Source organism: Streptomyces sp. SS1-1 (genome assembly GCF_008973465.1).
GTDB lineage: Bacteria > Actinomycetota > Actinomycetes > Streptomycetales > Streptomycetaceae > Streptomyces.
In genome coordinates this window covers 6,735,821-6,847,244 of sequence record NZ_WBXN01000004.1, presented here as the reverse complement: position 1 = coordinate 6,847,244, position 111,424 = coordinate 6,735,821, and the positions used below count along the sequence as shown (strand labels likewise).

106 protein-coding genes (2 of these 106 cut by a window edge) are annotated in these 111,424 nt (G+C 73.3%); 54 read left to right on the top strand and 52 right to left on the bottom strand.

The window, feature by feature from the left end; genetic code table 11:
* The 4 genes from F8R89_RS32750 to F8R89_RS32735 all read left to right on the top strand — a co-directional run.
* On the top strand, window positions 1-876 hold the final stretch of the coding sequence (locus tag F8R89_RS32750; protein ID WP_151787380.1) for an NHLP family bacteriocin export ABC transporter peptidase/permease/ATPase subunit. It extends 1,347 nt beyond the left edge of the window; 876 of the gene's 2,223 nt are visible here — the last part of the coding sequence; its start codon lies beyond the left edge, outside the window; its stop codon occupies window positions 874-876.
* A 1-nt stretch (window position 877) separates the two neighbouring features.
* Complete coding sequence (locus F8R89_RS32745; RefSeq protein WP_151787379.1) at window positions 878-3,694, top strand: NHLP bacteriocin export ABC transporter permease/ATPase subunit; 2,817 nt, start codon at window positions 878-880, stop codon at window positions 3,692-3,694.
* An 84-nt stretch (window positions 3,695-3,778) separates the two neighbouring features.
* Window positions 3,779-4,795 carry a Ppx/GppA family phosphatase gene (locus F8R89_RS32740; RefSeq protein WP_151787378.1) on the top strand — a complete coding sequence of 339 codons (1,017 nt, stop codon included), beginning with the start codon at window positions 3,779-3,781 and terminating at the stop codon, window positions 4,793-4,795.
* Window positions 4,796-4,818: 23 nt separating this feature from the next.
* Window positions 4,819-5,001: a hypothetical protein gene (locus F8R89_RS32735; RefSeq protein ID WP_151787377.1), complete on the top strand. Its 183-nt coding sequence runs from the start codon at window positions 4,819-4,821 to the stop codon at window positions 4,999-5,001.
* Window positions 5,002-5,161: 160 nt separating this feature from the next.
* Here F8R89_RS32735 and F8R89_RS32730 read toward each other — a convergent pair whose 3' ends face one another.
* A complete protein-coding gene (locus F8R89_RS32730; RefSeq protein WP_151787376.1) occupies window positions 5,162-5,596 on the bottom strand; it encodes a protease inhibitor in 435 nt (144 codons plus the stop codon).
* A 406-nt stretch (window positions 5,597-6,002) separates the two neighbouring features.
* On the opposite strand from F8R89_RS32730, the gene F8R89_RS32725 reads away from it, so the two are divergent.
* Both F8R89_RS32725 and F8R89_RS32720 read left to right on the top strand, forming a co-directional pair.
* Window positions 6,003-7,172, top strand: a complete 1,170-nt coding sequence (locus tag F8R89_RS32725; RefSeq protein WP_151787375.1) for a lactate 2-monooxygenase — start codon at window positions 6,003-6,005, stop codon at window positions 7,170-7,172.
* A complete protein-coding gene (locus tag F8R89_RS32720; RefSeq protein WP_151787374.1) occupies window positions 7,169-8,155 on the top strand; it encodes a 2-hydroxyacid dehydrogenase in 987 nt (328 codons plus the stop codon). Before F8R89_RS32725 ends, F8R89_RS32720 begins: the two co-directional genes overlap by 4 nt.
* Window positions 8,156-8,495: 340 nt before the next feature.
* Here F8R89_RS32720 and F8R89_RS32715 read toward each other — a convergent pair whose 3' ends face one another.
* From F8R89_RS32715 to F8R89_RS32705, 3 genes are all read right to left on the bottom strand, one after another.
* The gene (locus tag F8R89_RS32715; protein ID WP_151787373.1) at window positions 8,496-10,106 is read right to left on the bottom strand and encodes an RICIN domain-containing protein; all 1,611 of its coding nucleotides are present in this window, start codon (window positions 10,104-10,106) and stop codon (window positions 8,496-8,498) included.
* Between the two features lie 289 nt (window positions 10,107-10,395).
* Window positions 10,396-10,773, bottom strand: coding sequence for a toxin Doc (locus F8R89_RS32710; RefSeq protein ID WP_151787372.1), 378 nt, complete (start codon window positions 10,771-10,773; stop codon window positions 10,396-10,398).
* Window positions 10,774-10,776: 3 nt separating this feature from the next.
* The gene (locus F8R89_RS32705; protein WP_151787371.1) at window positions 10,777-11,058 is read right to left on the bottom strand and encodes a hypothetical protein; all 282 of its coding nucleotides are present in this window, start codon (window positions 11,056-11,058) and stop codon (window positions 10,777-10,779) included.
* Window positions 11,059-11,297: 239 nt separating this feature from the next.
* On the opposite strand from F8R89_RS32705, the gene F8R89_RS32700 reads away from it, so the two are divergent.
* Window positions 11,298-13,682, top strand: coding sequence for a SpoIIE family protein phosphatase (locus F8R89_RS32700; protein ID WP_151787370.1), 2,385 nt, complete (start codon window positions 11,298-11,300; stop codon window positions 13,680-13,682).
* A gap of 66 nt (window positions 13,683-13,748) precedes the next feature.
* Window positions 13,749-14,420 (top strand): DUF4232 domain-containing protein, encoded by a 672-nt coding sequence (locus tag F8R89_RS32695; RefSeq protein WP_192806295.1) that lies wholly within the window; start codon window positions 13,749-13,751, stop codon window positions 14,418-14,420.
* Window positions 14,421-14,568: 148 nt separating this feature from the next.
* Here the strand turns inward: F8R89_RS32695 and F8R89_RS32690 are convergent, their stop codons facing one another.
* From F8R89_RS32690 to F8R89_RS32670, 5 genes are all read right to left on the bottom strand, one after another.
* Complete coding sequence (locus F8R89_RS32690; RefSeq protein WP_225994562.1) at window positions 14,569-16,533, bottom strand: RICIN domain-containing protein; 1,965 nt, start codon at window positions 16,531-16,533, stop codon at window positions 14,569-14,571.
* 398 nt (window positions 16,534-16,931) lie between these two features.
* Window positions 16,932-17,900, bottom strand: a complete 969-nt coding sequence (locus tag F8R89_RS32685) for an aldo/keto reductase (RefSeq protein WP_151787367.1) — start codon at window positions 17,898-17,900, stop codon at window positions 16,932-16,934.
* A 41-nt stretch (window positions 17,901-17,941) separates the two neighbouring features.
* Window positions 17,942-18,484 (bottom strand): flavoprotein, encoded by a 543-nt coding sequence (locus F8R89_RS32680; protein ID WP_151787366.1) that lies wholly within the window; start codon window positions 18,482-18,484, stop codon window positions 17,942-17,944.
* Between the two features lie 33 nt (window positions 18,485-18,517).
* Window positions 18,518-18,739 carry a ferredoxin gene (locus F8R89_RS32675; RefSeq protein ID WP_225994669.1) on the bottom strand — a complete coding sequence of 74 codons (222 nt, stop codon included), beginning with the start codon at window positions 18,737-18,739 and terminating at the stop codon, window positions 18,518-18,520.
* Window positions 18,740-18,793: 54 nt separating this feature from the next.
* Window positions 18,794-20,002, bottom strand: coding sequence for a cytochrome P450 (locus tag F8R89_RS32670; RefSeq protein WP_151787364.1), 1,209 nt, complete (start codon window positions 20,000-20,002; stop codon window positions 18,794-18,796).
* Window positions 20,003-20,321: 319 nt separating this feature from the next.
* On the opposite strand from F8R89_RS32670, the gene F8R89_RS32665 reads away from it, so the two are divergent.
* On the top strand, window positions 20,322-20,945 hold the full coding sequence (locus tag F8R89_RS32665; RefSeq protein WP_192806408.1) for a LysE family transporter: 624 nt from the start codon (window positions 20,322-20,324) through the stop codon (window positions 20,943-20,945).
* An 85-nt stretch (window positions 20,946-21,030) separates the two neighbouring features.
* Window positions 21,031-21,480, top strand: coding sequence for a nitroreductase family deazaflavin-dependent oxidoreductase (locus F8R89_RS32660; protein WP_151787362.1), 450 nt, complete (start codon window positions 21,031-21,033; stop codon window positions 21,478-21,480).
* A 66-nt stretch (window positions 21,481-21,546) separates the two neighbouring features.
* Here the strand turns inward: F8R89_RS32660 and F8R89_RS32655 are convergent, their stop codons facing one another.
* Window positions 21,547-22,518 (bottom strand): cation diffusion facilitator family transporter, encoded by a 972-nt coding sequence (locus F8R89_RS32655; protein ID WP_225994561.1) that lies wholly within the window; start codon window positions 22,516-22,518, stop codon window positions 21,547-21,549.
* Window positions 22,519-22,702: 184 nt separating this feature from the next.
* On the opposite strand from F8R89_RS32655, the gene F8R89_RS32650 reads away from it, so the two are divergent.
* The gene (locus tag F8R89_RS32650) at window positions 22,703-23,716 is read left to right on the top strand and encodes a glutathione S-transferase family protein (RefSeq protein WP_151787361.1); all 1,014 of its coding nucleotides are present in this window, start codon (window positions 22,703-22,705) and stop codon (window positions 23,714-23,716) included.
* Window positions 23,717-23,738: 22 nt separating this feature from the next.
* Window positions 23,739-24,047: a DUF4235 domain-containing protein gene (locus F8R89_RS32645; protein WP_151787360.1), complete on the top strand. Its 309-nt coding sequence runs from the start codon at window positions 23,739-23,741 to the stop codon at window positions 24,045-24,047.
* A 40-nt stretch (window positions 24,048-24,087) separates the two neighbouring features.
* Here the strand turns inward: F8R89_RS32645 and F8R89_RS32640 are convergent, their stop codons facing one another.
* Both F8R89_RS32640 and F8R89_RS32635 read right to left on the bottom strand, forming a co-directional pair.
* Window positions 24,088-24,480, bottom strand: coding sequence for a VOC family protein (locus F8R89_RS32640; protein ID WP_151787359.1), 393 nt, complete (start codon window positions 24,478-24,480; stop codon window positions 24,088-24,090).
* A 91-nt stretch (window positions 24,481-24,571) separates the two neighbouring features.
* The gene (locus F8R89_RS32635) at window positions 24,572-25,543 is read right to left on the bottom strand and encodes a GlxA family transcriptional regulator (protein WP_151787358.1); all 972 of its coding nucleotides are present in this window, start codon (window positions 25,541-25,543) and stop codon (window positions 24,572-24,574) included.
* A gap of 71 nt (window positions 25,544-25,614) precedes the next feature.
* Here F8R89_RS32635 and F8R89_RS32630 point away from each other — a divergent pair, with 71 nt between their 5' ends.
* Together F8R89_RS32630 and F8R89_RS32625 are read left to right on the top strand one after the other, a co-directional pair.
* Window positions 25,615-26,565 (top strand): NADP-dependent oxidoreductase, encoded by a 951-nt coding sequence (locus F8R89_RS32630; RefSeq protein ID WP_151787357.1) that lies wholly within the window; start codon window positions 25,615-25,617, stop codon window positions 26,563-26,565.
* A 213-nt stretch (window positions 26,566-26,778) separates the two neighbouring features.
* On the top strand, window positions 26,779-27,159 hold the full coding sequence (locus F8R89_RS32625) for an anti-sigma factor antagonist (RefSeq protein ID WP_225994560.1): 381 nt from the start codon (window positions 26,779-26,781) through the stop codon (window positions 27,157-27,159).
* Window positions 27,160-27,166: 7 nt separating this feature from the next.
* Here F8R89_RS32625 and F8R89_RS32620 read toward each other — a convergent pair whose 3' ends face one another.
* The gene (locus F8R89_RS32620) at window positions 27,167-28,117 is read right to left on the bottom strand and encodes a ribose-phosphate diphosphokinase (protein WP_151787355.1); all 951 of its coding nucleotides are present in this window, start codon (window positions 28,115-28,117) and stop codon (window positions 27,167-27,169) included.
* Window positions 28,118-28,293: 176 nt separating this feature from the next.
* On the opposite strand from F8R89_RS32620, the gene F8R89_RS32615 reads away from it, so the two are divergent.
* From F8R89_RS32615 to F8R89_RS32605, 3 genes are all read left to right on the top strand, one after another.
* The gene (locus F8R89_RS32615) at window positions 28,294-28,956 is read left to right on the top strand and encodes a DUF4230 domain-containing protein (protein ID WP_151787354.1); all 663 of its coding nucleotides are present in this window, start codon (window positions 28,294-28,296) and stop codon (window positions 28,954-28,956) included.
* Between the two features lie 97 nt (window positions 28,957-29,053).
* The gene (locus tag F8R89_RS32610; protein WP_151787353.1) at window positions 29,054-29,635 is read left to right on the top strand and encodes a VanZ family protein; all 582 of its coding nucleotides are present in this window, start codon (window positions 29,054-29,056) and stop codon (window positions 29,633-29,635) included.
* A gap of 177 nt (window positions 29,636-29,812) precedes the next feature.
* Entirely contained in the window at window positions 29,813-31,045 is a 1,233-nt protein-coding gene (locus F8R89_RS32605) for a ricin-type beta-trefoil lectin domain protein (protein WP_151787352.1), read from the top strand.
* Window positions 31,046-31,054: 9 nt separating this feature from the next.
* Here the strand turns inward: F8R89_RS32605 and F8R89_RS32600 are convergent, their stop codons facing one another.
* Window positions 31,055-31,291, bottom strand: coding sequence for a hypothetical protein (locus F8R89_RS32600; RefSeq protein WP_151787351.1), 237 nt, complete (start codon window positions 31,289-31,291; stop codon window positions 31,055-31,057).
* A gap of 90 nt (window positions 31,292-31,381) precedes the next feature.
* Between F8R89_RS32600 and F8R89_RS32595 the strand changes: the two genes are divergently transcribed.
* The 3 genes from F8R89_RS32595 to F8R89_RS32585 all read left to right on the top strand — a co-directional run bounded on the left by F8R89_RS32595 (window position 31,382) and on the right by F8R89_RS32585 (window position 34,756).
* Window positions 31,382-32,407, top strand: a complete 1,026-nt coding sequence (locus F8R89_RS32595) for a PHP domain-containing protein (protein WP_192806294.1) — start codon at window positions 31,382-31,384, stop codon at window positions 32,405-32,407.
* Window positions 32,408-32,698: 291 nt separating this feature from the next.
* Entirely contained in the window at window positions 32,699-33,661 is a 963-nt protein-coding gene (locus F8R89_RS32590) for an SDR family NAD(P)-dependent oxidoreductase (RefSeq protein WP_151787349.1), read from the top strand.
* 66 nt (window positions 33,662-33,727) lie between these two features.
* Window positions 33,728-34,756: an SDR family oxidoreductase gene (locus F8R89_RS32585; RefSeq protein ID WP_151787348.1), complete on the top strand. Its 1,029-nt coding sequence runs from the start codon at window positions 33,728-33,730 to the stop codon at window positions 34,754-34,756.
* Between the two features lie 20 nt (window positions 34,757-34,776).
* Here the strand turns inward: F8R89_RS32585 and F8R89_RS32580 are convergent, their stop codons facing one another.
* On the bottom strand, window positions 34,777-35,022 hold the full coding sequence (locus F8R89_RS32580) for a hypothetical protein (RefSeq protein WP_151787347.1): 246 nt from the start codon (window positions 35,020-35,022) through the stop codon (window positions 34,777-34,779).
* A 56-nt stretch (window positions 35,023-35,078) separates the two neighbouring features.
* Window positions 35,079-36,353, bottom strand: a complete 1,275-nt coding sequence (locus F8R89_RS32575; RefSeq protein WP_151787346.1) for an ROK family transcriptional regulator — start codon at window positions 36,351-36,353, stop codon at window positions 35,079-35,081.
* Window positions 36,354-36,558: 205 nt separating this feature from the next.
* On the opposite strand from F8R89_RS32575, the gene F8R89_RS32570 reads away from it, so the two are divergent.
* From F8R89_RS32570 to F8R89_RS32560, 3 genes are all read left to right on the top strand, one after another.
* Window positions 36,559-37,053 (top strand): FBP domain-containing protein, encoded by a 495-nt coding sequence (locus F8R89_RS32570; RefSeq protein ID WP_151787345.1) that lies wholly within the window; start codon window positions 36,559-36,561, stop codon window positions 37,051-37,053.
* A 174-nt stretch (window positions 37,054-37,227) separates the two neighbouring features.
* Window positions 37,228-38,478 (top strand): FUSC family protein, encoded by a 1,251-nt coding sequence (locus F8R89_RS32565; RefSeq protein WP_192806293.1) that lies wholly within the window; start codon window positions 37,228-37,230, stop codon window positions 38,476-38,478.
* Window positions 38,479-38,579: 101 nt separating this feature from the next.
* Complete coding sequence (locus F8R89_RS32560) at window positions 38,580-39,791, top strand: lactonase family protein (RefSeq protein ID WP_151787344.1); 1,212 nt, start codon at window positions 38,580-38,582, stop codon at window positions 39,789-39,791.
* On the opposite strand, the gene F8R89_RS32555 is transcribed toward F8R89_RS32560, so the two are convergent.
* Window positions 39,759-40,481: a DUF2470 domain-containing protein gene (locus F8R89_RS32555; protein WP_151787343.1), complete on the bottom strand. Its 723-nt coding sequence runs from the start codon at window positions 40,479-40,481 to the stop codon at window positions 39,759-39,761. The two genes, F8R89_RS32560 and F8R89_RS32555, sit on opposite strands and share 33 nt — an antisense overlap.
* A gap of 89 nt (window positions 40,482-40,570) precedes the next feature.
* Window positions 40,571-41,179 carry a TetR/AcrR family transcriptional regulator gene (locus F8R89_RS32550; RefSeq protein ID WP_151787342.1) on the bottom strand — a complete coding sequence of 203 codons (609 nt, stop codon included), beginning with the start codon at window positions 41,177-41,179 and terminating at the stop codon, window positions 40,571-40,573.
* Window positions 41,180-41,287: 108 nt separating this feature from the next.
* On the opposite strand from F8R89_RS32550, the gene F8R89_RS32545 reads away from it, so the two are divergent.
* The gene (locus F8R89_RS32545) at window positions 41,288-42,805 is read left to right on the top strand and encodes a cytochrome P450 (protein WP_151787341.1); all 1,518 of its coding nucleotides are present in this window, start codon (window positions 41,288-41,290) and stop codon (window positions 42,803-42,805) included.
* On the opposite strand, the gene F8R89_RS32540 is transcribed toward F8R89_RS32545, so the two are convergent.
* The 9 genes from F8R89_RS32540 to F8R89_RS32500 all read right to left on the bottom strand — a co-directional run bounded on the left by F8R89_RS32540 (window position 42,767) and on the right by F8R89_RS32500 (window position 51,994).
* Window positions 42,767-43,597: a pentapeptide repeat-containing protein gene (locus tag F8R89_RS32540; RefSeq protein WP_192806292.1), complete on the bottom strand. Its 831-nt coding sequence runs from the start codon at window positions 43,595-43,597 to the stop codon at window positions 42,767-42,769. The two genes, F8R89_RS32545 and F8R89_RS32540, sit on opposite strands and share 39 nt — an antisense overlap.
* A gap of 51 nt (window positions 43,598-43,648) precedes the next feature.
* On the bottom strand, window positions 43,649-44,395 hold the full coding sequence (locus F8R89_RS32535) for a PIG-L deacetylase family protein (RefSeq protein WP_151787339.1): 747 nt from the start codon (window positions 44,393-44,395) through the stop codon (window positions 43,649-43,651).
* A gap of 43 nt (window positions 44,396-44,438) precedes the next feature.
* Window positions 44,439-45,743, bottom strand: a complete 1,305-nt coding sequence (locus tag F8R89_RS32530) for an alpha/beta fold hydrolase (protein ID WP_151787338.1) — start codon at window positions 45,741-45,743, stop codon at window positions 44,439-44,441.
* Window positions 45,744-45,845: 102 nt separating this feature from the next.
* Window positions 45,846-46,871: a LacI family DNA-binding transcriptional regulator gene (locus F8R89_RS32525; RefSeq protein ID WP_151787337.1), complete on the bottom strand. Its 1,026-nt coding sequence runs from the start codon at window positions 46,869-46,871 to the stop codon at window positions 45,846-45,848.
* Between the two features lie 125 nt (window positions 46,872-46,996).
* The gene (locus F8R89_RS32520) at window positions 46,997-47,317 is read right to left on the bottom strand and encodes an L-rhamnose mutarotase (protein WP_151787336.1); all 321 of its coding nucleotides are present in this window, start codon (window positions 47,315-47,317) and stop codon (window positions 46,997-46,999) included.
* Window positions 47,318-47,334: 17 nt separating this feature from the next.
* Complete coding sequence (gene rhaS / locus F8R89_RS32515) at window positions 47,335-48,417, bottom strand: rhamnose ABC transporter substrate-binding protein (protein ID WP_151787335.1); 1,083 nt, start codon at window positions 48,415-48,417, stop codon at window positions 47,335-47,337.
* 37 nt (window positions 48,418-48,454) lie between these two features.
* On the bottom strand, window positions 48,455-49,447 hold the full coding sequence (locus F8R89_RS32510; RefSeq protein WP_151787334.1) for an ABC transporter permease: 993 nt from the start codon (window positions 49,445-49,447) through the stop codon (window positions 48,455-48,457).
* Window positions 49,440-50,480 (bottom strand): ABC transporter permease, encoded by a 1,041-nt coding sequence (locus F8R89_RS32505; protein WP_151787333.1) that lies wholly within the window; start codon window positions 50,478-50,480, stop codon window positions 49,440-49,442. Before F8R89_RS32505 ends, F8R89_RS32510 begins: the two co-directional genes overlap by 8 nt.
* Window positions 50,477-51,994, bottom strand: a complete 1,518-nt coding sequence (locus F8R89_RS32500; RefSeq protein WP_151787332.1) for a sugar ABC transporter ATP-binding protein — start codon at window positions 51,992-51,994, stop codon at window positions 50,477-50,479. Before F8R89_RS32500 ends, F8R89_RS32505 begins: the two co-directional genes overlap by 4 nt.
* A 281-nt stretch (window positions 51,995-52,275) precedes the next feature.
* Between F8R89_RS32500 and rhaI the strand changes: the two genes are divergently transcribed.
* The 6 genes from rhaI (at window position 52,276) to F8R89_RS32470 (ending at window position 59,972) form a co-directional block, all read left to right on the top strand.
* Window positions 52,276-53,436, top strand: coding sequence for an L-rhamnose isomerase (gene rhaI / locus F8R89_RS32495; protein WP_151787331.1), 1,161 nt, complete (start codon window positions 52,276-52,278; stop codon window positions 53,434-53,436).
* Between the two features lie 112 nt (window positions 53,437-53,548).
* Window positions 53,549-55,585: a bifunctional aldolase/short-chain dehydrogenase gene (locus tag F8R89_RS32490; protein ID WP_151787330.1), complete on the top strand. Its 2,037-nt coding sequence runs from the start codon at window positions 53,549-53,551 to the stop codon at window positions 55,583-55,585.
* Window positions 55,582-57,042, top strand: a complete 1,461-nt coding sequence (locus tag F8R89_RS32485) for a rhamnulokinase (protein WP_151787329.1) — start codon at window positions 55,582-55,584, stop codon at window positions 57,040-57,042. The genes F8R89_RS32490 and F8R89_RS32485 overlap by 4 nt, the downstream gene beginning before the upstream one ends.
* A gap of 70 nt (window positions 57,043-57,112) precedes the next feature.
* Window positions 57,113-57,868 (top strand): (Fe-S)-binding protein, encoded by a 756-nt coding sequence (locus F8R89_RS32480; protein WP_151788375.1) that lies wholly within the window; start codon window positions 57,113-57,115, stop codon window positions 57,866-57,868.
* The gene (locus F8R89_RS32475; protein WP_151787328.1) at window positions 57,865-59,343 is read left to right on the top strand and encodes a LutB/LldF family L-lactate oxidation iron-sulfur protein; all 1,479 of its coding nucleotides are present in this window, start codon (window positions 57,865-57,867) and stop codon (window positions 59,341-59,343) included. Before F8R89_RS32480 ends, F8R89_RS32475 begins: the two co-directional genes overlap by 4 nt.
* Window positions 59,340-59,972, top strand: coding sequence for a LutC/YkgG family protein (locus F8R89_RS32470; protein ID WP_151787327.1), 633 nt, complete (start codon window positions 59,340-59,342; stop codon window positions 59,970-59,972). Before F8R89_RS32475 ends, F8R89_RS32470 begins: the two co-directional genes overlap by 4 nt.
* A 15-nt stretch (window positions 59,973-59,987) precedes the next feature.
* Here F8R89_RS32470 and F8R89_RS32465 read toward each other — a convergent pair whose 3' ends face one another.
* Window positions 59,988-60,557 carry a TetR/AcrR family transcriptional regulator gene (locus tag F8R89_RS32465; protein WP_151787326.1) on the bottom strand — a complete coding sequence of 190 codons (570 nt, stop codon included), beginning with the start codon at window positions 60,555-60,557 and terminating at the stop codon, window positions 59,988-59,990.
* 123 nt (window positions 60,558-60,680) lie between these two features.
* Here F8R89_RS32465 and F8R89_RS32460 point away from each other — a divergent pair, with 123 nt between their 5' ends.
* Together F8R89_RS32460 and F8R89_RS32455 are read left to right on the top strand one after the other, a co-directional pair.
* Window positions 60,681-61,538, top strand: a complete 858-nt coding sequence (locus F8R89_RS32460; RefSeq protein WP_151787325.1) for an AAA family ATPase — start codon at window positions 60,681-60,683, stop codon at window positions 61,536-61,538.
* Window positions 61,535-62,893, top strand: a complete 1,359-nt coding sequence (locus F8R89_RS32455) for a VWA domain-containing protein (RefSeq protein ID WP_151787324.1) — start codon at window positions 61,535-61,537, stop codon at window positions 62,891-62,893. The genes F8R89_RS32460 and F8R89_RS32455 overlap by 4 nt, the downstream gene beginning before the upstream one ends.
* Here the strand turns inward: F8R89_RS32455 and F8R89_RS32450 are convergent, their stop codons facing one another.
* Entirely contained in the window at window positions 62,894-63,595 is a 702-nt protein-coding gene (locus F8R89_RS32450) for an SDR family oxidoreductase (RefSeq protein ID WP_151787323.1), read from the bottom strand.
* A gap of 230 nt (window positions 63,596-63,825) precedes the next feature.
* Here F8R89_RS32450 and F8R89_RS32445 point away from each other — a divergent pair, with 230 nt between their 5' ends.
* Window positions 63,826-64,803, top strand: a complete 978-nt coding sequence (locus tag F8R89_RS32445; protein ID WP_151787322.1) for an NAD(P)-dependent alcohol dehydrogenase — start codon at window positions 63,826-63,828, stop codon at window positions 64,801-64,803.
* Window positions 64,804-64,833: 30 nt separating this feature from the next.
* On the opposite strand, the gene F8R89_RS32440 is transcribed toward F8R89_RS32445, so the two are convergent.
* From F8R89_RS32440 to F8R89_RS32430, 3 genes are all read right to left on the bottom strand, one after another.
* A complete protein-coding gene (locus F8R89_RS32440; RefSeq protein ID WP_151787321.1) occupies window positions 64,834-65,190 on the bottom strand; it encodes a cupin domain-containing protein in 357 nt (118 codons plus the stop codon).
* A 134-nt stretch (window positions 65,191-65,324) separates the two neighbouring features.
* Window positions 65,325-66,302 carry a pyridoxal-phosphate dependent enzyme gene (locus F8R89_RS32435; RefSeq protein WP_151787320.1) on the bottom strand — a complete coding sequence of 326 codons (978 nt, stop codon included), beginning with the start codon at window positions 66,300-66,302 and terminating at the stop codon, window positions 65,325-65,327.
* Window positions 66,303-66,350: 48 nt separating this feature from the next.
* On the bottom strand, window positions 66,351-67,091 hold the full coding sequence (locus F8R89_RS32430) for an SOS response-associated peptidase (protein WP_151787319.1): 741 nt from the start codon (window positions 67,089-67,091) through the stop codon (window positions 66,351-66,353).
* A gap of 260 nt (window positions 67,092-67,351) precedes the next feature.
* On the opposite strand from F8R89_RS32430, the gene F8R89_RS32425 reads away from it, so the two are divergent.
* Together F8R89_RS32425 and F8R89_RS32420 are read left to right on the top strand one after the other, a co-directional pair.
* The gene (locus tag F8R89_RS32425; protein ID WP_151787318.1) at window positions 67,352-68,116 is read left to right on the top strand and encodes a GAF and ANTAR domain-containing protein; all 765 of its coding nucleotides are present in this window, start codon (window positions 67,352-67,354) and stop codon (window positions 68,114-68,116) included.
* A 46-nt stretch (window positions 68,117-68,162) separates the two neighbouring features.
* The gene (locus tag F8R89_RS32420) at window positions 68,163-68,900 is read left to right on the top strand and encodes a GAF domain-containing protein (protein WP_151787317.1); all 738 of its coding nucleotides are present in this window, start codon (window positions 68,163-68,165) and stop codon (window positions 68,898-68,900) included.
* Window positions 68,901-68,916: 16 nt separating this feature from the next.
* Here the strand turns inward: F8R89_RS32420 and F8R89_RS32415 are convergent, their stop codons facing one another.
* A complete protein-coding gene (locus F8R89_RS32415) occupies window positions 68,917-69,873 on the bottom strand; it encodes a helix-turn-helix transcriptional regulator (RefSeq protein WP_151787316.1) in 957 nt (318 codons plus the stop codon).
* Between the two features lie 191 nt (window positions 69,874-70,064).
* Between F8R89_RS32415 and F8R89_RS32410 the strand changes: the two genes are divergently transcribed.
* The 3 genes from F8R89_RS32410 (at window position 70,065) to F8R89_RS32400 (ending at window position 72,253) form a co-directional block, all read left to right on the top strand.
* Complete coding sequence (locus F8R89_RS32410; RefSeq protein ID WP_151787315.1) at window positions 70,065-70,388, top strand: ANTAR domain-containing protein; 324 nt, start codon at window positions 70,065-70,067, stop codon at window positions 70,386-70,388.
* Window positions 70,389-70,470: 82 nt separating this feature from the next.
* A complete protein-coding gene (locus F8R89_RS32405; protein WP_151787314.1) occupies window positions 70,471-71,730 on the top strand; it encodes a cytochrome P450 in 1,260 nt (419 codons plus the stop codon).
* Between the two features lie 19 nt (window positions 71,731-71,749).
* Complete coding sequence (locus F8R89_RS32400) at window positions 71,750-72,253, top strand: hypothetical protein (protein ID WP_151787313.1); 504 nt, start codon at window positions 71,750-71,752, stop codon at window positions 72,251-72,253.
* Here F8R89_RS32400 and F8R89_RS32395 read toward each other — a convergent pair.
* A complete protein-coding gene (locus F8R89_RS32395; RefSeq protein WP_151787312.1) occupies window positions 72,216-73,067 on the bottom strand; it encodes an MBL fold metallo-hydrolase in 852 nt (283 codons plus the stop codon). The two genes, F8R89_RS32400 and F8R89_RS32395, sit on opposite strands and share 38 nt — an antisense overlap.
* A 254-nt stretch (window positions 73,068-73,321) precedes the next feature.
* On the opposite strand from F8R89_RS32395, the gene F8R89_RS32390 reads away from it, so the two are divergent.
* The 4 genes from F8R89_RS32390 to F8R89_RS32375 all read left to right on the top strand — a co-directional run bounded on the left by F8R89_RS32390 (window position 73,322) and on the right by F8R89_RS32375 (window position 77,301).
* Window positions 73,322-74,401, top strand: a complete 1,080-nt coding sequence (locus F8R89_RS32390; protein WP_151787311.1) for a glutamate--cysteine ligase — start codon at window positions 73,322-73,324, stop codon at window positions 74,399-74,401.
* Complete coding sequence (locus tag F8R89_RS32385; protein WP_151787310.1) at window positions 74,398-75,024, top strand: hypothetical protein; 627 nt, start codon at window positions 74,398-74,400, stop codon at window positions 75,022-75,024. Before F8R89_RS32390 ends, F8R89_RS32385 begins: the two co-directional genes overlap by 4 nt.
* A gap of 193 nt (window positions 75,025-75,217) precedes the next feature.
* Window positions 75,218-76,930: a cytochrome c oxidase subunit I gene (gene ctaD, locus F8R89_RS32380; protein ID WP_151787309.1), complete on the top strand. Its 1,713-nt coding sequence runs from the start codon at window positions 75,218-75,220 to the stop codon at window positions 76,928-76,930.
* Window positions 76,927-77,301, top strand: a complete 375-nt coding sequence (locus F8R89_RS32375) for a hypothetical protein (protein WP_192806291.1) — start codon at window positions 76,927-76,929, stop codon at window positions 77,299-77,301. The genes ctaD and F8R89_RS32375 overlap by 4 nt, the downstream gene beginning before the upstream one ends.
* A 19-nt stretch (window positions 77,302-77,320) precedes the next feature.
* On the opposite strand, the gene F8R89_RS36960 is transcribed toward F8R89_RS32375, so the two are convergent.
* Window positions 77,321-77,485: a hypothetical protein gene (locus F8R89_RS36960; protein ID WP_225994559.1), complete on the bottom strand. Its 165-nt coding sequence runs from the start codon at window positions 77,483-77,485 to the stop codon at window positions 77,321-77,323.
* Window positions 77,486-77,939: 454 nt separating this feature from the next.
* Between F8R89_RS36960 and F8R89_RS32365 the strand changes: the two genes are divergently transcribed.
* Genes F8R89_RS32365 through F8R89_RS32355 form a run of 3 tightly spaced genes read left to right on the top strand, consistent with a single transcriptional unit; the run spans window position 77,940 to window position 79,640 of the window.
* Window positions 77,940-78,401: a DUF2243 domain-containing protein gene (locus F8R89_RS32365; RefSeq protein ID WP_151787308.1), complete on the top strand. Its 462-nt coding sequence runs from the start codon at window positions 77,940-77,942 to the stop codon at window positions 78,399-78,401.
* Window positions 78,398-79,240, top strand: a complete 843-nt coding sequence (locus tag F8R89_RS32360) for a cytochrome c oxidase assembly protein (protein WP_151787307.1) — start codon at window positions 78,398-78,400, stop codon at window positions 79,238-79,240. The genes F8R89_RS32365 and F8R89_RS32360 overlap by 4 nt, the downstream gene beginning before the upstream one ends.
* A gap of 43 nt (window positions 79,241-79,283) precedes the next feature.
* Window positions 79,284-79,640 carry a hypothetical protein gene (locus F8R89_RS32355; protein WP_151788373.1) on the top strand — a complete coding sequence of 119 codons (357 nt, stop codon included), beginning with the start codon at window positions 79,284-79,286 and terminating at the stop codon, window positions 79,638-79,640.
* 27 nt (window positions 79,641-79,667) lie between these two features.
* Here the strand turns inward: F8R89_RS32355 and F8R89_RS32350 are convergent, their stop codons facing one another.
* From F8R89_RS32350 to F8R89_RS32340, 3 genes are all read right to left on the bottom strand, one after another.
* Window positions 79,668-81,788, bottom strand: a complete 2,121-nt coding sequence (locus F8R89_RS32350) for a S9 family peptidase (protein ID WP_413251280.1) — start codon at window positions 81,786-81,788, stop codon at window positions 79,668-79,670.
* A 77-nt stretch (window positions 81,789-81,865) separates the two neighbouring features.
* The gene (locus F8R89_RS32345; RefSeq protein WP_151787305.1) at window positions 81,866-83,650 is read right to left on the bottom strand and encodes an N-acetylglutaminylglutamine amidotransferase; all 1,785 of its coding nucleotides are present in this window, start codon (window positions 83,648-83,650) and stop codon (window positions 81,866-81,868) included.
* Between the two features lie 181 nt (window positions 83,651-83,831).
* Window positions 83,832-85,010 carry a glutamate--cysteine ligase gene (locus tag F8R89_RS32340; protein ID WP_151788372.1) on the bottom strand — a complete coding sequence of 393 codons (1,179 nt, stop codon included), beginning with the start codon at window positions 85,008-85,010 and terminating at the stop codon, window positions 83,832-83,834.
* A gap of 340 nt (window positions 85,011-85,350) precedes the next feature.
* On the opposite strand from F8R89_RS32340, the gene F8R89_RS32335 reads away from it, so the two are divergent.
* Entirely contained in the window at window positions 85,351-85,659 is a 309-nt protein-coding gene (locus tag F8R89_RS32335; RefSeq protein WP_151787304.1) for a hypothetical protein, read from the top strand.
* 744 nt (window positions 85,660-86,403) lie between these two features.
* On the opposite strand, the gene F8R89_RS32330 is transcribed toward F8R89_RS32335, so the two are convergent.
* The gene (locus F8R89_RS32330) at window positions 86,404-87,264 is read right to left on the bottom strand and encodes a universal stress protein (protein ID WP_151788371.1); all 861 of its coding nucleotides are present in this window, start codon (window positions 87,262-87,264) and stop codon (window positions 86,404-86,406) included.
* A gap of 178 nt (window positions 87,265-87,442) precedes the next feature.
* The gene (locus F8R89_RS32325) at window positions 87,443-89,170 is read right to left on the bottom strand and encodes a GAF domain-containing sensor histidine kinase (protein ID WP_151787303.1); all 1,728 of its coding nucleotides are present in this window, start codon (window positions 89,168-89,170) and stop codon (window positions 87,443-87,445) included.
* A gap of 285 nt (window positions 89,171-89,455) precedes the next feature.
* Here F8R89_RS32325 and F8R89_RS32320 point away from each other — a divergent pair, with 285 nt between their 5' ends.
* Complete coding sequence (locus F8R89_RS32320) at window positions 89,456-89,923, top strand: pyridoxamine 5'-phosphate oxidase family protein (protein ID WP_151787302.1); 468 nt, start codon at window positions 89,456-89,458, stop codon at window positions 89,921-89,923.
* A gap of 55 nt (window positions 89,924-89,978) precedes the next feature.
* Here F8R89_RS32320 and F8R89_RS32315 read toward each other — a convergent pair whose 3' ends face one another.
* Window positions 89,979-91,052: a zinc-dependent alcohol dehydrogenase family protein gene (locus F8R89_RS32315; RefSeq protein ID WP_151787301.1), complete on the bottom strand. Its 1,074-nt coding sequence runs from the start codon at window positions 91,050-91,052 to the stop codon at window positions 89,979-89,981.
* A 178-nt stretch (window positions 91,053-91,230) separates the two neighbouring features.
* Between F8R89_RS32315 and F8R89_RS32310 the strand changes: the two genes are divergently transcribed.
* On the top strand, window positions 91,231-91,638 hold the full coding sequence (locus F8R89_RS32310; RefSeq protein WP_151787300.1) for an STAS domain-containing protein: 408 nt from the start codon (window positions 91,231-91,233) through the stop codon (window positions 91,636-91,638).
* Between the two features lie 27 nt (window positions 91,639-91,665).
* On the opposite strand, the gene F8R89_RS32305 is transcribed toward F8R89_RS32310, so the two are convergent.
* Both F8R89_RS32305 and F8R89_RS32300 read right to left on the bottom strand, forming a co-directional pair.
* Window positions 91,666-94,047 carry a phosphoketolase gene (locus tag F8R89_RS32305; RefSeq protein ID WP_151787299.1) on the bottom strand — a complete coding sequence of 794 codons (2,382 nt, stop codon included), beginning with the start codon at window positions 94,045-94,047 and terminating at the stop codon, window positions 91,666-91,668.
* A gap of 325 nt (window positions 94,048-94,372) precedes the next feature.
* A complete protein-coding gene (locus F8R89_RS32300) occupies window positions 94,373-95,224 on the bottom strand; it encodes a universal stress protein (RefSeq protein ID WP_151787298.1) in 852 nt (283 codons plus the stop codon).
* A gap of 372 nt (window positions 95,225-95,596) precedes the next feature.
* On the opposite strand from F8R89_RS32300, the gene F8R89_RS32295 reads away from it, so the two are divergent.
* From F8R89_RS32295 to F8R89_RS32285, 3 genes are all read left to right on the top strand, one after another.
* On the top strand, window positions 95,597-96,061 hold the full coding sequence (locus F8R89_RS32295; RefSeq protein ID WP_151787297.1) for a cyclic nucleotide-binding domain-containing protein: 465 nt from the start codon (window positions 95,597-95,599) through the stop codon (window positions 96,059-96,061).
* A gap of 119 nt (window positions 96,062-96,180) precedes the next feature.
* On the top strand, window positions 96,181-96,882 hold the full coding sequence (locus F8R89_RS32290) for a response regulator (protein ID WP_151787296.1): 702 nt from the start codon (window positions 96,181-96,183) through the stop codon (window positions 96,880-96,882).
* Window positions 96,883-97,069: 187 nt separating this feature from the next.
* A complete protein-coding gene (locus tag F8R89_RS32285) occupies window positions 97,070-98,245 on the top strand; it encodes a low temperature requirement protein A (protein WP_151787295.1) in 1,176 nt (391 codons plus the stop codon).
* Window positions 98,246-98,268: 23 nt separating this feature from the next.
* On the opposite strand, the gene F8R89_RS32280 is transcribed toward F8R89_RS32285, so the two are convergent.
* The 4 genes from F8R89_RS32280 to F8R89_RS32265 all read right to left on the bottom strand — a co-directional run bounded on the left by F8R89_RS32280 (window position 98,269) and on the right by F8R89_RS32265 (window position 102,288).
* Window positions 98,269-99,336, bottom strand: coding sequence for a ferritin-like domain-containing protein (locus F8R89_RS32280; protein ID WP_151787294.1), 1,068 nt, complete (start codon window positions 99,334-99,336; stop codon window positions 98,269-98,271).
* A 226-nt stretch (window positions 99,337-99,562) separates the two neighbouring features.
* On the bottom strand, window positions 99,563-100,981 hold the full coding sequence (locus F8R89_RS32275) for a sugar porter family MFS transporter (protein ID WP_151787293.1): 1,419 nt from the start codon (window positions 100,979-100,981) through the stop codon (window positions 99,563-99,565).
* A 33-nt stretch (window positions 100,982-101,014) separates the two neighbouring features.
* Window positions 101,015-101,818: an SDR family oxidoreductase gene (locus F8R89_RS32270; protein WP_151787292.1), complete on the bottom strand. Its 804-nt coding sequence runs from the start codon at window positions 101,816-101,818 to the stop codon at window positions 101,015-101,017.
* Window positions 101,815-102,288, bottom strand: a complete 474-nt coding sequence (locus tag F8R89_RS32265; protein ID WP_151787291.1) for a VOC family protein — start codon at window positions 102,286-102,288, stop codon at window positions 101,815-101,817. The genes F8R89_RS32270 and F8R89_RS32265 overlap by 4 nt, the downstream gene beginning before the upstream one ends.
* A gap of 433 nt (window positions 102,289-102,721) precedes the next feature.
* Here F8R89_RS32265 and F8R89_RS32260 point away from each other — a divergent pair, with 433 nt between their 5' ends.
* The 3 genes from F8R89_RS32260 (at window position 102,722) to F8R89_RS32250 (ending at window position 105,721) form a co-directional block, all read left to right on the top strand.
* Complete coding sequence (locus F8R89_RS32260) at window positions 102,722-104,698, top strand: N-acetylmuramoyl-L-alanine amidase (RefSeq protein WP_151787290.1); 1,977 nt, start codon at window positions 102,722-102,724, stop codon at window positions 104,696-104,698.
* Window positions 104,699-104,704: 6 nt separating this feature from the next.
* On the top strand, window positions 104,705-105,136 hold the full coding sequence (locus tag F8R89_RS32255) for a VOC family protein (RefSeq protein ID WP_151787289.1): 432 nt from the start codon (window positions 104,705-104,707) through the stop codon (window positions 105,134-105,136).
* 123 nt (window positions 105,137-105,259) lie between these two features.
* Window positions 105,260-105,721, top strand: a complete 462-nt coding sequence (locus F8R89_RS32250; protein ID WP_151787288.1) for a hypothetical protein — start codon at window positions 105,260-105,262, stop codon at window positions 105,719-105,721.
* A 40-nt stretch (window positions 105,722-105,761) separates the two neighbouring features.
* Here the strand turns inward: F8R89_RS32250 and F8R89_RS32245 are convergent, their stop codons facing one another.
* From F8R89_RS32245 to F8R89_RS32225, 5 genes are all read right to left on the bottom strand, one after another.
* A complete protein-coding gene (locus tag F8R89_RS32245; protein WP_151787287.1) occupies window positions 105,762-106,529 on the bottom strand; it encodes an SDR family NAD(P)-dependent oxidoreductase in 768 nt (255 codons plus the stop codon).
* Window positions 106,530-106,708: 179 nt separating this feature from the next.
* Window positions 106,709-107,059 carry an ArsR/SmtB family transcription factor gene (locus tag F8R89_RS32240; protein WP_151787286.1) on the bottom strand — a complete coding sequence of 117 codons (351 nt, stop codon included), beginning with the start codon at window positions 107,057-107,059 and terminating at the stop codon, window positions 106,709-106,711.
* Window positions 107,060-107,156: 97 nt separating this feature from the next.
* Complete coding sequence (locus tag F8R89_RS32235; RefSeq protein ID WP_151787285.1) at window positions 107,157-107,642, bottom strand: MarR family winged helix-turn-helix transcriptional regulator; 486 nt, start codon at window positions 107,640-107,642, stop codon at window positions 107,157-107,159.
* Window positions 107,643-107,809: 167 nt separating this feature from the next.
* Window positions 107,810-108,547, bottom strand: coding sequence for a sigma factor (locus F8R89_RS32230; protein ID WP_151787284.1), 738 nt, complete (start codon window positions 108,545-108,547; stop codon window positions 107,810-107,812).
* A 132-nt stretch (window positions 108,548-108,679) separates the two neighbouring features.
* Window positions 108,680-111,424: the 3' portion of a helix-turn-helix transcriptional regulator gene (locus F8R89_RS32225; protein WP_151787283.1), read on the bottom strand. It continues 69 nt past the right edge of the window; the window shows 2,745 of its 2,814 coding nt (coding positions 70-2,814); its start codon lies off the right edge, out of view; the stop codon is at window positions 108,680-108,682.

Here is a 111,424-nt window from a genome sequence, read left to right as displayed (position 1 = left end):
CTGGTGACCCGGTTCACCGCCCCCATCACCCGGCTCAACGGCGTCGCGGGCCGCATCCAGGACTTCGCGGCGGACGTGGCCCGGCTGAAGGACGTGGAGAACTTCGAGGCGGACCCGCTCTACGGCCGCCCCGGCGCGGGCGAGTCCACGCGCCGGCTCCAGGGACACGTGGAGCTGCAGAACATCACCTTCGGGTACAGCCCCCTGGACAAGCCGCTGCTGACCGGCTTCGACCTGACCGTGGGGCCCGGCCGGCAGGTGGCGCTGGTCGGCGGCTCGGGCAGCGGCAAGTCGACCGTGTCCCGGCTGATCTCGGGCCTGTACGCCCCCTGGGAGGGCGTCATCCGCATCGACGGCCGCCGGATCGAGGACATCCCGCGCGGGGCGCTCGCCTCGTCCGTCTCCTTCGTCGACCAGGACGTGTTCCTGTTCGAGGGGACCGTCCGCGACAACGTGGCCCTGTGGGACCCGTCCGTCCCGGACGAGGCGGTGGAGGAGGCGCTGCGCGACGCGGCCCTGTACGACGTGGTGATGCGGCGGCCGGGCGGCATCCGCAGCCGGGTCGAGCAGGACGGCCGGAACTTCTCCGGCGGGCAGCGCCAGCGGCTGGAGATCGCGCGGGCGCTGGTGCGCCGCCCCAGCATCCTCGTCCTGGACGAGGTGACCAGCGCGCTGGACGCCGAGACCGAGCTGGTCGTGATGGACAACCTGCGCCGGCGCGGCTGCGCCTGTGTGGTGATCGCGCACCGGCTCAGCACGGTGCGCGACAGCGACGAGATCGTCGTGCTCCAGCACGGCACGATCGTCGAACGCGGACGGCACGAGGAGCTGGTGGCGCTCGGCGGCGCCTACGCGGCCCTGGTCAGGGAGCGGTGAGATGACGACCGTGAACGAGGGGGACCTCGTCCTCGACGCGCTCGGGCAGCTGGGCTCGGCCCTCGACTGCTCCGGCCTCAACCGCCTGGACCTGGAGGGGCCGCAGGTGCTGTGGCTGGTGGCGTCCGGCGCGGTGGACCTGTTCGCGGTGGACGCCGGGGAGCAGGGCCACTGGCACCACCTGGGCCGTCTGGAGGCGGGCTCGCTGCTGCTGGGCCCGGTCGCGGGACCGCAGCACACGCTGGTGGCCCGCCCGCTCAGGGACTGCGTCGTGCACCGGATCGGGCTGCGCGAGCTGTACCAGCCCGCGCCCACGCAGACCTGGTCGTATGACGAGTACGGCAACCCGCAGTACGTCCCGCCGCAGACCAGCCCCCTGGAGTACGCGCTCGCGCTCGGCGTGGGCCGCAGCCTCTCCATCCTGTTCCAGGCGCCCATGGCCACCGAGCGGGCGGCCGAGGTGACCGACGACGACGTGTTCTGGATGCAGGTGCCGCCGGGCAGCGTGCAGTACGGCTCGCTGTACGGCGCGGAGGCCGCCGCCGATCTGCTGATCGACCCGGCGGTGTGGCAGTCCATGGTGGACCAGCAGTACCGCCTGCTGACGACGCTGGACCGGTGGATCGAGCAGCTGGAGCGCACCCACGAGACCCGTACGGCCGCCGGCATCAAGGCCGGGGAGGCGGTGCGGGCGCAGGCCGACCGGACACTGCTGGCGTCCATCGGCAAGCGGAACGGCAAGCGCACGACGGCCGCCGACGCGGACGCCGGGTACGCGGCGTGCCGGATCGTCGCCGAGGCGGCCGGGTTCACCCTGGCCGACGCGGTGCACGGCGGCACGGAGAGCGACCGGCTCGACCCGGTGGAACGCGTCGCCCTGGCCTCCCGGGTACGGACCCGGTCGGTGCGTCTGGAGGGCCGGTGGTGGCGGGACGACATCGGCCCGCTCGTCGGCCACCGGGCGCTGTCCGGGGCGCCGGTCGCGCTGCTGTGGCGGCGCGGCGGCTATGTGGCGGTGCATCCGGCGACCGGCCGGGAGACGCCGGTCGAGAAGGCCAACGCGGAGGAGTTTGAACCGCGTGCGGTGATGTTCTACCGGCCGCTGCCCGACCGGCCGCTGAGCCCGCTGCGGCTGCTGCGGTTCAGCATGCGGGGCACCGCGGGCGACCTGGTGCGGCTGCTGCTCAGCGGGCTGGTGACGGTGGCGATCGGCGCGCTGGTGCCGGTGGCGACCGGCAAGGTGCTGGGCGAGTTCGTGCCGAAGGCGCAGACCGGGCTGATCGTGCAGGTGTGCCTGGCCGTGATGATCAGCGGGGTGGTGGCGGCGGCGTTCATGCTGCTGCAGAACCTGACGATCCTGCGGCTGGAGGGCCGGATCGAGGCGACGTTGCAGCCCGCCCTGTGGGACCGGCTGCTGCGGCTGCCCACCCGGTTCTTCACCGAGCGCTCCACGGGCGAGCTGGCCAGCCAGGCGATGGGGATCAGCGCGATCCGCAGGCTGCTGGCGGGGGTCGGCCCGGTCGTGGCGCAGTCGGTGACCGTCGGCGCGATGAACCTGGGGCTGCTGTTCTGGTACAGCGTGCCGATGGCCATGGCCGCGATCGGCATGCTCGTGGTGATCGCGGCCGTGTTCCTGGGCCTCGGGCTGTGGCAGGTGCGCTGGCAGCGGCGGCTGGTGGTGCTGAGCAACAAGCTGAACAACCAGGCGTTCCAGACGCTGCGCGGGCTGCCGAAGCTGCGGGTCGCGGCGGCGGAGAACTACGCGTACGCGGCGTGGGCGGAGGAGTTCGCGCGCAGCCGGGAGCTGCAGCAGCGGGTGGGCCGGATCAAGAACCTGACGGCGGTGCTGGGCGCGGTGTACCTGCCGTTGTGCACGCTGCTGATGTTCATGCTGCTGGCCGGTCCGGCGCGCGGCTCGATGTCGGCGGCGGCGTTCCTGACCTTCAGCACGTCGGTGACGATGCTGCTGACGTCGGTGACCCAGCTGACCGGCGCGTTCGTCTCGGCGGTGTCGGCGCTGCCGCTGTTCCAGGAGATCGAGCCGGTGCTGCGGGCCACGCCGGAGGTGCGGGCGGGCAGCACCCGGCCGGGGCCGCTGACCGGGGCGATCGAGGCGCGCCGGCTGTCCTTCCGGTACTCCGACGACGGCCCGCTGGTCCTGGACGACGTGTCGTTCCAGATCCGGCCGGGCGAGTTCGTCGCGGTGGTCGGCCCCAGCGGCTGCGGCAAGTCGACGCTGCTGCGGCTGCTGATCGGCTTCGACAAGCCGGTCTCGGGCAGCGTCCTGTACGACGGGCAGGACCTCGCGGCGCTCGACCAGTCGGCGGTGCGCCGCCAGTGCGGAGTGGTGCTCCAGCACGCCCAGCCGTTCACCGGCTCCATCCTCGACGTCATCTGCGGCACCGAGCCGTACACGCCGGAAGAGGCGATGGCGGCGGCGGAGATGGCGGGGCTCGCCGAGGACATCAAGCGGATGCCGATGGGGCTGCACACCATCGTCTCGGGCAGCGGGGCCGTCTCCGGCGGTCAGCGTCAGCGCCTGATGATCGCCCAGGCGCTGATCCGCCGTCCGCGCATCCTGTTCTTCGACGAGGCGACCAGCGCCCTCGACAACGAGACGCAGCGCACGGTCATCGAGTCCACACGGGCCCTGAACGCCACGCGCGTGGTCATCGCGCACCGTCTGTCCACGGTGCTGGACGCCGACCGGGTGATCGTGATGGAGGACGGCAAGGTCGCCCAGCAGGGCCCGCCGGCCGAACTCCTCGCGGACACGGGCGGGCGGCTGCACGAGCTGGTGCGGCGCCAGCTGGCCTGAGCGGCGGCGCGGCCGGCCCGGACGACGACGGGGAATCGCCGTCCGGGCCGTTGACGATCGGCGTACGGGGGTACTTGCCGAGCCATGCGTATCAGCGTCGTGGATGTGGGATCGAAGACGGTCCGGCTGGTGGTGTCCGACGCCCAGGACGGCGCGCCGCTGCCCGTGCACACCGAGAAGTGGCGGCTGCGGCTGTCCGAGCAGGTCAAACCGGGGGATCCGATCCCCGGGGAGGCGGTGGAGCGGCTCGTCCACGCCGTCGCCGCGGCGAGCCGCACCGCGGAGAAGTGGGGCGCGGCGGCGCCGCTGGCCTTCGCGACCGCGGTGGTGCGCTCCGCGCCCAACCGGGCGGAGGTGCTGCGCGCCGTGCGGCTGCGGACCGGGGTGCGGCTGTGCACGCTGCCCGGTGAGCTGGAGGCCGAGCTGACGTTCCTCGCGGCGCGGCGCTGGATGGGCTGGCGGTCGGGTCCGCTCGCCCTGCTGGACATCGGCGGCGGGTCGCTGGAGGTGGCGTTCGGCCGGGGCCGGCTGCCGGACTTCGTAGCCTCGCTGCCGCTGGGCGCGAACCGGCTGACCCATGAGTTCCTGACGGCCGGCGACGACCTTCCCGATCCGCGGCGGCTGCGGGACCTGCGCCGTTCGGTCCGCCACCGGCTGCGGGACGTCGCCGCCCGGATCCGGTGGGAGAGGCCGCGGACGGCCGCCGCCACCTCGCGCACGTTCCAGCAGCTGGGCCGGTTGTGCGGGGCGCCGCCCGGCCGGCACGGCCCGTTCGTCGAGCGGCGGCTGACGCGCGAGGACCTGCGGGAGGCGGTGGACCGGATGTCGGCGCTGAGCGCCGCCGAGCGGGTCCTGCTGCCGGGGATCTCCGCGCCGCGGGCCGAGCAGAGTCTGGCCGGCGCGGTGATCGCGCACACCGCGATGAAGCTGACCGGGCTGGAGGCGGTGACGATCTGCCCGTGGGCGATCCGCGAGGGGATCATGCTGCGTCACATCGAGGACGGCCCCGGCTGGTGGACGGAGGTCACCGGCCACGACGAGGACCCCGGGGCGGAGCGGCCCGCGCCGCTGCGCATCGCCGCCGCCCCGGCGACCAGCTGACCGAACGACAGGAGGAGCAGTCCGTGTCCCAGGACGACAGGCAGCACCAGGAGCACCCCGAGACCGCCCTGGAGGAGGTGACGGAGGAGGTCGCCGAGGCCGGGCGCCGGGTCCGGGAGACCCCCGCCGAGCGCCGCCGCAGGGGCGAGGCCGGTGAGGCGGTCACTCCCAACCAGGAGGCCCAGGAGCAGTCGCGGGGCGACTGACGGGCCGTGGGTCCGTACAACGATCTGGGTGCCGGTCGGGCGGCCCCACTCCGCCCGGCCGGCACCCATGCGAGGTGACACCCGACCCCTCGGCCGTGCTCGCATCTCCCCATCCGCGAGCCCGGACGCACTGCACGGGGTCCCAGGTGCCGCCCCGGTCTCAGAACGCGAAGAGGCTGGTCCCGAAGGAGCCCTTCACGCAGTCGTTGGCGAACGCGCGTTCATAGGAGACGCGCTTGCCCTGCCAGACCCCGTCCACGGTGACGACGACGGGGTCGTACTGCTTGGTGCACATCACCCCTTCGGTCGCTCTCAGGGCGTCGAAGTCGCCGTTCAGGCCCCGCAGTTCGGCACAGGCCGCCGCCGGGGCGGGATGGGTGCCGGAGGGCGTCGGGGCGCAGCTCAGGGTCACCGCGCGTGCCGGGGAGGCGAGGGCGGCGGTGTCGCCGTGAGCGAGGGTCAGCACCAGCGCCGAGGGGGCGTAGAGCGAGGCGGGAGCGGCGTCGGGGGCGGCCAGGGCGGACCCGGTGAGGGGTCCGCAGACGGCGGTGGCCGTCAGAGCGAGGGTCGCTGCCCAGCGCGCGGTGTTCCGCATTGTGTGCATCCTTCCGCTTGTGTCGGGGGTGTGCCGGCTCCGGCGCGATCGGTGCCGGAACGACGAGCGGGAGTCTGCCGAGTCCGCCGCCGAAACTCACATCGACACCACGGGTTTCAGTAACCTTGCGTATTGAATCAGTGGCGCGAAGTAACGGAATTCGAACGTTCCAATGCCGGAACGTGGCCATTCCTGATCGCTCGAAGTCGCCCGCTGGCTGGTTTCCATGGGTTCATTAATAGGCCTGAAACATTCCGGTTGGGGGCCTCTGGTGGAGACCTGAGCGGGGTCCGACCACACGATCCACCCCCGCACGCCGGTGTGCGCCCCCCGGTCCCCGCCTGCCCTACCGGTCGGTATGGTCTGCGTACAGCGCGGTCTCAGGGACGAGAGGCGGGTCGTACGCATGGGCAGGCACTGGGCCGACTTCCAGTACGAGATCTATCTGAACGGCATGTCGGGCGCCGTGCCCCGGCTCCCCACCGACCTGACCCGGCTGGAGGAGCTGACCGAACAGCGCCTCGGCCCCGGCCCCGTGGGCTATGTGGCGGGCAGCGCCGGCGCCGGCAGCACGGCCCGCGCCAACCGGGCGGCCCTGGACCGCCGCCGGATCGTCCCGCGCATGCTGCGGGACGTCCACGAACGGGACCTGTCCGTCGAGGTGCTGGGCCGCGCCCTGCCCGCCCCCGTCGCGCTGGCGCCGATCGGCGTGCTGTCGATCATGCACCCGGACGCCGAGAGCGCGGCCGCCCGCGCCGCCGCCGCGCAGGGCGTGCCGTTCATCCTGTCGTCCGCGTCCAGCACCCCGCTGGAGCGGGTGGCGGAGGCGATGGGCGACGCCGAGCGCTGGTTCCAGCTGTACTGGCCGAAGGACCCGGAGGTGGCGCGCAGCTTCCTGGGCCGGGCGAAGACCGCCGGGTACACCGCGCTCGTCGTCACCCTCGACACCCCGATGCTCGCCTGGCGGCCGCGCGATCTCGACCAGGCGTACCTGCCCTTCCTGCACGGCGTCGGCACCGCCAACTACTTCTCCGACCCCGCCTTCCAGGCCGGTCTGGCCAAGCCCGTCCACGAGGACCCGAACGCCGCCGTCATGCACTTCGTCGGCATGTTCTCCGATCCGGCGAAGACCTGGCCGGACCTCGCGTTCCTGCGGGAGAACTGGGACGGCCCCATCGTCCTCAAGGGCGTCCTGCACCCGGACGACGCCCGGGCCGCCGCCGACGCCGGGATGGACGGCGTGATCGTCTCCAACCACGGCGGACGCCAGGTGGCCGGCTCGATCGGCGCCGCGGACGCCCTGCCCGGTGTGGTGGAGGCGGTCGGTGACCGGCTGACGGTGCTGTTCGACAGCGGGGTGCGCACCGGGGACGACATCTTCAAGGCCCTCGCCCTCGGCGCACGGGCGGTCCTCGTCGGACGGCCGTACGCGTACGGGCTCGGACTCGACGGACAGGCGGGCGTCGAGCACGTCATCCGCTGCCTGCTCGCCGAACTCGACCTCACGCTCGCCCTGTCCGGGCACGCGGGCCCCGGCACCGTCGGCCCCGGCGACCTCGTGGAGGCGACCGCGTGAGCGCCGCCCGGCACGTGCTGGCCGTCGTCCCGCCGCACGTCGGCGGCCGGGGCGTCGGCGCCGGACTGGCCGCGCTGCTGCCCGGCGACGCGCACGTCACCGTCGTCGAGGCGGCCGACGAGGACCCGGACGCGCTGCGCCGCGCCCAGGTCGTCATCACCGCCCTGGCCCCGGTCACCGCCACCCACCTCGCCGCGGCGCCGGAGCTGGAACTGGTGCAGTGCGCGAGCCACGGGTTCGACTACGTCGACGTGACGGCGGCCCGGGAGCGCGGCATCCGGGTGTGCACGATCGGCTCCAGCGGCGCCGAGGCGCAGAACGTGGCCGAGCAGACCTTCGCGCTGATGCTGGCGCTGGCCAAACAGGTGGTCCCCGGGCACCTCGCGCTCGCCGAGGGCGAGTGGGCGCTCCCCCGCCTCCAGGGCTCGCTCACCGAGCTGTCCGGCAAGACGCTCGGCATCGTGGGCCTCGGTCAGATCGGGCGTCAGGTCGCCCGGCGGGCCGTCGCGTTCGACATGACCGTCGTCTACGCCGGACGCCGGCGGGCGGCACCGGAAGCAGAGGCGGAGGCGGGCGGCGCCCGCCATGTGCCGCTCGACGAGCTGTGCCGGCTCTCCGACTACGTCTCCCTGCACACCCCGCTCACCGAGGAGACGCGGCACCTGCTGGACGCCCGGCGCCTCGCACTGCTCAAACCGTCGGCGTTCGTGGTCAACACGGCACGGGGCGCCCTGATCGACCAGAACGCCCTGGCGGACGCTCTGGAGAAGGGCGCCCTGGCCGGGGCGGGCCTGGACGTCTTCGACCCCGAACCCCCCACGCCCGCCCTGCGGTTGCTCCACGCCCCGAACGTCGTCCTCTCCCCGCACGTCGGCGGAGTCACCCGCGAGACGATGGTCCGCATCGCCCTGGCAGCGGTACGCAACGTGACGGACTACCTGACGGACGGCACGGTGCGGGACGCGGTGGACGGATCCTCCTGAACCGACGTCGACAGCGGACGAGTCGGCCAGGACGGTGGCCCACGCTCGACAGCGGGTGTGCGGGGGCGGCGGACACGGACGGGGTCTGAGCGTCGGAGGGCGGAGCACAACGGTGCCGGCCCCCTCCCCAACGGGAACGGCGCCCTCCCTCGGACGACTACGCGCCCCACTCCCCCGGCCCGGCGCCCCGCGCGCCCGCGGACCCACCACCGCACTCCACAGCGCATCCGGGGCTCGCCGGCTCCGACCCGTCCCGCAGCCACCAACAGGCGCCGGAAGACGGGGCACCACGGTGCCGGCCCCTCCCCACCAGGGCCGGCACCCTCGCCCCCTCGGACGACTACGCGCCCCGCTCCCCCAGCCCGGCGCCCCGCGCCCCCGCCGGGCCCACCACCGCGCTCGACAGGGCGTCCGGGGTCGCGGAGGTCGGGGGGTCCGTCAGCCAGCGTTGGGTGTCGGAGCGGTCGCGGACCTTGACGACGATGTCGGCTCCCGGGTCGGGGGCGGCCGCCGCCAGGGCGAGGCGTTCGTCCCAGCGGGGCAGGACCTCGCCCCGGACCGTGAGGTCGTAGCGCACGTCCTCGGCGCGCCCGGACCCCGAGGGGGCGCATCTGCCGAGGATCACCACTCCGGCGTCCGCGCGGGAGTCCAGGCACAGGTCGGGGTCGGCCGCGCTGCGCAGCCGTCCGTCCTTGTCGTACGACCACGTCTGGCCGATGTCGTCGGAGCAGGCGGCGAGTTCGGTGCCCGCGCCGGGGCCCGGTTCGCCCCGGACGCCGAGGCACAGGCCGGCGGCGGCGTTCCGCAGCCGGGTGCGCGACGGCACGGCCGGTGCCTGGGCGGTGCCGGGCGGCGCGGAGGACACGGCGGGCGGGAGGCGGGTGCCGGGGCTTCCGGCGGTCGCCGAGGCGGCCGGATCGACACCGTCGTCCTCCGTGAGCAACCCGGCGACGAGCAGCAGGGCGATCAGCCCGGCGGAGGCGACCCCCACCCCGGTCAGCAGCGTCCGTGAGGGGCGGGGCGGGCCGGCCACCCTGCGGACCTGTGTGGGCACGCGCGCCAGCAGCCGGCGGCGGGCCGCGCCGTGCCGGGCGCCGCCACGGGTGCGCGACGGGGCCCGGCCCGGACGGGTCTCGAGGTAGCGGCGCGCCCCCCAGCCGAGGACGGACTCGGCGATGAGCACACCCAGCCCGCCCTCGAAATGGCTCAGTTGTTCGGCCGCGTTCCGGCAGTAACGGCACTGCGCCAGATGCGCCTCCACATCCGGCAGCAGGGCGCCGCCCCGGCGAATGGGGACGTCGAGGAGGCGGTTGTAGAACCGGCAATCCTTCGTGGGCGCGAGTTCCCGATGGGCATGTACACAACCTTCACGGAATTTGTCCCGCGCCTGTTCGAGTGCCGCCCTCGCGGTAACGGGATCGAGGCCGAGCAGTCCGGCGGGGACATTCAGCGGCTCCGCCTCCACCTCCGTGTGCCAGAGCAGGCATCGGGCGAGTCCCGGAAGCGCCTGGAATGACCGGTCGGCGAGCCGTCGATTTTCCGGCGTCAGGGACTTCGTGGTCCGCATACCGCGCCCGCCGGAGGGTTTGCCCAGTTCCGGCACCGTCCCCGTTATCCGCTCGTCCCCGGACCAGTGCCGGACCGTGTCCCGGACCGCCACGAGCAGCCGGGGACGCAGCGCGGCGGCGGGCTCGCCCAGCGCCAGACGGTCGAGCACCTGATGGAAGGCGGCGGCGGTGAGCATGTGGGAGGCGGCGCCGGCGGGGGCCGCCAGACAGATCACCGCGTAGGCGTGGACCGGCTCCCAGTGCCGCGCCATGAGCAGGGCGACGGAGGGCGCGGCCTCGCTGTCGGTCCGGCCCCGCAGCCGGGCGGCGAGTCCTTCGTCGGACTCCTCGGGGAGACCTCCCGGTGGCGGATAGGGAGGTCGAGGGGGGTGGGGGGTGGGCACTGAACGGATTCCTTCCCGCACGCGAACACAGAAGTTCCGATCGCCGAAAAGGAGCGAGCGACATGCCGTGGACCTCTCCGGCGCGATCGCGGGGGCGGAAATTCCGCGACGCCCGTCCGCACCGATTCCCCCGCGGAACGCTTGAGCCCCGGCCTATTCCACTCCCACGGCATTCACCCTTGCACAGCGCACTCAGACCCAACAAGGCACTTGGGCAACATCAGCATCAATTGAAATAAAGTCAGAATCCCCCTCCGCACAACGCGGGAAAACAGGGCCCGCGCGACGATCAGATCTGCCAGGATCGCAAGCGGTCGGCCGCGCCGTACACATCCGTCTTGCCGGACATCAGATCGCGGGCGAGGTCGACCAGAGCGCCGTAGGGCGGGTCGATGCCGACGCCGCTGACGAACATGTAGGCCACGGCGGAGGCGCAGGCGAAGCGGGCGTTGGCCGAGGGCAGCGGCTTGAGCACGGCGAGGGTGTGCAGCAGCGCGGCGGCGCGCCAGGCCGGGTCGGAGTCGACGCCGAGCCGGGGCGGGTCCACCCGGTGCCGGGCGACGGCGGCGACCAGCGCGGAGAAGTCGTTGACGGTGGGCTGGTCCGGCAGGACCTCTTCATGTCGCTGGAGCAGCCAGGGCACGTCGATGTGAAGGACGGATGCCATCGGTCAGGCGGCCCGCCCCTCGCCGCCGGACCGTCGCTCGCCGCCGGGCCGTCCCGCGCCACCGGCCGGCGGCTCGTCGTCGGGAAAGGCGGCGGCGAACTCCTCGGCGTGCGAGGAGAAGAACCTGCGGAACGCCTCGGCGCCCTCCTGGAGCGCGCGGTGCCGGGCTATGTCGGCCGCAGCGGCCTCCCGTACGAGCGCTTTCATCGAGGTGCCGCGTTCCTTGGCGATCTGCCGCAGATCCTCGAGCTCACGGTCGCTGAACTCCACGTTGAGAGCTGGCATGTCCTCACGGTACCGCCCGGGTACTTCGGCGTAAATCCCCCCAGGTCAGACGCTGGACAGGCCGGTACCGCCGCGTCGCGCGGCCGGGCGGGACCGGCCGCCGACGGCCGGAGGAGTCCGGCCGCGAGCGTCCGGGGCCGGGCCCGGCCCTGAGCAGGCGGGAAGTCGCCCGGAGGGCCTAGGCTGGGGCGCGAGTGACACGCTTGTTCACCGTGAGTGTGCCCGTGGGAGCTGCGCGCATGAGCCCGGATCACCCGGTCGACGAGGCCTCGACGGCCCGGGCCGTCATCGACGCCGACGGCCTGCTCGTCGAGTGGAACGCCGGGGCGGAACGCCTCCTGGGCCACTCGGCGACCGACGTCGTGGGCCGCCCGGCGGCGGACCTGCTGGCCGGCCCGGGCGCGGACGGGGCCGTCCCCCCGGACGGCGACCGCTGGGACGGCGTCGTCACGCTGCGCCGCCGCGACGGCGGCACGCTCCCCGTGTGGGTGCTCGTCCACCGGGTGCCGCATCCGGGGCAGGGCCCCGCCCGGTGGCTGGTCGTCACACCGCTGGACCCGGAGGGCACCCGCGCGCACGACGATCCGCTGGACGACGTCTCCCTCCTCGACTCCCCGTGCGCCATCGCGATCTACGACGAGCGGCTGCGGGTGCGCAGCATCAACAAGGTGATGGCTGAGGTGCTGGGCCTGCCCGCGGAGAACGTGCGCGGTCTGCGCATCGTCGAGATGACCGGCATGGCGCACGGCCACGACCTGGAGGGCCGGCTGCGCCAGGTGCTCACCACGGGCCGCGGCACGGCCGTACGGACGTATGTGCCGGTCGGCGGTGACCGCACGCTGAGCTGGCTGGCCCGGATGGCCCCGATCCGGGACGGCCTGGGCCGGGTGCGGGGCGTGTCGGTCGCCGCGCACGACTTCACCGAGCAGTACCAGGCGCAGGAGCGCCTCCAGCTGGTGAACGAGGCCAGCGTGCGCATCGGCACCACCCTCGACGTGACGACCACGGCCCAGGAGCTGGCGGACATCTGTGTGCCCGCGCTCGCCGACTTCGTCAGCGTCGATCTGCTGGATCCGGCCGAGCACGGCGATCCGCCCGTGGGCCGGCCGGTGGCGCCGATCGGGCTGCGGCGCACCGCGCACCGGATCATCGACGCGGACGGCAGCGCCGGGGTCGTCGTCAAGCCGGGTCGGCTGGACGTGTACCCGGCCACGTCCCCGCAGGCCGACGCGCTGCTGGCCGGCCACACCATCGTCGCCTCGGCCGCGACCGGCGACCTCGACCAGTGGCTGTCGTGGGACCCGCAGCGCGCCGACCGGATCAAGGAGTACAGCATCCACACCGCGATGTCCGTGCCCATCCAGGCCCGCGGCACGACCCTGGGCGTCGCGGTGCTGTCGCGGTTCGCGAACCCTCATCCGTTCACCCCGGACGACGTGCTGCTGGCGGAGGAGGTCACCGCGCGCGCCGCCGTCTGCATCGACAACGCCCGCCGCTACTCCCGGGAGCGCGAGACCGCGCTGGCCCTGCAGCGCAGCCTGCTGCCGCGCACCCTGCCGCGCACCGCCGCGCTGGAGGCGGCCTCCCGTTACCTTCCGGCGGCGCGCTCCGGGGTGGGCGGCGACTGGTTCGACGTGATCCCGCTGTCCGGGATGCGGGTGGCGATGGTCGTCGGCGACGTCGTGGGGCACGGCATCCAGGCGTCGGCGACGATGGGCCGGCTGCGCACGGCGGTGCGCACCCTCGCCGACATCGACCTCGCTCCCGACGAGCTCCTCACCCACCTCGACGACCTCGTCGTGCGCCTGTCGGAGGAAGTCGGCACGGACGGTGTGTTCGGCGAGGTCGGCGCCACCTGCCTGTACGCGGTGTACGACCCGGTCTCCCGGCGCTGCACGCTGGCCCGTGCCGGGCATCCACCGCCGGTGATGGTGGCGCCGGGCGAGGGGCCCGTGGAGATCGACCTGCCGGCCGGGCCCCCGCTGGGCCTGGGCGGACTGCCGTTCGAGTCGGCGGAGTTCGAGCTGCGCGAGGGCACCGTCCTCGCGCTGTACACCGACGGGCTGATCGAGTCGCGGGAGCGGGACATCGACGCCAGCCACGCGCTGCTGTGCGAGTCGCTCGCGGCGGCGTCCGGCTCCCTCGACGAGACCTGTGACAGGGTGCTGGACTCGCTGCTCCCGGCGGGCGGTGCCGCCGACGACGTGGCCCTGCTGCTGGCCCGCACCCAGGGGCTGCCGTCCTCCGCGGTGGCGACCTGGGACATCCCGGCGGACCCGGCGCTGGTGGCGCCGATCCGCAAGCAGGTCGTGGAGCAGATCGGCCGGTGGGGCCTGTCCGAGGCCACGTTCACCGCCGAACTGGTGGTGAGCGAACTGGTCACCAACGCCATCCGCTACGGCATGCACCCGATACGGCTCCGGCTCATCCACGACGCCACGACCCTGATCTGCGAGGTGTCCGACACCAGCCACACCGCCCCGCACCTGCGCCGCGCGAAGACGTACGACGAGGGCGGCCGGGGGCTGCTGCTGGTCGCCCAGCTCACCCAGCGCTGGGGCAGCCGGCACACCGCCGAGGGCAAGACCATCTGGGCGGAGATCGGGTTGCTCGGCGAGGAGTGAGGACGACGCGCCCGGAACGGTGACTACGCGCCGGGAAAACGGGGATGCCTCACAGACATGGGAGCAATGGGACGCGCACCGCAATCCCCCTTCTCGGTCCGAGGCCGCCGGGCCGCCCTCCCGGTGACCGCCGCCGCGCTGCTGTGCCTGCTCACCGCCTGCGCGGACGGCACCGGCGCCTCGGGGACACCGTCCGCCGGCGAGGGGGCGACGACCGCACCGGGCACGGCCGCGGGCACGGGCCCCGCGACGACGACGCCCGCCACCACACCCGGCACCCCGGACACGGAGAGCCCGGTGACCCAGTCGGGCGCCGCCGCGCCCCGCTGCCACACCTCCGAGCTGCGGGCGCGCCTCGGCCGCCCGAGCCCCGGAGCGGGGCAGCGCAACTTCCCGATCGTGCTGACCAACCGCGCCGACCGCACCTGCACCGTGCGCGGCTACCCCGGCGCCGCCTTCGTGGACGCCTCCGGCCGGCAGCTCGGCCCCGACCCGCGCCGCTCCCCGGACACCCCGGCGACGGTCTCACTGGCGCCGGGTGCCAGCGCCTGGGCCGGGCTGACCTTCGCGAGCCCCGAGATCAGCGGGGCCCGCACGGCCGAACCGAAGGAACTGCTGGTGACACCACCGGACGAACGGGACCCGCTCCGGGTGGCCTGGACATCGGGCGAGGTACCGGTGGGCGGCAACGAGTCCACGGTCTTCCTCACGATCCTCCAGCCGGGCACGGGCGACTGACGGGACGGCTCGACGGTGGCCGCCGTGCCGGAGGCGCTGTCGTGCGACCGGACCAAGCGGCTCGGGTGTGCGTGGAAGGGGCCTTGGCATCGGACGCCGCAAACCCAGTGACCTGCTCCAACGCGCAGGCCGCGGTCGGACCGACCGCTCAGCGGTGGGCGCCACCCCCGGGCCCACGGCCGCCGCCCCTCGGCCCGCCCTCGCCCGCCGGCGCGCCGGGCGCCCGGGCGGCCGGGGGTGCGGTCGGGGGCGGTGCCGTGCGGGCGGACTTGGTGGCGGGGGTGTGCGCGGAGGGCGGCGCCGGGGTGTGGGCGGGTGGTGGGGCCGGCCTGACGGCGGCGGCGGGCTTCGGGGCGAAGGTGACCGTCTCCAGCGCGGAGGTGGTGCGCGCGGTGTCAACGGCCCAGTGCTGTGTGCCGTTGTCGTCGTCGCGGCTCTTGAGCACCAGGGCGCCGGAGCCGTCGGTGGCCGCGGGGCTCAGCGCGAGTTCCTGGTCGAAGCGGGGTATCAGGGCGCCGGGCAGCGTGAAGTCGTAGCGGACGTCGTCGCCGCCCGCGCCGGTGACCTGGCAGGGGGCGAGCCGGACCGAGTAGCCGAGGTGGGAGTCGAGGCACAGGCCGGGGTCGGCGGCGCTGCGGATCAGCCCGTCGGTCTCGTACGTCCACTCCTGGGCGGGACCGGGGGCGCAGGCGGTCAGTTCGGTCTCCGCTCCCTCGACGGCCCGGCCACCCACGACGGCCACGCACAGCCCGGAGCCGATGTTGTGGAGCCGGCCCCGCAGGTCGCCCTTGGCCGCCTCGGCGGCGCCCGCCCACGCGGGGTTGCGGCTGGGGGCGTCCTTCTCGGGGCTCGCCGAGCCGGACGGCCGCTGGCCGTGGGCGGTGGGTACGGCGGTGTCGTCGGTGCCGCCGTCGGAACCGGCGGCGGACCAGATCACCAGGGGCAGCACGACCAGGGCGCTGACGGTGGCGACGGCCGCCGACAGGTTGCGGCGCCGGGCGGCGCGGCGGGCCACCTTCACGGCGACGCGGCTGGAGCAGGCGCGGGCGCCGCGGCGGGCGGGCCCGGTGGGCTCGCGGCGTGCGCCGGAGCGGCGGGCGGCCCGGCGGGCGCTGCGCGGGCCGGGTACGCCGGCGGGCGTCCCCGCGGTGTCCGGGGCCGTGACGGAGGTGAACGCCGAGGGGTGGGGGCGCGCGGCGGAGGCCGCGGCGCCGGTGTCGGCGAAGAAGGACTCGCCCGCGATCGGCCCGTACGGGTCGGGCGCGGAGACGGGAGGCTGCGCGCCGGGGCTCACGCGGGCGATCAGATAGGCCCGCGCGCCCCAGCCGAGCACGGACTCGGCGAGGGCGATGCCCAGTCCGCCGTTGAAGACGCCGAGCTGGTCCGCGGTGCCGCTGCAGTGCGCGCAGCGGTTCAGATGCGCGCGCAGGTCGGGGTCGACGTCGACACCGCCGCGCCGGTAGGTCACGTCGAGCATCCGCAGGTACTGGCGGCACTCGTGCTCGGGGGCGAGTTCGCGGTGGACCTGGAGGAGTTCCTCGCGCAGCCGGTCGCGGGCGCGCTCCAGCTCCAGGCGTCCGGTCTCCGCGTCCATGCCGAGGAGTGCGGCCGGTACGGACGCCGGTTCGGCCTCGACCTCGGTGTGCCACAGCAGGCAGCGGGCCGACTGGGGCAGCCGTGCGAACGCCTCGGAGAGCAGCCGGCGGTGGTCCGGCGGCTGCAGGCGGGCGGCGGCTCCGACGCCGTCGGGGCCTGAGCGCAGCCCGGGGTGGAGGAGTTCGCGCCGGTGGTCGGCGTCCCATTCGGCGGCGATCCGGCCGACGGTGACGAGGAGCCGGGGGCGCCAGGCGGCGGTCGGCCCGGTCTGCCGGAGGGTCTCGCCGAACAGGCGGGTGAACGCCGCCGTGGTGAGCATGCCCGCGGTGCGGGTGTCGGCGGTGCACAGCCGTGCGTAGGCGAAGCCCGCCTCCCAGTGCCGGTCGAGGAGTTCTCCGACGGGGTGGAGCGCCGGTGCCGCTCCCGTCCACTTCTTGAGTTCGGCGCTCAGTTGAGCGTCGGGCACTTCAAAGAAGCGGGCGGCGCCTGGTGAATTCGACAGGCCTGCGTCAGGCACGGGGGCATTCCTCCGGAGGGCACTGCGGCTTGAAGGGTCCATACCAATGGGTATGCTCCGGGTGCGGCTCTGGTGAAGCGCGAGGCGTAAAGGAGCGAGCCACACCTTTGCACAGGCCAGGGACAGAGAACAAGCCGCTCCGCTTATTGTGCACCGGATACCTGGCCAGCAGTGTTTGACGAATTGTCAATAGCCGGGTGATCGGCATTGCGGGGCTATCGGCGAAGCAATGGGAAAACGGATTCACTCGGCACTCCGCCGACTTCATCGCAAACCATTGAAGCGCCGCGCCACGGCATTTTCCGCTGGTCATACGGACGAAGGCCCCTTCACGGGGCCTTCACAACCGGGGCGTCAACCTTTGCGGCGCCCGGCCGGGGCCTCCGTCCGCGGCGCGCTCAGTGACCGATGACCGGGTGGGGCGTGTAGGGCTCCTGGAGCGCCGCCAACTCCTTGTCGGACAGCTCCAGTTCGACGGCGGCGACCGCGTCCTCGAGGTGCCCCGGACGGGCGGCGCCGATGATGGGCGCCGTCACGGTGTCCTGGTGCAGCAGCCAGGCGAGGGCGACCTGGGCGCGCGGGACACCGCGCTCGTTCGCCACCCGGGTGACGGCCTCCACGACGACCCGGTCGCTGTCCGGGTACAGCCTGCTGCCGAACGCGTCGTGCGTGCTGCGGTCGGTGGCCGTGCCCCAGTCGCGGGTGAGCCGGCCGCGGGCCAGCGGGCTCCACGGCAGCACCCCGACGCCCTGGTCGGCGCAGAGCGGCAGCATCTCCCGCTCCTCCTCCCGGTAGAGGAGGTTGTAGTGGTTCTGCATGGAGACGAACTTCGTCCAGCCGTTGCGCTCGGCGGTGTACTGCATCTTGGAGAACTGCCAGGCGTACATCGAACTCGCCCCGATGTAACGGGCTTTGCCCGCCTTCACCACGTCGTGCAGCGCCTCCATGGTCTCCTCGACCGGGGTGTGCGGGTCGAAGCGGTGGATCTGGTAGAGGTCGACATACTCGGTGCCGAGGCGACTCAGGCTGTGGTCGATCTCGGTCATGATCGCCTTGCGGGAGAGCCCGGCGCCGTTCGGTCCGGGGCGCATCCGGCCGTGGACCTTGGTCGCGAGGACGATCTCGTCCCGGCGGGCGAAGTCGCGCAGCGCCCTGCCGACGATCTCCTCGCTGGTGCCGTCGGAGTAGACGTTGGCGGTGTCGAAGAAATTGACGCCCGCGTCGAGCGCCTGCCGGATCAGCGGCCGCGACGCCTCCTCGTCGAGGGTCCACTCGTGCGTGCCACGGTCCGGGAGCCCGTAGGTCATGCAGCCCAGACAGATCCGCGACACGTCCAGGCCCGTCGAACCGAGCTTCACGTACTGCATCGTTGCTGCTCCTGCCGTCGGGAGGGGGTTACCCGGCGAGCCTACGGCGCTCCCGGCTCCGTCAGCAGGTCCAGCGCCCGCTCCCACCGGAAGTCCGGCCGTGTGCCGTCCGGCGCGGGCTCGCCCGTGTACGGCTCCCCGAACCGCACCCCCATGCCGCGCAGCCGTTCCAGGCTGTCCCGGTAGGCCGGGTGGGCGGCGAGCGCGTCGGCCACGCAGGGCAGGACGGCGACGGGCACGCCCAGACCGGCCGCCTCGCAGAGGGTGCCCAGGGCCAGGGTGTCGGCGATGCCGGCCGCCCACTTGTTGATCGTGTTGAAGGTGGCCGGCGCGACGGCGACGGCGTCCGGCGGCGGGAAGGGGCGGGGGTCGGCGGGCGTGCGCCAGGTGGAGCGGATCGGCCGGCCCGTCAGGGTCTCGACGGCGGTGGTGTCGAAGAAGCCGTTCAGGGCGGCCGGGGTCGCGATGACCCCGACCTCCCAGTCCCGCTCCAGCGCGGCGCCGGCCAGCTTGTCCACGTCCGCCGCGATCCCGGCGGCGCAGACGACGACGTAGAGAAAGGGTTTCCCGGCCTGTTCGGTCATCCGGGAAACCCTACTCAAGGGCCCGACGTGCCGTCAGGCGGTGGCCTCGGAGACGGTGATGGCACTGACCGGGCAGGCGCGGGCGGCCTCCCGGACCATCGGGTCGCCGCCGCCGTCCTCCCGGCCGGGGATCAGGGCGCTGAAGCCGTCGTCGTCCTGGGTGAAGACGGACGGGGCGGCCAGGGCGCACTGTCCGGCGCCGATGCAGAGGTCGTGGTCGATGTCGATGCGGGTCCCGGACGCCTCGCCGGGCACGGCCGCCGTGGTCTCGTGTGTCTCACGCGTTTCGTTGTGCATGACCGGAGCCTCTTACCAGGTCACGGGGAGTTCCAGCATCCCCTGGATCGTGTCGCCGGGTTTGAACGGGATTTCCTCCGCGGGGACCGCCAGGCGCAGTCCGGGGAGCCGGCCGAACAGGGTGCGCAGCGCGATCTCCATCTCGGCGCGGGCCAGGTTCTGCCCGAGGCACTGGTGGATGCCGAACCCGAAGGCGACGTGGTGCCGGGCCGGGCGGTGCAGGTCCAGGGTGTCGGGGTCGGCGTAGACGGCCTCGTCCCGGTTGATGACCGAGGTGGAGAAGACGACGCCGTCGCCCGCGCGGATCGTCTCCCCGGCCACCTCGATGTCCTCGACGGCGACGCGCAGCAGTCCGTCGGCGATGGACAGCATGCGCAGCAGTTCGTCGACGGCGGCGGGCACCAGGTCCGGGTCGGCGCGCAGTTCGGCCAGCCGTTCCGGGTGCCTGAGCAGCGTGAAGGTGCCCAGGGAGATCATGTTGGCGGTCGTCTCGTGCCCGGCGACCAGCAGGATGATGGCGAGCGCGACGAGCCCCTCGCGGTCCAGTTCGCCCTCGGCCAGCCGCCGGTGGACGAGTTCGTCCAGGACGCCGTCACCGGGTGTGCCCTGCCGCTGCTTGCGGTCGATCAGTTCCTCGAAGTACGCCTCCATCCGGGCGCGGGCGTCCATGGAGTCGGCGGCCGTCGGGCCGCGCAGCAGCCGGCGCGACTGTCCCTCGAAGAAGTCGTGGTCCTCGTAGGGCACGCCGAGCAGGGCGCAGATCACCATGGAGGGCACCGGCAGCGCGAACGCGGGGACCAGGTCGGCGGGCGGTCCGCCGGCGATCATCGCGTCGAGGCGTTCGTCGACGATCCGCTGGATGTGCGGGCGCAGCGCGGTGGCGCGCTGGAGGGTGAAGCTGGGGATCATCATGCGCCGTTGCGCGCGGTGTTCGGGGTCGTCGACGCCGAGCAGGGCGGAGCGGCGGCGCCGGACCTGAGCGATGCGTTCACTGGTGGCGGGGAACTCCGGGCGGGTGGGATCGGTGGACAGCCGGGGGTCGGCGAGCAGGGTGCGGGCGAGGCCGTGGCCGGTGACCGTCCAGACGACGCGGCCGTCGTAGAGACGCGCGCGGGTCAGCGGGCGGGTGTCGCGCAGGGGGTCGTAGGCGGCGGGCGGGTGGTAGGGACAGGTCCGGCTCTGGGGGAAGGCGACGGTGGGGGGTTCCGTCATGTCCGTCATGAAAAGACCTCGCAGACGAAGGGTGCGTCGTGCCGATCTTTATTAGATGCCCGAGGCACCTAAAGGACGACGTCAAGTTCGGCCAGAACTCCGGCCGCGGAAATCTGGCCGGGGATGATCGCACAAGGCTTCGCCCACAAGGGACGGGAATGACCGCGCGTGGCGGGCCGGGGGAAATTCGCTTGTCGCGGGCCGGGCGGGGACCACAGAATCCGGCCATGCCGAAGAACATCGCCTGCCTGCCGCCGACCGCCGCCGTCCGTCCGGTGCGGTCCCAGCAGCAGCCCGGCCGACCGTGGGGACCGACGCCAGCCACGTCGTGACCGCGGCGCTCGTCGCGGGCCTGCTGGCCGGCTACGGCATCGCCGTACCCGTCGGCGCCGTCGCGACCTACCTCGTCTCCCTCACGGCCCGTACCTCCCTGCGCACCGGCGTCTGCGCCGCGCTCGGCGTGGCGACGGCCGACGGGCTGTACGCCCTGCTGGCCGGCCTCGGCGGCTCCGCGCTCGCGGCCGCCCTGCGCCCGGTGCTGGTGCCCCTGCGGTGGGCCTCGGCCCTGGTGCTGGCGGTGCTCGCCGTGCGGGGCGCCGCCCTCGCCGTCCGCCAGTACCGGGCGTATCGCCTCGCCACCCGGTCCGCTCCCCCGCCGCCCGGTCCGGGCCGCGCCTACCTCTCGCTGCTGGGCATCACCCTGCTGAACCCGACCACCGTCGTCTACTTCACGGCGCTGGTCCTCGGCACCCGCACGGCGGACGCCGTGCCGGCCACCGCGCAGGCCGTGTTCGTCCTGGCCGCGTTCGCCGCCTCGGCGAGCTGGCAGGTGATGCTCGCCGGAGGCGGCGCCCTGCTCGGGCGGGTACTGACCGGGCTCAGGGGACGACTGGTGACCGCGCTGGTGTCGAGCGCGGTGATGCTGGCACTGGCGGTGCGGATGCTGGTGTAGCGGTGCGGCGGGACCGGGATGATCGTCGCCTGTGCCACTGTTGGAGGGAGTGTCAGTTCTCGTACACGACGATGGGATGGATGTCATGCCTCTCGAGGGCGAATACGAGCCCAGCCCGAGCAAGTGGGTGCGCGACCAGGTGGAGTTGTACGAGCGGTCCGGCGGCACCGAGGGCACCACGCTCCAGGACACCGGGCTGCCCGTCATCCTGCTGACGACCCGCGGCGCCAAGAGCGGCAAGATCCGCAAGACGCCCCTCATGCGCGTCGAGCACGACGGCCGTTACGCCGTGGTCGCCTCCCAGGGCGGGGCGCCGAAGCACCCCGTCTGGTACCACAACATCAAGGCCGAGCCGCATGTCGAGCTGCAGGACGGCCCGGTGAAGCGGGACATGAGGGCCCGTGAGGTCACCGGCGACGAGAAGGCCGAGTGGTGGGAGCGGGCCGTCGCCGCCTTCCCGCCGTACGCCGACTACCAGAAGAAGACGGACCGGGAGATCCCGGTGTTCGTCCTGGAGCCGCTCGACGAGCGGTAGGGCCGGGGACGGCCTAGTTTTTTCTCATCGGGACGCATGACCCCGCGAGGGCGGGGCACCCGAGCGTCAGGCCCCGCCGCGTTCCCCCGTCGCGGCGGGGCTTCCCTGTGCCTCGCGCGCGGACCGCTCGGTGATGTCGAGGAAGATCTGGTCCGCCTCGGCGACGGTGTGGCCGATGGACCGCTTGATCCGGACGGCGACCTCCTCGACCCGTTCGCTGTCCAGTCCCGGCACGAGGTCGATCCGCGCCGCCACCAGCGCGCTCTCCAGCCCCGTCTTCATCGTGAACAGCGCCTCGACGCTGTCGATCTCGGGCTGCGCCTCCAGCAGCGCGCAGATCCGGGCGGCCGCCTCCGGGTCGGCTGCCTCGCCGATGAGCTGGTCGCGGGCCTCACGGCCCAGCCGGTAGGCGACGTAGACGAGCAGGGCGCCGATCGCCAGCGAGGCCGACGCCTCCCACACCACCTGCCCGGTCACCATGTGCAGGGCCATACCGGCGAGGGCGAGGCTCACCCCGAGCACCGCCGTGCCGTCCTCGGCGACGACCGTGCGCAGCGCCGGGTCGCGCATGCCTTCCGCGAGCCCGCCCTGCCCGCGCACCTGGTACAGCGCCCGCACCAGCGACGCCCCTTCGGCGAGGAAGGCCACGCCGAGGACGATCATGCCCGCCACATAGCCGCCGAACGACTCCTCGGAGCCGCCGCGCAGGGCCTCCACGCCCTGGTAGAACGAGAAACAGCCACCCATCACGAAGATCCCGACGGCGGCCAGCAGCGACCAGAAGAAGCGCTCCTTGCCGTAGCCGAAGGGGTGCCGGGCGTCGGCGGGGCGGCGGCTGCGGCGCAGCGCGGCCAGCAGGAACACCTCGTTGAGGCTGTCCGCCACGGAGTGCGCCGCCTCCGACAGAAGGGCGGGCGAATGGGCGAGGAGCCCTCCGACGGCCTTGGCCACGGCGATGACGAGGTTGGCGGCGAGGGCGACGAGGACCGTGATGCGGGTCCTGCGGTCCGACTGCGGGGTCTCCTGTGTGCTGCTCACCTAACGGCGGATGCCCCGGGCTCCCCCGCTCACACCGTGCGGCCGGCGGAAAACGGGGGACTCGGGGGGAGCCGGGGCGTACGGTCCCGGCGACGGCGTCCGTGCGGCCCGCCCGCATGGCGGGCGCGAACGGAGGAACCCGGCACCGGCCGGACGGACCGGCGGCCTGCGGAAGGGAGCGATCATGAGCGGCGGGGGCAACACCGCCTATGGCCGGAAGGCGTTCCAGCGGTCCAGGGCGCACTTCACGGACCGGATCACGGCGGACGGCCGGGACGGCTGGCCGGTCGAGGCGGGCCGGTACCGGCTCGTCGTCAGCCGTGCCTGTCCGTGGGCGAGCCGGGCGGTGGTCTCCCGGCGGCTGCTGGGCCTCGAGGAGGCCCTGCCCATGGCGATCACCGACCCCGTGCAGGACGACCGGAGCTGGCGGTTCACCCTGGACCCCGGCGGCCGCGACCCGGTGCTCGGCATCCGGTTCCTCAGCGAGGCGTACGACCGGCGGGAGACGGACTACCCAGGCGGGGTGAGCGTTCCGGCGATCGTGGACGTGCCCAGCGGCGAACTGGTCACCAACGACTACCAGCGGATCACACTGGACCTGGCGACCGAGTGGACGGCCCTGCACCGGGAGGGCGCGCCCGATCTGTACCCCGAGCCGCTGCGGGACGAGATCGACCAGGTGATGGCGGACGTGTACGAGGACGTCAACAACGGCGTCTACCGGGCGGGCTTCGCCACCGGGCAGGAGGAGTACGAGAAGGCGTACACGCGCCTCTTCCGCAGGCTGGACCTGCTGACCGAGCGACTGACGGGGCGGCGCTACCTGGTCGGGGACACGATCACGGAGGCGGACATCCGGCTGTTCACCACACTGGTCCGTTTCGACGCCGTCTATCACGGTCACTTCAAGTGCAACCGCTGGAAGCTGGCGGAGAACCGGGTGCTGTGGGCCTACGTCCGCGATCTCTACCAGACGCCGGGGTTCGGCGACACCGTCGACTTCGACCACATCAAACGGCACTACTACCAGGTGCACACCGGGATCAACCCGACCGGGATCGTCCCCGTCGGGCCGGACCTGTCGGGCTGGCTGACACCGCATCACCGTGCGGAGCTGGGCGGCCGGCCGTTCGGCGACGGGACGCCGCCCGGTCCGGTTCCCGAGGCCGAGCGGGTACCGGCGCACGCCCGTCCCTGAACTACCGAGGAGGCACAGGCACATGGGCAAGAAGAAGCAGAAGAAGGCGAAGCTCCCCCTCGCCTACAAACCGCTGGGGTTCGCCCTCGGCTGGGCGAGCGGCGCCCTGGCCGGGCTCGCCTTCCGCAAGACGTGGATGGCGATCCGGCACGAGGAGGACGCCCCCGACGCCCTGGACCGCGACCGCGGCTGGGGTGAGGTGCTGCTCGCCGCGGCGGTCCAGGGCGCCCTGTTCGCGATGGCCCGCAGCCTGGCGGACCGCACGGGCGCGAAGGCGGTCGAGCGGTCCACCGGTGTCTGGCCGTCGACCGACAAGGGCGGACGGGACTGACGGCGTGAGGGGGCCCCGGGTGCTGCGTCCGCCCGGGGCCTCAGCCCTGCTTGGGGGCGGTGCCGGGCGTGCGGCGCAAGGTGAAGGAGTGCCCGGCCGGGTCGGAGAAGCCGCGCTCCTCGTACGGTCCCGGCGCGTCCTTGGCCTCCACGGGACGCCCGCCGAGGCCGACGATCCGGCGCTCGGCCTCGTCCAGGTCGTCCACCACGAAGTCCAGGTGCGCCTGGAGGGAGTTCTCGGGGCGGGGCCAGCTCGGCGGGGTCGCGTTCATGTCCCGGCGGAAGGCCAGTCGGATGCCGTCGGCGCCCCGGATCTCGACCTGGTTGGCGGTGGCGCCGGTCTGCTCGCCCTCCAGCAACTCCCTGTAGAACTCGGCGAGTTTCTCGGGCTCGGCACAGTCGAGCACGATGAACCCGGCTTTCACGAGCGGCATGGCTCCTCCGAAGGTCCGGGGCGCGGCCTGCCCCGCTGCCCTGTCCCTCCCGTCTAACCCGCCGGGGTGGTTTCAGTCCGTGTCCGGGCCGTCAACGGACGGTGGCGGCCTGGAAGGTGCGCCGGTAGGCCTGCGGGGAGACCCCGATCGCGGCGTGCAGGTGCTGGCGCAGCGAGGCGCCGGTGGCGAAGCCGACCCGCGCGGCGATGTGGTCGACCGGCAGGTCGGTGGACTCCAGGAGGTGCCGGGCGCGCGCCACCCGCTGCTGGATCAGCCAGCGGCCGGGGCTGAGGCCGACCTCGTCGCCGAAGCGGCGGGCGAAGGTGCGGCGGCTCATCCGGGCGTGCAGGGCGAGGTCCGACAGGGTGAGGGGTTCGTCCAGGTGCTCCAGGGCCCAGGCGCGGGTGGCGGCGGTGCTCGCGGCCCCGCTCTCGGGGACCGGCTGCTCGATGTACTGCGCCTGTCCGCCGTCGCGGAAGGGCGGCACGACACAGCGCCGGGCGACGGCGTTGGCGAGTTCGCTGCCGTGGTCGGTGCGCACGATGTGCAGGCAGACGTCCACGCCGGACGCGGCGCCCGCGGAGGTGAGGATCCGGCCGTCGTCGACGAAGAGCACGTCCGGGTCGACGTCGACCCGCGGGTACATCCGGCGGAACGCCTCGGTGACCTGCCAGTGGGTGGTGGCCCTGCGCCCGTCGAGGAGTCCGGCGGCGGCGAGGACGAACGCGGCGGTGCAGATCGACACGATGCGCGCGTCCGGGCGAATCAGCGCCAGCGCTCCGGCGAGCTCGGGGGACAGCTCGGTGGGGATGTACGCGGTGGCCATGGAGGCGACGACCACCGTGTCGGCCGTGGCGAGGATCTCCGGGCCGTGCTGCACGCCGATCGTGAAGTCGGCGTTGCTGCGGACCGGGCGGCCGTCGACGCTGCAGGTCAGCACCTGGTAGTGGCCGTCGGCCGCGCCGAAGATCCGGCTGGGGATGCCCAGCTCGAAGGGGTAGACGCCGTCCAGGGCCAGCACCACGACGCGCTCGGTCCGCCCAGGGGTTCCTCGCTCACTCATGGCACGATCGTATCGAAGGTTGGCAATCGTGCCATTTTCCGGAGGGCTCGCTCCGGGCAGGCTGAGGGACCATGAGCACTGAGCACACCATGCGAGCCATCAGTCAGAACGTCCTCGGCGGTCCCGAGGTCCTCCAGGAGGTACGGCTGGAGCGGCCGGAGCCGGGCCCCAACCGGGTCCTGGTCCGGGTCCGCGCCGCCGGCGTCAACCCGACCGACTGGAAGCACCGGGCGACCGGCGGCTTCCTCGGCGACCCGCCCTTCGTCCTGGGCTGGGACGTCTCCGGCGTGGTGGAGGCGACAGGGATCGGCGTCGCCGCGTTCCAGCCCGGCGACGAGGTCTTCGGGATGCTGCCGTACCCGTACGGGCACGGCTCGCACGCCGAGTACGTGATCGCGCCGGTCCGCGCGCTGACGCACAAGCCGGCCTCGATCGACCACACGCAGGCCGGCGCGCTGCCGCTGGTCTCCCTCACCGCCTGGCAGGCCCTGGTCGAGCACGCGGACCTGCGGCCCGGGCAGCGGGTGCTGGTCCACGCGGCGGCCGGCGGGGTCGGGCACGCGGCCGTGCAGATCGCCAAGGCGCGGGGCGCGTACGTGATCGGCACGGCGAGCGCCGGCAAGCACGGCTTCCTGCGGGAGATCGGCGCCGACGAGGCGATCGACTACCGGGAGACCGACTTCGCCGAGGCCGTGAAGGACGTCGACGTCGTCCTCGACACGCTCGGCGGTGAGACCGCCCTGCGCTCGCTGCGCGTCCTGCGTCCGGGCGGCGTCGTCGTCTCCATCATCCCGGTCGGCTCGGACGAGTTCCCCGAGGAGGCGGCGCGGCTCGGTGTGCGGGCCGTCCGGATGCTCGTCGACGCGGACCGCGCCGACATGCGCTCCCTCGTGGAGCTGATCGAGCAGGGCAAGCTGCGCGCCGCGATCGAGCGGACCTTCCCGCTGTCCGACGCCGCCGAGGCGCACGCCCTCGGGGAGCAAGGCCATGTGACGGGCAAGCTGGTCCTGACCGTCGACTGAGCGGGCCGCCTGTGAGCGCGCCCCCCGGCCGTGCGGCCGGGGGGCTCGACCGCGTGGAGAATCGCCGTCCCGCCATCGGGCGAAACCTGTGTCGCAAATCAAAGACATATGTCAATCGAACATGCTCAGATTCGCTCGATCGGGGGTAACTTGCAGTGCGGGAGCCGGACTTGGGCACCCGCGGCATGGGAACGGGTTGGAGGCGATGTGGTCGTGCGGCAGGAACCTGCGCCCTTCACCCGGCATCTGCGCACCCACCGCCACCGGGACCATCTGGTGCTGGAACTCCTCGGTGAGATCGACATCGCCGCGGCCGCGGAGATCGGTCCCTACCTGGACCGGGTGACGACGGACCCGGAGGCGCGCGTCGTGATCGACCTGCGGAGCGTGGAGTTCTTCGACTGCTCGGGGCTGCGGCTGCTGTACCGGGCCCGCGGCCGGGTGCTCGACCACGGCGGACGGCTGCACCTGGTGTGCACCCAGCCGCTGATCCTGCGCATCCTGCGGATCACGGGCCTGTCCCGGCTGCTGCCCCCGCATCCGACGCCGGACGCCGCCCTCGACACCGCCGGGACGGCCTCCGGCGCATCCTGACGCCCCGTCAGTCCTCGGGCGCGTCGAACAGGGCGCTCACGGACTCCCCGTTGTGGATGCGGCGTACGGCCTCCGCGAGCGCGGGCGCGATCGACAGGATCCGCAGCTTGTCCGTGCGCTCCTCCTCGGGCACCGGCACGGTGTTGGTGCAGACGATCTCCAGGACGTCCGGCTGCTCGCCGATCCGCTTGAGGGCACCGGCCGCGAACAGGCCGTGCGTACAGGCCACCCGGATCGACCGCGGGTTCATCTCCCGCAGCCGGTCGAGCAGTTCGAGAACCGTGCTGCCCTTGGCGATCTCGTCGTCGAGGACGATGACGTCCCGGCCGCTCACCTCGCCGATCACGGAGGAGATGCTGACCCGGTCGTCCGCGAACCGCTGCTTGGCGCCCGCGGCCACCTGGGCGCCGATCATCCGGGCGAACGCCGCCGCCTCCTTGGCGTTGCCGAGGTCCGGCGAGACGACGGTGGTCCGGCTCAGGTCGTACTGCCGGAAGTGCGCGGCGAGTTCCCGCAGCGCGTGCAGATGGTCGACGGGCACCGAGAAGAAGCCGTGCACCTGGGGGGCGTGCAGCGTCATGGCGAGGACGCGGCTCGCGCCGGCCGCCACCATCAGGTCGGCGACAAGCCGCCCGCCGAGGGAGATGCGGGGTGCGTCCTTCTTGTCGGACCGCGCGTAGGAGTAGTGCGGCATCACCACGGTGATCCGGCGCGCGGACGCGCCGCGCGCGGCGTCGCACATCAGCAGCAGCTCGACCAGGTGCTCCTGGACGGGCCGCACCAGGGGCTGGATCAGGAAGACGTCCCGTTCCCGGCAGTTGGCCTGGAGCTGCACCTCCAGGCAGTCGTTGGCGAACCGGCTGACCCGGGTGGGGCTGAGGGGCACCCCGAGCTGGGCGCAGACCTCCGCCGCCAGCTCGGGATGGGCACTGCCGCTGAACACGGCTATCTCTCGCACGATCCGCTCCTCGCATGATCATCACGGGTGGCGGCCACATGCTACTGAGGTTGCAGAAACGTTGGTTCGGCAGTCCAGCCGCCGCCCGCGCCCCGGCGCACCCCCGGTTCCGGCCAACAGACCCGCTCAGTACGGGATTTGGGGGTATCCGGTCAGCAGGAAGGAGGGACGTCGACATGACGACTCCCATCAAGCGCATCGACCGGCGCATGCCCCGCTGGGCCAAGGCGGTCACGGCCGTCATCCTGGTGCTGGGCGTGTTCTTCGCCGGGATCCGGCTGAGCGTGCTCCCGGGGCTCAAGGACCTGCTCGGCACCGAGACCCAGGACCGGTCGGGCCCCGCGCTGCTCCGGTCCATCCAGGACATGAGCCGCTACGACGCCGCCTCCGGCAACTTCCAGATCGTCGTGGACCTGGAGAAGGACGCCAAGTTCCTGCCCGACGCGATCCGCGGCACCCGCACCCTGTACGTCGGCGCGGGCACCGTGGACGCCTATGTGGACCTCGGCAAGGTCGGCGACGACGACGTCACGGTGAACGAGGACCGTACGTCCGCCACGCTGCGCCTGCCGCACGCCGTGCTCGGCACCCCGGCCCTCGACCCCGACCGCTCCTACGCGGTCTCCAAGCAGCGGGGGCTGCTCGACCGCCTCGGCGACCTGTTCTCCGACAACCCGAACAGCGAACAGGCCGTGCAGAAGCTGGCGGTACGGCACATCGGGGACGCGGCGAAGAAGAGCGGGCTGACCGCGCGGGCCGAGAAGAACACCACCGACATGCTCCAGGGGCTGCTGCACTCCCTGGGCTTCGAGGAGGTGAAGGTGACGTACGGGACATGAGGGACCCGGCCCGCCGGCGGCCGAAAGCGACCGCATCCCCGGGCGGTACGGGGGTAAGCGCGTGACCACGCCCGGACCTTGACGAGTGGAGGACATGATGGCCGCTGGGATCTCGCGATCGCGTGTCGCGTCGCGCCTCGGCGCACCCAGGACGAAGAGCGCCGCCGGCCCCGGACCGGAGTCCAAGGGCGTGGACCGGGACGGCTCCGCGTCCGGGGGCGGCCCGCTGCGCCTCCTCGCCCGCTGCGTGGCGATGGTGTGCGCCTTCGCGTTCATGGTCGCCTTCGCGGTGGTCCTGGCCAAGCTCACCCTCCAGCCCTCCCCCGCGTCGGAGAGCCTGATCCACACCAACCTGCACCCCGGCCGCTCGCTGCGCGCCTATCTGGACCAGCCCGAACTGCGCGACGCCGTACGGCAGATCGGCGGCAACCTGCTGCTGGGCGTGCCGTTCGGCGTCCTGGTCCCCATCGTGGCCCCGCGGACCCGGGGGGTGCTGCGGGTGCTGCTGCTGACGGCGACGGTGATGCTGCTGGTGGAGTTCGCGCAGGGCGCCCTGGTGACGGGCCGCGCCTTCGACGTGGACGACGTCATCCTCAACACGTCGGGCGCGCTCATCGGTTACCTCCTGCTGGGCCGGCGGCTGAGCCGCGCGGTGCACGCCCGGCGGGTCCGGAGCTGACCCGTCCTTCGCCGCCCCGCCCCGGTCCCGCCGGGCGCGGGGCGGACTCATGCCCACTGGTCCGTACCACAGTATTGACGCCCCCTTAACTCAAGTCTTGAATCAAGTGACGACACCTTCACCCCCCACCACGGTCGACGCACCCGGCTGACGGGTCGTCGCACGGAAGGGAGCACGATGGCCTCCCCACGGCTGATCCGCTCTGCCCTGCTCGCCGCCCTCTCGGCGGTCCTGGTCGCGGCCGCCGCGATCGCGCCCGCCCAGGCGGAACCACCGCGTGCCGCGGCCGCCGCGGTCGTCTTCTCCGACACCTTCGACGGCCCCGCGGGCGCCGCCGTCGACGGGTCGAAGTGGCAGATCGAGACCGGCGACAACGTCAACAACCACGAACGGCAGTTCTACACGTCCGGCAACAAGAACGCGGCCCTGGACGGCCAGGGCCATCTGGTCATCACGGCCCGGCGTGAGAACCCGGCCAACTACCAGTGCTGGTACGGCACCTGTCAGTACACCTCGGCCCGGCTGAACACCTCCGGCAAGTTCACCGCCCAGTACGGGCACGTGGAGGCGCGGATGAAGGTGCCGCGCGGCCAGGGCATGTGGCCCGCGTTCTGGATGCTGGGCACCCCGGTCAACTGGCCCGACTCGGGCGAGATCGACGTCATGGAGAACGTCGGTTTCGAGCCGTCCACCGTGCACGGCACGCTCCACGGCCCCGGCTACTCCGGGTCGGGCGGCATCGGCGCCGGCTACACCCTGCCGAACGGGCAGGCGTTCGCGGACGCCTTCCACACCTTCGCCGTCGACTGGGCGCCGGACTCGATCACCTGGTCCGTGGACGGCAACGTCTACCAGCGGCGCACCCCGGCCGACCTCGGCGGCAGGCAGTGGGTGTTCAACCGGCCGTACTTCCTCATCCTGAACCTCGCGGTCGGCGGCTACTGGCCCGGTGACCCCGACGGCTCCACCGCCTTCCCGCAGCAACTGGTCGTCGACCACGTCTCGGTGACCACCGGGGACTCCCCGACCGGCGGCACCACCGTGCGCGGCATCGCCGGCAAGTGCATGGACGTGGCGGGCGCGAACACCGCCAACGGCACCCCCGTCCAGCTCTACGACTGCAACGGCACCGCCGCCCAGCAATGGACGGCCGGCTCGGACGGCTCGCTGCGCGCGCTCGGCAAGTGCCTGGACGCCACCGGCAACGGCACCGCCGACGGCACACCGCTGCAACTGTGGGACTGCACGGGAGGCGCCAACCAGAAGTGGACCGTCTCCGCGGCGCGCGACCTCGTCAACCCGCGGGCCGACAAGTGCGTGGACGCCACCGGGAACAGCTCGGCCAACGGCACGCGGCTGCAGCTGTGGACCTGCACGGGCGGGGCCAACCAGAAGTGGACGGTCGGCTGAGCCGGTCCCTCAGCGGTGGTGCCAGGTGAACTTGTCGCCACCCACCCAGCGGACCACGTCCGGGTCGTCGAGGTCGTGGACGGTGATGCCGTAGAGGGCGGCGGTGGTGAGGACGTCGGTGATGGTCCTGGCCTCACAGACGACCTCACCGTCGATCTCCATGATGCGGAACGGGGGCGTGCCCGGCTGGACCCCGAGCACCATGATCCGCGGCTGTGCGATGTGCGGGCTCGCGCTTTCGGTCATGCATAGAGCCTAGGACGGGTCCGCCTGCTTCCGCCCGCCGTCGCCGTGCGGGGGCGGCGGGGCCGGGGAACCCTGGAGGAGGAGGTGGCGATGGATCCCGTCGAGGCCCTGAACCGGATCGCCTTCCTGCTCGAGCGGTCCCTGGAGCCGACGTACCGCGTCCGGGCGTTCCGTACGGCCGCCCGGGTGCTGTCCGGGCTGCCCCCGGACGAGGTCCGCGCGCGGGCGGAGGCCGGGACGCTGGAGAAGCTGAAGGGCGTCGGCCCGAAGACGGCCGGCGTGGTGCGCGAGGCCCTCGCCGGACAGGTGCCCGGCTATCTCACCGACCTGGAGAACCGGCCGGCCGCGGGGCCGCCCGAGGGAGGCCGGGAGCTGTGGGAGGCGCTGCGCGGCGACTGCCATCTGCACTCCGACTGGTCCGACGGGGGCAGTCCGATCGAGGAGATGGGGCGCACGGCGGCGGAGCTGGGGCACGAGTGGGCGGTGCTCACCGACCACTCGCCCCGGCTGACCGTCGCCCGTGGGCTGTCGGCCGGTCGGCTGCGCGAGCAGCTGGACGTGGTGGCGGGGCTGAACGCCCGCTGGGCGCCGTTCCGGCTACTCACCGGCATCGAGTGCGACATCCTCGACGACGGCTCGCTGGACCAGGAGCCCGAGCTGCTGGAGCGTCTGGACGTGGTCGTGGTGTCGGTGCACTCCAAGCTGCGCATGGACGCCCGCTCGATGACGCGCCGCATGATCGCGGCCGTGCGCAACCCGCACGCGGACGTCCTCGGGCACTGCACCGGCCGTCTGATCACCGGGCGGGGCCGTCCGGAGTCGGAGTTCGACGCGGACGCGGTGTTCGCCGCCTGCGCCGAGTCCGGGACGGCCGTCGAGATCAACAGCCGGCCGGAACGGCTGGACCCGCCCCGCCGCCTGCTGCGCCGGGCGGTGGCCGCCGGCACGCTGTTCTCGATCGACACCGACGCGCACGCCCCGGGCCAGCTGGACTGGCAGCGGTACGGCTGTGCGCGGGCCGAGGAGTGCGGGGTGCCCGCCGAGCGGGTCGTCACCACCTGGACGGCCGACGAGCTGCTGGCGTGGACCCGCGACAAGCAGCACTCCCGGGCGTGACGCACCTCACCGCCCCACGCGGCGGGACCAGGAACATCCGCCGCTTGTTCACCGTTGAACCAGCCGTGGGTGCGGATGGGACAGTGTCCCCGGGCCTCACCATCCGCCCACAGGGAAGATCGTTCGGCTGAAGCCCTGTGGAGCCTTTCGCCGAGAGGCGACCGCCATGCGCACCCACCCTCGACGCCCCGACCGGAATCCCCCGTCCGGCCGGGGCTTTTTCCTGTCCGGGCGCGGGCCGGCCCCCGTCCGCTTGACTTCGAGAGCACTCCAATTCGTAGCGTTCCGGACATGAGCACTGCACAGCACAAGATCGGCTCCGGCTTCGGAGCGACCAGCACCGCGGACGAGGTCCTCGCGGGCATCGATCTCACCGGGAAGCTCGCGATCGTCACGGGCGGCTACTCCGGGATCGGCCTGGAGACCACCCGGGCCCTGACCCGCGCGGGCGCCCACGTCGTCGTCCCCGCCCGCCGCCGGTCCACCGCCGAGGAGGCGCTGGCCGGGATGGACGGCGTCGAGGTGGACGAACTCGACCTGGCGGACCAGGACAGCGTCCGCGGCTTCGCCGAACGGTTCCTGGCAGGCGGCCGGACGATCGACATCATGATCGACAGCGCCGGCATCATGGCCTGCCCGGAGACCCGGGTCGGACCCGGCTGGGAGGCCCAGTTCGCCACCAACCACCTCGGGCACTTCGCCCTGGTCAACCGGCTGTGGCCGGCGATCGAGCCGGGCGGCGCCCGCGTGGTGTCGGTGTCCTCGCGCGCCCACCACTACTCCGGCGTCCGCTGGGACGACGTCCAGTGGCGCCGGGGCTACGACAAGTGGCAGGCCTATGGGCAGGCGAAGACCGCGAACGCCCTGTTCGCCGTCCACCTCGACCTGCTCGGGGCCGACCGCGGGGTCCGGGCCTTCTCGCTCCACCCCGGCGGCATCCTCACGCCCCTCCAGCGGCATCTCCCCCGCGAGGAGATGATCGCCAACGGCTGGATCGACGAGGACGGCAACGAGATCCCCCAGCCCGGCTTCAAGACGCCCGAGCAGGGCGCCGCGACCCAGGTGTGGGCGGCGACCTCGCCCCGGCTGGCGGGCCTGGGCGGCCTCTACCTGGAGGACTGCGAGGTCGCCGAGCCGGCCCCCGCCGACGGCGAGCGCGTCGGGGTGAAGGACTGGGCGACCGACCCCGAGCAGGCGGCCCGGCTGTGGGCCCTGTCGGCGGAGCTGACCGGCGTGGACGCCTTCGCCGGCTGACGGCGTGCGACCGGCCGGACGGGGTACTCGGGCGCTCCCGCCCCCACCGTCCGGGAGGAGCCGCAGGTGAGCAGCGGACCGGAACGCAGGATCGTGGTCACCGGAGCCACCGGCAACGTCGGCACGAGCGTGGTGCGGCTCCTCGCGGAGGACCCGGAGGTCGGGTCAATCGTGGGCCTCGCCCGCCGGAAACCCGACGTGGGGCCGGCGAAGACCGAGTGGACGGCGGCCGACCTGGCGTCGCGGAACACGGACCTCGCGCGGGTCTTCGCCGGTGCCGACGCCGTCGTCCATCTGGCCTGGGCCTTCCAGCCGACGCACGACCCGGCGACGACCTGGCGCACCAACGTGCTGGGCAGCCTGCGGGTGTACGAGGCGGTGGCGGAGGCCAAGGTGCCCGCGCTGATCCACGCCTCGTCGGTCGGCGCGTACTCGCCGGGCCCGAAGGACCATCCCGTCGACGAGTCGTGGCCGACGCACGGCTGGCCGGACGCCGCGTACTGCCGGGAGAAGGCGTACCTGGAGCGGAACCTCGACATCTTCGAGCGGGAGCACCCCGAGGTCCGGGTGGTGCGGATGCGGCCGGCGTTCCTGTTCAAGCGCGCGTCCGCGAGCGAGCAGCGGCGGATCTTCGGCGGCCGCTATCTGCCGGGCCCCCTGCTGCGGCCCGACGTGCTGCCGTTCCTGCCCGATGTCCCCGGGCTGCGGGTCCAGGCCCTGCACACCGACGACGCGGCGCACGCCTACCGGCTCGCCGTGAAGTCCGACGTGCGCGGCGCGTTCAACCTGGCGGCCGACCCGCCGGTCGACGCGGAGCTGCTGGCCGGGATGCTCGGTGCCCGTACGGTCCGCCTCCCCCGTACGGCGGCCCGCTCGGCGATCGCCGCCGCGTGGGGGCTGCGGCTGCTGCCGGCGTCCCCGCACCTGTTCGACGCGGTGCTGAGGGTGCCGCTGATGGACTGTTCCCGGGCCCGCTCGGAACTGGGCTGGGAGCCGTCCCGCACGGCGCCCGAGGTGCTCGAGGAGTTCCTGGGGGGCCTGCGGGAGGGAGCGGGCGCGGACACGGCCAACCTCCGGGGCCGGAAGGTCGGCTGAGACGGACGGCGCCGGGTGGATCAGTCCGCCGGCTCCTCCGGGGCCGGGTGCTCGGGGTGGACCGCGCCGGTCTGGGGCTCGCCCTGCCGGCCCGTGCCCGCCTCGTCCGTGTCCGGGACGTCGTCGGACTCGGACTCGGAGGCGTCGCGGGTGGGCCCGGCGGGCACCTCCCACGGGTCCTCTCCGTCGCGGGCCTGCTGGTCCGGCAGGTCCCTGGGGATCGGGTCCGGGCTCTCGCCGGGTGCCTCTCGGCGATGGTCGTCCATGGTGCGCCTCCCGCGTGTCGGACGCTGCGAGTACCGTCCCGCGGCCTCGGCAAACGTCAGCGCGGCACGGACCGGGCCGGGCTGCCGCCGGACTCCGGCACGGGGCCGGGGCGGCGCCCGCCGTGCGCGAAGAAGTCGGCGAGCGGCAGGATCGCGGCGCCGACGGTCACCGCGTCCGGGCCGAGCCGGCCCAGTTCGATGCCGACCTTCTCCGCCGGGTGCCGCAGCGAGTAGGAGGCGGCGTGACGGCGGACGGCGGGCAGGAAGCGGGTGCCGAGCTGGAGGCCGGCCCAGCCGCCGATCAGGATGCGTTCCGGCTGGAAGAGGTTGATCAGGTCGGACAGGCCCGCGCCGACGTACTCGGCGGTCTCGTCCAGCACGGCGAGCGCCACCGGGTCGGCCGGGCCGCCGTCGGCCGGGTAGGCGCCGGACAGCATCGCGGACAGCGCGGTCTCCTCGTCGGCTCCCGGCGGGGCGCTGCCGCCGGCCTCGATCCAGCGGGCGAGCAGCGACTCGGCGCCCGCGTACGCCTCCAGGCAGCCCAGGGCGCCGCAGCGGCAGCGCCGGCCGCGCACCCGAACCGTCAGATGGCCCCACTCGACGGCCCGCCCGTGCTCCACCTCCGGGGTGACCAGGCAGGCGCCGACGCCGGAGCCGAAGAGGACGACCAGCGCGTTCCCGGCGCCGCGGCCGGCGCCGAACCACATCTCGGCCTGGCCGAGCGTCCGGGCGCCGTTGTCGATGAAGTAGGGGACGCTGTCGGGGAGTTCCGAGCCGTCGCGCAGCAGCCGCTCCAGCGGGACGGCGTCCCAGCCGATGGTCTGGCCGTGCACCACGGCACCGAGGGCCGGGGTGCGTTCGACGATGCCGGGGACTCCTATGCCGACGCCGAGGAGCCGTCCGGGGCCGATCCCGGCGCCTTCGAGGACCTCGGTGACGCCGTCCCGCACATGGCGGACGATGCCGTCGACCTCGTAGCGCTGCTGCTCCAGCGGGCGTTCGGCGCGGGCGAGTTCGGTGAGGGTGAGGTCGAAGAGGCCGACCCGCACCCGGGTCTCGCCGACGTCGACGCCGATCATGTGGCCGCTGCCGGGGGCGACCCGCAGCAGGATGCGGGGCCGGCCGCCGTCGGAGTCGACGCTGCCGGCCTCCTCGACCAGGCCGTCGCCGATCAGCTCCGCGACGACGTTGCTGATCGAACCGGAGCTGAGGCCGGTCGCCGGGCCGAGTTCGAAGCGGCTGAGGGGGCCGTCGAAGTAGAGGCGCTGGAGTACGGCCGTACGGTTGCCCCGTCTGAGGTCCCGTACCGTTCGCCCGTTCCGCCCCGCCATGCGGCTCCCTTCCGACCTGCCGTTTCCCGCCCCGATGGATCCGCCTCCATTGTGAACCACGGCGTCAGGTGCTCGGCCGGGTCCCGGTCCGCGACCCGGGCGGCGGGGAAATTCGCTGGCCCCCGACCCCCGCCCTGCCTAACCTAGGTGAGAACCTAGAGCCCCTAGGTTTCACCGTTCCGTTCCCCCTTCCCTGGAGGCTCCCATGAGGTCGCTCACCGAGGCGGAGATCCGCGCTTCGTTCGTCAACTGCTCCAAGGGCGAGGCCAAGCGTCTGTCGGTCCCCCGCGACCTGGACGAACGTCCCTGGGACGATCTCGACTTCCTCGGCTGGCGCGAGCCCGGGGCCCCCGACCGCAGCTATCTCGTCGCCGAGCGCGCGGGGCGGCCGGTCGGCATCAGCCTGCGCTTCCCGTCGCAGCAGCGCGGGTTCACGCACCGCAGCCTGTGCTCCCTGTGCCTGACGACCCACCCGGGCGGGGGTGTCTCCCTGATGACGGCCCGCAAGGCGGGGCCCGCCGGGCGCGAGGGCAACTCGGTCGGCCTGTACATGTGCACCGACCTGGCCTGTTCGCTGTACCTGCGCGGCAAGAAGGTGCCCGCGTCGGGCGGGCGGTTCGAGGAGAGCCTGACCCTGGAGGAGCAGATCGCCCGCACCACCGCGAACCTGCACGCCTTCCTCGACAAGCTGGACGCCTGAACCCTCGCCCCGCTCCCCCGTGAGCCCGTTCGGCCGACCTGCGGGCCGGGTGTCGGCGGCCACCGGCCCCGCTCCTTGCTGTGGCCCGGCCCCTGCGACCACCCTGGGGTTCCGCGCGGAACATCATGATCCGTAAGCGGTGTGCGGGGCCGGTGAGAGGGGAACAGCCCAAGGATGCGTGAGGCACGTGAGGGGCGGTGGTCCCGCGAGCGGCTGGCCAAGGCCCTCCGGGACCCGGTGGTGGTGCAGACGCTGCGGTCGGCGGCCGCGGCGACGATCGCGTATGTCATCGCGCTGCGCCTGAGCCCCGAGGCGGCGCCGCTGACCGCTCCCCTGACGGCGCTGTTGGTCGTCCAGGTCACCTTCTACGCCACGCTCACCAACGGCATCCGCCGGGTGAACTCCGTGGTGGCCGGCGTGCTGGTGGCGATCGCCTTCAGCCTCCTGGTCGGCCTGACCTGGTGGAGTCTCGGGCTGCTGATCGTGGCCGCCCTGGGGGTCGGCCATCTGGTGCGGGTCCATGAGTACGTCCCCGAGGTCGCGATCAGCGCGATGCTGGTCCTCGGCGTCACCTCCGTCGGCGACGTGGCCTGGGCGCGGGTGCTGGAGACCCTGATCGGCGCCGTCGTCGGCCTCGGTTTCAACCTGCTGCTGGCGCCGCCCGTCTGGGTGGACGAGGCCGGTGAGTCCCTGGTGGACCTGTCCCGTCGGCTGCGCCAGCTGATGCTGCGCATCGGCGAGGAGGCGGCGGGCCGGCAGCCGTACGAGCAGGCGGCGGCCCGGCTGCACGAGGCGCGCCGCCTCGACCACGACATCATCGAGGTGGACGCGGCGCTCCGGCAGGCCGAGGACAGCCTGCGGCTGAACCCACGCGTCCGCGAGGGCCTGCTGCACCGGGTGGTGCTGCGCACGGGGCTCGACACCCTGGAGATCTGCACGGTGGTGCTGCGCGTCCTCGCCCGCACCCTCACCGACCTCGCCAAGGACCGCGAGCCGGACTCGCTGTTCGAGAAGGAGACGGGCGCGGTCCTCGACCAGTTGCTCTCCGAGATCGCCGACGCGGTGGTCAGCTTCGCGGTCCTGGTCACCACGCATGTCAGCAGCAACGCCGACGCGGCGGAGTCCCGGCTGTCGGCGGAGCTGCACACGGCGGCCGGCACCCGTGACCGGCTCGCCCCGCTGCTGCGCGAGGAGGCGACGCGCCGGCCCGAGCACTGGCAGCTGTACGGCGCCGTCCTCACCGAGGTGAACCGGATCATCGACGAGATGAACACCGAGCACCGCTCCCGCCGGCTGCTGGAGGAGCTGGACCGCGTGTCGCAGGAGCAGCGTGCCAGGATGCCGCGGCTGACCCGGATGCGGGAGCGCATGGGAGTGCAGGAGAAGCTGTGGAGCCGTACCGGGGTGAGCGGGCGCTCCCGGTAGGCGTGCGACGCGCGCGGCGGCCGGTGCCGTCCTTGCGCCGGGCGGCGGCCGCGCGCCAAGGTGGCCGGGCGGCCACGACGAGCGACGACCTGAGGTGGGACATGGGCACGGGTGGGCTGAGCAGGCGCCGGTTCGTCGGGGCGCTCGCGGGGACGGCCGCCGGCGCGGCCCTGCCGGCGGTGACGGGCTGCGACGGCACGCCCGCCCCCGCGAACCCATCGGCCGCGCGGGCGTCGGCCCCGGGGACCCGTCCGAGCCCGCAGGGCGAGAGCCGCGCGCCCTCGGGGCCGCGCCCGCTGTACCTCGGCACCTACACCTCCACCGACGGCGGGGGCCGGGGCATCGGCGTCGCCACGTACGACCCGGTCACGGGCCGGGTCACGGGCGGCGGGACGGTCGAGGGCGTGCCCGATCCGTCGTATCTGGCCGTCCATCCGGACGGGCGCACGCTGTACGCGGTCGGCGAGCGCGACGACGGCCAGGTGACCGCCGTGCGCCTGGCCGACCGGAAGGTGCTGGGGAGCCGCGGCACCGGCGGCTCGGCGCCCTGCCATCTGTCGGTGCATCCGGGCGGGCGGTGGCTGCTGAGCGCCAACTACGGTACGGGCAGTGTGGCCGTCCACCCGATCGAGGCGTCGGGGGCGCTCGGGGAGCGCAGCGATCTGGTCACGCACTCGTCCCCGCCGCCGGGTCCGGACCAGGACGGTCCGCACGCCCACCAGATCGTCACGAGCCCGGACGGCCGCCATGTGCTCGCCGTCGACCTGGGCACGGACACGGTGTACACCTACCGGCTCGACACGGACGCCGGGAAGCTCACGGAGGTCTCCCGGGCGCGGGCCGCGCCGGGTGCGGGGCCGCGCCATCTGACGTTCCATCCGGGCGGGCGGTACGCCTATCTGGCGAACGAGGTCGACGACACCGTCGCCGTCTGCGCGTACGACCCGGCGACGGGCCGGCTGACGATCGGTCCGGGGCAGGGCACGGGGTCGGGCTCGGGCATGAACTACCCGGCGCAGGTCGCGGTCGCGCCGGACGGGCGGCACGCGTGGCTGGCCAACCGGGGGCACGACAGCCTCGCGCGCTACGCCGTGGAGGAGGACGGCGCCCGGCTGCGGCTGCTCGGCACGGTGCCGGCCGGCGGGGACTTCCCGCGTCAGATCGCGCTGTCCCCGGACGGGTCCCTGCTCTTCGCCGCGAACCAGAAGTCGGGCACGGTCGCCGTCTTCCAGGTCGATGCGGCGGACGGCGGGCTGCGCCTCGCGGGTGAGCCGTTCGCGTCACCCGTCGCCGTCTGCGCGCTGCCGCTGTAGGGTCCGCGGGCAGCCGGCGGCGGCCTGGGCGAGCAGGGCGTGGACGCGTTCGGTGAGCTGGGCGAGGTCGTCGGCGGGCCGGTGGAAGGTCAGGCGTACGTCGCCGTGGGTGCGGAGGCGTTCGATCCGCAGGGTCAGGCCGTGCCGGTCGACCGCGAGGGGCCGCACGCGGACGGCGGCGTGCAGGCTGCCGGGGTCGACGAGCCGGGTGAGGCGCTCCACGGCGTCCGGGTGGCAGTCGGCGAGATGGGTGAGCAGCCGGGCCTCCGCCCCGGCCAGCGGGTCGGGCTCCGCCTCGGCGAACTCGGCGAGGTCGACGACCTCGGGTCCGGAGGCCCGGCGCAGCACCACCCGCGCGGGCCGGAAGGCGAGTTCGTCGCCCTCGGAGGTGAACCAGCCGGAGAGCCAGAGCCGGGCGCGGATCCGGGTCCGCACGGGCACGGGGGCGACGTCGGCGAACTCCAGGACGGCGGACGGCTCCCCGCGGGGCGCGCAGATCGCGGCCGTGCGCAGGGCGCTGTCCTCCGGCACGGCCAGCAGGAGCCGCCCGTCCCCGGCCACCCGGTGCGCGCCGACGAGCTCCTCCCGGCAGCCCTCCGCCGTCACCGCGCAGGACCACGCGGCGGCGAGCACCGAGCGGGCCCGTTGCGCCGCGGAAGGAGCGGCCGTCCAGGTCTGGCTGTCACCCATCCCCAACCTCCTCTTAGGTAAGCCTTGCCTAACCTATCGGAGATCGGGGCGCGCGTCGACCGGGCCCGCCCGTCCGGGCGGCCGCGACATCAGGAGGTGAGCACGCCCAGCAGCGCGCGGACACAGAGGTCCCGCACCTGGTCCCTGGTCAGGTCCTCGCGCCGCAGCCACTCCAGGCAGACGGCCGTCGTGAACGCCAGCCAGCCCCGCACGGCGAGGCGGACCTCGGGACGTTCCCGAGCGGCCGGGCCGAACTCGGGGTCGGCGGCCAGCGCCTCCAGGATCTGCTTCTCCTGCGCGGCCAGGGCACGCCGGTAGACCGAGCGCACCGCCTGGTCGCCCGCCGCGTCGGCCCGGTGGAACGCCCGGTAGCCGTGGGCGTGGGCCTCGACGTACCCGAGGAACGTGTCGAGACTGGCCGCCAGTTGCTCGCGCGCCGGGACGCCGGGCTCGGCCGCGGTCATCCGCAGCATGCGCTCGCTCTCCCGCTCCACGACGGCCGCGAAGAAGTCCCGCTTGGTCGGGAAGTAGTGGTAGAGCAGCCCGCGCGAGACGCCGGCGATCTCCGCCACCTGCTCGATCCACACCTCGTCGTACGGGTGCTCCGAGAACAACCGGGCGCCCACGGCGAGCAGTTGGGCCCGCCGCTCCTCAGTACCGAGCCGGCGGCGTACGCGCTCCCCCTGGTTCCCGGCCATGCGCGCACCTTACTTGACGGGGCTCCGACGGCGGGACCACACTGTGGCGCGTTATTGAACCCACGTACAACGAGCCCGAACTGCCGCCCCACCGAGGGAGATCGCGTCATGGCGGAGACGACGACCGGCACCGGTCTGCCGAAGGGGTTCCGCGGTGCCGGGCAGGGCTGGCCCGAGCTGGCGCGCATCCCCCACCCCCCGTACCGCGTCCCGCTGCTCGGCGATGTGGTGGGCGCCGGCCGGCACACCCCGCTCCAGGACTCCGTGCGGATCGCGCGGCGGCTCGGGCCGATCTTCCGGCGCCGGGTGCTGAACAGGGAGTTCGTGTTCGTCGCGGGCGCCGCGCTCGCCGCCGACATGGCGGACGAGTCCCGGTTCGCCAAGCACGTCGGCCTGGGCATCGCGAACCTGCGGCCCGTCGCCGGCGACGGGCTGTTCACGGCGTACAACCACGAGCCCAACTGGCAGCTCGCGCACGACGTCCTGGCCCCCGGCTTCAGCCGGGAGGCCATGGCGGGCTACCACCCGATGATGCTCGATGTGGCCGGCCGGCTCATGGACCACTGGGACCGGGCGCGCGAGGCCGGGCGGACGGTCGACGTGCCCGGCGACATGACCAGGCTGACCCTGGAGACCATCGCCCGCACCGGGTTCGGCCATGACTTCGGCTCCTTCGAGCGGTCCCGGCCGCATCCCTTCGTGACGGCGATGGTGGGCACGCTCACCCACGCCCAGCGTCTGAACTCCGTACCGGTGCCCTGGCTGCTGCGGCGGGCCGCGCGGCGCAACGACGCCGACATCGCGTTCCTCAACCACACCGTCGACGAACTGATCCGCGCGCGGCAGGCGGACGGGCCCGGGGACGGGGACCTGCTGGACCGCATGCTCGCGACCGCGCACCCGGAGACGGGTGAACGGCTCTCGGCGCTCAACGTCCGCCGCCAGGTGATCACCTTCCTCGTGGCCGGTCACGAGACCACGTCGGGCGCGCTGTCCTTCGCGCTGCACTACCTGTCCCTGTACCCCGGGATCGCGGCCCGCGCCCGCGCCGAGGTGGACCGCGTGTGGGGCGCCACGGAAGCACCCGGGTACGAGCAGGTGGCCCGCCTGCGTCACGTGCGCCGGGTCCTGGACGAGGCGCTGCGGCTGTGGCCGACGGCACCCGCCTTCGCCCGGGAGGCCCGCGAGGACACCGTGCTGGGCGGGGAGCACCCGATGCGGCGGGGCGGCTGGGCGCTGGTGCTCACGCCGACCGTGCACCGCGACCCGGAGGTCTGGGGTGCGGACGCGGAGCGCTTCGACCCGGACCGGTTCGACCCGAAGGCCGTGCGAACGCGGGCCGCGCACACCTTCAAGCCGTTCGGGACGGGCGCGCGGGCCTGCATCGGACGGCAGTTCGCGCTGCACGAGGCGACGCTCGTCCTCGGTCTGCTGCTGCGCCGGTACGACTTCCGCGCCGATCCCGCGTACCGGCTGCGGGTCACGGAACGGCTGACCCTGATGCCGGAGGGGCTGCGGCTGGGCCTGGAGCGGCGGACGCCCGCACCCGCGCCCGCGCCGGCCGAGGACCCCTCGTCCGTGGAGGACTCAGCCCCGCGCTGTCCAGTGCGCCGGGCGGGAGACTGAGCCGGGCAGCCGGGTTCCGGCGCTCCCCCGCGCCGCGTTCACCTGCGGCTGGGTCAGGAAGAAGGCGTCGGTCAGATCGGCGTCCGTGAGGTCGGTGTCGCGCAGGTCGGCGCCGATGAGGTCCGCTCCGCGCAGATCGGCGCCGGTCAGGTCGGCCGCGATGAGGTAGGCGCCGCGCAGATCCGCCCCGCGCAGGTCGGCGCCCCGGAGGCGGGCGCCCATCAGGTCGGCGCCCCTGCGGCTCTTCCCCCGGCCCCGCACCCCGGCTCGGGACAGCTCGCTCGTCCTGAGCAGCAGCACGTTCACCCGCTGCCGGTGGGCGGCGACGTCGAGCGCGGCCAGTTCCTCCGGGGTGCCGAGGGTGAGGGCCTCGGTCGCGTCCAGGAGGGCGCGCAGGTCGGCGTGGAGCGGGCGGGCGGCGGGCAGGGACAGGGCCTCGGTGAGGTACCGGAGCAGTTCGTGCAGCTGACGGACGACGGGGAACACGTCGGACATCCGCCGGGCGCGGTCGGCCGGCCCGGTGCGCCAGTCCTCCCCGCCGAACGTGACCCGTGAGACCTTCTGCCCGGCGCCGAAGCAGTCGTAGACCGTGCATCCGGTGAAACCGGTGTCCCGCAGCCGGGCGTGGATGCCGCAGCGGTGGTCGGCGAGGAGATTGCGGCAGGGCGTCCCGGCGGCCTTGTCCACCGCGAAGTCCGCGGAGGCGGAGAAGGGCAGCGCGACACAGCACAGCCCGAAACAGTTCGCGCAGTCGCCACGCAGCTCGGCGAGGGCACCGGGGTGATCGTGCATGCCTGTCATCCTAGGCGCCGCGAACCGGCGTTCATGCGGCGGCGGACGGCTTCAGCCGCGCGGGAAGAGTTCGAAGGCCACCGCCGGGCGGCCGCCGAACCGTTCGCCCGTGGCGGTGGCGTTCCCGGTGAGGAAGCGGCGGGCGTACGTCTCCGGGTCCTCGTCCGTCAGGACCTCGATGTATGTGCGGTGTTCGAGCAGGGAGCGCACCGCGCGGTCGAGGCCGGCGGAGGCGTCCACGGCGTGCGTCGGGGAACTGGAGCCCGCGACGGCGACCCAGCGGACGCCGTCCCAGGGGGCGAGCCCCTGCTCGGTGAGCTCGGGGAAGATCCAGCGGTTCCCGGCGTCGCCCGCCGCGTCCAGCGTGGCCCGGCCGACCGCCACATGGTCCGGGGTGTTCCAGGCGACGCCGCCCCAGGTGTCCCGGTGGTTGAGGGTGATCAGCAGCTCGGGCCGGTGGCGGCGGATCGCGGCGGCGATGTCGCGGCGCAGCGCGGTGCCGTACTCGATGACGCCGTCCGCGTGGTCCAGGAACTCGACCTCGGTGACGCCGACGACCGCCGCGCTGGCCCGCTGCTCGCGCTCGCGCAGCGGGCCGCACTTCTCCGGCTCCAGGGTGTCGATGCCGGCCTCGCCGCGGGTCGCGAGGACGTAGGCGACCTCACGGCCCGCGTCGGTCCAGGCGGCGATGGCGGCGGAGCAGCCGTACTCCAGGTCGTCCGGGTGGGCGACGACGGCGAGGGCCCGCCGCCAGTCCTCGGGCATCGGCTGCAGCTGAGGGGGCGTCGGCTCGGTCATGCCCGCACCCTAACCGGTGGGCGGCGCGGAGGGCCCCGTCACGTCACACCTCGTCACGGGTGAGGGCGAGAAGCCGGTCCAGCACCCGGGGGCCGCCGGCGCGGACGCCGTCGTGCTCGAACTCGTCGGTGACCCAGGTGCGCAGTCCCCGGATCGCGCGGGCGGTGGTCAGGGAGTGCGCGGTGTCGACGTACATGTCGTCGTGGTAGACGACCGCCGCGACCGGCACCTCGTTGGCGGCGAGGCGCGCCGGGTCGTACAGGGGGGTCCAGTCGGCGCGGGCGGCGAGGATCTCGGCGGTCTCGCGCAGTGGGCGCAGCGCCGGGTCGCAGTCGAACATCCAGGGGTGGATCGTTTCGCCGGTGAAGAGCAGCGGACCGTCGCCGGCGAGCGTCTTCGCCGCGTCGAACTGCGGGAACTCGGCGCGCACCCGCTCGGCGGCCCAGGCGGTGGGCCGGGCGTCCTGGCCGTAGATCGCCTCGTGGACGAGCGCGTACAGCGGATGCCCGGCGTACGACAGCAGGCCCTGGACCTCCTCCTGGAACGCGTCGGAGAGGGCGGTCCCGTTCGGGGTGCGGACGAAGGCGTCCTCCAGGAGGTAGTGCAGCCGGTGGCTGCCCTCGCCGCCGCCGAGGAGGATGCCGAGCGACTGGAAGGCCTCGGCGGTCAGGCGGTAGCCGTTCGGCAGGACGACGTCGTGGGCGAGGAGGTGGTCGGCGATCCGGCGGGCCCGCTCGACGTCCTGCGGGTAGCGGGCGTAGTGCGCGGCGACCTTGCGCTCGACGCGCGGGTAGGCGGCCCGGTAGACGTCGTCGGCGTGCGCGTCCAGGGAGGGCAGTCCGCCGGTGACCACGGCGGCGGTCAGGGCCTCGGGGGCGGTGGAGAGGTAGGTGACCGTGCAGAAGCCGCCGAAGCTCTGGCCGAGGACGGTCCAGGGGGCGCCGCCGGTGACCTCGCGGCGGATCAGCTCGCAGTCGCGGACGATCGAGTCGGCGCGGAAGTGCGTGAGGTAGTCGGCCTGTTGGGCGGGGCCGCCGCGCAGCGGGAGCGTCTGGCGGTTGGCGGGCGTGGAGTGCCCGGTTCCGCGCTGGTCGAGCAGCAGGACCCGGAACTCCTTGAGCGCGCGGCCGAGCCAGGCGCCGCCCTTCCCGACGAAACGGTTCGCCCCGAAGCCCGGGCCGCCCTGGAGGTAGACCAGCCACGGCAGGTCCTGGTGCGCCTTGTCCCCGGCGACGACCTCCCTTGCGAAGAGCTCGATCGTCTCGCCCGCAGGGCGGGCGTGGTCGAGCGGCACGGTGAAGCGGCGGTCGGTGAGGACGACGCCGGGCTGGCGGTAGCTGACGGACAACGGTGCTCCCGGGACGGAGGTTTTTTCGGGCCGCGTCCCAGTTCAGCACATGTTCCTCCACCAGGAGACCCCTGGGATCATGAAATCGTACTGAACGGCGGATCAGCGGGCGGCGAGCGAGGACCGCCGCACGACCAGTTCCGGCTGCAGGACGACCCGGCGGTGCTCGTGCGTCCGGGCGCCGGTCAGCGCCTCGGTCTCCTCCAGCAGCATCTCCGCGGCGAGCGTCCCCATGGTGACGGCGGGCTGCCGTACGGAGGTCAGCGGGACGGCCGCCGCGGCGGCGAACTCGATGTCGTCGTAGCCGACGATGGCCAGGTCGTCGGGGACGCCGACGCCCGCCGCGTACATGGCCTGGAGGACGCCGAGGGCGAGCAGGTCGTTGGCGCAGAACACGGCGGTCGGCCGGTCCGCGAGGCCGAGGAGGCGCGCCCCGGCGTCGCGGCCGGCGGCCACGTCGAGCCGTTCGGTGGGCAGTTCCCGCAGATGCTCGGGGCCGAGACCGGCCTCCTCCAGGGCGTTCAGGGCGCCGGTGCGGCGGTCGCGGACCTGGTGGAGGCCGGGCGGGCCGCTGACGTAGGCGAGGGAGCGGTGCCCGGCGTCCACGAGATGCCGTACGGCGAGCGCGCCGCCCGCGACGTCGTCCACGGAGACCGAGCACTCCGTGGTGCCCTCGGCGACCCGGTCGACCAGGACGAACGGGATGTTGTGCCGCCGGAACGCCTCGATGTTGCGGCCGGTGGCGTCGGCCGGGGTGAGCAGCACGCCGCGTACCCGCTGCTCGGCGAAGAGCGACAGGTAGTCGGCCTCCTCGCTCGCGCTCTGCGCGCTGTTGCAGACCATCACGCCGAGCCCGGCGTCGCGGGCCGTCCGTTCGGCGCCACGGGCCAAGTCGACGAAGAAGGGGTTGCCCATGTCGAGGACGAGCAGGCCCATGATCCGGCTGCGGCCCGCGCGCAGTTGCCGCGCGGACTCGCTGCGGACGTACCCGAGGCGGTCGATGGCGGACTGCACCCGCGCCCGGGTCTCGGTCGCGACCGTCTCCGGGCGGTTGATCACGTTGGAGACCGTGCCGACGGAGACTCCGGCGGCGCGGGCGACGTCCTTGATACCCACCGACTGGGCCATCGGGCAGGGACCTCCAGAGAAGACGGAACACGACAGGGGCGGCGGGAAGGGCTTCACATTACCGTCATGCCGCCCATGCCGACGGCGGTCGGCGGCGGTCGGCGGCGGCCGCGGACCGGTCCGGCTCAGGCCAGATGGAAGACCTCGGTGAGCGGTCTCATGGCCTCGTCGGGCCGGGCGCCGTCCAGCGACTCGAAGAACGGCGCCATCTCCGCCTGCCAGCGGGCGTTGACGTCGGTGGCCTCCATCCCGGCCACGGCCGCCGCGAAGTCCTCGGTCTCCAGGTAGCCGACGAGCAGACCGTCGTCCCGCAGGAAGAGCGAGTAGTTGTGCCAGCCGGTGGCCGACAGCGCGGCGCGCATCTCCGGCCACACCGCTGCGTGCCGCTCGCGGTACGCGTCGAGACGGTCCGCCCGGACCTTGAGCAGGAAGCACACGCGCTGCATCGACGCCTCCCCGTCCCTCAGAAGTCGAACCGGTCGATGTTCTTCGCGTCGAAGACCGTCGGCTTGCCGAGGCTGATCACGCCGTCCTCGCCGATCGTGTACTCGCCCATGCCGCCGGCCGTGAACGTCTCGCCCTCCTTGCCGGTGATCTGCCCGGAGGCCAGGGCGACGGCGGTCCGCGCGGCCAGTTCGCCGAGCTTCGCCGGGTCCCAGAGCTCGAACGCCTCGACGGTGCCGTTCTTGACGTACTTGCGCATGTCGTTGGGGGTGCCGAGGCCCGTCAGTTTCACCTTGCCCTTGTACTTGGAGCCCGACAGGTACTGGGCCGCGGCCTTGATGCCGACGGTGGTCGGGGAGATGATCCCCTTCAGGTCCGGGTGCTCCTGCAGCAGTCCCTGGGTCTGCTGGAAGGACTTCTGGGCGTCGTCGTCGCCGTAGGCGACCTTGACCAGCTTGACGTCCTTGTACTTGGGGTCCTTCAGCTCCTCCTTCATGAAGTCGATCCAGACGTTCTGGTTGGTCGCGGTCTGCGCGGCGGACAGGATCGCGATCTCGCCCTTGTAGCCGATCTGTTCGGCGAGCAGCTGCACCTCGGTGCGGCCCAGGTCCTCGGCGGACGCCTGCGAGACGAAGGCGTTGCGGCAGTCGGGCTTGGTGTCGGAGTCGTAGGTGACGACCTTGACGCCGTTCCTCATGGCCTGCTTCAGCGCGGTGCACAGCGCGCCGGGGTCCTGCGCGGAGACGGCCATCGCGTCGACCTGCTGCTGGGTGAGGGTGTTGACGTAACTCACCTGCCCGGCCGTGTCGGTCGCGCTGCTCGGCCCGACCTCCTTGTAGGCGGAGCCCAGTTCCTTCAGGGCCGCCTCGCCGCCCTTGTCGGCGGAGGTGAAGTACGGGTTGTTGACCTGCTTGGGCAGGAAGCCGACGGTCAGGCCCTTCTTCAGTTCGGCGTTCGGCTCGGCCTTGCCGGCGGTGGCGGCGGAGCCGCCCTCGTTCTTGACGTCCTCCTTGGTGGTGCCACCGCAGGCGGTGGCCGCGAGGGCGAGGGAGGTGACGGCGGCGAGGGCCGCGCAGGCACGGCTCAGGGACGACTTGCGCATGGCGGTGGGTCCTTTACGGGGAGGGAGGGGTTGGACGTTACGAGGTCGGAGTCGAGGCGGCTCTGCGGCCCGCCCTCGCCACGGAGATCCGGCGCGCGACCCGGGGGCCGAGCACGGACAGCACGAGCAGGACGCCGGTGACGACGATCTGCGACTGGGCGGAGACGTCCTGGAGGCTCATCACGTTCTGCAGGGCACCGAGGAGGAACACCCCGGCGATCGCGCCGCCCAGCGTTCCCTTGCCCCCGTCGAAGTCGATCCCGCCCAGCAGCACCGCGGCGACGACGGACAGTTCGAGCCCGGTGGCGTTGTCGTAGCGGGCGGACGCGTAGTGCAGCGCCCAGAAGATCCCGGTGAGCGAGGCCATCAGGCCCGTCGCCGTGAACAGGACCAGCTTCTGCCGTTTCACCCGGATCCCGGCGAACCGGGCGGCCTCCTCGTTCGCGCCGATCGCGAACAGCGACCGCCCGAACGGGGTGGCGTGCAGGGCGACGACGGCGATCGCGAGCAGCACGAGGAAGGGCGGGAACGCGTACGGGACGAAGGTGTCGCCGATGCGTCCGGCCGCGAAGTCCAGGTACGGCGCCGGGAAGTCGGTCACCGCGTCCGATCCGAGCACGATCTGCGCGACGCCGCGGTACGCGGCGAGGGTGCCGATGGTGACGGCGAGGGACGGCAGGCCCAGCCGGGTCACGAGCAGGCCGTTGACCAGGCCGCACACCACGCCGAGGAGCAGGCACAGCGGGATGATCGTCTCGATGGCCATGCCCTGGTTCCACAGGGCGCCCATCACGGCCCCGGACAGGCCGGCGGTCGAGGCGACCGACAGGTCGATCTCCCCGGAGACGACGAGCAGGGTCATCGGCAGGGCGATCAGGGCGATGGGGAGCGTGTTGCCGATGAGGAACGACAGGTTGAGCGCGTTGCCGAAGCCGTCGACGGTGCCGAAGGACAGCAGGAGCACGACGACGAGGAGGGCGCCGACGACGATGTCCCAGCGAACGGCGCGCGCGAGCGGGGAGTCAGCCATGGCGGGCGTTCCTCTTCTTCAGGGCGGTGGCCACGCGCAGCGCGACGATCCGGTCGACGGCGATGGCGAGGAGGAGCAGGACGCCGTTGACGGCGAGCACCCAGACGGAACTGACGCCTAGGGCGGGCAGCACACTGTTGATCGTGGTGAGCAGCAGTGCGCCGAGGGCGGCGCCGTGGACGCTGCCGGAGCCGCCGGTGAAGACGACGCCGCCTACCACGACGGCGCTGACGACGGTGAGTTCGTAGCCGCTGCCGGTGCCGGAGTCGACGTTGCCGAAGCGGGCGAGGTACAGGGCGCCCGCGAGTCCGGCGAGCGCGCCGCAGAAGGTGTAGGCGGCGAGGATCCGCCGGCGCACCGGGATGCCGGCGAGGCGTGCGGCCTCCGGGTTGGAGCCGAGGGCGTACAGCTCGCGTCCGCTGCCGTAGTGCTTGAGGTAGTAGGCGGTGGCGGCCAGGACGGCGAGGGCGATCAGCGCGAGCCAGGGCACCGCCCCCATCCCGCCGGAGCCGAAGTCGACGAAGCCGTCGGGGAGGGCGGAGGCGACGATCTGCCGGGAGCCGACCCAGATGGAGTCGACGCCCCGGATGATGTAGAGGGTGCCGAGGGTGACGACGAGCGCGGGGACCTGGCCGAGGCTGACGAGCAGGCCGTTCAGCAGGCCGAGGCCGACGCCCATGAGGACGGCGAGCAGCACGGCGGCGACGGGGTTCCCGCCGTTCTGGAGGTGGAGGCCGGCGGCGAAGGCGCAGATGCCGAGGGTGGAGCCGACGGACAGGTCGACGTTCCGGGTGATCACCACCAGGGACTGGCCGGTGGCGACGAGGACCAGGATCGTCGCGTTCAGCAGCAGGTCCTTGACGCCCTGCTCGGTGAGGAACTCGCTGTTGCCCAGCTGGGTGACGGCGATCATCACCAGGAGGACGGCCAGGATGGCGAGTTCGCGCATCTTGAAGACCCGGTCGACCAGGCGGGTGCCGCTGGAGGTGGGCACGTCGGTCGTGGGGGCCTTGCCGGGGGTGGTCACCGTCATGCGGCGGCCCTCCCGGTGGCCGCGGCCATCACGGTCTCCTCGGTGGCTTCGGAGCGCGGGAGTTCGGCGGTGAGCCGTCCCTCGTGCATGACGAGCACGCGGTCGGCCATGCCGAGGATCTCGGGCAGGTCGGAGGAGATCATCAGGATGGCGACGCCGTCGGCGGCGAGTTCGCCGAGCAGCCGGTGCACCTCGGCCTTGGTGCCGACGTCGATGCCCCGGGTGGGTTCGTCGACGATCAGCACCTGGGGGCCCGTGGCGAGCCACTTGGCGAGGACGACCTTCTGCTGGTTGCCGCCGGACAGGGTGGAGACGGCGTCGGCGATCCGGGCGTACTTGACCTGGAGCCTGACGGCCCAGTCGAGGGAGCGGCTGCGTTCGGCGCCGCGGTCCATCAGGCCGGCCCGCACGGTCGAACGCAGCCCGGTGAGGCCGATGTTGCGCTCGATGGACAGGTCCATCACCAGGCCCTGGGCGCGCCGGTCCTCGGGGACGAGGGCGAGCCCGTGGGACATGGCGGTGGAGGGCGCGCCGCTGGTGAGCGGGTGGCCGGCGACGTGGACCTCGCCGGCGTCCCAGCGGTCGACGCCGAAGACGGCCCGGGCGACCTCGGTGCGTCCGGCGCCGACGAGTCCCGCGAGGCCGACGATCTCCCCGCGCCGCACGTCGAAGGAGACGTCGGTGAAGACGCCCTCGCGGGTCAGCCGCCGTACGCTCAGGGCGACTTCGCCCGGTGTGACGTCCTGCTTGGGGTACAGCTCGTCGAGGTCCCGGCCGACCATGCGGCGGACCAGGTCGTCCTCGGTCATGCCGTCCACCGGCTCGCTCGCGACGAAGGCACCGTCGCGCAGGGTGGTGACCCGGTGGCAGATCCGGAAGATCTCCTCCAGCCGGTGGGAGATGAACAGGACGGCGGCGCCCTGGTCGCGCAGGGTGCGCACGACGCCGAAGAGGCGGGCGACCTCGCTGCCGGTGAGGGCGGCCGTCGGCTCGTCCATGATCAGGACGCGGGCGTCGAAGGACAGCGCCTTGGCGATCTCGACGATCTGCTGGTCGGCGATGGACAGGCCGCGCGCGGGGCGGTCGGGGTCGAGCGCGACACCGAGCCGTGCCATCAGGGCCAGGGTGGCCTCGTGGGTGGCCCGGTGGTCGATGCGGCCGAGGGAGCGCCGCGGCCGGCGGCCCATGAAGATGTTCTCGGCGATCGACAGGTCGGGGAAGAGGGTCGGCTCCTGGTAGATCACGGCGATGCCGGCGTCGCGGGCGTCGCCGGGTCCGTGGAAGACGACGGGCGAGCCGTCGAGCAGCACCTGGCCGGTGTCGGGCCGGTGCACACCGGCGAGCGTCTTGATCAGGGTCGACTTGCCGGCGCCGTTCTCGCCCGCGAGGGCGTGCACCTCCCCGGGGAACAGCTCCAGGGAGACGTCCCGCAGCGCGCGGACCGCGCCGAAGGACTTGGAGACGTCCCTGAGCGCCAGAACCGGGGCCGGACCCGTGGTGGACGGGTGGGTCATTGGGGGCTCCTCGACGACACCGGCGGGACGGCCCTGACGGCGTCGTGAAAGGTTTCAACTCGGTTGCCGGGACGTTAGGCGCGGCCGCCATGTCACGTCAATGGGTGCGGGACGAAATGTTGCGGCCCGAGTTGATCGCAGCCACGTCAAGGGAGATGGGCGACGACACGGGGGTTGACAGCCCTTCAGGACACTCATACGTTCCGGTCCTGAATCGTTTCATGATGAAGGTTCAGTCCGCTCCCCCACCGATCCAGGTCCCGACGTCACAGGAGCCCTCAGTGACCGAGCTCGCCGCGGTGAAGGCCGCACTCAAGTCCCAGGCCGTCGAGACGCCGTCATGGGCGTACGGGAACTCGGGCACGCGTTTCAAGGTCTTCGCCCAGCAGGGGGTGCCCCGGTCGCCGTGGGAGAAGCTGGACGACGCCGCCCAGGTGCACGCGTTCACCGGGGTCGCGCCCACCGTCGCCCTGCACATCCCGTGGGACCGGGTCGACGACTACGCCTCGCTGGCCCGGCACGCCGGGGAGCGCGGGCTGCGGCTGGGCACGATCAACTCCAACACCTTCCAGGACGACGCCTACCGGCTGGGCAGCGTCTGCCACCCCGACGCGGGCGTGCGCCGCAAGGCCGTGGACCATCTGCTGGAGTGCATCGACATCATGGACGCCACCGGGTCCCGGGATCTGAAGCTGTGGTTCGCCGACGGCACCAACTACCCCGGCCAGGACGACATCCGCGCCCGTCAGGACCGGCTGGCCGAGGCGCTGGCCGAGGTGTACGGGCGGCTCGGCGACGGGCAGCGGATGCTGCTGGAGTACAAGTTCTTCGAGCCGGCCTTCTACACGACCGACGTCCCGGACTGGGGCACCGCGTACGCGCACTGCCTGAAACTCGGCCCGAAGGCGCGGGTCGTGGTGGACACCGGGCACCACGCGCCGGGCACCAACATCGAGTTCATCGTCGCGACGCTGCTGCGCGAGGGCCGGCTCGGCGGGTTCGACTTCAACTCCCGTTTCTACGCCGACGACGACCTGATGGTGGGAGCCGCCGACCCCTTCCAGCTGTTCCGGATCATGTACGAGGTGGTGCGCGGCGACGGGTTCGGCTCCGGCGTCGCCTTCATGCTCGACCAGTGCCACAACATCGAGGCGAAGGTCCCGGCGATCATCCGGTCGGTGATGAACGTGCAGGAGGCCACCGCGAAGGCGCTGCTCGTGGACCGCTCCGCCCTGGCCGACGCGCAGGCCTCCGGGGACGTGCTCGGGGCGAACGCCGTGCTGATGGACGCGTACAGCACCGATGTGCGGCCGTTGCTGCGCGAGGTGCGCGAGGAGATGGGGCTGGACCCCGATCCCCTTGCCGCGTACGCCCGTTCGGGGTGGGCGGAGAGGATCGTGGCCGAGCGGGTCGGGGGCGAGCAGGCGGGGTGGGGGGCGTAGGCGTCCGCGGGTTCTCGTTCGTCGCGGACCGCGGGTTCGTGGGGGCTGATCGCGCAGTTCCCCGCGCCCCTCGAAGCGTTCCGCTCACCCTCTACCTCAAGGACTGGTTGTCATGGTTCACCGTGAAGTCGCCGCTCTGCTCGCCCGGTCCCGTCGGCTGGGCGCCGACCCCCGCAACACCAACTACGCGGGCGGCAACGCCTCCGCCAAGGGCACCGCGACCGATCCCGTCACCGGCGGGGACGTCGAGCTGATGTGGGTCAAGGGGTCCGGGGGCGACCTCGGGACGCTGACCGAGGACGGGCTGGCCGTGCTGCGGCTGGACCGGCTGCGGTCGCTCAAGGGCGTCTACCCCGGTGTGGAGCGCGAGGACGAGATGGTCGCCGCGTTCGACTACTGCCTGCACGGCAAGGGCGGTGCCGCGCCCTCCATCGACACCGCCATGCACGGGCTGGTCGACGCCGCCCACGTGGACCATCTGCACCCGGACTCCGGGATCGCGCTGGCCTGCGCGGCCGACGGGGAGAAGCTGACGGCGGAGTGCTTCGGCGACAGCGTGGTGTGGGTGCCGTGGCGGCGACCCGGGTTCCAGCTCGGCCTGGACATCGCCGCCGTCAAGGAGGCCAACCCCCGCGCGATCGGCTGTGTGCTCGGCGGGCACGGCATCACGGCGTGGGGCGACACCTCCGAGGAGTGCGAGCGGAACTCGCTGCACATCATCCGCAGCGCCGAGCGGTTCCTCGCCGAGCGGGGGCGGCCGGAGCCCTTCGGGCCGGTCGTCGAGGGGTACGAGCCGCTGCCGGAGGCCGAGCGGCGGGAGCGGGCGGCGGCTCTCGCGCCGTACGTACGGGCCGTCGCCTCGCGGGACAGGCCGCAGGTCGGGCACTTCGACGACTCGGAGACCGTGCTCGACTTCCTGGCGCGCGCCGAGCACCCGCGGCTCGCCGCGCTGGGCACCTCCTGCCCCGACCACTTCCTGCGCACGAAGGTGCGGCCGCTCGTCCTGGACCTGCCGCCCACCGCGCCCCTGGAGGAGGCCCTGGCCCGGCTGACGGAGCTGCACGCCGCGTACCGCGAGGAGTACGCCGCCTACTACCGGCGGCACGCCCTGCCGGACTCCCCCGCCATGCGCGGGGCGGACCCGGCGATCGTGCTGGTGCCCGGGGTCGGCATGTTCAGCTTCGGCAAGGACAAACAGACCGCCCGGGTGGCGGGCGAGTTCTACGTCAACGCCGTCAACGTGATGCGCGGCGCCGAGGCCGTCTCCTCCTACGCGCCGATCGAGGAGGCGGAGAAGTTCCGCATCGAGTACTGGGAGCTGGAGGAGGCCAAGCTGCGGCGGATGCCGCCGCCGAAGGCGCTGGCGGCCCGGGTCGCGCTGGTGACCGGTGCGGGCAGCGGCATCGGCAAGGCCATCGCGCACCGGCTGGCGGCAGAGGGCGCGTGCGTGGTCGTCGCGGACCTGGACGGCGGGAGCGCGGCCGCCGTCGCCGAGGAACTGGGCGGCCCCGACCGGGCCGCCGCCGTGACGGTGGACGTCACCGACGAGGAGCAGATCGCCGCCGCCTTCCGGTCCGCCGTCCTCGCGTTCGGCGGCGTCGACCTCGTCGTCAACAACGCGGGCATCTCCATCTCCAAGCCGCTGCTGGAGACGTCGGCGCGGGACTGGGACCTCCAGCACGCCATCATGGCGCGTGGTTCCTTCCTGGTGTCCCGGGAGGCGGCCCGGGTGATGACGGCGCAGGGGCTCGGCGGCGACATCGTCTACATCGCGTCCAAGAACGGCGTGTTCGCGGGCCCGAACAACATCGCGTACGGCGCCACCAAGGCCGACCAGGCCCACCAGGTGCGGCTGCTCGCCGCCGAGCTCGGTGAGCACGGCATCCGCGTCAACGGCATCAACCCCGATGGTGTGGTGCGCGGTTCGGGCATCTTCGCCGGCGGCTGGGGCGCCCGGCGGGCCGCGGTGTACGGCGTGGAGGAGGCGAAGCTCGGCGAGTTCTACGCCCAGCGCACCCTGCTCAAGCGGGAGGTGCTGCCCGAGCACGTCGCCAACGCCGTCTTCGCGCTGACCGGCGGCGAGCTGGCCCACACCACCGGCCTGCACATCCCGGTCGACGCCGGGGTCGCGGCCGCTTTCCTGCGATGAGCGGGAAGAGGAGTGGGGACGTACGGGCGTACGCGGCGGTCGACCTCGGCGCGTCCAGCGGGCGCGTCATGGTCGGCCGGGTCGGCCCCGGCACCCTGGAGCTGACCGAGGCGCACCGCTTCCCCAACCGGCCCGTACGGGTGCCGGAAGGGCTGCGCTGGGACGTCCTCGCGCTGTACGCCGGGGTGCTGGACGGGCTGCGGGCGGCCGGGCCGGTCGACTCGGTCGGCATCGACGGCTGGGCCGTGGACTACGGGCTGCTGGACGCGGACGGGGGCCTGCTCGGCAACCCCGTGCACTACCGGGACACCCGGACGGACGGGGTCGCGCGGACGGTGTGGGAGGCCGTGCCGCCCGCCGAGCTGTACGCGGCGACGGGCCTTCAGTACGCGCCGTTCAATACCCTCTACCAGCTGGCGGCCGCCCGGGACTCCGCTCAACTGGCGCAGGCGCGGAGGCTGTTGCTCATCCCCGACCTGATCTCCTACTGGCTGACCGGCGAGCAGGGCACCGAGCTGACCAACGCCTCCACGACCCAGCTGATCGACCCGCGCACCCGCGACTGGGCGTACGGCGTCGCCGACCGGCTGGGGGTCGACCTGCGTCTCTTCGCGCCGCTGCGCGACCCGGGCGACCCGGCGGGCCTGCTGCGCGAGGAGGTACTGGAGGAGACCGGGCTCAGCGGGCCGGTGCCGGTGACGGCGGTCGGCTCGCACGACACCGCGTCGGCGGTGGCCGCCGTACCGGCCGAGGGCGAGCGGTTCGCGTACATCTGCACGGGCACCTGGTCGCTGGCCGGTCTGGAACTGCGGGCGCCGGTCCTGACGGAGGAGAGCCGGGCCGCCAACTTCACCAACGAGCTGGGCCTGGACGGCACGGTCCGCCACCTGCGGAACATCATGGGGCTCTGGCTGCTCCAGGAGTGCCTGCGCGCCTGGGGCGACCCCGAGCTGGACGGACTGCTGCGGGAGGCGGCCCTGGTGCCCGCGCTGCGGTCGGTCGTGGACGCCGGGGACACCGCGTTCCTGGCGCCGGGCCGGATGCCGGAGCGGATCGCCGCGGCCTGCCGGGCGTCGGGTCAGCCGGTGCCCGCGTCACCCGCCGAGATCACGCGCTGCATCCTCGACTCGCTCGCCCTGGCGCACCGGCGGGCCGTCCTCGACGCCCAGCGGCTGGCCGGTCACCCGGTGGACGTGGTGCACGTCGTGGGCGGCGGGGCGCGCAACGCGCTGCTGTGCCGGCTGACGGCCGACGCGTGCGGGCTGCCCGTGGTGGCCGGCCCGGCCGAGGCGGCCGCCCTGGGCAACGTCCTCGTCCAGGCACGGGCCCACGGGCTCGTGGGCGACCTGGCCGACGGGCGGCGCCTGCTGCGCCGTACCCAGCCGCTCGCCCGGTACGAGCCGGGCGGGGACCCGGCGCTCTGGGCGGCGGCGGAGGCCCGGCTCGCCCGGGCGTGAGCGGGTCTGCCCGCGCGCGTGCCGCCGCACTACCCTGACTCGTCCCATGACCGACCCCGAAGGAGCCGCGATGCGTGTCGCCCTGTTCCTGACCTGTGTCAACGACACGCTCTATCCGGACACCGGGCGTGCCGTGGTGAAACTGCTGACCAGGCTGGGTGTCGAGGTCGACTTCCCGATGGCGCAGACCTGTTGCGGGCAGGCGCACTACAACACCGGCTACCGGCATGAGGCCGAGCCGCTGGCCCGGCGTTTCTTCGATGTCTTCGGGGAGTACGACGCGATCGTCACCCCGTCCGGGTCGTGCGGGGCGATGGTGCGGGAGCTGTATCCGCGGATGGGCGAGCGGGCGCGGGCCGAGGGACGCGGCGACTCGCTCGCGGCCACGCTGGCGCCGGTGGTGCCCAGGACGTACGAGCTGACGGAGTTCCTGGTGGACGTGCTGGGGGTGACGGACGTCGGGGCGTACTACCCGCACCGGGTGACGTACCACCCGACCTGTCACGGACTGCGGTCGCTGGGGCTCGGCGAGCGGCCGCTGCGGCTGCTGCGGGCCGTCGAGGGACTGGAGCTGGCCGAACTGCCGGGCGCCGACGAGTGCTGCGGCTTCGGCGGCACGTTCGCGCTGAAGAACGCGGACGTCTCGGCGGCGATGGGCGCGGACAAGGTGCGCAACGCCGTGTCGACGGGCGCCGAGGTGCTGTGCGCGGCCGACAACTCCTGTCTGATGCACATCGGCGGCACCATGGCCCGGCTGCGGACGGGGATGCGGCCGGTGCACATCGCGGAGATCCTGGCGAGCACGAAGGAGGACCCGGCCGTATGAGTGGCACGTTCGTCGGGATGCCGGCGTTCCCCGAGGCCGCCCGCGAGGCGGTGCACGACGCGACGCTGCGGGGCAATCTGCGGCACGCCACGCACACCATCCGCGCCAAGCGCGCCAAGGCGGTCGCCGAGGTGCCGGACTGGGCGGCGCTGCGGGAGGCGGGCAGGCGGATCAAGGACCACACGCTGCGTCATCTCGACCGCTATCTGGAGCAGTTGGAGGCGTCGGTCACGGCGGCCGGCGGCACCGTGCACTGGGCGACGGACGCCGACGAGGCCAACCGGATCGTGGCGGACCTGGTCAAGGCGACCGGCGAGTCGGAGGTCGTGAAGGTCAAGTCGATGGCCACGCAGGAGATCGGCCTGAACGAGGCGCTGGAGGCGGAGGGCATCCGCGCCTACGAGACGGACCTCGCCGAGCTGATCGTGCAGTTGGGCCGGGACCGGCCCTCGCACATCCTCGTCCCGGCGATCCACCGCAACCGGGGCGAGATCCGGGACATCTTCCGCCGTGAGATGGGCGCGTGGGGCCGTCCCGCCCCGGACGGGCTGACGGACACGCCCGCCGAGCTGGCCGAGGCGGCCCGGCTGCATCTGCGGGAGAAGTTCCTGCGGGCGAAGGTGGGGATCTCCGGCGCCAACTTCATGGTCGCCGAGACCGGAACCCTGGTCGTCGTGGAGTCCGAGGGCAATGGGCGGATGTGCCTGACGCTGCCCGAGACACTGATCTCGGTGGTCGGCATCGAGAAGCTCGTGCCGACCTGGCGGGACCTGGAGGTGTTCCTGCAGACGCTCCCCCGCTCCTCCACCGCCGAGCGCATGAACCCGTACACGTCGACGTGGACCGGGACGACCGACGGGGACGGGCCGCGCGCCTTCCATCTGGTGCTGCTCGACAACGGGCGCACCGACACCCTCGCCGACGAGGTGGGCCGGCAGGCGCTGCGCTGCATCCGCTGCTCGGCCTGCCTCAACGTGTGCCCGGTGTACGAGCGGGCGGGCGGGCACGCCTACGGCTCGGTGTATCCCGGCCCGATCGGCGCCATCCTCAGCCCCCAGCTGCGGGGCACCGGGAGCGAGATCGACGCGTCGCTGCCGTACGCCTCGTCGCTGTGCGGTGCCTGCTACGAGGTGTGCCCGGTCGCCATCGACATCCCGGAGGTGCTGGTGCATCTGCGGGAGCGGGTCGTCGAGGGCGGACAGGTGACCTCACGGGGCGACAAGGTGGTCCTGAAGCCCGCGAAGGGGCACGCGGCCGAGCGCGCGGCGATGCGGGCGGCCCGCTGGGCGTTCAGCCGTCCGGGCGCCCTGCGCACCGGGCAGCGGATCGCCTCGCGCACCCGGCGGCTGCATCCGCGGACGCTGCCCGGTCCGGGCCGGGCGTGGAGCGGGACGCGTGATCTGCCGCAGGTGCCCGCGGAGCCGTTCCGGGACTGGTGGCGGCGGACGAACGGCGGAAAGGACGGGGCGAAGTGAGCTCCAGGGAGCGGATTCTGGGCCGGGTGCGGCGGGCGCTGGCGGATGTGCCGCCGGGTGAGGACGCGCCGGTCGAGCGGGACTATCTGCGCGAGCACGGGAAGCGGACCGTCGAGGAGACGGTGGATCTGCTGGCGGAGAACCTGGCGGACTACCGGGCGGTCGTGCACCGGGCGGACGCGAAGGAGCTGCCGGGCCTCGTGCGGCGGCTGCTGGACGCGCGGGGGGCCCGGCAGGTGCTCGTTCCGGCCGGGCTGCCGCCGGAGTGGCTGCCGGCCGACGGCCCCGAGCGGGTCGAGGACCGCGCGCAGAGCACACCCCAGGAACTCGACCGGGTGGAGAGCGTGGTGACCGGCTGCGCGGTCGCCGTCGCGGAGACGGGCACGATCGTCCTGGACGGCTCCCCCGACCAGGGCCGGCGCCGGATCACCCTCGTCCCCGACCACCACATCTGTGTGGTCCGGGTCCCGGAGCAGGTCGTGTCGTCCGTCCCGCAGGCGCTCGACCGCCTGGACCCGGCGCGTCCCCTGACGTGGATCTCCGGGCCGTCGGCGACCAGCGACATCGAACTGGACCGGGTGGAGGGGGTGCACGGTCCGCGCACCCTGGAAGTGATCCTGCTGGGCTGACGGACGGCCGGCCCGTCAGGCCAGGCCGGACGCGTCGAGGAGTACCGTCACGGTCTCCGTGGTCAGCCCGTCCAGGGTCTCGACGCGGGCCCCCGCCCGCGCGTTGGCGCCGTCGAAGACCAGCATGAGCTGCCGGGACAGCAGCTCCGGGTCGCGGGCGCCGCCGCGCTCGGCCTGGGCGCGGAAGTAGTCCCGCATCCCGTCCTTGGCGCCCCGGGCGACCACGCTGGCGGGGTGCTCGGGGTCCTTCAGTTCGACCAGCGCGGCCAGATAGGGGCAGCCCTGGAAGGTGGGCTCGGCCGCGCTCTTCTCCAGGCGCTCGAACACGTGCAGGATGCGCTCGCGCGGGGTGCCGGGCACTTGCTCGGGGAGGATCAGCTGCGCCTCGTACGCGGGGAGCCGGCGCTGCAGGCTGGCCGCCAGGACCTCGTTCTTGGACGTGAAGAGCTGGTACATGGACCGCTTCGAGACGCCGGCGGTACGGCACAGCGCCTCGACGCCGATGGAGACGCCGTCGCGGTAGAAGAGCTCGGACGCCGCGTCGAGGAGCCGGTCCCGGGTGGACGCCTTGTCTGATGTGGCCATACCCGTGAGGGTACCGCGCGCGGGGCCGCGAGGAAACCGATCGGTGTACCGTCTTCCGGTGCCGGGAACGCTCGTGGCATCATCCACTGAACAAGCGCTTGGACACTCCCCTCGGAGGCCCCGTTGTTCACTTCCGTCGACGACGTCTCCGCGCGTCTGGCCGCGACCGGCTACCTCGCCTCGCCCGCCGTCGCCACGACCGTCTTCCTCGCCGACCGGCTCGGCAAGCCCCTGCTGGTCGAGGGCCCGGCCGGGGTGGGCAAGACCGAACTCGCCAAGGCCGTCGCCGAGGTGGCGGACGCCCGGCTGGTACGGCTCCAGTGCTACGAGGGCGTCGACGAGTCCCGGGCGCTGTACGAGTGGAACCACGCCAAGCAGCTGCTGCGCATCAGCGCGGGCCGCGACGAGACGTGGGACGAGACGCGCACGGACATCTTCAGCGAGGAGTTCCTGCTCACCCGGCCGCTGCTGACGGCCATCCGGGGCGACGACCCGAAGGTGCTGCTGATCGACGAGACCGACAAGGCCGACGTCGAGGTGGAGGGCCTGCTGCTGGAGGTGCTCAGCGACTTCCAGGTGACCGTGCCGGAGCTCGGCACCATCACCGCGACCCGCAAGCCCTTCGTGGTCCTCACCTCCAATGCCAGCCGGGAGCTGTCCGAGGCGCTGCGCCGCCGCTGTCTGTTCCTGCACATCGGCTTCCCGGACGAGGAGCTGGAGCGCCGGATCGTCCGGCTGAAGGTGCCGGGGCTCGACGAGGCGCTGGCCCGCTCGGTCGTCCGGGTCGTGGGCGCGCTGCGGGCCATGGACCTGCGGAAGGTGCCGTCGGTCGCCGAGACCATCGACTGGGCGCGCACGCTGCTCGCCCTCGGCGCGGGCACGCTGGACGAGACGGTCGTGCGGTCCACCCTCGGGGTGCTGCTCAAGCACCAGGACGACGTGCTCAAGGCGACCGCCAAGCTCGACCTGGACGCCCTGTGACCACGCCCCCGGGGGTGGCCGAGCGGCTGACGTCCCTGGTGGGGGCGTTGCGGGCGCACGGCGTGCGGATCGGCACGGGCGAGAGCGTGGACGCGGCCCGGGCCGTCGAGGCGCTCGGTCTCGCGGACCGGGAGCTGCTGCGGGAGGGCCTGGCCGCGACCCTGCTGCACGGCACCGGGCAGCGGCAGGTGTTCGACCCGGTCTTCGACCTGTACTTCCCGCGCGGCGTCGGGGGTCCGGAGCAGCCGTCGGCGGGCCGCGAGGATCTGCGGGAGCGGCTGGCGGAGGCGCTCGCCACCGACGACCGGGCACTGATGCTGCGGCTCGCCGCCGAGGCGGTCGACGGCTTCGGCGGCTACGGCTCGGCGCCGGAGTCGGACGGCTGGTCGTCGTACCAGACGCTGGAGCGGCTGCGGCCGCAGACACTGATGGCGCGGGTCCGCGACGACGTACGGGCGCGGGGCGGCACCTCCGGGTTCACCGACCGGCTGCTGGAGGACGAGATCCGGCGCCGGATCGACGCCTTCCGGGCGATGGTGGCCGCCGAGGCGCGGCGCCGGGTGGCCGAGCGGCGCGGCCGGGACGAGATCGCCCGCCGGGCGGTACGGCCGACCGCCGACCGGGTCGACTTCCTGTTCGCCGGCCGGGATCAGCTGGCGGAGCTGCGGCGGACGGTGCGGCCGCTGGCCCGCAAGCTCGCGACGCGGCTGGCCGCGCGGCGCCGGCGGGCCTCGCGGGGCAGCATCGATCTGCGCAGGACCCTGCGCGGTTCGCTGTCCACGGGCGGGGTGCCGATGCGGCCGGTGCTGCGCCGGCGCCGGCCCGCACGGCCCGAACTGGTGCTGCTGTGCGACGTGTCGGGCTCGGTGTCGGGGTTCTCCGACTTCACGATGCTGCTCGTGCAGGCGCTGCACGACCAGTTCTCCAAGGTGCGGGTGTTCGCCTTCGTCAACCGGGTCGACGAGGTGACCGGGCTCCTGGAGCACGGGGCCGCCGACCCGGAGGGGCTGGCCGCGCGCATCCAGGGTGAGGCCGGGATCACCGGCTACCACGGCAGCAGCGACTACGGGATGGCGCTGGGCGAGTTCGCCGAGCGGTACGAGGAGGCGGTGGGCCCGCGGACCACGGTGTTCGTCCTCGGTGACGCCCGCACGAACATGAGCGACCCGAACCTGCCGGCCGTCCGCCGGATCGCGCGCCGGGCGCGCCGCGTGTACTGGCTGAACCCCGAGCAGCACTCCCGCTGGGGCACCGGCGACTCCGCCGCCCCGGACTACGCCGAGCTGGTGGAGATGCACGAGTGCCGGACCGCCCGGCAGCTCAGCGCCCTGGTGGGGCGCCTGCTGCCGGTGTGATCAGGCGGCGAACTTCCCGTAGAGGACCGCCGGGTCGGCGGCGAGTCCGGCCTTGACCTGGCGGGAGACGTCGTCGGCGAGCACCTCGAAGGCGTTCGCCTCGATGCCGTCGAGCGCCTGCGCGGCGACGCTCTCGGCGGTGACCTTGGGCGCGTCGATGTGGGCGGTCAGATCGGTGTCGACGTAGCCGACGTGCAGGCCGGTGACCTCGATGCCGCGCGGGCGCAGGTCGAGCCGGAGCGAGTTGGTCGCCGACCACAGGGCGGCCTTGGAGGCGCTGTAGGAGTGGGCGAGGCCGATCCAGGACAGCACGGAGTGCACGTTGAGGATGTGGCCGCCGCCGTTGCGCTCGAGGACGGGCACGAAGGCGCGGGTGACCAGGAGCGGCCCGTAGAAGTTGGTCTCGAACTCGCGCCGCACGTCGTCGACGGGCGCGTCGAGGAAGTTCGCGTTCACGGACGCGCCCGCGTTGTTGATCAGCAGGGTGACGTCCTGGGCCTGCTCGGCCGCGGCGGCGACGGACGCGGGGTCGGTGACCTCCAGGGCCAGCGGCACGGCGTCGGGGTGGGTGACGGTGCGCGGGTCGCGGGCGGTGGCGTACACCTTCTTCGCGCCGCGCTCGTAGAGGGCGTCGACCAGGGCCCGGCCGATGCCGCGGCTGCCTCCGGTGACCAGGGCGACGGATCCTTCGATGGCGGTCATGAATCTCTCCTCGATAACGGGGGTGCGTGTCGTGCCGACCCGCGAGGAAACCGATCGGTTTCCACTTCCCGCAGCGTAAACCGATCGGTTTTCGGAGGCAAGCGCGCGGGCGTGTGAGGTGCGTGGCCCTGGCACCGGCCGCCGGGGGCCCGGGGAGAAATCAGGGTGCGGCCCGGATGGTCAGGCCCCGCGGCCTTTCCTACGCTCGGCGTGAGTGGAGGGGGGACCCCATGAAGGCAGTGGTCCAGGACCGGTACGGCTCCGCGGACACCCTGGAGTTCACGGACGCCGAACGGCCGGTGCCGGGCGCCGGCGAGGTGCTCGTGCGGGTGCGGGCGGCGTCCGTGAACGCCTACGACTGGCACTTCATGCACGGCGACCCGCTGATCGGGCGCGGCATGATGGGCTGGCGCCGGCCGAGGACCCGTATCCGGGGCCGGGACCTCGCCGGGGTGGTGGAGACGCTGGGCGCCGGGGTCACGGGGCTCCAGCCCGGCGACGAGGTGTACGGCGAGGCCGACGGCACCTTCGCCGAGTACGTGTGCGCCCGCGCCGACGAGATCGGCCCCAAGCCGGCCGGGCTCACCTTCGAGCAGGCGGCCGCGATGCCGCTGGCGGGGAACACCGCGCTGATGGCGCTCCGGGACGTCGCCCGCCTCCAGGAGGGCCAGAGCCTGCTGGTCAACGGCGCCTCGGGCGGCGTCGGCACCTTCGCCGTGCAGCTCGGCAAGGCGTACGGCGCCGAGGTCACCGCCGTGTGCAGCGCGCGCAACGCCGACCTGGTCCGCTCACTGGGCGCCGACCAGGTGATCGACCGCGCCCGGGAGGACTTCGCCCGGCGCGGTGAGCGCTGGGACGTGGTGCTGGACCTCGTGGGCAACCGCTCGCTGGGGGACCTCCGGCGCGCCCTCGCCCCCACCGGGACGCTCGTCCTGTCCGGCGGAGGCGTCTACGAGGGCGGCAGTGTCGTCGGGCCGATGGCGCTGTTCCTCAAACGGCAGCTGGCGGCGCCCTTCGCGGGCGGGCAGCGGCTGCGGGACGTCACCGCCCGGCAGAGCCGCGCCAACCTCGCGGCCCTGCGCGAACTGGCCGAGTCGGGAAGGATCGCCCCGGTCGTCGAGCGGACCTACGAACTGGGCGAAGCGGCCGAGGCGATCCGGTACCTGGAGGTCGAGCACGCGCGCGCCAAGGTCGTCATCACCGTCTGACGGACCGGCACGCGCCCTGGCTCGCCCCGCCTAGTGCTTGGCGAACTCACGGGCCGTCTGGCCCTGGAAGTCGTACACGACGACCTGCTCGTCACCGGCGACCCAGGCGTCGTGCCCCGGGCTGCACACATAGACGTCACCGGGGCCGACCTCGGTCTCGGCGCCGTCGTTCATGCGGATGTGCAGGCGGCCCTGGACGACATAGCCGTTGTGGTGCATCTCGCAGCTGGAGGTGCCCACGATCGGGGCCAGCGACTCGCTCCAGCGCCAGCCCGGCTCCAGGGTGGCCACGGCGAAGTCCAGGTCGCTCAGGTGGACCGCCTCGATGTGGCCGCGGGGGAAATCACGCCGCTCGTCCGGCTTCTCGAGCATCTTCACTTCCAGCATGGCGCGCTCCCTTCGGGCCGCGTCCCGCGCACGCGGCCGGGCCGGTCTCCCAGCGGCCCTGGGCACCGCCGTAGGCGGCCGGCCCCTCTACCACCCCATGGTCCGCCCGGCCACCGGGGCCCGCCAGCCGGGACTCAGCTCCCCGGCCCGCACAGCTCGGCGAACCGTCCGGCGTCCACGTTGCCGCCCGAGACGATCACGCCGACCCGGCCCGGGAGCGGTCCGGTCCGGCCGGAGAGGAGGGCCGCGAGCGGGGTGGCGCCGCTCGGCTCGACCACGATCTTCAAACGTTCGAAGGCGAACCGCATCGCGTCGCGGATCTCGTCGTCGCCGACCAGCGCGATGTCGTCGACGAGCCGCCGGTTCACCGCGAAGGTCAGCTCCCCCGGCGTGTGCACGGCCTGCCCGTCGGCGATGGTGCGGGGCACCGGGACGCTGACGCGGCGCCCCTCGGCGAGCGACCGCCGGGTGTCGTCCCCGGCCTCCGGCTCGACCCCGGTCATCCGGATGCCCGGGTACAGGGCCTTGGCCGCCGTGGCGCTGCCCGCCATCAGCCCGCCGCCGCCGACCGGCACCACCAGCAGGTCCAGCTCCCCGGTCTCCTCCAGGAGTTCGAGCGCTGCGGTGCCCTGCCCGGCCATGATGTGCGGATGCTCGTACGGCGGGATCACGGTCAGGCCCCGCTCGGCGGCCAGCGCCTCGGTGATCGCCACCCGGTCCCCGGTGTAGCGGTCGTAGGTGACGACCTCGGCGCCGTAGCCCTCGGTCGCGGCCCGCTTCGACGGCGGCGCGTCCTCGGGCATGACGATCACCGCGGTGGTCCCGAGCTCGCGGGCGGCGAGCGCGACGGCCTGGGCGTGGTTCCCGGACGAGTAGGCGGCGATGCCCCGGGCGAGCTGATCGGGGGTCAGCCGGGACGCCGCGTTGTAGGCGCCGCGGAACTTGAAGGCGCCGACCCGCTGGAAGTTCTCGCACTTCAGGAACACCTCGGCACCGACCCGTTCGTCCAGGACGCGTGAGCGCAGCACCGGGGTGCGGTGGGCGACGCCCGCGAGGCGCGCGGCCGCGTCACGGACGTCGTCCAGGGTGAGCGTCGGGGTGGTGGTCGTCACGCGTGCCCTCCGGCGGGGTGAGGTCGGTCGTGCCCGGCGCCCCCGACCCTACGTCCGTTCCTCCAGGAGCCGGGGGCCGTTGTTGCGGACGTTGTTCACCGCCGTGGAGACGGGGCGGGCGGCCAGGTGGCCCTCCGCCGGCTGGACCAGCAGGGCGCGCAGGCCGTCCGGGGACTCGTGGCGCGGGTCGAGCCAGGCGTCGTAGTGGTCGGGAGCGAGCGCCAGCGGCATCCGGGGGTGGACGCGGCCGGCGGCGTCGGTGGCCTCGGTGGTGATGATCGTGCAGCTCAGCAGCCAGGCCGCCGGGTCGTCGTCGTCCTTGACGGCCGGGTCGCGCCAGAACTCGTACAGACCGGCGAGGGCCAGGACGCTTCCGTCCTCGGGGTGGATGAAGTAGGGCTGCTTGCGGACCTTTCCCGAGGGGTCGTCGCGGACCTGCTCCCACTCGTAGAAGCCGTCCGCCGGGAGCAGGCAGCGGCGTTTGACGAAGGCGCGGCGGAAGGCGGGCTTCTCGTGGACGGTCTCCACGCGCGCGTTGATCAGCCGGGCGCCGGTCTTCACGTCCTTCGCCCAGGACGGCACCAGGCCCCAGCGCATCGGCCGCAGCACGCGCGGCGCCGGGGCGTCCTCGCCGGCGCCGCGCGGCCGGCGTTCCAGGACGGCCCACACGTCATCGGTGGGAGCCACGTTCCAGCTGGGTTCCAGGGCCTCCTCCGGGTGCCACTCGTCGACCTGGAACAGCTGGGCCAGGTCCTGGGGGCTGCGGGTGGAGGCGTATCGGCCGCACATGGGGCCACTGTGCCACGGCACCGGGTCCTGTTGAGCCGAACGGCTCACGGGTGCCCGGCGCGCGTTTCCCTCCGGCATGCCGAGGAAACCCGGCGACCGTGCCGGGGCCGGACAGCCGGAGCTTCCAGCCGCCCCGCACCGACGGAAGCGGACCGGGCCGCCGGGTGCGGGGCCGCGGGCGCCGGGCGGTACGACGGAGGAGTTCCTTGTGCCAAGATCGGACAAGCCTTGTCCAGCGTGGCCGCGGGGAGGTGAGGGTCGTGGCCGATGACGGTCTCCTCGGGGACGGGGACGCCGAGCGGGCGATGGACGTCGAGCGGACGCGGATCGCCCATGAACTCATCGGCCGGGTGCACGGCCTGCCGGCCGCCGCCGTGCCGGAGGCCCTGTGCGAGGCCTGCGCCACCCTGCTGCCCGAGATGTCGGGCCTGTCGGTGTCGGTCCTCGGCAACGGCACCTCCTCCGGTGTCGTGCTCTGCGCCAGCGACGAGGTCTCCTCCCGCCTCGCGGACATCCAGTACACCCTCGGCGAGGGCCCCAGCCTGGAGGCGGTCCGGCTGCGGGCCCCGGTGTCCGCCACCGATCTCGGGTCGCCGCCCGACACACGCCGCTGGCCCCTGTTCTCCGTGCAGGCTTCGAGAGCCGGCGCGGCGGCCGCCTTCTCGCTGCCCCTCGCCGGCGCCGGGGCGGCTCTGGGCACGCTGGATCTCTACCGTGACGTGCCGGGTTCCCTGCCCGTGGAGCGGGTGCGCACCGCCCTGCTGGTCGCCGACGCGGTCACTTTGACCGTGGTCGCCCTCGACCACGCTTCGCCCGACCCCGAAGGAGTCGTAACGTGGCTGTCAGGAGCGGAGACCGACCGCGAGGAGGTGCATCAGGCCACCGGCATGATCATGGTCCAGCTCGGCGTCAGCGCGGAGGAGGCGTTGTTGCGCCTGCGGGCGCGGGCTTTCGCCCAAGGCAGCACGGCCGTCGAGGTCGCGCGTGCCGTACTGAACCGCTCCCTCGACCTGCGAGACGACTGACCGAACCGATGATCCGTGTCCGAACCATCACGCCGGGGAGGCGCGCATGAACCGCGAGCGGCAGCTGGCGCAGACGTTCGTCGCCCTGTCCGACACCTACGCGGCGGAGTTCGACCCGCTGCGGTTGTTCCAGCGCCTGGTGCACGCCTGCACGGACCTGCTGGAGACGGACGCGGCGGCCGTGATGATCGGTGACGCGCGCGGTCATCTCAGGACCATGGCCACCACCGACGAGGAGGCCGCCTTCATCGAGGTGCTCCAGGTGCAGACCGGCCAGGGGCCCTGCATGGAGTGCTACCGCACCGCCCACCCGGTGTCCGTCCCGGACATCGCGGTGGAGTACGCGCGCTGGCCCAGACTGGTCGGCGTCATGCTGGAGACCGGCTACGGCTCCCTGCAGGCGGTCCCGATGCAGTTGCACGACCGTCCCATCGGCGTCCTCACCCTGCTGCGCGGCAGCACCGGCCGTCTCCCCGAGAACGACGTGCATCTCGCGCAGGCCCTCGCGGACTCCGCCACGCTCGGGCTGATGCACTGGTCCACCGAGCCCGCCCGGAGCGACGACGTCATCACCCGCGTCCAGAGCGTCATCGCCGCCAAGGCGACGCTGGACATCGCCCGGGGCATGCTCGCGCAGCACGCGGACGTCAGCGTCGCCGAGGCCGCCCGGCTGCTCAACACGTATGTGACCCGGGGGCGGTGCCGCCTCACGGACACCGCGCACGCCCTCGTCGCGCGGGAGCTGGACCTGTCCGAGGTCGTGGAGGGCCAGCGCCTGCCCTGACCCTCCCGACGGCCGCTCAGCCGCGCAGCGTGCGCGACGGGCTGGTGCCGTACATCGCGCGGTACAGGGAGGCGAAACGCCCCGGGTGCGGGAATCCCCAGCGGGCGGCGACGGCACCCACCGACGTGTCGTCGCCCGGTCCGGCCGCGAGCAGATCGCGGTGGGCGTGGCTCAGCCTGACCTGCCGTACGTAGCCGAGCGGTGTCGTGTCCAGGTGCCGGCGGAACGCGTACTGCAGCGTCCGGATGGTGACGTGGGCGGCGGCGGCGATGTCGGCGACGGTGATCGGCTCGTGCGCGTGGTCGTCTATGTACGCGACGGCGCGCCGCAGGGTCGCGGAGTGGGCGTCCGCGCGGTCCCGGGCGGTGGGGTCGGTGCGCGCGTTGTTCGGGAAGGCCGCCAGGACGCTCGCGGCGAGCAGCTGGGCGCCGGCCGACACGACCAGCGGCTCCGCGGCGGCGTCCGTGTCGCCCAGCACATGGTCGCGCAGGTAGACGATCGTGCGCCGGAGCCGCTCGGCGGCGGCCGGGGCGTGCGGCCGGTGCCCGGTGAGCCGGACGGGCTCGAGCAGCGTCTTCCCGGACCCGGCGGCGACCTGGTCGAGCAGGCCGGGGTCGAACATGGTGATGTTGTAGCGGGCGTTGTCGACCCGGCCCGCGAACGGCAGGTCCGGCGGCGCGAACAACACCGCGTCACCGGGACCGAAGTCGTCCCGGACCCCCTGGAAGACGTGGTCGCGGACGGTGCCCTCGTGGACGACGCACAGGCAGATCCGGCCGAGCGGGGCCACCGAGTAGGTCATCTCGAAGTCGAGTTCGAGTTCGTCCACGCTCATCGACGCGCCGGCGTCGCGGCGGACGCGCGCCCTGCTGGACTCGGGGGTGGTGCTCCCGATGCGCATGCGGGCGTAGGCGCGGCAGAGGAACTCCTCGGTCACCTCGAGGTCGTCACTGTCGAAGATCAGCGAACCCATGGGAACCTTCTGCCCCGATTCGACGCCGTCACCGGTCCGGGCGACCGGATGCTCCGACTTCGAAGCATCGCAGCATTTCGTTTTCCGTACAGCCACCACTGCGACGATTCGTTCACCGCACCCTCTTCCGCGCCGATCGGGGGCAGCGTGTCAATAACGGCACGACTGACCTTCCGGAGACCCATTTCGCCATGTCGGAGCAGGTGGAGAGCGACGAGACGATCGCGGCGCTGCGGCAGGAGGTGGCGCAGCTTCAGCGCGCCGTCTTCTCGCACGCGATCGTGGACCAGGCGATCGGAGTGGTGGTCGCCTACGGCGGGGTGCGCCCCGGCACGGCCTGGGAGGTCCTCAAGGAGATCTCCCAGCACACCAACACCAAGCTGCGGGAGGTGGCCGAGCTCGTCGTGCGCTGGCCGCACGAGGGGTGGCTGCCCGAGGACGTGCGCGGAGCCCTGACGGCCGCGGTGGCCCGGGCGAACCCGCGTGACCGGGCCGGGCAGCCGACGGGCTCCTGACGGGCCGGCCGCCCGGTGCGGGGGCGGCTCGGGCGGCTCCGGGGCCGCGTTTCCGGTGGGGGCCGGCGGGCACCCGGCCCGCATGCATCTGAGTAGCGCCCCGATCGCGGACAGCTCACTGGCCCTGCTGGCCAAGGGATACGCCTGGCTCCCGGACCGCCGGCGCCGCACCGCGCGCTCCCTGGTGCGGGCGCGGGTGATGGGCCGGCACACGGTCGCCCTGCGCGGCCCGGAGGCGGTGCGGTTCTTCTACGACGAACGGCACGTGGCCCGCCGTCCGGCGCTGCCCGGCCCGGTGCTGAGCACCCTGTTCGGCCATGGCGCGGTGCACACCCTGGACGGCGTGGAGCACCGGGTCCGCAAAGGCATGTTCCTGGACCTGCTCACCGGGCGCGAGGCCGTCGCCGGGGTGGTGGAGAGCGTCGGCGCCGCCTGGGACGAGGCGGTGCCGGCCTGGTGCGCGCGTCCGTCCGTGGTCCTGTTCGACGAGGCGAGCCGGGTGCTCACCCGGGGCGTCTGCCGGTGGGCCGGCATCCCGGTGGACGACGTGGACGGCGTGGCCCGCGATCTGGTCGCCATGGTCGACGGGTTCGCCACACCCGGCCCGCGGCACTGGCGGGCCCGGCGGGCGCGGTCCCGCGGCGAGGCCTGGCTGTGCCGGCTCGTGGAGGACGTGCGCGCGGGCACCGCCACCGCGCCGGAGGGGTCGGCGCTGGACGCGGTCGTCCGGCACGAGGACGCCGACGGCCGCCCGCTCGACCCGCACACGGCCGCGGTCGAGCTGCTCAACGTCATCCGGCCGACCGCCGCGGTGACCTGGTTCGTCACCTACGCCGGGCACGCGCTGCACCACCGGCCGGAGATCCGGGACCGGCTGGCCGAGGACGATCCGGCGTACGCCGTGGCGTTCGCCCATGAGCTGCGGCGCTTCTACCCGTTCGCCCCGTTCGTGGGCGGCCGGGCCGCCACCGACCTGGAGTGGGACGGCGAGCCGATCCCGGCCGGGACCCTGATCCTGCTGGACCTGTTCGGCCAGAACCACGACCCGGACGTGTGGAGCGACCCGTACACCTTCGACCCGGAGCGGTTCGTGGGCCGGGCTCCCGGACGCGACGAGCTGGTCCCGCAGGGGGGCGGCGACCGGGCCGCGGGCCACCGGTGCCCGGGTGAGGACATCACGGTGGCGCTGCTGTCGGCCCTCGGGCCGCGGCTGGCCCGCCTGGAGTACCGGGTGCCCGCCCAGGATCTGCGGATCCCGCTGAACCGGCTGCCGTCCCGGGTGCGCAGCGGCCTGGTCATGGAAGCCGTCCGCGCGCCGGCGCCCAGCGCGATGGCCGCCTGAGGCGCCGGGAGGAGCCGTCGTGAACCTGCTGGGCATCTACCTCAAGGACCACCTGGCCGCCGCCACCGGCGGCGTCGAACGGGCCCGCCACATGGCCCGGTCGTCGGCCGGTCCGGAACTGGCGGCGGCCCTGGAGCCGTTGGCGGCGGAACTCGCGGAGGACCGGGGCGCGCTCGTCGCCGTGATGCGGCGGCTGGACGTCCCCGTCCGGGCGTACAAGGTGTACGCGGGCCGGCTCGCCGAGCGGCTCGGGCGGCTCAAGGGCAACGGCCGGATCGTACGGCGTTCCCCGCTGAGTCCGCTGGTGGAGCTGGAGGCGCTGCGGCTGGAGGCGGAGGGCAGGGCGGCGCTGTGGCAGACGCTGCGGGACCTCGCCGACCGCGACGAACGCCTCGACCCGGACCACCTGGACCGTCTGCTGGAGCGGACCCGCCGGCAGCAGGGCGCCCTGGAGGAGCTCCGCCGCCGCCGGATCGTCCCGGTGCTCACACCGGAGCCGGTGCCTTCCCCGGCGTCACGATGAGCCGCTGTCCGTGCCGGCAGGGCATCAGCCGGTCGGAGAGGCCCAGGGCCTCCAGTTCGTCCACGAACGCGCTCAGCGGGGAGCGCATCACCGTGTAGTCGTCGTAGTGCACGGGCAGCACGCGACGCGGGTCGAGGCGGCGGGCCAGCTCGGCGCCCTGGGCGCCGTCCATGGTCACCACGAAGCCGCCCGGCAGGGTGGTGCCGCCCAGGTGCAGCACGGCGAGGTCGGCGGCCGGGAAGTGCCGGGTGATCTCGTCCAGGCCGTCGTGCACGAGGGTGTCGCCGGAGAGGTACAGCCGCAGCCGGACGGGGCCGCCGGCCCGCCCGAACTCCAGCATGCTGCCCATCACCGGGGGCAGCAGCGCCCGCAGGGCCGCGTTGCCCGCGTGCCGGCCCGGCAGCGCCGTGATCCGGACCCGCTCGCGGCCGGTGCCCAGGGTGAGCCCGCGCCAGGTCCGTATGCCCGCCGTGCGGGGGAAGCGGTGCAGGACCCGCAGCCGGCGGGCGGCGTGCGGGGTGGTGACGACCGGCACCGTGTGGTCCAGGTACCGGCTCGCGCGGCGGTCCCAGTGGTCGCCGTGCAGATGGGACAGCACGATCCCGTCCAGCCGGGGCAGGTCGGCGACGTCGAGCGCGGGCTCGGTCAGCCGGCGGCTCCACAGGCCGTATCCGAGGTGGGCGTACTGGCCGCGGTGCAGGAAGTTCGGATCGGTGAGCAGGGTGAGCCCGCCGTAGCGGATCACCAGGGTGGCGTTGCCGACGAAGTGGACGTCGACCGCCTCGTCGGTGGTGTCGTCGCTGACCGGCGTCATGACCGTCCCGTCCGGCGGGGCCCGGAGGCCGCCCCGCCTCGGCAGGCGTTCCCGACTCCTCCGGACCCACCGCAGTACCCCGGGCCGGGACTGATCACTACCCCCGCGGTGTCCCTGCCCTTTCTCCCCGTGGCGGATCCGGTTTCCGGTGCGGGAACCGCGGCACTCGGTTCCCGGTGGGCGTGCGCCCGACGGCGGCGCCCGCCACGGTGGAGACGGAGACTCCGGCGACGGGGCGGAACAGAGAGCGACCGATGACGACGATCGGTGTGGAAGAGGAGTACCTGCTGCTGGACCCGGTGACGGGTCTGCCCGTGCCCGCGGCCGACAAGGTCCGCGCGGCGGCGGGCCTCGCGCCCTTCGTGGGCGACCAGGAGGTGCAGAGCGAGCTGCTGCAGGCGCAGGTCGAGGTGGCCACGCCGGTGTGCGAGACGCTGGAGGAGGCGGGCGGGCATCTGCTGCGGCTGCGGCACGCCGTCGGCGCGGCGGCCGAGCGGTACGGCTGCCGGCTCGCGCCCTGCGGGACCTCGCCGCTGCGGCACGGGCGGCCGGTCGCCGTCACCGACAAGGCCCGCTACCGGGCCATGCGCTCGCAGGCCCCGCAACTGGTCGCGGAGCAACTGGTCAACGGCATGCACGTCCATGTGGCCGTCCCCGGCCGCGAGGAGGGCGTGCAGGTGATGAACCGGCTGCTGGTGTGGCTGCCCACGCTGACCGCCATGGCGGCGAACTCCCCGCTGTGGGACGGGCACGACACGGGGTTCGCCAGCTGGCGCACGGTCGTCTTCGACCGCTGGCCGGTCAGCGGCATGCCGCCGTACTTCACGGACGTGGCCGACTACGACCGGCGTGTGCAGCGGCTGCTGAAGACCGGTCTGATCGCGGACATCGGCCAGCTGTACTGGATGGTGCGTCTGTCGGCGCGCTATCCGACGATCGAGGTGCGCTGCCTGGACGTGCAGCTGCGCCCGGACGACGCCCTGCTGTTCGCCGGTCTGGTCCGGGCCCTCGTCCGCACCGAGCTGGAGTCGGTCGAGGCCGGGGCGCCCGCGCCCGACGTCGCGCCGGAGCTGCTGCGGGCGTCGCTCTGGCATGCCGCCCGGCACGGTCTGAGCGACACGCTCGTCGATCCCCACGGCGAGAGCCGGCGGGCCGGTGACGTGCTGTATCAACTCCTGCGGCACGTCTCGCCGGCCCTGGAGGAGGCCGGGGACACCCGGCTGGTGTCGGGGCTGGTGCACCGGCTCCTGCAGGACGGGACGGGTGCCGACCGGCAGCGCGCCGCGCTGGCCGAGGGGGGCCTGCGCGCGGTGACGGAGCTGATCGTCGGATGAGCGGGGCCGCGCGGCGGCGCCGGCTGCGCTTCGACGGCTGGATCGCGGGCCTCGGCACGACGTCCGGGGTGCGGATCGTCGTCGGGCACTGGCCGGTGTCGCCGTTCGGTCCGTTCTCCGACGTGATGCTCGAACGGGCCGACGGGGAACGGCTGCTGCTGGCGCCGACACCGGAGACTGCCGACTTCGTCGCGGCGACCTACACGTTCGACACCGTGCGGGTCGTCCCGGTCGACGTGACGGTCGCGGGCCGGGTGTGGACGGTCACCGCGGGGCCGTTGCGGCTCCGCTTCACCACCGGCCGCCGGACCGCGCTGGGCCTGCTCCTGCGCGCGGTCCCGGCGCCGCTGGCCCGGCGCCCCGCCTGGAGCGACCTGACGGACCGTCCGGCCCGGCTGCTGATGCCCGGGGTGCGGACCCGGGGCAGCGCCGGGGGCGGGCGCCGCGAGTGGTACGGCGCCCGGGACCTGCGCCCGGTGACATCGCTGTCGGCGACCTTCGAGGGCCGCGACCTGGGCGCGTCGGCGCCCGTGGAACCGCCGGTGCGCTTCGGCTTCGGTTCGGTGCCGCGGCGGCCGGCCGTCACCCGGGTCACGACGACGGTGGAACGCGACGCCGGGTGAGCCACCGGCGGGCGTCCCGCGACACGCCCCTGACCCCCCGGACGGATGGTTGATTGGGCCGTTCGACGCAGTGCGGGCGGTCGCCGGGCCGTGCGAGCGGGCGGACGGGACTAGGTTCCGCAAGGCTGGTGACCTGTCCCAGCGTCAGAACCGAGCCGCCGCCCGTCAACGCCTGTGCCGATTGCGAGAACTGATGGCGATCCAGACCGAGCCCGTGTCCCCCGTGCCCGCGGCGGAGCCCCGCAGCAGAGGGGAGGTGATCATCAGCTGGATCACCACGACGGACCACAAGAAGATCGGTCACCTCTATCTGATCACGTCGTTCGCGTTCTTCCTGGTGGGCGGTCTGCTCGCGATGCTCATCCGGGCGGAACTGGCCCGGCCGGGACTGCAGATCATGTCCAGCGAGCAGTACAACCAGTCGTTCACGATGCACGGCACGATCATGCTGCTGCTCTTCGCGACCCCGACGTTCGCCGGGTTCGCCAACGCCATCATGCCGTTGCAGATCGGCTCCCCGGACGTGGCCTTCCCACGGCTGAACATGTTCTCGTACTGGCTGTTCGCGCTCGGCGGGCTCATCGCCTTCTCGGCCTTCCTCACGCCGGACGGCGCCGCCGACTTCGGCTGGACGGCCTACACCCCGCTCAGCGGAGGCGAGCGCACCACGCACGTCGGGGGTGACCTGTGGATCATGGGTCTGGCGCTCTCCGGCTTCGGCACGATCCTCGGCGCGGTCAACTTCATCACCACCATCATCTGCATGCGCGCGCCCGGCATGACGATGTTCCGGATGCCGATCTTCACCTGGAACGTGCTGCTCACCTCGGTACTGGTGCTGCTCGCCTTTCCCGTCCTCGCCGCAGCGCTGCTGGTGCTGGAGGCGGACCGGAAGTTCGGCGCGCAGGTCTTCGACCCGGAGAACGGCGGCGCCATCCTGTGGCAGCACCTGTTCTGGTTCTTCGGGCATCCCGAGGTGTACATCCTGGCGCTGCCGTTCTTCGGTGTGGTCACCGAGATCTTCCCGGTGTTCTCCCGCAAGCCGGTCTTCGGCTACATGGGCCTGGTGGGCGCGACCATCGCCATCACCGGTCTGTCCGTGACCGTATGGGCCCACCACATGTTCGCCACGGGGGCCGTCCTGCTGCCGTTCTTCTCGTTCATGAGCTTCCTCATCGCCGTGCCCACCGGCGTGAAGTTCTTCAACTGGATCGGCACCCTGTGGAAGGGCTCGATCTCCTTCGAACCACCCATGCTGTGGGCGGTGGGCTTCCTGGTGACGTTCCTCTTCGGCGGTCTGACCGGCGTCCTGCTCGCCTCGCCCCCGCTGGACTTCCACGTCACCGACTCCTACTTCGTCGTCGCCCATTTCCACTACGTCGTCTTCGGCACGGTCGTGTTCGCCATGTTCGCCGGGTTCAGCTTCTGGTGGCCCAAGATGACCGGCACGATGCTCGACGCACGCCTGGAGAAGATCCACTTCTGGACGCTGTTCGTCGGTTTCCACACGACGTTCCTGGTACAGCACTGGCTGGGCGCGGAGGGCATGCCCCGCCGGTACGCCGACTACCTCGCCGCCGACGGCTTCACGGCGCTGAACACCGTGTCCACCATCGGGTCCTTCATCCTGGGCCTGTCCACGCTGCCGTTCCTGTACAACGTGTGGAAGACCGCCCACAAGGGCGAGCGGGTCGAGGTCGACGACCCCTGGGGGTACGGCCGTTCGCTGGAGTGGGCCACGTCCTGCCCGCCGCCCCGGCACAACTTCGTCACCCTGCCGCGCATCCGCTCCGAGTCCCCGGCCTTCGACCTGCACCACCCGGCCGTGGCGCAACTGGACCAGAAGGAGTACACCGGCAAGCGCGACGCTCTCGACGCCGAGGGCCACGAGGGTTCGCAGCAGTGAGGCCCGGCCGGCACGACGCGCGCGCGGGCGAGGCGGACAGCGCGCTCGCCGACGAGGCCGCGGGCTATCTGCTGGTGCACGACCACCATGTCCAGGCGTGCCGGGAGGCCGCCGAGTTGTGCGCGCGGCTGCCCTGGCTGACGACCGCTCAGGCCGAGGACGTCTCCCGGCACTACGTGCAGCAGCGTGTCGACCTCACCCGGCGGACGCTGCGCGCCACGGCGGAACGGGCCGGTCAGCTGCGCGAGGAGTACGAGGCCCGGTACGCCGAGCTGCGCCGGGCCCTGCTCCGGCGGTACGCGCTCGCCGCGTGCGCCCTCGTCTCCGGTACGGGCGGTGCGGGCGCGCTGGTGTCGCTGCTGGGCCGGTGACGACGCCGTGGGCGGCGGCTCACCGGCCGCGGGAGTCGCCCCTCGGCAGCGGTCCAGCGTCCGTACGGCGGCCGGGGCGGGCCGCCGCGTGGCGCTGTCCCGGTCCCCGGCCGTCACGGGCGGCCAGCGCGTCGGCGACGACGCCGGTGGCGAAGCCGTAGACGGTCTTGTGCAGCAGGTCCACGACGAGTTCGGCGCGGGCCAGGTGGGAGGCGGGGCGCCGACGCCGGTCGCGTTCTCCAGGATCTGGTCGTTGGTGACGCGGACGACGGTGAACTGGGCGGAGGCGGCCGGTCCGCGCAGTCCGGCCTGGGCCATCACCGAGCGCAGCACGCCGAGGAGGGCGGCCTGCCCGAAGTGCATCGCCCAGTTCACCGGCAGGGGCTGCCGTCCCTCCCGTTCGGGCAGCCCGGTCAGACGGGCCAGCACCCGTCCGGGCACATGGGAGTCGGGGCGGCCGGTGACGGCCTGCTCGATCTTCTCGCCGAGCGTCATGACGACTCCCCCGGCGGCTCCGGCGACGAGCCCCTGCCACAGTGCGCGCGTGAACATGCCCTGCCGGGTACCCGTCGGCCCGGCGCTCACCCGTGCGGCACGGGCACGAGGAGCGGGACGTACGAGCAGGGAGGGCGACAGCGATGAACGAACCGGTCCCCCGCGCCGAGCCCCGGCGGTCGGCGGCCGTCTGGGTGCTGATCGGCGCGGCGGTGATGGCCGCGGTCGACGAGATCGTCTTCCACCAGCTGCTCGGCTGGCACCACTTCTACGACCGTTCGACCGGTTCCGTGGGCCTGCTGTCCGACGGGCTGCTGCACAGCGCCGAACTGCTGGCGCTGGTCGCCGGGGTCTTCCTCCACGCCGACCTGCGCCGCCGTGGGGCGATGGCCCCGGCGTACGCCCGTGCGGGGTTCCTGATGGGGGCGGGCGGCTTCCAGCTGTTCGACGGGATCGTGGACCACAAGCTGCTGCGCGTGCACCAGGTGCGCTACGGCGTCGACGTCACCCCGTACGACTGGGCGTGGAACCTGGCCGGGCTGGCCCTGCTGCTCGCCGGCTTCGTCCTCGCGGTGCGGGCGGGCCGCGCGGGGCGGATGTCGTGAGCCTCGCGCACGCCCACTCCGGGGTTCCTTCCGCCGCCGAGCCGCTGCCGGCCCTCGCCGCGCTGCTGGCGGCCGTCTGTTATCTGCTGGCGGCCCGGCGGTTGCGGCGGCGTGGGGACGTCTGGTCCTGGTGGCGGGACCTGTCGTTCGTGGCGGGCGGTGGTGCCGTGGCCTGGGTGGGGCTGGGCGCCGCGCCGGGTGGGCCGTTCACCGGGCACATGGTCCAGCACGTCGTCCTGGGGATGGCCGCCCCGCTGCTGCTGGTGACGGCCCGCCCGCTCACCCTCGCGCTGCGCGCCCTGCCGCCCGGTGGCGTACGGCGGTCCCTGCTCGCGCTGACCCGTCTCCGTGTCGCCGGGTGGCTGACGTTCCCGCCGGTGGCGGCCCTGCTGGACGTCGGGGGTCTGTGGCTGCTGTACCGGACGGGGTTGTTCGCGGCGACGGCCCACCTGCCCCTCGTGCGTCTGCTGGTGCACGTCCATGTCCTGGCCGCCGGGGCGCTGTTCGCGTTCGCCGTGTGCGGGCTCGACCCGGTGCGCCGCCGCTGGGGCGCGGCCGTGCGGGGCGGCACGCTGCTGGTCGCGGGCGCCGTGCACGGGGTGCTCGCCAAGACGCTGTACGCGGCCCCGCCGCCCGGCCTCGACGTCGCCACGGGCGATCTGCGGGCCGGAGCGCAGGTCATGTACTACGGCGGCGACGCGGTGGCGCTGGCGACGGCGGTCGTGGTGGGGGCCGGCTGGTACGCGGCGCGGGGGCGGGCGCTGCGGGCCGCCTCACGCCGCCCGGACGGGGCGCTCGACCCGCGGAACATGCCGCATTGTGCGCAGAATATCGGGTAGTCCGACTATGGACTGATTCGCCGTGGAAGGGACTGGGGCCGTGATGCTGTCTCACACCGTCGAACGAGGCGTACTGGTCATCACGGTGCTCGAGGACCCGGGGATCGGCGGGCGGGCCGCGCTGCTCACGCAGATCAGCGATCTCGTGCAGGGGGTCAGGCCGTCGTCCGTGGTCATCGTCCTGGACGAACCGGCGGCGACCGAGGCGGCGGTGAGCGTGGTGCTGCGCGTGCACCGGCTGTGCAGCCACCTCGACCTGGTGACGTTCGTCGCCACCCACAGCGCCCCGGCCCGGCGTCTGCTCGACGCCAACGCCGACACCCACGGCATCCGTATGGTCATCCACGCCCGCGCGCACACCGCCATCGCGACGGCCACCGCGCTCACCACGGCCGCCTGACCGGCCCGGCGGCGGCCCGGGGACGGGTCACAGGCCCAGGTGGCTCTGGAGCCAGTCGCCCGCGGCCCGGCGGAACAGCCGGCGGTTCTCCGCCCGCAGGAAGTCGTGCCCCTCGTCGCGCAGCATCAGCAGTTCGGCCTCGACGCCCCGTTCGCGCGCGGCCCGGACGAACTGCTGGGACTCCCCCGGCGGCACGTTGGTGTCGTGTTCCCCGTGGACGGCGAGGACCGGGGCGCGCAGCGCGTCGATCCGGCTCATCGGCGACAGGCTGCGCAGCAGGGCGCGGTCGCGTTCCGGATGCCCGTACTTGTGCGCGGCGGACTCCGCGATCCAGGGCTCGGTCCCGGCGAAGAACGTCAGGAAGTCCGACATGCCGCAGACCGCGACCGCCGTACGGAACAGGTCCGGGTGCCACACCACGGACGCGAACGTCAGATAGCCGCCGTACGAACGGCCCATGACCGCCAGCCGGGTCGGGTCGGCGGGGCCCGCGACGACCGCGTGGGCCGCGCAGTCCGCGACGTCGTCCAGGGCGCCGAAGCGGCCGGCGCCGAGGTCGGCGTCGACGAACGACCTGCCGTGCCCCAGGGAACCGCGCACATCGGGTGCGAAGACGTCGAGGCCGCGCCCGAGGAGTTCGTGGTAGAGCGGGTTGAAGACCGGCCGTTCCTGTTCCTCGGGGCCGCCGTGCAGATGGATGACGCAGGGTGCCGGTACGTCCGGGCCGCGTCCCGGCGCCCGGTAGTACCAGCCGCTCAGGGGCAGCCCGTCGCGGGCGGTGAGCCGCAGGGGCACAGGGCGTACCGGCGGGCGGCCCGGCGGGACGGCGTCCTCGTCGCGGGCCGACCAGGGGGTGCGCAGCGAGGCCACGCCCTCGTGGACCCACCAGATGCCGGGGCGGCGCTGCGACCCGGACAGGGCCAGCAGCAGCCGGCCGGGGCCCGCCGTCGCGACCCGGGTGACCACCTCGTGGGGCAGCGGGACCGGGCGGAGCGGGCCGAGGGTGCCGGGGGCCTGGCCGGGCGGTGAGGTCTCGACGACCTCGAGTTCGCTGGCGCCCTGCACGTTCCAGGCCAGGACTGCGGTGGTGCCGTCGTGGGCCAGGGTCAGCAGTTCCAGGTCGTTGCCGTCGCGCTCGGCGAGGACGGACGCGCCGCGCGGCCCGCCGTCCTCGTCCAGTTCGACGGCGACGAGGGCCGCGAACTCCCGGTCGGCGTCGCTGCGCAGCCACAGGGTGCGCGCGTCGGAGGAGAACCGGCCGATCCACGGGTCGCCGTCGGCGACCGGCATCACGAGGGTGGCCTCCGCGTCGGCAATGCGCCGCACCACCGCCTCCCGGCGTCCGCGGGGGCCCCGGCGCAGCAGCACGAGGCGGCCGTCGCGGCTGAGGTCGCAGACCCGCAGGGACGCCGCGTGCGTCTCGGTGGAGATCAGCACCGGGGACGCCAGGCCGTCGGGGTCGATCAGGTAGACGGACACGCCGCCTTCGGTACGGACGGCCCGGTCGGCCGGGGCGGTGAGGAGGGCGGGGCCGCCGTCCGGCCGCGGTCCCGTCACGGCGTCGTAGGCGAGGGGGCCGAGGAGGGTGGCGTGCCCGTCCCGTTCCGTCCACTCGGCCGGCGTCCCGGGGGCGCCCTCGTGGTCGGGCCCGGCGGAGGCGGGCGCCATGCCGGCGGCCACGGTGACGGAGACCGTCGAGCCGTCGTGCGCCCAGCGGCCCAGGTAGGCGGAGCCCGCCGGGTCGGCGCCCGCGAGGAGCCGCCGTCCGGAGCCGTCGGGGTGGACGCACAGGACGCGGGTGTGCTCGCCGCCGCCCGGCGCCGTGGTGTACGCGATCCAGCGGCCGTCCGGCGACCAGGACACCTCCTTGACGGGGTCCGGCGACGCGTCCAGGAGCCGTACGTCCTCGCCGCCGACGGGCCCCGCCCAGAGCTGGGGGACGCCGCCGCGGTCGCAGATGAAGGCGACCTCGGTGCCGGTGGGGTCGGCGGAGGGGTACCAGCAGCCGTGGGCGCGCAGCCGCGTCACGGCGTCGCGCGGGCCGCCCGCACCGGGCAGCTGCATGGGCTCCGGGGCGACGGTCCGGTCGGCGCCGCCCCGCTCGGCCGGCCGGCCCTCCCCCGGCGGGTTCTCCGCCGGCGGACTCATCGTCTGCCACGCGGGGGACGGGCCCGGGGCCGGGCGGAACGGCAGGAGGCGCGGCGCCGGGCCGCCGCCGGGGCCGGTCACTTGATTCCGTGCGTCTGCAGCCATATCTCCAGCAACGCGATCTGCCACAGGGCGTTGTTGCCCCGCCGGGTCCGGTGCTCGTCGGGCGCCGCGAGGAGTTCGTCGACGTAGGACTGCCGGAACAGCCCGCGCCGCCTGGCCTCGGGTGCCTCCAGGGCGTCGCGCACCCGCGCCAGGACGGGGCCCGCCATGTGCCGGATGGCCGGCACCGGGAAGTAGCCCTTCGGCCGGTCGACGACGTCCACCGGCAGGAGCTTGCGGCCCGCCGCCTTGAGGACGCCCTTGCCGCCGTCGGCCAGTTTCAGCTCCGGCGGGCAGGCCGCGGCCAATTCGACCAGCTCGTGGTCGAGGAACGGCACACGCGCCTCCAGGCCCCAGGCCATCGTCATGTTGTCGACCCGTTTCACCGGGTCGTCCACCAGCATGACGTGCGTGTCCAGGCGCAGCGCCGCGTCCAGGGCGGTTTCGGCGCCGGGGACGGCCATGTGCGCGTCGACGAACCGGCCGGAGACGTCGTGGTCCGCGAGGAGGTCGGGCCGCAGGATGCGGGCGATGTCGTCGTGGGACCGGTCGAAGTACACGTCGGCGTAGCGGCGCGGCTCGTCGTCGCGGGTGGTGTCCGCCAGGCGCGGGTACCAGTGGTAGCCCGCGAAGACCTCGTCGGCGCCCTGGCCGCTCTGGACGACCTTGACCTCCTTCGACACCTGCTCGGCGAGCAGGTGGAAGGCGACGACGTCATGGCTGATCATCGGCTCGCTCATCGCCTGGACGGCGCCCTCCAGGGCGGCCGAGACCCGGTGGGAGGGGACCATCAGCCGCCGGTGGTCGGTGCCGAACTCGCCGGCCACCAGGTCCGAGTACGCGAACTCGTCGCCCTCCTCGCCGCCCTCCGACTCGAAGCCGACGCTGAACGTCTTCAGGCCGCGCTGTCCCTCGTCGGCCAGCAGGGCGACGATCAGGCTGGAGTCGAGGCCGCCGGAGAGCAGGACGCCGACCGGCACGTCGGCGACCATGCGGCGCCGGACCGCCGTGCGCAGCGCCTCCAGCACCGCGTCCCGCCACTCGTCCGCGCTCATGCCGGCGTACGCGTCGCGGCGGGTGTACGACGGCTGCCAGTAGCAGTGGTCCCGGTGGGTGCCGTCCGGCTCGACGACCCGCACGGTGGCCGGCGGGAGCTTGCGGACGCCGTTGAGGACGGTGCGCGGCGCCGCGACCGTGGCGTGCCAGCTCAGGTACTGGTGCAGGGCGGCCGGGTCCAGGGAGGTGTCCACGTCGCCCGCGGCGAGGAGCGCGGGCAGGGAGGAGGCGAACCGCAGCCGGCCGGGGGTGCGGGCCAGGTACAGGGGCTTGATGCCGAGCCGGTCGCGGGCGAGGACGAGCCGCCCGGTGCGGTGCTCGAGGATCGCGAAGGCGAACATGCCCTTGAAGTGGTCGACGCAGTGCGTGCCCCACTGCTGGTACGCCTTGAGGACGACCTCGGTGTCGGACGTCGACGCGAAGCGGTGCCCCAGGGCGCGCAGCTCCTCGCGCAGCTCCGGGTAGTTGTAGACGCAGCCGTTGAAGACGCCGGTGAGCGCGGCGCGGGCGTCGGTCATCGGCTGGGCGCCGCGGTCCGTCAGGTCGATGATCTTCAGCCGCCGGTGACCGAGGGCGACGGGCCCCCGGTGCCAGGTGCCCTGCCCGTCGGGGCCCCGCCCCACGAGCTGTTCGTTCATGCGCTCGACAGCCGTCAGGTCGGCCGGCTGCCCGTCGAAGCGGATCTCCCCGCTCAGCCCGCACATGCGGTGACGCCTCCCTTCCGGGCACCCGCTCCTGCCCGGGAGGGCGGAGGAGCCGGTGCGCGACCTGGGGCGGCGGCCTCGGCGGTGACGGAACGCATGGGGGGATCCTCTCTGTTCGGGGACAGGACGGACGCCGTACGGGACCGGGGCGCGCCGGGGGCGCGGACCGGTCCCCGGCGCGTCAGCGGCCGACGACGTCCGGGGCCTCCGGACCGGCCAGCGGACGCGACGGCGCCACCAGGGTCCGGGGCGGCGCGGTGCGCGCGGGGCCGCGGCCGCCGCGCTCGCCACGGGTCTCGGCGATCAGCATGTCGACACAGCCCAGCAGGTCCTCCCGGCGGGCCGTGCGGCGCATCCGGCGGGCCGCCGAGCCCTCGGCGAGGGTCTCCTCCGCCAGCTCGCGGACGGTCCCCCAGTCGCCGTGCGCCTCCAGGGCGGGGCGCAGCCGCAGCAGCAGCTTCCGTACGACCTGGCGCGCGGAGGCCTCCCGGTGTGTCTCGGGGTCGACGAGCGTGCCCTCCAGGCCCGAGCGGGCGGCCCGCCAGGACGCGCCCCGCAGCCACTCGTGCCGGCCCGCGCAGCCGGGGGTGCCGCGCTTGCGGAGCCGGGCGCGGGCCTCGGTGACCAGGGCGCGGAACAGGCCGGCGATCAGGACCACTGTCTCCGCGCGCGGGCAGGCGTCGCAGATGCGCAGCTCCAGGGTGCGCAGATGGTCGGAGGGCCGGACGTCGTAGTAGACCATCCCGGTGTCGCTGATGACCCCGGCCCGCACGAAGTCGTTCACCGCCTCGTCGTACTCGGCGGCGGTCGCGAAGCAGCCGGCCGGGCCGGCGGTGGGCCAGCGCTGCCACAGCAGGGTGCGCCAGCTCGCGTACCCGGTGTCGCTGCCCTGCCAGAACGGCGAGCTCGCGGAGAGGGCCAGCAGCGCGGGCAGCCAGGGCGACACCTCGCACATGACCTGGACGGCGGTGTCGCGGTCCGGGATGTCGACGTGGACCTGGGCGCCGCAGATCAGCTGCTCGTCGGCGACCCTGCGGTACTCCTCGGCCATGTGCCGGTAGCGGTCCTCGGCGGTGGGGTTCGCGGACGCGGCGGGCGCGAGCGGGGCGGTGCCCGAGGCGACGACGGCGAGCCCCAGCGAGGAGGCGGCGGCGTCCAGTTGGCGGCGCATGCCGGTCAGGTCGGCGTGCAGATCGTGCAGGGACGTGTGCACGGCGCTGTTGGCCTCGACGGTGCACGGTTGCAGTTCGGTCGTGAAGGTCTGTCCGGGGAGGCGCCGCAGCACCGCCTCGGCACGCGGTACGAGCAGCCCGCTCTCCACCTCCAGGACGTGGAACTCTTCCTCCACACCGATACGCATGGTCACGGGTCTCTCCTCGGGGTCCGGGCTCCTGCCCGGCGGGTGAGGGGGCTCCCCCGCCGGGCGGTCCCGGGTGGTTGTGGTGTGCTCTGGGTTCCCAGCCCTGGGGGGCACAATCCCCGGCACAACACGGGTGCGCCGCGTGCGTCGCAGGTGAGCGCGTCGCAGGGCCCGCCGGCACCTCCGCGTCCCGCACGGCGTCCCGGCCGGCGGACCGGCCCCCGGAGGGGGCCCGGAACCCGCGAGCGACCATGGCTCCACCTTGCCGCGATCACGCCCGTCCCGCGCGCCGGGCGTGATCGTGCTTGGGTCACGTCCGGCGGGGAACCCGGGCGGCGTCATGGGACGCGCGAAGAGGTACGCCGTGGCCGCCTCCGGGCAGTGGACCGACGAGGAGGAGGGCCGGCGCCGCCTGCCCGCCGGTGAGGTCCACGCCTGGGAACCCGGCCTGAACCAGACCGTGTGCGGCCTGTCTCTGAGCCGCTCCCGCCTCTCCCGCTTCGCGCACGTCCCCTGGCCGGACATCTTCCCGGAATCGGGCGGCGCGGCGGACCGCGTCCAACGGGTCTGCCCCCGCTGCGCCGCGGCGGCGGGCCGCCGCGGCCCGGACGCCCGCCCGCGGTGGCAACGGGTGAACCCACGACCTTGAGGCCGCCCCCGGCAGCAGGCGTCGGTCAGGCCGGTTGCGGCACGATCGCCATGGGGCACTGTGCGGAGGCGCTCGTGCGTGTGCCGGGCCCGGCCCAGGCCCCGGGGACGACAGGACGCCCCGCCCCGGATTGCTGACGACGCCCAGGCGTTCCGGCGCGCCCGGCGACGGGGCATGCAGCGGCTCGGCGGGCGTACCGTCCCCGGCAGCGCGCCATCGGCAACGGCGGCACACGACCGCTCCGGGCACTGCGCGTGACGCAGCAGCGTGTGACCGACCGGCCAGGCGCCGGCCGAAAAGCCCGTTCGGGCCGTCCGGCCAGGGGCCGGGCTCTCGGCAACACCCGCGCGGTCAGGCGCGCCCCGTGAGCGGGACACGCAGCAGCTCGGCGAGCACGGCGATCCCGGCAGCGCGTCATCGGCAACCACGACTCGACCGCACCGGCCACTGCGCGTGACACAACGGCCTGTGACCGACCCGGCCAGGCGCCGCCTGGAAAGCCCGCGCGGGCCGACCGGCCAGGTGCCTCGCTGTCGGCCCACACCCATGCGCGCCGACGCGCCCGGCGAGTGGGACGCGTCACCCCGGCCGGCGTCACGCCAGTGGCGGCACGATCCCCACCGGCCACTGCGCGTGACGCGCAGCCCGTGACCGCCCCGGCCAGGCGACGGCCGACAAGGCCACGCGGGCCGCCCGGCGAGCGGGGCGCGCAGCGGCTCGTCGGGCGCGCCGGCCCCTGCTGGGTCACGCCAGTTGCGGCACGATCGCCACCGGGCACTCGGCGTGGTGCAGCAGCCTGTGGCCGACTCGGCCCATTTGCAGGCCGAAGTGGCCGTGGCGGCGGCGGGCGCCCAGGATCACCAGGTCGGCCGCGGCCGAGCGGTCCACGAGGACCGTGCGGGCCGCGCCCTCGACGGTGGCCCGGCGCACCCGGACGTCCGGGTGTGCGGCCAGCGGGGCGCGCAGCGCCTCGTCCAGCAGGGTCGCCGCCTGCCGTTCCTGGTCCCCGTCCCCGGCGGTCTCGGCGCCGATCGGCGCGGGGTGCCGCCAGGCGCGTACGGCGTCCAGGACACAGCCGCGCGCCTCCGCCTCGCGGACGGCGAAGTCCACCGCCCGGCCGCTGGTCGCGGGGTCGCCCACGCCGAGCAGGATGCGTTCGTGCAGGCCCACGATGCCCGGTTCGTCGCCCCGGACCACGATCACGGGGCAGTGGGCGCGGGCCGCGACGGCCAGGCTCACCGAGCCGAGCAGCAGGCCCTTCAGTTCGCCCCGCCCCCGGTCGCCCACGACCAGGGCGTGGGCGTTGGCACCCTCGTGCAGCAGGCCGTCGACCGCGTCGGCGGGCAGGATGTCCGTCGTGATCCTCAGTCCGGGCGCCCGCCGCGCGGCCCGCTCGGCCGCGGAGGACACGAGGTGTTCGGCGAGGACGCGCTCGGAGAAGCGTCCCCCGCCCAGCGTCGGCACGGTGCCCGCGTAGCGCTCCCACAGGGAGGCGTGCACCAACCGCAGGGTCAGTCCGTGGCGGACGGCCTCGTCCACGGCCCAGTCGACCGCGACCAGGCTGGGGTCCGATCCGTCGACGCCCACGATCAGAGGGAGCGTCATCATCCTCACCGCCTTCCGTCCGGCTGCCCTGCCGGGCAGCCATCGGCCTTCCGATCCCACCGTCGCTCCGGAGGGGGCGGGGGCACGAGAGGCGGACGGGTCGTCGGCGGCGGCGATCGGCCCCCATGGGGTGGGCCGGGCGGCCCATACGGGGCGTACCGGACAGGGACGGCGACCGCTATTCGGTCGGGAGCGGGGCCCACCACACCAGCCGGGTGCCGCCGCCCTCCGGGCTGTCCAGTTCCAGGTCGCCGCCCGACTGCCGGGCCCGTTCCGCCATGTTGCGCAGGCCGCTGCGGCGGCCGCCGGGCGGGATGCCGACGCCGTTGTCCGTGACGCCGAGGCGGACCCGGCCGGGCTCGGCGACGAGGGCGACGTCGACGCGGTCGGCGCGCGCGTGCCGGGCGACGTTGGTCAGGGCCTCGGAGAGCACGGCCACCACATGGTCGGCGATCTCCCGGGGCACGTCGGTGTCCACCAGGCCCTCCATGCGGACGCTGGGCGCGAAGCCCAGCACCGGCGCGGCCTCGCCCACGACCCGCACGACCCGCGCCCGCAGTCCCGACCCGGCGCCGCCCTCGCGCGAGCGCAGCCCGAAGATCGTGGACCGGATGATCTTAATCGTCTCGTCGAGGTCGTCCACGGCCCGCACGACGCGTTCGGCGGCCTCGGGGTGCTCGATGAACCGGCCGGCGCTCTGCAGGGTCATCCCCGTCGCGAACAGCCGCTGGATCGCCAGGTCGTGAAGGTCGCGGGCGATCCGGTCGCGGTCCTTGAGGACGGCGACCTCCTCGGCGTCCTGCCGCCGCTGCGCCAGCTCCATCGCGACGGCGGCCTGCGCGGCGAACGCCTGCAGGGTCTCGGTCTCCGACGGCGAGAACACCGTCTGCCCGGCCTCCCGCGCGAGCAGCAGGACGCCCCGCACCTCGCCCTCGGCGGTGCCGATCGGCACCGCCACGGCCGGGCCGAGGCCGGCGAAGCGCGGCGGCTCCGGGGAGACCCGCGGGTCGTCGCCGACGGCCGCGCTGGTCACCGGCACGGCCCCGGTGAAGGCCAGCCCCATCAGCGTCGCCTCGACCGGCAGGACGAGCCCCTGGTGGGCCTCGGCGTCCAGGCCCACGGCGATCTCCACGGAGAGGGTTCCGGTGTCCTCCATCGGCATGCCGACCGCGGCGAGCGACGAGCCGGTGATCTCGCCGGACCGCTCGGCGATCAGCCGCAGCACCTCGGCGCGTCCGCCGCCGGACAGCAGGGTGTGGGTGATCTCGGCGCTGGCCCGCAGCCAGCGCTCCCGCTGCCGGGACTCCTCGTACAGCCGGGCGTTGTCGATGGCGACACCGGCCGCGACGGCCAGCGTCGACAGCACCGACTCGTCCTCGCCGTCGAACTTGGCCCCGCCCCGCTTCTCGGTGAGGTACAGATTGCCGAACACCTGGTCGCGGACCCGGATGGGGACGCCGAGGAACGTGTTCATCGGCGGGTGGTTGGGCGGGAAGCCGTACGACGCCGGATGCTCCGAGATCTTGGTCAGGCGCAGCGGCTCGGGGTGGCGGATCAGCTCGCCGAGGATGCCGTGGCCCTCCGGGTAGTGCCCGATCCGGGCGATCTGCTCCTCGCCGATGCCCACGGTGTGGAAGGCGGACAGCCGCTTGCCGTCCGGGCCGATCACCCCGAGAGCGGCGTATTCGGCGTCGACGAGGACGGCCGCCGCCTCGACGATGCTGTGCAGCGCCTGTTCGAGGTTCAGGTCCCGGCCGACGGAGAGCACCGCCTCCAGAAGGCTGTGCACCCGGTCGCGGGTGCCGCGGGCCGCGTCGAGGCGCGCCTGCAGTTCCTCCAGCAACTCGTCCAGCCTCAGCTGCGGCAGCCTGATGCGTGCCTGCCGCGGCGTCTCGGCGCTTCCCACCTGCGTCTCCTCCGGTTCCGTGGGCGGCCGGACCCGGCCGCTCCGGACAAGGACCACGCTACCGGCCGCCGCCGGGCGCCTGCAGCGAATCGGACGTGCGCGGCCGCCTCGTGCGCCTGTGCGCCGCACCTGGGCCGTACGGGCCCCCCGCGGGGCCGCTCGGCCCTGGCGCCGGGCGGCGACCCGAGGGATGGTTGAGACAGGAGCGGCACCGATCCCCCGCGGTGTCGCTCCGTGCGTGCAGGCGCGACACGACGCGCGACCCACCCCCGACGGAAGCCCGCGATGGTTCACGACGACACCCGGCCGCCCCTCGTGGGGCCGCGCCGACGCATCGAGCTCGACGCCGCCGAGGCGCTGCGGCTGCTGGGCAGCGTGTCCCTGGGCCGGATCGTCTTCACCCGGCACGCGCTGCCCACGGTCCGTCCCGTCAACCACGCCCTGGACGGCGGGGACATCGTCATCCGCACCCATGAGGGCGCCGCCCTGACGTCCCGCACGGAGCGGGCCGGGGACCCGGGGGTGGTCGTCGCCTACGAGGCGGACGCCATCGACCCGCGCACGCATCTGGGCTGGAGCGTGGTGGTGACCGGTTACGCCCGTCCGGTGACCGATCCCGAGGACCTGGCGCGCTGCCGGGCGCTGGTGCGGCCGTGGGTGGACCAGGCGATGGACCAGGTGGTCCGGATCCGCCCCGACCTGGTCACCGGCATCCTGCTGACCGCCGCGGACGACTGCCCGGCCGGGGCCTGAGATCTCCCCTGGCCTTCTGGAGATCTCCCCTGATCTCCTGGACCCACCCTCAGGCTCAGGCCGCGTCCACCGGCAGGATCTCGTCGTGGTGCTCGCCGCCGAGGACGACCTTGAGGGCCCCGGTGTCGGCGGCGCCCGCGAAGACGTCGTACGCCTCCTGCATCTGGTCGAGGACGAAGGTGTGGGTGACCAGATCGGCGGTGGGGAGCCGGCCGGCGGCCGTCATCCGCAGCAGGGTCGGCGTGGAGTAGGTGTCGACGAGGCCCGTGGTGAGGGTGATGTTCTTGATCCAGAGGTCTTCCAGGTGCAGGGTCGCGGGGGCGCCGTGCACGCCGACGTTGGCGACGTGCCCGCCCGGGCGGACCATGCGGGTGCACAGCTCGAAGGTCGCCGGGATGCCGACGGCCTCGATGACGACGTCCGCGCCGAGTCCGTCGGTCAGGTCGGCGACCAGTTGCTCGGGCGTCTCGCGGGCGTCGGCGACCGCGTCCGCGCCGAGCCGCCGGGCGGCCTCCAGCCGGGTCGGCGCCAGGTCGACGGCCACGATCCGCTCCGGCGAGAACAGCCGGGCCGTGGCGACGGCCGCCAGCCCGACCGGCCCGGCGCCGACCACGACGACGGTGTCGCCGGGCCGCACCCGTCCGTTGAGCACGCCGACCTCGTACGACGTCGGGAAGATGTCGGCCAGCAGCACGGCCGCCTCGTTCGACAGGGTGCCCGGCAGCGGGTGCACGGACAGGTCGGCGTGGGGGACGCGGACGTACTCGGCCTGGGTGCCGTCGATCAGATGGCCGAGGATCCAGCCCCCGCCGCCCCGGCACTGGCCGTACGCCGACTGCCGGCAGTAGGAGCAGCGCCCGCAGGCCGTGATGCAGGAGACCAGCACGCGGTCCCCGGGGCGGACGGACCGTACGTCGCCGCCGACCTCGACGATCTCGCCGACCGCCTCGTGCCCGAGGACGGTGCCGGGGCGGACCTCCGGCACGTCGCCCTTGAGGATGTGCAGGTCCGTGCCGCAGATGGTGACCGCGTCGACGCGCACGACGGCGTCGGTGGGTTCCTTCACGGCCGGGTCCGGGACCTCCTCCCAGGCGGCCTGGCCGGTGCCGTGGAACACGTAACCCTTCATGGCGCTCCTCACCCCACTCGTCCGGTGCGTCCCGCATCTCCAGCTTGACCCGGATGGGCGAGGCCCGCACGGGCCGGACGGGCCCCCTGGCGCCGCCCCGAGGTCGGGACGCCGGTCCCACCCGGCAGGGACCTTCGGCCCTGTCGCCCGCGCGCCCCGCGGAGGTTTGATCGATGTCATGACCGAGAACCACACGGAGCTCGCCGTCACCACGGCACGGGGTTCCGTCGGCGGGCCGACCGTCGTGGCGCTGCGCGGCGACATCGACGTCGACACCGCGACCTCGCTCACGACGCGCCTGGACGCCCTCACGTCGGCCCCGTCCCTGGATCTCGTGCTCGACCTGCGCGGCGTGACCTTCATCGACTGCGCCGGCCTCGGGGTGCTGTGCCGGGTCCGCAACCGGGTCCTGGCCCGCACGGGCCGGCTCCGGCTGGTCAGCGACAGCGCCCGGTTCCGGCGGATGCTGCGCCTGGTGGACCTGGGCGGCGCCTTCGAGGTCACGTCCCGGCTGCCGGACGTGCTGTCCCGGCCGGTGGACGCGGGGGCCGGGCCCGGAGCGGGGGCGCGGGTCGCCCTGCGCTGAGCCCCGCGCCCCTTCTCACCGTTTTGGTCAGGCGTTCCAGGACCAGTCGGCGACCTCGGGCAGGTCGGTGCCGTGCTCACGGATCCAGGCGTGGTGCCGGGTGCGGGCGTCCACCATGGCCTGCCGTACGCCGGCGGCCCGCACCGCGAGGCCGGGGACGCGGTCGATGACGTCCATGACGAGCCGGTAGCGGTCCAGGTCGTTGCGGACCACCATGTCGAACGGCGTGGTCGTGGTGCCGGACTCCTTGTAGCCGCGCACATGCATCTGCGGGTGCCCGGCGCGCCGGTAGGCGAGGCGGTGGATCAGCCACGGATAGCCGTGGTAGGCGAAGATCACCGGCTTGTCGCGGGTGAACAGTCCGTCGTACTCGAAGTCGGGCATGCCGTGCGGATGTTCCCCGTGCGGCAGCAGCCGGGTCATGTCGACGACGTTGACGACGCGCACCGCGAGCTGCGGCAGGTGGCGGCGCAGCAGCTGCGCGGCGGCCAGCACCTCCTGGGTGGGCACATCGCCCGCGCAGGCCAGGACGACGTCCGGTTCGCCGCCGTTCTCGGTGCCGGCCCACTCCCAGATGCCCGCTCCGCGCGCGCAGTGGTCGCGGGCGGCGTCCATGGACAGCCAGTCGAAGCAGGGCTGCTTCCCCGCCACGATCACGTTGACGTAGTCGCGGCTGTGCAGGACGTGCTCCGCGACCGACAGCAGCGTGTTGGCGTCCGGCGGCAGATAGACCCGCACGACCTCGGGGCTCTTGTTGAGGACGTGGTCGACGAAGCCGGGGTCCTGGTGGGAGAAGCCGTTGTGGTCCTGGCGCCACACGTGCGAGGTCAGCAGATAGTTGAGGGACGCCACTGGGGCCCGCCACGGCAGCCGGCGGGACGTCCGCAGCCACTTGATGTGCTGGTTGACCATCGAGTCGACGATGTGGACGAACGCCTCGTAGCAGGAGAACAGCCCGTGCCGGCCGGTCAGGAGGTACCCCTCCAGCCAGCCCTGGCAGAGATGTTCGCTCAGCACCTCCATGACCCGGCCGTGCCGGTCCAGGTGCTCGTCGACGGGCAGGGTGGCGGCCTGCCACGCCTTGCCGCTGGCGTCGAAGACGGCCTGGAGGCGGTTGGAGGCGGTCTCGTCCGGGCCGACGACCCGGAAGTCGCGGCGCTTGCGGGTGTCGGTCATGACCTGTTCCAGCAGGTCGCCGAGGACACGGGTCGGTTCGTGCAGGGTCACGCCGGGCTTGTCGACGGGCACGGCGAAGCGGTCGAGGGCCGGGACGGGCAGGTCGCGCAGGAGGAGGCCGCCGTTGGCGTACGGGGTGGCGCCCAGCCGCCGGTCGCCCTCGGGGACACAGGCGAGGACGTCGGCGACGGGCCGCCCGTCCGCGTCGAACAGCTCCTGCGGCCGGTAGGAGCGCAGCCAGGCCTCCAGCTGGCGCAGGTGCTCGGGATTGTCCCGGACACCGGCGAGCGGGACCTGGTGGGAGCGCCAGGTGCCCTCGACGGGGAGCCCGTCGACCTCGACGGGGCCGGTCCAGCCCTTCGGGGTGCGCAGCACGATGACCGGCCAGTGGACGCGTTCGGTCACGCCGTCCTCGCGGGCGGAGCGCTGCATGAGGGCGATGCGGTCGAGCGCCGTGTCGAGGGCCCGGGCCATGGCGCGGTGCACGGTGGCCGGGTCGTCACCGGCGACGTGGATCGGTTCGTGGCCGTATCCGCGCAGCAGCTCGTCGAGTTCGGACTCGGGCAGCCGGGACAGCACGGTCGGGTTGGCGATCTTGTAGCCGTTGAGGTGCAGGATCGGCAGGACGGCACCGTCGTGGACGGGGTCGAGGAACTTGTTGGAGTGCCAGGAGGCGGCGAGCGGCCCGGTCTCCGCCTCGCCGTCGCCGATGACGCAGGCGACCAGCAGGTCGGGGTTGTCGAGGGCGGCGCCGTAGGCGTGGGCCAGCGAATAGCCCAGCTCACCGCCCTCGTGGATGGACCCCGGGACCTCCGGCGCCACATGGCTCGGCACCCCGCCGGGGAACGAGAACTGCCGGAACAGGCGCGCCATGCCGGGCGCGTCGCGGGAGACGTCCGGGTAGTGCTCGCCGTAGCTGCCGTCCAGCCAGGACCCGGCGAGGACGGACGGCCCGCCGTGTCCGGGGCCCCACACGCACAGGGTGTCCAGGCCGCGGGCGGAGATCACCCGGTTGAGGTGCGTGTAGACGAGGTTCAGGCCGGGCGAGGTGCCCCAGTGGCCGAGGAGGCGCGGCTTGATGTGCTCGGGGCGCAGCGGCTCGGTCAGCAGCGGGTTCGCCATCAGGTAGATCTGCCCGGCGGCGAGGTAGTTGGCGGCCCGCCAGTGGGCGTCCAGCGTGCGCAGTTCGTCGTCGGAGAGTGCCGTGGAGGGGTGGGGGTCCACCTGGGACATGAGAGATCTCCGTGGTCGGTGGTCTTCGGTTCGGCTCGCGTGCGGTGGTCCGGCGGTCGGGGTGCTGTGGCGCGGGTGCGCCCGTCCTCGCGTTTCAATCGGGCCGGTGCTCGCGAATCCACTCCGGCCCGTCCTCGCGATTCACTCCGTCCCGTCCTCGCATTTCACTCCTGCCGGGGCACGATGGCGACCGGGCGGGCGGGCGGATCGGTGCGGCATGGCGTGGGCCGGCCGGACGACGGGCACGGCGGGCGTGCCTCGCGGGCGTGCGCGCCGATGCCCCTTCATGACGAGGTCTCCTCTCCGAGAGGCGGCTGTTCCCGGGTCAGTCGTGCGGGACCACGGCGACGGGCGCGGTGGACCGGTGCAGTACGGTGTGGGCGACGGGCCCGAGGCGCGCCCCGAACCCGGCCGGGCGGCTCCGGCGGCCGATGACGACGAGGGACGCGTCGCGGGAGAGGTCGACCAGGTGGGCGGCGGGGGTGCCGCACAGGTTCTCCTCGGCGACCAGGACGTCCGGGAGCTTCTCCCGCCAGGACCGCAGGACCTCGCTCGGCACGGCGGGCCTGCGCAGGGTCCGGGGCCCGTACGCCGGCCGGGGCACGGCCGCGACGGCGCCGTACGGCGTGGACAGGTCCCCGTCCCGCGGGTGGTCCCCGTCGTGCACGATCCGCAGGACGGTGTCACGCCGGGCGGCCGCCGCGAACGCGAAGCCGATCAGCCGTGCGTCGGGATGCGCGAGGTCGAGCCCGAGAACGACCGGCGCGGACGGCTCCCCGGCGCCGGCCCCCTCACGGACGAGGACGACCGGGCGGTCGGTGCGCGCCAGGACGGCGCGGGCGACGGACCCGGCGAGCGGTCCGCCGGCACGGCCGGGGGCGCGGGAGCCGAGGACGAGCAGTGCGGCGTCCCGCGCCAGGTCGGCGAGCACCTCGGCGGGCCGTCCGCTGACCTGCTGGACGCGGACGTCGAGGCCCGGGTGCCGGGACCGGAGAAGCCCGGCGGTCTCGCCGAGGGCAGGATCGCCACCGGAGGAACGCTCCGGCTCCCGGACGTGCAGGAGAACCAGCGGCAACCCCAGCATCCCGGCCTCGCGGGCCGCCCACGCGGCCGCCGCGCGGCTCCCGGGTGAGCCGTCGCAGCCGGCGGTGACGCAGAGCGTGACGGTGCGCGTCATGGTCTCCCCTCGCCCTCCTGAAGCGGTCCGTGCCGAGCGGTGCGGTGGGCCGCGCCGGGCCCACCGCACCTCCTCTCCCCCCGGTCGGCACAGCCAGGGGCGGCGGACGGGCGGGGCCTGTGGTGAGCGAGCGCGGTCCCCGGTGCCGTCCGCCGTGCCTCACCCTGGCGGTGTCCGGGACGCCGCGCCCGATGCCGAAGGTCCGCCGTCCGGGGCCCAACGGCCCTTCCGGAGCACCCGGTGGAGGGCTACGGGCGGGGACGGGAGCCGGACGGCCCGCGGGGATGGGGCCCAACGGCCCTGGTGCCCGGACGTGCGGCGGACGGACGCTGACAGTGGGGAAAGTCCCTGGTCGTCGTCGGGAGGCACGCCATGATCATCACCCCTGCTCCCAGCATGACGCGCGCCCTGACCGCGGAGCAGCGGCAACGGCTGATGCTGCTCGCCCGCGAGGTCTCCTTCCCGCAGGGTGCGCGGATCTTCGAGGAGGGCGCACGGGCCGACCGCTTCTGGATCATCCGTACCGGCACGGTCGAGCTGGGCATGCGGGTCCCGGGCCGCCGCCCGGCCGTCATCGAGAGCCTGCGGCACAACGAACTCCTCGGCTGGTCCTGGCTGTTCTCCCCGCACGTGTGGCACATGGGCGCCGAGGCGACGACGCCGGTGCGGGCGTACGAGTTCGACGCCGAAACCGTACGGTCGCTGTGCCGGGAGGACCCGGAGCTCGGCCAGGCCGTGTCCCAGTGGGTCGGTGACGTCCTCGCCCACCGTCTGCGCTGCGCGCGGGCGCGGCTGCTCGACCTGTACGCCCCCTACGGGGCGGGCACCGCCGTCTGACCGGCGACGCGGCCGATGGGGCCGGTCGGCCCTAGTGCGTCCGGCCCCGGCGCGCGATGATCGGAAGGAGGGGCGGTCGGCCGGCCGCTTCCGTTGTGCCGTCCGAACAGGGAAGCGTCATGACCGAGCCAGGAACGTTCACGGAGCAGAACCCGATCCGCGTGTTCCTCCTCGACGACCACGAGGTCGTGCGCCGGGGTCTGACGGATCTGCTCGACGCCGAGCCGGACATCTCGGTGGTGGGCGACGCGGACACCGTCGAACACGCGCTCGTCCGGGGCCCGGCGCTGCGCCCGCACGTCGCGGTGCTGGACGTCCGTCTCCCGGACGGCGACGGCATCACGGTCTGCCGGGAGCTGCGCAGCCAGATGCCGGAGCTGGCCTGCCTGATGCTGACGTCGTTCGACGACGAGGAGGCCCTGCTGGACGCCATCATGGCCGGCGCCTCGGGCTATGTCCTCAAGCAGATCCGGGGCTCCGACCTGATCTCCGCCGTACGCACGGTCGCCTCGGGCCAGTCGATGCTGGACCCGGCGACGACGGCCCGGCTGATGCGCTCGCTGCGCGCCGACCCGGTGGAGACGCCGTCCGTCGCCCCGGAGCTGGCGGGCCTGTCGCCCCGTGAGCGGGACATCCTGGCCCTGATCGGCGACGGCCTGACCAACCGCGAGATCGGCAAGAAGCTCTACCTCTCGGAGAAGACGGTCAAGAACCACATCTCCCGCCTCCTGGCCAAACTCGGCGTTCAACGCCGGGTCCAGGCGGCGGTCCTGGCCTCGCACCTGGAACACCCGGAGCCCGGCGACCGCTCGGCACGCTGAACGAGGAAGCACGGAGCGGATCGAAGGGATCCCCTTCCTCAGCGGGTGCTGTCACCGATCGGCACCGGACCCGGTCGTACCGAGTGGCGAAGCGGACAGGGACCGTCACAGCGCCGGGTATCACGACGCATGGCTGCCCTTTCCGTCTGTGGACGTCGCCACCGCCACCGACCCAGACCGGGAAGTCATGAGCCAGTCAACCCACCCGTCCAGCGCCTGGTACCGGCCGATGCTCGCCCGGCATGCCGGTGAGGAGCACCGCACGGCCAGCGCACTGGAGCTGTTCTTCGACCTCTGCTTCGTCGCCGCCGTGGCGCAGACGTCCTCGGCGTTCGAGCACGAGATCCACACCGGCCGTGCCCTCCACGGTCTGCTCGGTTACGCGCTCGTCTTCTTCGCCATCTGGTGGGCGTGGATGAACTTCACCTGGTTCGCCTCCGCGTACGACACGGACGACGTGCCCTACCGGGTCCTGACTCTGGTCCAGATCACCGGGGCCCTGGTCATGGCGGCCGGAGCCGCACAGGCGCTGGAGCACGGCGACTTCACGGTCATCACCTGGGGTTACGTCATCATGCGGCTGGCCATGGTCACCCAGTGGTCGCGCGCCGCATACACGGACCGGCGGCGCCGGAGGTCCGCGCTGCGGTACGCCCTGGGCATTCTCGTGCTGCAGATCGGCTGGCTGGTCCGGCTCGGCCTGCCGCACGACGCGGGTCTCGTCTCGTTCGCCGTCCTCGCCGCGGGCGAACTCACCGTACCGGTATGGGCCGAACGGGCTGAGGGCACCACCTGGCACCCCCAGCACATAGCCGAGCGCTACGGACTGTTCACCCTGATCGTGCTCGGCGAATCCGTCATGGCCGCCGGCCTGGCCGTCCGCACCGCCCTGGACACCCGCCAGGCGACCGGATCCGTGACGGCCGTCGCCCTGGGGGGCATCCTGACTGTCTTCGCGCTCTGGTGGCTGTACTTCGCGCAGGACGCCCCGCGCCGTCTCAAAGCCCAGTCCACGGCCATGTTGTGGGGCTACGGACATTACGCGGTGTTCGCGTCCGCGGCCGCGGTGGGAGCGGCGCTCGGGGTGAACGCCGCCCACGCCACCGGCCACACGGCTCTCACCGACGTCCAGGCCGCCGCCACGTACACGGTGCCTGTCGCCCTCTTCATCACCTGTGTGTGGCTTCTGCACCGGCGGGCCGCGCAGGTGTCCCGCGGAGCCGGCGTCCTCTCCCCCGTCGCGGCTCTCGCCGTGCTCGCCACCACCTTCACGCCGTTCACCGTGCTGTGCACCGGTGTCATCGCGTCGCTGCTGGTGGGTGCGCACGTGTTCACGGCCCGGGGCGGCAGCCGGGAACCCTGAGCCGGCCGCGCCGCCGGGATGTGCTACGCGCGATCCTCGGGTGCGACGTAGTCGAAGGTCGGCCCCGCGACGAGTCCCTCCTGATCCTGCATGGCCATCAGGCTCTGCGCCTGCCCCTTGATCGCGTACATCGTGCCCACCGATATGCCGAGCATCGCCGGATTGCCGTTGAACGCCTGCTCCAACTGCCCCAGCATCGTGCAGTAGGTCGCGTTGAACGCTTCCTGTGCGACCCGGATCGCACTGCCTTCGGGGTGATCGTCCAGTCGCGGGTTGGGGCGCAGCGGGCGGATTCCGGTGGGATCGACGGTCACCACGTCTCCGCTGGGGCCGGACTCGGGAGTGTCGCCTGCCTGGTAACGCCGGCCCAGCGCGAGCTCCTGGAACCTGTAGTAGTGGGAGACCGCCTTGGTCTCGGGGTGGAACAGGTCGATGTCGCCGTCCCAGACGTCGGTGCGGGCCGCGCCCTCGCCCTGCTCGACGATCTCCTTCAGCGCGGCGAGCGCCGACTCGAGGTCGGTGACCGGGCTGAGGTGCCCCGCGGTGTGGGCGAACGGGCCGCCGGCGACCTGGCGGGCGAGGTCCCCGGTGAAGACGAGGTCCTCGCCCATCTGGGCGCACAGGCGCTTGAGCCCCTTCTCGATGGCGGCGTAGAACTGCCCGATGGTCTCGTAGTGGTCGCCCTCGGCCGGGTCGCCCGGGTGTGCCGGCTGCTCGAGACGGAGGAACATCGTGAGGGCCTCCTGTCCGAACGGCAGCAGGGACAGTTCGATGGACGGGTCCGCGTGCGGCATGGTGCGCGGGTGAGGAGGCATCAGGTGCGGTGCGTCCAGGCGCGGCTGTCCGCCGACCGCGTTGAGCAGGTTCGCGGCCAGGGCGAGGTGGACCATCTCCTCGACGAAGACGCCCCCGACGAGTTGTGCGGCGTCCGCGTTGCGCTCGGGATCGAGGGAGTAGAGGGCCGTCAAGTAGGGCGGCAGAGTGGAGTGTTCCACCTCGATGGCCCACTGCAGATGCCTCCGCAGATCGTCCAGGTTCTCGATCCCCGTCCGGGAAGACGTGTCGGAGGTGTCGGTACGGCGGTCGGGCATGGGGGGCTCTCTTTCGATGTCGCGATCGGCTCTCGCAGCCACACCTTTGACCGTGCGGACAAAACATGTGTGACACCCCCATTCGCGACTCGGTGGCACCCTTCGCGACTCGGTGGCACCCCTCGGAGCCGACAGGGCGACAGGGCCGGAGCGGCTGCTCCGGCCCTGTCGTCCGTGCTCCCGAGTGCGGGGGCGGGTGGGTGCGGCGGGTGGGTGCGGCGGGTGGTCAGCCCATCTCCTCCAGTTTCTTGCCCTTCGTCTCCTTCACGTACTTCAGGACGAAGGGGATGGAGAGCGCGGCGAAGATCGTGTAGATCACGTAGGTGCCGGAGAGATTCCACTCGGCCAGCGACGGGAAGCTCGCCGTGATGGCCCAGTTGGCGATCCACTGCGCGGCCGCCGCCACGCCCAGCGCGGCGGCGCGCAGCCGGTTGGGGAACATCTCGCCGAGGAGGACCCATACGACCACGCCCCAGGACAGGGCGAAGAACAGGACGAACAGGTGGGCGGCGATCAGGGCGACCCATCCCTGGGTGGCCGGAAGCCTGCCATCGACCAGGTCCGAGGAGAACGCCCAGGCCTCCAGCGCCAGGGCGATCACCATGCCGGCCGAGCCGATGAGGGCCAGCGGCTTGCGGCCGACGCGGTCCACCAAGACCATCGCGACGACGGTGCCGACGATGTTGATGATCGACGTCGTGAACGAGTAGAGGAAGGAGTCCGCCGGGTCGACGCCGACCGACTGCCACAGCGTCGAGGAGTAGTAGAAGGCGACGTTGATGCCGACGAACTGCTGGAAGACCGACAGGCCGATGCCGACCCAGACGATCGGCTCGAAGAGGAGGCTGCCGCCGAGCAGGTCCTTGAAGGAGGACTTGTCCTCGCGGTGCATCGCCGTCTCGATCTCGGTGATACGGGCGTCGAGGTCGACGTCCTCGCCCTCGACGTCTTCGAGGATCGTCCGGGCGCGCTCGTGCCTGCCGACCGAGATCAGGAAGCGCGGGGACTCGGGGATGGCGAGGGACAGCAGGCCGTACAGGATCGCCGGGACGACCATGACGCCGAGCATGATCTGCCAGGCCTCCAGGCCGACCAGCTCACCGCGCTGGTCGCCGCCGGCGGCGTTCAGCAGACCCCAGTTGACGAGTTGTGACACGGCGATGCCGACGACGATGGCGGCCTGCTGGAAGGAGCCGAGCCGGCCTCGGTAGGCGGGTGGGGAGACCTCGGCGATGTAGGCGGGACCGATCACCGAGGCCATGCCGATGGCGAACCCGCCGACGACACGCCACATGGCCAGGTCCCACAGCGCGACGGGCAGCGCGGAGCCGACGGCGCTCACGGTGAACAGCACGGCCGCGATCCGCATGCAGCGGATCCGCCCGATGCGGTCCGCGATGCGCCCGGCGGTCGCGGCACCGATGGCACAGCCGATCAGCGCGATGGCGATGACCTGTGCCAGCACCGCTGAACCGACGTCGTAGCGGTCCCGTACGGCCTCGACGGCCCCGTTGATCACGGCACTGTCGTAGCCGAAGAGAAAGCCGCCCATCGCGGCCGCCGCCGTGACGAAGACGACGTGCCCGAGATGATCGGGACGGACGGTCCCGCGTCCGGATCCGCGCACGTCGGAGGTGCTGGTCATGTCTACTCCCAGAGAGGACGGCGTCGTGGTCCGTCAGGAATCGATGCCGGGAGAGGGCCGGCCGGCGAACCACTCCCGGTAAGTCGTCTCCGCGATGAAGGCGTTCGCGTCGGGAAGAAGGTCCGAGGGCCCGAGGCACGTGCCGAAGAAGGGGCTGTGGACGTCCGTGAACACACGGCGGTACTCCGCGTTCGCCGCGAGGCCGGCACGCACGAACGCGTCCAGGCGGATCCTCTCCGGACCGGCGATCTCGCGAACGCCGGTCCGGGGCCGTGAAACAGCGGTGTGCGCGAGCAGCATGGCCACGTCCTTCAGAGCCACCGGACGTACGTCCACCGGTGGCACCCATACGATCCAGTCCTCGGTGCCGGCAGTCGCTATGTCCTCGACCGACTCGAACATCTGGGTCGACCGGAGAACGAGATGCGGTGTCGCGGACCGCTGGATCACCGATTCCCGGGCTTTGAGGGCTCGGAAGACCCCTGTGCTCGCCGCGCGGTCCACCCCCGTCATGGAAAGAGCGACGTGGTAGGTGACACCGGCCGCTGTCTCCGCCTGGAGCAGCTTCCGGGTCGACCGCACCCATGAACCGACCAGGGCCTCCTCGTCGATGACGAATCCCTGCTCCTCGGTGAGGGCCCCGATGGCCGGGGACGGCCGGCACAGCAGGTCGATCACCACGGAGCAGCCCCGCAGGACTTCCGTGATCTCCTCTCGTGTGTAGGAGTCGAGACCGTGGGGCGCGGAGAGCAGTTCGACCTCGTGCCCGTGGTCCCTCACCCAGAGCGCGGTCTCCACGCCGATGAGCCCGCCGTCGTCCCAGACAGCGACCTTCATGAGGGGCCTCCTCCACCGGTCGCGTCGCGCGGGGCTTCCGCCTGGACGCCCAGCAGCAGTCCGGTGGACTGGCCCACCTCGATGAGATGGCCGTCGGGGTCGCGCAGGTAGCAGCGCAGTTCGGCACCGCGGTCGACGGGCTCGGTGAGGAAGTCGGCGCCCTGTGCGACCGCGTGCGCGTAGAAGGCGGCCAGGTCGGCCACCCGCACGTTGAGGAAGCTGGACACGCGGTCCCCGCTTCGGGGTGCCTCCAGCGTGATCCCCGGCTTGTCGGCCGTGGGTCCGCCACCGGGGTTCATGATGATCCAGCCGTTGGCGACCTTGACCATCGCGGGGTCTTCCGCCCTCACCACCTCGCCGCCGAAGACGTCGGTGTAGAAGCGCCGGGAAACGGCGACATCGCGCACGGCGATGAAGTGCGTGAGCAGAAGGCCGTGTTGCGGCGCCGGCAGCTTCCCTGGTGGTGTCATCGTCCCGTCGTCCCTTCGTCAGCCCGAGCTGTCAGGGGCCGGATCCAGACGTCCGGCCCGTCGGCGCCCACGAGGGTTGTGATCGCTCCCCGTGCGCCTGCGACATGTGACCGGGCCGAAGTCCGATCCGTGACACCGACGCATGCGGGGCGGACCGCCTCGTCACAGACGGCCGCGGGCGATGACTCGGAGCAGGGAGAAGAAGACGCACCCCCACTGGTTCCCAGTGTGTCGCCGGTCAGTGTGATCCCCGCATCGGGCAGCGCGACCGGCGATCACAACACACGTTGTCAAACAAGGCAGGCTCTCGTGGCATCTACAACCAACTTCGCCCTATAGTCAGCTCGCATCGAGTCGCCTTGCCCCGACGGCCTTCCACGGCCGCAAGTCGGCGCGCCTCGATGCCCGTTACTTCTTGAGAAGGAGCATCACCTTGCACAAGCTGCAAAGGGCAGTCACTCTGCCCGTCGGTGTCACGGTGGGCGCACTCGTCGCCGGTGGCCTGTTGGCCATGTCGGGCGCGGCGGAAGCCGGCACTCCGGCGAGCAGCGCCCCGCAGAGACGCCAAGAGGCCCTGCTCGCCGCGGCGGACGAGTACAGCATTCCGCCCACCGTCCTGCTCGCCCTGTCCCACCAGGAGTCGGCGTGGGACGGACACGGCGGCCTGCCCAGCACCGACGGCGGTTACGGACCGATGCATCTCACGGACGTCACCCCCGCCATGCTGGCCGGTGGCGGCGCCGGCGCCGCCGGCCGCGCCGACCTGGAGACCCTTGCCGCCGCCCCCGCCCTCCACACGCTGCGCGAGGCCGCGGAGCTGACCGGCTTGCCGGAGCGGGACCTGCGCGAGGACGACACCGCGAACATCCGGGGCGGCGCCGCGCTGCTGGCCGCGTACGAGCGGCAACTGGTCGGGGGCACACCCGCGGACCCCGCGGAGTGGTACGGGGCCGTCGCCCGCTACAGCCAGGCCGAGCAGGAGAAGGCGGCGGCGAGTTTCGCCGACCGTGTCTTCCGCACGGTGCGCGGCGGCGCCTCCGCCACGACGCGGGACGGCCAGCGCCTGCGCCTTGCCGCCAGCCCTTCGGTCACCCCGGACAGGCGGCAGATCCACGCCCTGCGCCTGAAGAAGGCGTCCGCGACGACCGCGACCGAATGCCCTGCGACGGTCGACTGCACCTTCGTCGCCGGCTCTCCGGTCGGCGGTCAGCCGGCCGACCGGCCCGCCAACGGCATCCGTATCGACACCATCGTCATTCACGACCTGGAGTCCACGTACGACGCGGGTGTCGCGGGTCTGGCCAACCCCACGAACCCCGCCTCGACCCATTACGTCATGTCGTCGTCCGGTGCCGTGACCCAGATGGTGCCGACCAAGGACATCGCCTTCCACGCCGGCAACTACTCGGCCAACCTGCACTCCATCGGGATCGAGCACGAGGGTTACGCCGCTCACGGCGCCGCCTGGTACACGGAGTCGCAGTACCAGGCCACGGCCGACCTGGTGAAGTACCTGGCCGCGCGCTTCGGCGTACCGCTGGACCGGCAGCATGTCATCGGGCATGACAACGTTGCCGGGCCGAACTCCTCGCTGGTCGCCGGCATGCACTGGGACCCGGGCTACGCGTGGGACTGGAACCACTTCATGAGCCTGCTCGGGGCTCCGGTCAGCGGTCTGCCCGAAGTGCCCCAGCCGGGCGAGGTCGTGGCGATCACGCCCTCGTTCACGGACAACGTGCAGACCTTCCAGGTGTGCCCCTCCGACGACCCGACCGGGCAGACGGCCACCTGCACCGAGCGGCAGGACCAGGCCAACTTCGTCCACCTGCGGACCGCCCCGAGCGAGACCGCCCCGCTCTTCGGCGATCAGGCGATCCACGGCAACGGTCCCGGTACCGATCGGGTGAACGACTGGGGCAGCACGGCACAGGCCGGTCAGCAGTTCGTGGTGGCGGAGGTGCGGGAGGACTGGACCGCCGTCTGGTTCAGCGGCGCGAAGGTGTGGTTCCACAACCCGGGCGGCGCCCACACCCGTGTCCGCTACGGAGTGAAGATCATCAAGCCCTCGGGGAGCGCGGCGGTGGCCCTCTACGGCTCGAGCTATCCCGACAAGGCGGAGTACCCTGCCGGCCTCGGCGCCTCCACCCAGGCCCCGTTGAGCATGTACTCCATCCCGGCCGGACAGGCGTACGTGGCGACCCGGGACGCCTCGGCCACGGACGACTACTTCCCGTCCAGCGGAGCGGTCGTCATCGGCGGCAAGAAGATGTACACCGTGCAGTACAACCACCGCGTCGCACTCGTCTACGCGAACGACGTCACCGCGACCACTGCCACCCACCACTGGGAGAACGACGGTGTCCGAACGTCCCGGCCGTCCGGTGACGTGCCGACCGCACCGATGGGATGACGAGAAGTGGAACTCAAACTGCACGTCCTGGTGCTGCCCGTCTCCGACGTCGACCGGGCCAAGGCCTTCTACAAGGCGGTCGGGTTCCACCTGGACGCCGACCACGTCACGGACGACACCTACCGGGTCGTCCATATGACACCGCCGGGGTCGCCCTGCTCGGTTCTCTTCGGCACCGGCGTCACTGTGGCCGAACCCGGGTCGGTCAAGGGCCTGCATCTCGTCGTCCGGGACATCGACGAGGCCCGGGACGAGCTGATCGGCCGGGGTGTGGATGTCGGTGCCATCTATCACGACACCAGCGACATCTTCCACCGCTGCACGGGCGGGACGTGGGTCAGCGGCCCTGACCCCGAACGCCGGAACTACCGCACGTACGCCGACTTCACCGACCCGGACGGCAATGGCTGGGTCCTCCAGGAGGTACCGAACCCGTAGTCCGCGAGCCGCGGCAGTGGGCCGCCCTCACCGCCTTTGGTGCCGAGACCCTCGCCACGGGTCTCGGCACCACGGCCGCCGACTGGTACGGCATCGGCACACGTGTCCGAGCCGAGGACAATCATGAGAATCCCTCGCCGCCACCGGCCGTCGTCCGCGTTGTGGACGATCTGTGCCGCGCTGACACTGACGGCCCTGGTCACCTCACTCCTCCGGGACGGCGGTGGGACCGGCGCCGGCCGCGTCGGCCCGGGGCACATCTGCCGCTCGGCTCTCCCCGCCGACCAGGAACTGTCCTGCGGCACCTACGGCTTCGGCGACCTGCGGTACGCGTGTCCGAAGCCCGACGCGCCGTGGCGCTGCACGACGACCACGCAGGTGCGCGTACGCAACACCGGGCCGTCCACCGTGTACGTCTCGGTCATCCACGGCGCCCGCCAGGGAGAGCGTCTCCAGAGCCCGGAGCGGGCGGTCGCCCCTCGCCGTACGGTGACGTTGCGCCCCGGGCGGGGGCAGCTGTTGTTCGACCTCACGCTGCGCGGCGCCGGTCCCGGCACATCGTTGACGGTTGTGTCGGTGCGCTGAGACCGGTCGGCACCCAGGTGCGCATCGAAGGGCCGCGTGGTCAGACGAGTTCGAGCCCGCCGTCGACGGTGACCACCTGACCGGTCGCATGGCGTCCCGCCGGGTCCGCCATCCGGAGGATCCAGTGAGCGACCTCGTCCGCGTGCGCGATGTGGTGGGTCGGAATGCGGTCGCGCTCGTAGGCGTACATCCCCTCGGCCGCCTCCGGTGTCAGACCGGCGTGCAGCATGACATCGGTACGCGTCGGGCCCGGAGCGACCGAGTTGACACGGACGCCCTCGCCGGCCAGTTCCAGTGCCCAGCTCCGTGTCATCTGCTCGATCGCGGCCTTGGTGGCCGCGTAGTGCGCGCCCCCCGCCATCGGGCGGTGCCCGTAGGTGCTGGAGAGGTTGATGATCGATCCCGAGGTCCGGCGCAGGTGCGGCAGGGCCTCTCGGGCCAGGAGACTCGGCGCGACGACGTTGAGCGCGAGCAGATCGACGATCGTCCGCTCGTCGGCGTCCGCCAGCGGCATGACCGCTGTCGCGCCGGCGTTGTTGATCAGGTGGTCCAGGCGCCCCCACCGCTCCACGGCTGTCCCCACCACCTTGCCGGGCGCACCGTCGCCGCGGATGTCGATCGCCAGGACCTCGATGCCGGCGTGGGCGGCGGCGGTCTCCTTGAGCAGTTCCTCGCGGCGGCCCACTCCGAGCACGCGCGCTCCCGCCTCGGCGAAGGCGACGGCCGTGGCTCGGCCGATGCCGGTCCCCGCGCCGGTGACGATCACGACCTGACCGGAGAACGTCTGGTGGGGGTGCTCCACGGACATCCGGGCTCCTTGTTCGATGTTCGATGTACATAGAACACTATGGGCAGGGTCGCCGAATGCGTCAAATGAGGGCGTGGGGAGGCCTTTACGCGCGACAAGACCGAGGGCCTTATGTCATGCGCACGTCAATCTAGTGTCCGAGGCGACCAGTCCGCGTGCGGTGCGGAGTTCCTACGCGGTCACGCCTGTTCGTCCCGCTCGGTGACGTGATCCCCGATGTGGTCGGCGTCGGCGGCGGCCAGCAGCGCCGGCAGGAAGCCGGGAAAGCGGGCCTCCAGGGCATCGCGGCGCAGCTTCACGAAGCACCGCGTGCCCTCCTGACGCGTCTGCGTCACGCCCGCCTCACGCAGCATCTTGAGGTGATGGCTGAGCGTGGACTTGGCGACGGGAGCCCTGAACTGCCCCCACCCTCGCTCGGCGCCGTCGGACAGGATCCTGACGATCCCCAACCGCGTCGGATCGCTGAGCACTCCGAGGAGGCGCGGCAGGGAGATGTCGCTCTCGGCGGGCGACGCGTGGTGGTCCGGCATACCGGCCATCCTACCGACCGTTCGGCATCGGTCGAACAAGGGAGAGCGGGCTCACCAGGGGGCCGCCTCGCGCCGGCGGGAGGCGAACCGCCGCCTGTCACGGGGTGGCGCAGCGGGCTTGCCGGACCTGAGCGCTCAGCCCGTCACCCGTACCTCCACGCAGGTAGGAGAGGAGATCCTTGTCCGTCTCCTCGACGTGGAGCTGTCGCACGACCTCCTCGACCGCCTGGGTCAGCAGGGGCGAGCCCAGCCGCAGCACATCGTGCGCGACCGCGGTGAGTTCGATCTCGACGCTCCGCCGGTCGTCGGACGCGATGTGCGTGGTGATCAGGCCCCTCTCCCGCAGGCGTGTGACCAGGCGGCTGGTGGCGGACTGGCTCAGCCCCGTCCCGTTGGCCAGGTCGCTCAGGTACAGGAGTCCCGTGCCGGACCGCACCCCCTCACTCAAGGTGCGAAGGGCGTAGAACTCGCTCACGCCCAGCCCCAGATGCCGGTGGAGGTGTCGTTCCATACGGGCTTCGATCCGGCGATGGACCCGGGTCAGACGGTTCCACTGTGTGATCAGCGTGGCATCGTCGCTCATGGGCGGTGCTCCCTGCTCTCCCGGCCTGCGCCTGCTTGGGACCGGGCGGTCTCCCGGCACGAGGGCGCGGCACGGTGAGCACCCGCCTGCCCGCACCAGTAGGACCGGACGGATGCCGTGGATGTGACAACGGGACGCGGCCCGTCGCACCGCCGGGCCGCCCCGGGTCACGCGGCGTGGCGGAGCGGGAAGTGTTGCGGACCGGCCGGTCCGCGCGACGGCGGCGTCAAGCGGTGCACCCGCTGCTCGGGGACGAGCAGCCGCAGCAGATCGTCGAGATCACCGGTGTCGGCGGCGGTCCTGAACGCGGTGACGAGGCGACGGTGCGACTCGGTGCGGATCGGCCGCTCGCGTCCACTGTCGAGTCGGGCCTGGGCCCGGTGGACCACCACGCGTGCGTTCGGGGCGCTGGTCCGCAGTACCTTCGCCAGCTCCGCGTAGCTGTAGTCGAAAGCCTTGCGCAGCACGTAGGCGGCCAGCCGGTCGGGCGTCAGTCTGGCCATGAGCAGGGCGAGGGCCGACTCGATCGCCGCGGTCCGCTCGGCGCGCAGCATGGGGTCGTCGGAGGTGGCGTGGTCGCCGAGGTCGGCGAACCGCGGTTCGGACGGCGTCTCGTGCCGGCGCCGTCCCGACTGGACGACGTTGATCGCCAGGCGGGTCGTCGTCGTGGTCAGGAACCCGGCCGGGTTGTCGACGTCCGTGCGGTCGGCGAGCTGCCAGCGCACCCACGCCTCCTGGACCACGTCCTCGGCCGCCGACGCATCGCCGACGATCCGGTGGGCGAGGCGGAACAGTCGTTTCCGCTGGGTCAGGAACACGTCGAGGGCGGTGTCCAGATCACCCTCGGCAGGCCGGGCGGCCGAGGTGCCGGCCGGCGTGGTGGTCTCCGGAGTGGGCGCGGACATCGGGACTCCTTCTGGTGGACGGGCGCCCCTTCAGGGCGATGGCTCCACCCTCCGTCCGGGGCACCCCTCACCGCGCCCTTGTAGTCCGTGGTCGAGTCCGTGGGGTCCGTGGGGCCAGGGGCCTACGGACTCTCAGCCGGCGCGCACCATGTCCTCGTCGTTCCGGTCCGCGGGCGGGGTGCTCGCCAGGGCGCCCGGCAGCGCTCGGCGCGAGTTGATCCCGAGCTTCGTGTACACCTTCCGCAGGTGCCACTCCACGGTGTGCGGGCTGATGAACAGCTCCGCGCCGATCTTCGCGTTCGTCATGCCGTCGGCGGCGAGGGCGGCGACCTGTGACTCCTGCGGGGTGAGAGCGCTGGTCACCCTGGTCTCCCGCGCCCTCACGTGCTCCCCGGTGGCGAGCAGCTCGCGGCGGGCCCGTTCGGCGAAGGCCTGCGCCCGCATCCCGTCGAACATCTCGTAGGCCGTGCGCAGGTGCTCGCGGGCCAGCGATCGACGCTGGCCGCGGCGCAGCCACTCGCCGTACAGCAGGTGGCTGCGGGCCACCTCCACGGTGACGCCGCCGCGCCCGAACTCCACGATCGCGGCCCGGTACAGCCGGTCGGCCTCGTCGCCGTCGGCGAGGAGGGCCTGGCTGCGGGCCCTGGCGCCACGGGCCCAGCCGGAGTCGGCCGCGCGGGTGAGATCGACCAGTCGGTCGAGCGAGGCCCTGGCCTGGTCCAGCTCGCCGCACCGCGTGGCCGCCTCGACGTGCTCGACCAGCGACAGACCGGCGAAGTTGAACCCGTCGTGCTCGATGCCCGAGCGCGCGGCCTCCAGGGCCTCCTCGTACCGCGCCAGGCCGTTGTACAGCACTCCTTGGATGTAGCCCATGGCGCCCAGCAGGGACACCTCGCCCCGCTGGTCGGCTCGCTGCCGGGCCTCCTCGAGGATCCCGGAGGCGACGTCGGCCTCGCCGCGCCACGCGGCCAGGACCAGCGTCGCGTACTTGTGCGGCGCGTGACCGGTCGCGGCGGCGAGGGCGTCGGCCTCGTCGATCATCCTGTTCGCCTCGGCGAAGTCGCCGTAGTGGATGTGCACCCCGCCGGCGTAGATGAGGGCGGGTGGCAGCGCGCCGAGTGCGCCGATGTCACGGGCGAGGCGCACCGCGCGGTTGGAGAGCGTGTCCCACGCGTGCAGGTCCCAGGCGTAGTGGATGAACGCCTCCAGTGCGACCGGTACCAGCAGGAGCCAGCGCACGGTCGACTCCCGGGTGCGCAGCTCCTCGGTGGCCAGCAGCTCCAGCGCGGCGCGCAGCGCCGGCACACCGGACTCGTAACCGTCCGTGAGGAGCGTGGCCACACCGTCCAGGAGGGCGTCGGCGGCCTTGGAGCCGGAGGGGGGCGCGCCCGACGCGCGAGCGGCCATCGCGGCGGCGCGGGCCCCGGTGGGGCCGTGCACGCGGCCGGCGAAGATGGTGGCGCTGATCGCCTCCAGGTACGTCTCCCGCGCCAGCGGCGAGCCGGCGGCGGTGAACTGCGCGGCCGCGTCGAGGAGCAGGGGCGCCGCCTCGTCGCTGCGGCTGCGGGCGAAGAGGATCCTGGCGCGCAGCCGCGCCAGGCGAGCGCGGTCCAGGGTGCTCAGGGGGCACAGTTCGGCCACCGTCGCGAGCTCCGTGGCCCGGTCGGGGGCCGCGGCCGAGAAGTGGGCCTCCGCCGCGGCCAGGGCGCGGCGCCCTCGTGACCGGCGGTCCGGTGTCACCTCGGCCGCGCGTTCCAGGAGGACCGCCTCGGCGGCGATGCCCCCGCGCTGCCGGGCGCGGTCGGCCGCGTCCTCCAGCCCGGCGGCGACCTCCTCGTCCGGTCCGTCCGCGGCCTGGGCCGCGTGCCAGGCGCGCCGGTCGGGGTCCGAGGCCGGGTCCGTGGCGGCGGCCAGGGCCCGGTGCACCGCTCGGCGTGCTTCGGGTGCGGCCTGGTGGTAGACCGCGGAGCGGACCAGCGGATGCCGGAACCGGATGGACTCGCCGAGCTCGATCAGACCGGCCATCATGGCCGGAGCGGCAAAGGGTGTGATCTTGAGCAGGGCGGCCGCGCGGGCCAACAGGCGGGCGTCACCGACCGGTTCCGCCGCGGCGATCATCAGGAGCGTGCGCGTCGCCTCCGGCAACGAGCTGAGCCGCTGGGCGAAGTCCCGCTCGATGCGGCTCGCGACGGGGCCCTGGACGATGGGGTGCCCGGACGAGTCCAGGCCGTAGGCCAGTTCGGCGGCGCTGCGGCCCCGGGAGAACTCCAGCAGGGCGAGGGGATTGCCGTGCATCTCGGCCACGAACCGGTCGCGGATCCGCTTCTCCAGGCGCCCTCCGACGGCGGTTTCCAGGAGTTCCCCCGCCGCGGCGCAGTCGAGGCCGTCGATGCGGAGGGCGGGCAGGCCGGTCAGTGCGCCCTGGCCTTCGGGGTCGCGTACCGCGAACACCATCGCGACCTCCTCGGCGAGCAGCCTTCTGGCGACGAACTCCAGCGTCTGCAGGGAGACTTGATCCAGCCACTGCGCGTCGTCGATCAGGACGACCACCGGTCGCGTCTCCGAGGCCCCGGTGAGCAGTGTGAGCACGGCGAGCCCGACCAGGAAGCGGTCGGGCGGATCCCCGGCCGCCATGCCGAACGCCACGCGCATCGCTTCACGTTGGGGTTCCGGCAGGTCGTCCAGCCCGTCGAGGAACGGCGCGCACAGCTGGTGCAGGCTCGCGTAGGGCAGCTCCATGTCGGCCTCGATGCCCTGCGCCCGCGTCACCTTCGCGCGTGACGCCTGCGCGGCCAGATACTCCAGGAGCACCGTCTTCCCGATGCCCGCCTCGCCGCGGATCACCAGCACCTGGGACCCGCCCTCGCGCAGGTCGGC

Bases quoted from the DNA above. Each gene is read 5' to 3' on its own strand.
- F8R89_RS32745 (WP_151787379.1), top strand. From the start codon at position 878: ATGACGACCGTGAACGAGGGGGACCTCGTCCTCGACGCGCTCGGGCAG.
- F8R89_RS32740 (WP_151787378.1), top strand. From the start codon at position 3,779: ATGCGTATCAGCGTCGTGGATGTGGGATCGAAGACGGTCCGGCTGGTG.
- F8R89_RS32730 (WP_151787376.1), bottom strand. From the start codon at position 5,596: ATGCGGAACACCGCGCGCTGGGCAGCGACCCTCGCTCTGACGGCCACC.
- F8R89_RS32725 (WP_151787375.1), top strand. From the start codon at position 6,003: ATGGGCAGGCACTGGGCCGACTTCCAGTACGAGATCTATCTGAACGGC.
- F8R89_RS32710 (WP_151787372.1), bottom strand. From the start codon at position 10,773: ATGGCATCCGTCCTTCACATCGACGTGCCCTGGCTGCTCCAGCGACAT.
- F8R89_RS32705 (WP_151787371.1), bottom strand. From the start codon at position 11,058: ATGCCAGCTCTCAACGTGGAGTTCAGCGACCGTGAGCTCGAGGATCTG.
- F8R89_RS32700 (WP_151787370.1), top strand. From the start codon at position 11,298: ATGAGCCCGGATCACCCGGTCGACGAGGCCTCGACGGCCCGGGCCGTC.
- F8R89_RS32695 (WP_192806295.1), top strand. From the start codon at position 13,749: ATGGGACGCGCACCGCAATCCCCCTTCTCGGTCCGAGGCCGCCGGGCC.
- F8R89_RS32685 (WP_151787367.1), bottom strand. From the start codon at position 17,900: ATGCAGTACGTGAAGCTCGGTTCGACGGGCCTGGACGTGTCGCGGATC.
- F8R89_RS32680 (WP_151787366.1), bottom strand. From the start codon at position 18,484: ATGACCGAACAGGCCGGGAAACCCTTTCTCTACGTCGTCGTCTGCGCC.
- F8R89_RS32670 (WP_151787364.1), bottom strand. From the start codon at position 20,002: ATGACGGACATGACGGAACCCCCCACCGTCGCCTTCCCCCAGAGCCGG.
- F8R89_RS32660 (WP_151787362.1), top strand. From the start codon at position 21,031: ATGCCTCTCGAGGGCGAATACGAGCCCAGCCCGAGCAAGTGGGTGCGC.
- F8R89_RS32650 (WP_151787361.1), top strand. From the start codon at position 22,703: ATGAGCGGCGGGGGCAACACCGCCTATGGCCGGAAGGCGTTCCAGCGG.
- F8R89_RS32645 (WP_151787360.1), top strand. From the start codon at position 23,739: ATGGGCAAGAAGAAGCAGAAGAAGGCGAAGCTCCCCCTCGCCTACAAA.
- F8R89_RS32640 (WP_151787359.1), bottom strand. From the start codon at position 24,480: ATGCCGCTCGTGAAAGCCGGGTTCATCGTGCTCGACTGTGCCGAGCCC.
- F8R89_RS32635 (WP_151787358.1), bottom strand. From the start codon at position 25,543: ATGAGTGAGCGAGGAACCCCTGGGCGGACCGAGCGCGTCGTGGTGCTG.
- F8R89_RS32630 (WP_151787357.1), top strand. From the start codon at position 25,615: ATGAGCACTGAGCACACCATGCGAGCCATCAGTCAGAACGTCCTCGGC.
- F8R89_RS32615 (WP_151787354.1), top strand. From the start codon at position 28,294: ATGACGACTCCCATCAAGCGCATCGACCGGCGCATGCCCCGCTGGGCC.
- F8R89_RS32610 (WP_151787353.1), top strand. From the start codon at position 29,054: ATGGCCGCTGGGATCTCGCGATCGCGTGTCGCGTCGCGCCTCGGCGCA.
- F8R89_RS32605 (WP_151787352.1), top strand. From the start codon at position 29,813: ATGGCCTCCCCACGGCTGATCCGCTCTGCCCTGCTCGCCGCCCTCTCG.
- F8R89_RS32600 (WP_151787351.1), bottom strand. From the start codon at position 31,291: ATGACCGAAAGCGCGAGCCCGCACATCGCACAGCCGCGGATCATGGTG.
- F8R89_RS32595 (WP_192806294.1), top strand. From the start codon at position 31,382: ATGGATCCCGTCGAGGCCCTGAACCGGATCGCCTTCCTGCTCGAGCGG.
- F8R89_RS32590 (WP_151787349.1), top strand. From the start codon at position 32,699: ATGAGCACTGCACAGCACAAGATCGGCTCCGGCTTCGGAGCGACCAGC.
- F8R89_RS32580 (WP_151787347.1), bottom strand. From the start codon at position 35,022: ATGGACGACCATCGCCGAGAGGCACCCGGCGAGAGCCCGGACCCGATC.
- F8R89_RS32575 (WP_151787346.1), bottom strand. From the start codon at position 36,353: ATGGCGGGGCGGAACGGGCGAACGGTACGGGACCTCAGACGGGGCAAC.
- F8R89_RS32570 (WP_151787345.1), top strand. From the start codon at position 36,559: ATGAGGTCGCTCACCGAGGCGGAGATCCGCGCTTCGTTCGTCAACTGC.
- F8R89_RS32565 (WP_192806293.1), top strand. From the start codon at position 37,228: ATGCGTGAGGCACGTGAGGGGCGGTGGTCCCGCGAGCGGCTGGCCAAG.
- F8R89_RS32560 (WP_151787344.1), top strand. From the start codon at position 38,580: ATGGGCACGGGTGGGCTGAGCAGGCGCCGGTTCGTCGGGGCGCTCGCG.
- F8R89_RS32555 (WP_151787343.1), bottom strand. From the start codon at position 40,481: ATGGGTGACAGCCAGACCTGGACGGCCGCTCCTTCCGCGGCGCAACGG.
- F8R89_RS32550 (WP_151787342.1), bottom strand. From the start codon at position 41,179: ATGGCCGGGAACCAGGGGGAGCGCGTACGCCGCCGGCTCGGTACTGAG.
- F8R89_RS32545 (WP_151787341.1), top strand. From the start codon at position 41,288: ATGGCGGAGACGACGACCGGCACCGGTCTGCCGAAGGGGTTCCGCGGT.
- F8R89_RS32540 (WP_192806292.1), bottom strand. From the start codon at position 43,597: ATGCACGATCACCCCGGTGCCCTCGCCGAGCTGCGTGGCGACTGCGCG.
- F8R89_RS32535 (WP_151787339.1), bottom strand. From the start codon at position 44,395: ATGACCGAGCCGACGCCCCCTCAGCTGCAGCCGATGCCCGAGGACTGG.
- F8R89_RS32525 (WP_151787337.1), bottom strand. From the start codon at position 46,871: ATGGCCCAGTCGGTGGGTATCAAGGACGTCGCCCGCGCCGCCGGAGTC.
- F8R89_RS32520 (WP_151787336.1), bottom strand. From the start codon at position 47,317: ATGCAGCGCGTGTGCTTCCTGCTCAAGGTCCGGGCGGACCGTCTCGAC.
- rhaS (WP_151787335.1), bottom strand. From the start codon at position 48,417: ATGCGCAAGTCGTCCCTGAGCCGTGCCTGCGCGGCCCTCGCCGCCGTC.
- F8R89_RS32510 (WP_151787334.1), bottom strand. From the start codon at position 49,447: ATGGCTGACTCCCCGCTCGCGCGCGCCGTTCGCTGGGACATCGTCGTC.
- F8R89_RS32505 (WP_151787333.1), bottom strand. From the start codon at position 50,480: ATGACGGTGACCACCCCCGGCAAGGCCCCCACGACCGACGTGCCCACC.
- F8R89_RS32500 (WP_151787332.1), bottom strand. From the start codon at position 51,994: ATGACCCACCCGTCCACCACGGGTCCGGCCCCGGTTCTGGCGCTCAGG.
- F8R89_RS32490 (WP_151787330.1), top strand. From the start codon at position 53,549: ATGGTTCACCGTGAAGTCGCCGCTCTGCTCGCCCGGTCCCGTCGGCTG.
- F8R89_RS32485 (WP_151787329.1), top strand. From the start codon at position 55,582: ATGAGCGGGAAGAGGAGTGGGGACGTACGGGCGTACGCGGCGGTCGAC.
- F8R89_RS32480 (WP_151788375.1), top strand. From the start codon at position 57,113: ATGCGTGTCGCCCTGTTCCTGACCTGTGTCAACGACACGCTCTATCCG.
- F8R89_RS32475 (WP_151787328.1), top strand. From the start codon at position 57,865: ATGAGTGGCACGTTCGTCGGGATGCCGGCGTTCCCCGAGGCCGCCCGC.
- F8R89_RS32465 (WP_151787326.1), bottom strand. From the start codon at position 60,557: ATGGCCACATCAGACAAGGCGTCCACCCGGGACCGGCTCCTCGACGCG.
- F8R89_RS32450 (WP_151787323.1), bottom strand. From the start codon at position 63,595: ATGACCGCCATCGAAGGATCCGTCGCCCTGGTCACCGGAGGCAGCCGC.
- F8R89_RS32445 (WP_151787322.1), top strand. From the start codon at position 63,826: ATGAAGGCAGTGGTCCAGGACCGGTACGGCTCCGCGGACACCCTGGAG.
- F8R89_RS32440 (WP_151787321.1), bottom strand. From the start codon at position 65,190: ATGCTGGAAGTGAAGATGCTCGAGAAGCCGGACGAGCGGCGTGATTTC.
- F8R89_RS32430 (WP_151787319.1), bottom strand. From the start codon at position 67,091: ATGTGCGGCCGATACGCCTCCACCCGCAGCCCCCAGGACCTGGCCCAG.
- F8R89_RS32420 (WP_151787317.1), top strand. From the start codon at position 68,163: ATGAACCGCGAGCGGCAGCTGGCGCAGACGTTCGTCGCCCTGTCCGAC.
- F8R89_RS32415 (WP_151787316.1), bottom strand. From the start codon at position 69,873: ATGGGTTCGCTGATCTTCGACAGTGACGACCTCGAGGTGACCGAGGAG.
- F8R89_RS32410 (WP_151787315.1), top strand. From the start codon at position 70,065: ATGTCGGAGCAGGTGGAGAGCGACGAGACGATCGCGGCGCTGCGGCAG.
- F8R89_RS32405 (WP_151787314.1), top strand. From the start codon at position 70,471: ATGCATCTGAGTAGCGCCCCGATCGCGGACAGCTCACTGGCCCTGCTG.
- F8R89_RS32395 (WP_151787312.1), bottom strand. From the start codon at position 73,067: ATGACGCCGGTCAGCGACGACACCACCGACGAGGCGGTCGACGTCCAC.
- F8R89_RS32390 (WP_151787311.1), top strand. From the start codon at position 73,322: ATGACGACGATCGGTGTGGAAGAGGAGTACCTGCTGCTGGACCCGGTG.
- F8R89_RS32385 (WP_151787310.1), top strand. From the start codon at position 74,398: ATGAGCGGGGCCGCGCGGCGGCGCCGGCTGCGCTTCGACGGCTGGATC.
- ctaD (WP_151787309.1), top strand. From the start codon at position 75,218: ATGGCGATCCAGACCGAGCCCGTGTCCCCCGTGCCCGCGGCGGAGCCC.
- F8R89_RS32365 (WP_151787308.1), top strand. From the start codon at position 77,940: ATGAACGAACCGGTCCCCCGCGCCGAGCCCCGGCGGTCGGCGGCCGTC.
- F8R89_RS32355 (WP_151788373.1), top strand. From the start codon at position 79,284: ATGCTGTCTCACACCGTCGAACGAGGCGTACTGGTCATCACGGTGCTC.
- F8R89_RS32350 (WP_413251280.1), bottom strand. From the start codon at position 81,788: ATGAGTCCGCCGGCGGAGAACCCGCCGGGGGAGGGCCGGCCGGCCGAG.
- F8R89_RS32345 (WP_151787305.1), bottom strand. From the start codon at position 83,650: ATGTGCGGGCTGAGCGGGGAGATCCGCTTCGACGGGCAGCCGGCCGAC.
- F8R89_RS32340 (WP_151788372.1), bottom strand. From the start codon at position 85,010: ATGCGTATCGGTGTGGAGGAAGAGTTCCACGTCCTGGAGGTGGAGAGC.
- F8R89_RS32335 (WP_151787304.1), top strand. From the start codon at position 85,351: ATGGGACGCGCGAAGAGGTACGCCGTGGCCGCCTCCGGGCAGTGGACC.
- F8R89_RS32330 (WP_151788371.1), bottom strand. From the start codon at position 87,264: ATGACGCTCCCTCTGATCGTGGGCGTCGACGGATCGGACCCCAGCCTG.
- F8R89_RS32320 (WP_151787302.1), top strand. From the start codon at position 89,456: ATGGTTCACGACGACACCCGGCCGCCCCTCGTGGGGCCGCGCCGACGC.
- F8R89_RS32315 (WP_151787301.1), bottom strand. From the start codon at position 91,052: ATGAAGGGTTACGTGTTCCACGGCACCGGCCAGGCCGCCTGGGAGGAG.
- F8R89_RS32310 (WP_151787300.1), top strand. From the start codon at position 91,231: ATGACCGAGAACCACACGGAGCTCGCCGTCACCACGGCACGGGGTTCC.
- F8R89_RS32305 (WP_151787299.1), bottom strand. From the start codon at position 94,047: ATGTCCCAGGTGGACCCCCACCCCTCCACGGCACTCTCCGACGACGAA.
- F8R89_RS32300 (WP_151787298.1), bottom strand. From the start codon at position 95,224: ATGACGCGCACCGTCACGCTCTGCGTCACCGCCGGCTGCGACGGCTCA.
- F8R89_RS32295 (WP_151787297.1), top strand. From the start codon at position 95,597: ATGATCATCACCCCTGCTCCCAGCATGACGCGCGCCCTGACCGCGGAG.
- F8R89_RS32290 (WP_151787296.1), top strand. From the start codon at position 96,181: ATGACCGAGCCAGGAACGTTCACGGAGCAGAACCCGATCCGCGTGTTC.
- F8R89_RS32285 (WP_151787295.1), top strand. From the start codon at position 97,070: ATGAGCCAGTCAACCCACCCGTCCAGCGCCTGGTACCGGCCGATGCTC.
- F8R89_RS32280 (WP_151787294.1), bottom strand. From the start codon at position 99,336: ATGCCCGACCGCCGTACCGACACCTCCGACACGTCTTCCCGGACGGGG.
- F8R89_RS32275 (WP_151787293.1), bottom strand. From the start codon at position 100,981: ATGACCAGCACCTCCGACGTGCGCGGATCCGGACGCGGGACCGTCCGT.
- F8R89_RS32270 (WP_151787292.1), bottom strand. From the start codon at position 101,818: ATGAAGGTCGCTGTCTGGGACGACGGCGGGCTCATCGGCGTGGAGACC.
- F8R89_RS32265 (WP_151787291.1), bottom strand. From the start codon at position 102,288: ATGACACCACCAGGGAAGCTGCCGGCGCCGCAACACGGCCTTCTGCTC.
- F8R89_RS32250 (WP_151787288.1), top strand. From the start codon at position 105,260: ATGAGAATCCCTCGCCGCCACCGGCCGTCGTCCGCGTTGTGGACGATC.
- F8R89_RS32245 (WP_151787287.1), bottom strand. From the start codon at position 106,529: ATGTCCGTGGAGCACCCCCACCAGACGTTCTCCGGTCAGGTCGTGATC.
- F8R89_RS32240 (WP_151787286.1), bottom strand. From the start codon at position 107,059: ATGCCGGACCACCACGCGTCGCCCGCCGAGAGCGACATCTCCCTGCCG.
- F8R89_RS32235 (WP_151787285.1), bottom strand. From the start codon at position 107,642: ATGAGCGACGATGCCACGCTGATCACACAGTGGAACCGTCTGACCCGG.
- F8R89_RS32230 (WP_151787284.1), bottom strand. From the start codon at position 108,547: ATGTCCGCGCCCACTCCGGAGACCACCACGCCGGCCGGCACCTCGGCC.